87 protein-coding genes, 1 tRNA gene and 1 pseudogene (2 of these 89 running past the window's edge) are annotated in these 115,343 nt (G+C 55.0%); 49 read left to right on the top strand and 40 right to left on the bottom strand.

The annotated features are described in order from the left end of the window. Both GSQ62_RS04320 and GSQ62_RS04325 read left to right on the top strand, forming a co-directional pair. Positions 1 to 820: the 3' portion of a Gfo/Idh/MocA family protein gene (locus tag GSQ62_RS04320; RefSeq protein ID WP_161888367.1), read on the top strand. 281 nt of this gene lie to the left of the window's left edge; only the last 820 of its 1,101 coding nucleotides appear in the window; the start codon falls outside the window, past its left edge; the stop codon is at positions 818 to 820. A 349-nt stretch (positions 821 to 1,169) separates the two neighbouring features. Further along, positions 1,170 to 2,195, top strand: coding sequence for a sugar phosphate isomerase/epimerase family protein (locus GSQ62_RS04325; protein WP_161888368.1), 1,026 nt, complete (start codon positions 1,170 to 1,172; stop codon positions 2,193 to 2,195). 402 nt (positions 2,196 to 2,597) lie between these two features. Here GSQ62_RS04325 and GSQ62_RS04330 read toward each other — a convergent pair whose 3' ends face one another. Beyond that, the gene (locus GSQ62_RS04330; protein WP_161888369.1) at positions 2,598 to 3,539 is read right to left on the bottom strand and encodes a universal stress protein; all 942 of its coding nucleotides are present in this window, start codon (positions 3,537 to 3,539) and stop codon (positions 2,598 to 2,600) included. Between the two features lie 693 nt (positions 3,540 to 4,232). After that, positions 4,233 to 4,643, bottom strand: coding sequence for a hypothetical protein (locus GSQ62_RS04335; RefSeq protein WP_161888370.1), 411 nt, complete (start codon positions 4,641 to 4,643; stop codon positions 4,233 to 4,235). Between the two features lie 163 nt (positions 4,644 to 4,806). On the opposite strand from GSQ62_RS04335, the gene GSQ62_RS04340 reads away from it, so the two are divergent. Beyond that, positions 4,807 to 5,694, top strand: a complete 888-nt coding sequence (locus GSQ62_RS04340) for an AraC family transcriptional regulator (protein ID WP_161888371.1) — start codon at positions 4,807 to 4,809, stop codon at positions 5,692 to 5,694. Positions 5,695 to 5,732: 38 nt separating this feature from the next. Then, entirely contained in the window at positions 5,733 to 6,689 is a 957-nt protein-coding gene (locus tag GSQ62_RS04345) for a multidrug resistance efflux transporter family protein (RefSeq protein WP_161888372.1), read from the top strand. A gap of 22 nt (positions 6,690 to 6,711) precedes the next feature. Here GSQ62_RS04345 and GSQ62_RS04350 read toward each other — a convergent pair whose 3' ends face one another. Both GSQ62_RS04350 and GSQ62_RS04355 read right to left on the bottom strand, forming a co-directional pair. Beyond that, positions 6,712 to 7,797 (bottom strand): Gfo/Idh/MocA family protein, encoded by a 1,086-nt coding sequence (locus tag GSQ62_RS04350; RefSeq protein WP_161888373.1) that lies wholly within the window; start codon positions 7,795 to 7,797, stop codon positions 6,712 to 6,714. Between the two features lie 406 nt (positions 7,798 to 8,203). Beyond that, entirely contained in the window at positions 8,204 to 8,617 is a 414-nt protein-coding gene (locus GSQ62_RS04355; protein ID WP_161888374.1) for a hypothetical protein, read from the bottom strand. 477 nt (positions 8,618 to 9,094) lie between these two features. Here GSQ62_RS04355 and GSQ62_RS04360 point away from each other — a divergent pair, with 477 nt between their 5' ends. Then, a complete protein-coding gene (locus GSQ62_RS04360; RefSeq protein ID WP_161888375.1) occupies positions 9,095 to 11,545 on the top strand; it encodes an HD domain-containing protein in 2,451 nt (816 codons plus the stop codon). A 297-nt stretch (positions 11,546 to 11,842) separates the two neighbouring features. Here GSQ62_RS04360 and GSQ62_RS04365 read toward each other — a convergent pair whose 3' ends face one another. The 3 genes from GSQ62_RS04365 to GSQ62_RS04375 form a co-directional block, all read right to left on the bottom strand. Next, complete coding sequence (locus GSQ62_RS04365; protein ID WP_262886645.1) at positions 11,843 to 12,520, bottom strand: DUF4403 family protein; 678 nt, start codon at positions 12,518 to 12,520, stop codon at positions 11,843 to 11,845. Between the two features lie 298 nt (positions 12,521 to 12,818). After that, positions 12,819 to 13,814, bottom strand: a complete 996-nt coding sequence (locus GSQ62_RS04370; RefSeq protein WP_237586977.1) for a glycoside hydrolase family 43 protein — start codon at positions 13,812 to 13,814, stop codon at positions 12,819 to 12,821. 346 nt (positions 13,815 to 14,160) lie between these two features. Beyond that, the gene (locus GSQ62_RS04375; protein WP_161888378.1) at positions 14,161 to 14,796 is read right to left on the bottom strand and encodes a hypothetical protein; all 636 of its coding nucleotides are present in this window, start codon (positions 14,794 to 14,796) and stop codon (positions 14,161 to 14,163) included. Positions 14,797 to 15,366: 570 nt separating this feature from the next. On the opposite strand from GSQ62_RS04375, the gene GSQ62_RS04380 reads away from it, so the two are divergent. After that, on the top strand, positions 15,367 to 15,918 hold the full coding sequence (locus GSQ62_RS04380; protein ID WP_161888379.1) for a hypothetical protein: 552 nt from the start codon (positions 15,367 to 15,369) through the stop codon (positions 15,916 to 15,918). Between the two features lie 369 nt (positions 15,919 to 16,287). Here GSQ62_RS04380 and GSQ62_RS04385 read toward each other — a convergent pair whose 3' ends face one another. Next, on the bottom strand, positions 16,288 to 18,036 hold the full coding sequence (locus tag GSQ62_RS04385; RefSeq protein WP_161888380.1) for an ABC transporter ATP-binding protein: 1,749 nt from the start codon (positions 18,034 to 18,036) through the stop codon (positions 16,288 to 16,290). A gap of 312 nt (positions 18,037 to 18,348) precedes the next feature. Between GSQ62_RS04385 and GSQ62_RS04390 the strand changes: the two genes are divergently transcribed. Further along, a complete protein-coding gene (locus GSQ62_RS04390) occupies positions 18,349 to 19,134 on the top strand; it encodes a bestrophin-like domain (RefSeq protein WP_237586979.1) in 786 nt (261 codons plus the stop codon). A 68-nt stretch (positions 19,135 to 19,202) separates the two neighbouring features. On the opposite strand, the gene GSQ62_RS04395 is transcribed toward GSQ62_RS04390, so the two are convergent. Further along, positions 19,203 to 19,688 carry a hypothetical protein gene (locus GSQ62_RS04395; protein WP_237586981.1) on the bottom strand — a complete coding sequence of 162 codons (486 nt, stop codon included), beginning with the start codon at positions 19,686 to 19,688 and terminating at the stop codon, positions 19,203 to 19,205. A 2-nt stretch (positions 19,689 to 19,690) separates the two neighbouring features. Continuing rightward, a complete protein-coding gene (locus GSQ62_RS04400; protein ID WP_161888381.1) occupies positions 19,691 to 20,038 on the bottom strand; it encodes a DUF6152 family protein in 348 nt (115 codons plus the stop codon). Positions 20,039 to 20,296: 258 nt separating this feature from the next. On the opposite strand from GSQ62_RS04400, the gene GSQ62_RS04405 reads away from it, so the two are divergent. Then, positions 20,297 to 21,415 (top strand): SGNH/GDSL hydrolase family protein, encoded by a 1,119-nt coding sequence (locus GSQ62_RS04405; protein WP_161888382.1) that lies wholly within the window; start codon positions 20,297 to 20,299, stop codon positions 21,413 to 21,415. A 55-nt stretch (positions 21,416 to 21,470) separates the two neighbouring features. Further along, positions 21,471 to 22,154: a hypothetical protein gene (locus GSQ62_RS04410; RefSeq protein WP_161888383.1), complete on the top strand. Its 684-nt coding sequence runs from the start codon at positions 21,471 to 21,473 to the stop codon at positions 22,152 to 22,154. 113 nt (positions 22,155 to 22,267) lie between these two features. Here the strand turns inward: GSQ62_RS04410 and GSQ62_RS04415 are convergent, their stop codons facing one another. From GSQ62_RS04415 to GSQ62_RS04430, 4 genes are all read right to left on the bottom strand, one after another. Beyond that, on the bottom strand, positions 22,268 to 24,733 hold the full coding sequence (locus tag GSQ62_RS04415) for an outer membrane beta-barrel family protein (RefSeq protein WP_161888384.1): 2,466 nt from the start codon (positions 24,731 to 24,733) through the stop codon (positions 22,268 to 22,270). A gap of 232 nt (positions 24,734 to 24,965) precedes the next feature. After that, positions 24,966 to 26,498 carry an ATP-binding cassette domain-containing protein gene (locus tag GSQ62_RS04420; RefSeq protein WP_161888385.1) on the bottom strand — a complete coding sequence of 511 codons (1,533 nt, stop codon included), beginning with the start codon at positions 26,496 to 26,498 and terminating at the stop codon, positions 24,966 to 24,968. Between the two features lie 189 nt (positions 26,499 to 26,687). Further along, complete coding sequence (locus tag GSQ62_RS04425; protein ID WP_161888386.1) at positions 26,688 to 27,656, bottom strand: sugar phosphate isomerase/epimerase family protein; 969 nt, start codon at positions 27,654 to 27,656, stop codon at positions 26,688 to 26,690. A 502-nt stretch (positions 27,657 to 28,158) separates the two neighbouring features. After that, positions 28,159 to 29,031 carry an aldo/keto reductase gene (locus tag GSQ62_RS04430; protein ID WP_161888387.1) on the bottom strand — a complete coding sequence of 291 codons (873 nt, stop codon included), beginning with the start codon at positions 29,029 to 29,031 and terminating at the stop codon, positions 28,159 to 28,161. A 173-nt stretch (positions 29,032 to 29,204) separates the two neighbouring features. On the opposite strand from GSQ62_RS04430, the gene GSQ62_RS04435 reads away from it, so the two are divergent. Together GSQ62_RS04435 and hrpB are read left to right on the top strand one after the other, a co-directional pair. Continuing rightward, positions 29,205 to 30,233 (top strand): LLM class flavin-dependent oxidoreductase, encoded by a 1,029-nt coding sequence (locus GSQ62_RS04435; protein WP_161888388.1) that lies wholly within the window; start codon positions 29,205 to 29,207, stop codon positions 30,231 to 30,233. A 179-nt stretch (positions 30,234 to 30,412) separates the two neighbouring features. Continuing rightward, positions 30,413 to 32,959, top strand: a complete 2,547-nt coding sequence (gene hrpB, locus GSQ62_RS04440) for an ATP-dependent helicase HrpB (RefSeq protein WP_161888389.1) — start codon at positions 30,413 to 30,415, stop codon at positions 32,957 to 32,959. A gap of 56 nt (positions 32,960 to 33,015) precedes the next feature. On the opposite strand, the gene GSQ62_RS04445 is transcribed toward hrpB, so the two are convergent. Continuing rightward, a complete protein-coding gene (locus tag GSQ62_RS04445; protein WP_161888390.1) occupies positions 33,016 to 33,261 on the bottom strand; it encodes a hypothetical protein in 246 nt (81 codons plus the stop codon). 658 nt (positions 33,262 to 33,919) lie between these two features. After that, on the bottom strand, positions 33,920 to 34,090 hold the full coding sequence (locus tag GSQ62_RS04450) for a hypothetical protein (RefSeq protein WP_161888391.1): 171 nt from the start codon (positions 34,088 to 34,090) through the stop codon (positions 33,920 to 33,922). Between the two features lie 135 nt (positions 34,091 to 34,225). On the opposite strand from GSQ62_RS04450, the gene GSQ62_RS04455 reads away from it, so the two are divergent. Further along, complete coding sequence (locus tag GSQ62_RS04455; RefSeq protein ID WP_161888392.1) at positions 34,226 to 37,309, top strand: adenylate/guanylate cyclase domain-containing protein; 3,084 nt, start codon at positions 34,226 to 34,228, stop codon at positions 37,307 to 37,309. Between the two features lie 320 nt (positions 37,310 to 37,629). Here the strand turns inward: GSQ62_RS04455 and GSQ62_RS04460 are convergent, their stop codons facing one another. Both GSQ62_RS04460 and GSQ62_RS04465 read right to left on the bottom strand, forming a co-directional pair. Then, positions 37,630 to 38,766, bottom strand: a complete 1,137-nt coding sequence (locus tag GSQ62_RS04460) for a glycoside hydrolase family 26 protein (protein ID WP_161888393.1) — start codon at positions 38,764 to 38,766, stop codon at positions 37,630 to 37,632. 284 nt (positions 38,767 to 39,050) lie between these two features. Beyond that, the gene (locus GSQ62_RS04465; protein ID WP_161888394.1) at positions 39,051 to 39,446 is read right to left on the bottom strand and encodes a hypothetical protein; all 396 of its coding nucleotides are present in this window, start codon (positions 39,444 to 39,446) and stop codon (positions 39,051 to 39,053) included. Between the two features lie 432 nt (positions 39,447 to 39,878). Between GSQ62_RS04465 and GSQ62_RS04470 the strand changes: the two genes are divergently transcribed. Continuing rightward, on the top strand, positions 39,879 to 40,904 hold the full coding sequence (locus tag GSQ62_RS04470; protein WP_161888395.1) for a patatin-like phospholipase family protein: 1,026 nt from the start codon (positions 39,879 to 39,881) through the stop codon (positions 40,902 to 40,904). A 37-nt stretch (positions 40,905 to 40,941) separates the two neighbouring features. On the opposite strand, the gene GSQ62_RS04475 is transcribed toward GSQ62_RS04470, so the two are convergent. From GSQ62_RS04475 to GSQ62_RS04490, 4 genes are all read right to left on the bottom strand, one after another. After that, positions 40,942 to 41,721, bottom strand: a complete 780-nt coding sequence (locus GSQ62_RS04475) for a LamB/YcsF family protein (RefSeq protein ID WP_161888396.1) — start codon at positions 41,719 to 41,721, stop codon at positions 40,942 to 40,944. Beyond that, positions 41,718 to 42,725 carry a 5-oxoprolinase subunit C family protein gene (locus GSQ62_RS04480; RefSeq protein ID WP_161888397.1) on the bottom strand — a complete coding sequence of 336 codons (1,008 nt, stop codon included), beginning with the start codon at positions 42,723 to 42,725 and terminating at the stop codon, positions 41,718 to 41,720. The genes GSQ62_RS04475 and GSQ62_RS04480 overlap by 4 nt, the downstream gene beginning before the upstream one ends. Next, the gene (pxpB, locus tag GSQ62_RS04485) at positions 42,715 to 43,458 is read right to left on the bottom strand and encodes a 5-oxoprolinase subunit PxpB (protein ID WP_161888398.1); all 744 of its coding nucleotides are present in this window, start codon (positions 43,456 to 43,458) and stop codon (positions 42,715 to 42,717) included. The genes GSQ62_RS04480 and pxpB overlap by 11 nt, the downstream gene beginning before the upstream one ends. Positions 43,459 to 43,736: 278 nt before the next feature. Then, entirely contained in the window at positions 43,737 to 44,246 is a 510-nt protein-coding gene (locus GSQ62_RS04490) for a DinB family protein (RefSeq protein ID WP_161888399.1), read from the bottom strand. A gap of 313 nt (positions 44,247 to 44,559) precedes the next feature. Between GSQ62_RS04490 and GSQ62_RS04495 the strand changes: the two genes are divergently transcribed. Further along, on the top strand, positions 44,560 to 45,021 hold the full coding sequence (locus GSQ62_RS04495) for a protein-tyrosine phosphatase family protein (protein WP_161888400.1): 462 nt from the start codon (positions 44,560 to 44,562) through the stop codon (positions 45,019 to 45,021). A 203-nt stretch (positions 45,022 to 45,224) separates the two neighbouring features. After that, the gene (locus GSQ62_RS04500) at positions 45,225 to 45,971 is read left to right on the top strand and encodes a metallophosphoesterase (protein ID WP_161888401.1); all 747 of its coding nucleotides are present in this window, start codon (positions 45,225 to 45,227) and stop codon (positions 45,969 to 45,971) included. A gap of 9 nt (positions 45,972 to 45,980) precedes the next feature. Here the strand turns inward: GSQ62_RS04500 and GSQ62_RS04505 are convergent, their stop codons facing one another. The 3 genes from GSQ62_RS04505 to GSQ62_RS04515 form a co-directional block, all read right to left on the bottom strand. Further along, positions 45,981 to 46,844 (bottom strand): aminotransferase class IV, encoded by an 864-nt coding sequence (locus GSQ62_RS04505; protein ID WP_161888402.1) that lies wholly within the window; start codon positions 46,842 to 46,844, stop codon positions 45,981 to 45,983. Between the two features lie 117 nt (positions 46,845 to 46,961). After that, complete coding sequence (locus GSQ62_RS04510) at positions 46,962 to 47,843, bottom strand: carbohydrate kinase family protein (protein ID WP_161888403.1); 882 nt, start codon at positions 47,841 to 47,843, stop codon at positions 46,962 to 46,964. Between the two features lie 183 nt (positions 47,844 to 48,026). After that, positions 48,027 to 49,379 (bottom strand): sugar porter family MFS transporter, encoded by a 1,353-nt coding sequence (locus tag GSQ62_RS04515; protein WP_161888404.1) that lies wholly within the window; start codon positions 49,377 to 49,379, stop codon positions 48,027 to 48,029. A gap of 376 nt (positions 49,380 to 49,755) precedes the next feature. On the opposite strand from GSQ62_RS04515, the gene GSQ62_RS04520 reads away from it, so the two are divergent. Further along, positions 49,756 to 52,227: a penicillin-binding protein 1A gene (locus GSQ62_RS04520; protein ID WP_161888405.1), complete on the top strand. Its 2,472-nt coding sequence runs from the start codon at positions 49,756 to 49,758 to the stop codon at positions 52,225 to 52,227. A gap of 244 nt (positions 52,228 to 52,471) precedes the next feature. After that, complete coding sequence (locus tag GSQ62_RS04525; protein WP_161888406.1) at positions 52,472 to 53,338, top strand: NAD(P)-dependent oxidoreductase; 867 nt, start codon at positions 52,472 to 52,474, stop codon at positions 53,336 to 53,338. A 53-nt stretch (positions 53,339 to 53,391) separates the two neighbouring features. Here the strand turns inward: GSQ62_RS04525 and GSQ62_RS04530 are convergent, their stop codons facing one another. The 6 genes from GSQ62_RS04530 to GSQ62_RS04555 all read right to left on the bottom strand — a co-directional run bounded on the left by GSQ62_RS04530 (position 53,392) and on the right by GSQ62_RS04555 (position 60,188). Continuing rightward, positions 53,392 to 54,342, bottom strand: coding sequence for an NADP-dependent oxidoreductase (locus GSQ62_RS04530; protein WP_161888407.1), 951 nt, complete (start codon positions 54,340 to 54,342; stop codon positions 53,392 to 53,394). A 175-nt stretch (positions 54,343 to 54,517) separates the two neighbouring features. Continuing rightward, the gene (locus tag GSQ62_RS04535; RefSeq protein ID WP_161888408.1) at positions 54,518 to 55,852 is read right to left on the bottom strand and encodes an NAD(P)/FAD-dependent oxidoreductase; all 1,335 of its coding nucleotides are present in this window, start codon (positions 55,850 to 55,852) and stop codon (positions 54,518 to 54,520) included. A 195-nt stretch (positions 55,853 to 56,047) separates the two neighbouring features. Beyond that, a complete protein-coding gene (locus GSQ62_RS04540; protein WP_161888409.1) occupies positions 56,048 to 56,383 on the bottom strand; it encodes a hypothetical protein in 336 nt (111 codons plus the stop codon). Between the two features lie 182 nt (positions 56,384 to 56,565). Further along, complete coding sequence (locus tag GSQ62_RS04545) at positions 56,566 to 57,474, bottom strand: Gfo/Idh/MocA family protein (protein WP_161888410.1); 909 nt, start codon at positions 57,472 to 57,474, stop codon at positions 56,566 to 56,568. Positions 57,475 to 57,844: 370 nt separating this feature from the next. After that, complete coding sequence (locus tag GSQ62_RS04550) at positions 57,845 to 58,870, bottom strand: UDP-glucose--hexose-1-phosphate uridylyltransferase (protein ID WP_161888411.1); 1,026 nt, start codon at positions 58,868 to 58,870, stop codon at positions 57,845 to 57,847. A 169-nt stretch (positions 58,871 to 59,039) separates the two neighbouring features. Then, positions 59,040 to 60,188, bottom strand: a complete 1,149-nt coding sequence (locus GSQ62_RS04555; protein WP_161888412.1) for a galactokinase — start codon at positions 60,186 to 60,188, stop codon at positions 59,040 to 59,042. A 544-nt stretch (positions 60,189 to 60,732) separates the two neighbouring features. Here GSQ62_RS04555 and GSQ62_RS04560 point away from each other — a divergent pair. The 11 genes from GSQ62_RS04560 (at position 60,733) to GSQ62_RS04610 (ending at position 75,500) form a co-directional block, all read left to right on the top strand. Then, the gene (locus tag GSQ62_RS04560) at positions 60,733 to 61,017 is read left to right on the top strand and encodes a GNAT family N-acetyltransferase (RefSeq protein WP_161888413.1); all 285 of its coding nucleotides are present in this window, start codon (positions 60,733 to 60,735) and stop codon (positions 61,015 to 61,017) included. A gap of 215 nt (positions 61,018 to 61,232) precedes the next feature. After that, positions 61,233 to 62,924, top strand: coding sequence for a M1 family metallopeptidase (locus GSQ62_RS04565; RefSeq protein ID WP_237586983.1), 1,692 nt, complete (start codon positions 61,233 to 61,235; stop codon positions 62,922 to 62,924). 594 nt (positions 62,925 to 63,518) lie between these two features. Beyond that, positions 63,519 to 63,863: an STAS domain-containing protein gene (locus tag GSQ62_RS04570; protein WP_161888414.1), complete on the top strand. Its 345-nt coding sequence runs from the start codon at positions 63,519 to 63,521 to the stop codon at positions 63,861 to 63,863. 28 nt (positions 63,864 to 63,891) lie between these two features. Continuing rightward, a complete protein-coding gene (locus GSQ62_RS04575) occupies positions 63,892 to 64,263 on the top strand; it encodes an STAS domain-containing protein (RefSeq protein WP_237586984.1) in 372 nt (123 codons plus the stop codon). Positions 64,264 to 64,630: 367 nt separating this feature from the next. Beyond that, positions 64,631 to 66,043 (top strand): sugar MFS transporter, encoded by a 1,413-nt coding sequence (locus GSQ62_RS04580; protein ID WP_161888415.1) that lies wholly within the window; start codon positions 64,631 to 64,633, stop codon positions 66,041 to 66,043. A gap of 416 nt (positions 66,044 to 66,459) precedes the next feature. Continuing rightward, entirely contained in the window at positions 66,460 to 67,344 is an 885-nt protein-coding gene (locus tag GSQ62_RS04585; RefSeq protein ID WP_161888416.1) for a hypothetical protein, read from the top strand. Positions 67,345 to 67,618: 274 nt separating this feature from the next. After that, complete coding sequence (locus GSQ62_RS04590; RefSeq protein ID WP_161888417.1) at positions 67,619 to 68,236, top strand: hypothetical protein; 618 nt, start codon at positions 67,619 to 67,621, stop codon at positions 68,234 to 68,236. 226 nt (positions 68,237 to 68,462) lie between these two features. Further along, the gene (locus GSQ62_RS04595; RefSeq protein ID WP_161888418.1) at positions 68,463 to 71,861 is read left to right on the top strand and encodes a SusC/RagA family TonB-linked outer membrane protein; all 3,399 of its coding nucleotides are present in this window, start codon (positions 68,463 to 68,465) and stop codon (positions 71,859 to 71,861) included. A 4-nt stretch (positions 71,862 to 71,865) separates the two neighbouring features. After that, a complete protein-coding gene (locus tag GSQ62_RS04600) occupies positions 71,866 to 73,320 on the top strand; it encodes a RagB/SusD family nutrient uptake outer membrane protein (RefSeq protein WP_161888419.1) in 1,455 nt (484 codons plus the stop codon). A gap of 10 nt (positions 73,321 to 73,330) precedes the next feature. Further along, positions 73,331 to 74,176: a zinc-binding metallopeptidase gene (locus GSQ62_RS04605; RefSeq protein WP_202621837.1), complete on the top strand. Its 846-nt coding sequence runs from the start codon at positions 73,331 to 73,333 to the stop codon at positions 74,174 to 74,176. A gap of 37 nt (positions 74,177 to 74,213) precedes the next feature. Next, on the top strand, positions 74,214 to 75,500 hold the full coding sequence (locus tag GSQ62_RS04610; RefSeq protein ID WP_161888420.1) for a DUF4302 domain-containing protein: 1,287 nt from the start codon (positions 74,214 to 74,216) through the stop codon (positions 75,498 to 75,500). Positions 75,501 to 75,750: 250 nt separating this feature from the next. Here the strand turns inward: GSQ62_RS04610 and GSQ62_RS04615 are convergent, their stop codons facing one another. After that, complete coding sequence (locus GSQ62_RS04615) at positions 75,751 to 77,142, bottom strand: sialate O-acetylesterase (RefSeq protein WP_202621838.1); 1,392 nt, start codon at positions 77,140 to 77,142, stop codon at positions 75,751 to 75,753. An 877-nt stretch (positions 77,143 to 78,019) separates the two neighbouring features. Here GSQ62_RS04615 and GSQ62_RS20620 point away from each other — a divergent pair. The 3 genes from GSQ62_RS20620 (at position 78,020) to GSQ62_RS04625 (ending at position 81,360) form a co-directional block, all read left to right on the top strand. Next, entirely contained in the window at positions 78,020 to 78,253 is a 234-nt protein-coding gene (locus tag GSQ62_RS20620) for a hypothetical protein (protein ID WP_202621839.1), read from the top strand. A 23-nt stretch (positions 78,254 to 78,276) separates the two neighbouring features. After that, positions 78,277 to 79,395 carry a glycoside hydrolase family 28 protein gene (locus GSQ62_RS04620; protein ID WP_202621840.1) on the top strand — a complete coding sequence of 373 codons (1,119 nt, stop codon included), beginning with the start codon at positions 78,277 to 78,279 and terminating at the stop codon, positions 79,393 to 79,395. Between the two features lie 420 nt (positions 79,396 to 79,815). Then, the gene (locus GSQ62_RS04625; protein WP_161888421.1) at positions 79,816 to 81,360 is read left to right on the top strand and encodes a TlpA family protein disulfide reductase; all 1,545 of its coding nucleotides are present in this window, start codon (positions 79,816 to 79,818) and stop codon (positions 81,358 to 81,360) included. A 103-nt stretch (positions 81,361 to 81,463) separates the two neighbouring features. On the opposite strand, the gene rhaM is transcribed toward GSQ62_RS04625, so the two are convergent. Next, positions 81,464 to 81,775: an L-rhamnose mutarotase gene (gene rhaM / locus GSQ62_RS04630; protein WP_161888422.1), complete on the bottom strand. Its 312-nt coding sequence runs from the start codon at positions 81,773 to 81,775 to the stop codon at positions 81,464 to 81,466. Between the two features lie 462 nt (positions 81,776 to 82,237). Here rhaM and GSQ62_RS04635 point away from each other — a divergent pair, with 462 nt between their 5' ends. The 10 genes from GSQ62_RS04635 to purU all read left to right on the top strand — a co-directional run bounded on the left by GSQ62_RS04635 (position 82,238) and on the right by purU (position 94,777). Then, positions 82,238 to 83,644, top strand: a complete 1,407-nt coding sequence (locus tag GSQ62_RS04635) for a purine-cytosine permease family protein (protein ID WP_161888423.1) — start codon at positions 82,238 to 82,240, stop codon at positions 83,642 to 83,644. Positions 83,645 to 83,678: 34 nt separating this feature from the next. Continuing rightward, positions 83,679 to 83,867: a hypothetical protein gene (locus tag GSQ62_RS04640; RefSeq protein ID WP_161888424.1), complete on the top strand. Its 189-nt coding sequence runs from the start codon at positions 83,679 to 83,681 to the stop codon at positions 83,865 to 83,867. A 226-nt stretch (positions 83,868 to 84,093) separates the two neighbouring features. Continuing rightward, positions 84,094 to 85,377 carry a TIM barrel protein gene (locus GSQ62_RS04645; protein ID WP_161888425.1) on the top strand — a complete coding sequence of 428 codons (1,284 nt, stop codon included), beginning with the start codon at positions 84,094 to 84,096 and terminating at the stop codon, positions 85,375 to 85,377. A 117-nt stretch (positions 85,378 to 85,494) separates the two neighbouring features. Further along, positions 85,495 to 86,832 (top strand): FGGY-family carbohydrate kinase, encoded by a 1,338-nt coding sequence (locus tag GSQ62_RS04650; RefSeq protein ID WP_161888426.1) that lies wholly within the window; start codon positions 85,495 to 85,497, stop codon positions 86,830 to 86,832. 287 nt (positions 86,833 to 87,119) lie between these two features. After that, positions 87,120 to 88,271 carry an MFS transporter gene (locus GSQ62_RS04655; RefSeq protein WP_161888427.1) on the top strand — a complete coding sequence of 384 codons (1,152 nt, stop codon included), beginning with the start codon at positions 87,120 to 87,122 and terminating at the stop codon, positions 88,269 to 88,271. A gap of 155 nt (positions 88,272 to 88,426) precedes the next feature. Then, positions 88,427 to 88,500, top strand: a tRNA-Pro gene (locus tag GSQ62_RS04660). Positions 88,501 to 88,748: 248 nt separating this feature from the next. Beyond that, entirely contained in the window at positions 88,749 to 89,651 is a 903-nt protein-coding gene (locus GSQ62_RS04665; RefSeq protein WP_161888428.1) for a hypothetical protein, read from the top strand. Between the two features lie 303 nt (positions 89,652 to 89,954). Next, positions 89,955 to 90,494: a hypothetical protein gene (locus GSQ62_RS04670; RefSeq protein WP_161888429.1), complete on the top strand. Its 540-nt coding sequence runs from the start codon at positions 89,955 to 89,957 to the stop codon at positions 90,492 to 90,494. Between the two features lie 411 nt (positions 90,495 to 90,905). Continuing rightward, a complete protein-coding gene (locus GSQ62_RS04675; RefSeq protein WP_161888430.1) occupies positions 90,906 to 93,851 on the top strand; it encodes an FAD-binding and (Fe-S)-binding domain-containing protein in 2,946 nt (981 codons plus the stop codon). Positions 93,852 to 93,937: 86 nt separating this feature from the next. Next, positions 93,938 to 94,777 (top strand): formyltetrahydrofolate deformylase, encoded by an 840-nt coding sequence (gene purU / locus GSQ62_RS04680; protein WP_161888431.1) that lies wholly within the window; start codon positions 93,938 to 93,940, stop codon positions 94,775 to 94,777. A gap of 11 nt (positions 94,778 to 94,788) precedes the next feature. Here purU and GSQ62_RS04685 read toward each other — a convergent pair whose 3' ends face one another. The 4 genes and pseudogenes from GSQ62_RS04685 to nirB form a co-directional block, all read right to left on the bottom strand. Continuing rightward, positions 94,789 to 96,282, bottom strand: coding sequence for a rubredoxin (locus GSQ62_RS04685; RefSeq protein WP_161888432.1), 1,494 nt, complete (start codon positions 96,280 to 96,282; stop codon positions 94,789 to 94,791). Between the two features lie 19 nt (positions 96,283 to 96,301). Then, positions 96,302 to 99,828, bottom strand: a pseudogene (locus tag GSQ62_RS04690) (molybdopterin-dependent oxidoreductase). A gap of 72 nt (positions 99,829 to 99,900) precedes the next feature. Continuing rightward, positions 99,901 to 100,260: a nitrite reductase small subunit NirD gene (gene nirD / locus GSQ62_RS04695; RefSeq protein WP_161888433.1), complete on the bottom strand. Its 360-nt coding sequence runs from the start codon at positions 100,258 to 100,260 to the stop codon at positions 99,901 to 99,903. A gap of 53 nt (positions 100,261 to 100,313) precedes the next feature. Next, positions 100,314 to 102,818, bottom strand: coding sequence for a nitrite reductase large subunit NirB (gene nirB, locus GSQ62_RS04700; protein ID WP_161888434.1), 2,505 nt, complete (start codon positions 102,816 to 102,818; stop codon positions 100,314 to 100,316). Between the two features lie 787 nt (positions 102,819 to 103,605). On the opposite strand from nirB, the gene cobA reads away from it, so the two are divergent. Further along, positions 103,606 to 104,349: a uroporphyrinogen-III C-methyltransferase gene (cobA, locus tag GSQ62_RS04705; RefSeq protein WP_161888435.1), complete on the top strand. Its 744-nt coding sequence runs from the start codon at positions 103,606 to 103,608 to the stop codon at positions 104,347 to 104,349. A 50-nt stretch (positions 104,350 to 104,399) separates the two neighbouring features. Here the strand turns inward: cobA and GSQ62_RS04710 are convergent, their stop codons facing one another. Then, a complete protein-coding gene (locus tag GSQ62_RS04710; RefSeq protein ID WP_161888436.1) occupies positions 104,400 to 104,945 on the bottom strand; it encodes a DUF4136 domain-containing protein in 546 nt (181 codons plus the stop codon). Positions 104,946 to 105,122: 177 nt separating this feature from the next. Here GSQ62_RS04710 and GSQ62_RS04715 point away from each other — a divergent pair, with 177 nt between their 5' ends. From GSQ62_RS04715 to GSQ62_RS04735, 5 genes are read left to right on the top strand one after another with little or no spacing between them, the layout of a single operon-like run. Further along, the gene (locus GSQ62_RS04715; protein ID WP_161888437.1) at positions 105,123 to 105,995 is read left to right on the top strand and encodes an STAS domain-containing protein; all 873 of its coding nucleotides are present in this window, start codon (positions 105,123 to 105,125) and stop codon (positions 105,993 to 105,995) included. 6 nt (positions 105,996 to 106,001) lie between these two features. Further along, positions 106,002 to 106,403, top strand: coding sequence for an STAS domain-containing protein (locus tag GSQ62_RS04720; protein WP_161888438.1), 402 nt, complete (start codon positions 106,002 to 106,004; stop codon positions 106,401 to 106,403). Further along, complete coding sequence (locus GSQ62_RS04725; protein WP_161888439.1) at positions 106,387 to 106,800, top strand: ATP-binding protein; 414 nt, start codon at positions 106,387 to 106,389, stop codon at positions 106,798 to 106,800. The genes GSQ62_RS04720 and GSQ62_RS04725 overlap by 17 nt, the downstream gene beginning before the upstream one ends. Beyond that, entirely contained in the window at positions 106,790 to 107,830 is a 1,041-nt protein-coding gene (locus GSQ62_RS04730) for an ATP-binding SpoIIE family protein phosphatase (protein WP_161888440.1), read from the top strand. Before GSQ62_RS04725 ends, GSQ62_RS04730 begins: the two co-directional genes overlap by 11 nt. Positions 107,831 to 107,836: 6 nt before the next feature. Beyond that, the gene (locus GSQ62_RS04735; RefSeq protein ID WP_161888441.1) at positions 107,837 to 109,192 is read left to right on the top strand and encodes an ATP-binding protein; all 1,356 of its coding nucleotides are present in this window, start codon (positions 107,837 to 107,839) and stop codon (positions 109,190 to 109,192) included. 127 nt (positions 109,193 to 109,319) lie between these two features. Here the strand turns inward: GSQ62_RS04735 and GSQ62_RS04740 are convergent, their stop codons facing one another. Beyond that, on the bottom strand, positions 109,320 to 109,763 hold the full coding sequence (locus GSQ62_RS04740; protein WP_161888442.1) for a response regulator: 444 nt from the start codon (positions 109,761 to 109,763) through the stop codon (positions 109,320 to 109,322). 485 nt (positions 109,764 to 110,248) lie between these two features. On the opposite strand from GSQ62_RS04740, the gene GSQ62_RS04745 reads away from it, so the two are divergent. Further along, positions 110,249 to 110,545 (top strand): sll1863 family stress response protein, encoded by a 297-nt coding sequence (locus GSQ62_RS04745; RefSeq protein ID WP_161888443.1) that lies wholly within the window; start codon positions 110,249 to 110,251, stop codon positions 110,543 to 110,545. Positions 110,546 to 110,936: 391 nt separating this feature from the next. Here GSQ62_RS04745 and paaN read toward each other — a convergent pair whose 3' ends face one another. Continuing rightward, complete coding sequence (paaN, locus tag GSQ62_RS04750) at positions 110,937 to 112,607, bottom strand: phenylacetic acid degradation protein PaaN (protein ID WP_161888444.1); 1,671 nt, start codon at positions 112,605 to 112,607, stop codon at positions 110,937 to 110,939. Between the two features lie 232 nt (positions 112,608 to 112,839). Here paaN and GSQ62_RS04755 point away from each other — a divergent pair, with 232 nt between their 5' ends. After that, positions 112,840 to 115,343, top strand: the 5' portion of a protein-coding gene (locus tag GSQ62_RS04755) for a S8 family serine peptidase (protein ID WP_202621841.1). Its footprint extends 796 nt past the window's final position; only the first 2,504 of its 3,300 coding nucleotides appear in the window; the start codon lies at positions 112,840 to 112,842; its stop codon lies beyond the right edge, outside the window.

Here is a 115,343-nt window from a genome sequence, read left to right on the forward strand (position 1 = left end):
CCAGACTTTCGACCAGATTGCCAATAACCCGGATATAGATGTGGTGTACGTGGTGCTGCCCCCGTCCATGCACCGCGAGTACACGGTGCGGGCGGCCAATGCCGGCAAGCATGTGTGGTGCGAGAAACCGATGGCCATGACGGAGCAGGAGTGCCGGGAGATGATTGCTGCCTGCAGCAAGAACAAGAAAAAGCTGGCGATTGGTTACCGCCTGCAGCACGAGCCCAACACGCAGGAGTACATGCGCATCGTGAACCAGAAGCTGCTGGGCAAGGTGAAGCAGGCAAGCTGCGGCGCCGGCTACCGCGAGAACCGCACAAACCACTGGAAACAAACAAAGGAACTGGGCGGGGGCGCGCTCTACGACATGGGCGTATATGCCATACAAGGTGCGCGGCTGGGTACAGGCCTGGAACCCATCGCCATTGCATCGGCGAAAATTTCCACTACGCGCCCGGAGATATACACCAACATTGACGAGACAACGGTGGCGAAGCTCGAGTTTCCGGGTGGGGTGGTCGCCGACATCAAGACTAGTTTTGGTGAGAACATCAACTACCTGAACATCGCCTGCGAGAAAGGGGAAATCAAGATGGAGCCGTTCCAGGCCTATGCCGGTGTGAAAGGAACTAGTCCGCTCGGAGAAATCAACCACCCTTACGAGGTGCCGTGGCAGCAGGCAAAGCAAATGGACGACAATGCCATGGCTATCATGCAGAACAAGCCGATGCTGGTGCCAGGCGAGGAAGGCCTCCGCGACATCCGGATTGTGGAAGCGATCTATAAAGCCGCAGAGTCGGGCCAGCGCGTGAAGGTATAGGGTCAGGTGATTTCCTATACACAAGAAGCAAGCGCTCTTTTTGCACATTCCATATATGCAGGCCCCTCTGCAGCTTCTCCATGCTGCAAAGGGGCCTGCTTTCGGAAAGCCGCAGGGAGTTTACTGATTAATTTATCTAAAGAGGATAAAGGGCCCTGTCGGAATGCACCTGCCTCCTGGGCAGACATTCTCCATTGCCTTCTTTCTGAGTATATACCTTAGTCCGAAAGGCTAGGTATATACTCAGAAATTAATTGAAAGCAGCCAACCCCCTGCGGAAGGTCCGGTCCTTTTATGATCATCCATTTATTGTTACCTTAGCTCTACTGCCACTTACGCCATCTCCCACATGAACAAAAGACGTACTTTTCTTAAAAACGCCACAGCACTTGCGGTAGCCGGAATGCTCCCTGCCACCAACGCCCGGGCCGCCGCAGGCGCGCCGAAGCAAAAGGAAATCGGCATCCAGACCTATTCGATCCGTCGCCAGTTGAAGCAGGACATGGTGGGTTCGCTGAAAGCCCTGAAGGACATTGGCTTCTCGCATGTGGAGCTATATGGCTATGAGCAGCAGGGCAAGAAAGGTGCTGTCTTGGGCTATTCGTTAAAGGAGTATCAAAAGATGTTGGATGACATTGGCCTCAAGCCTACCAGTTCGCACCTGGAACCTCCGCTGAAAAGCTTTTACAAATTCGGTGACGGCGGAGGAACCGGCAAAGGAGAGCGCAGCATACAGGTTGAAACATATACCCGCGAAAACACCAATGCTATTCTTGAGTTCTGGAAACGGGCCATTGCTGACCATCATGAGTTGGGAGTTCCTGTGATGGTGCAGCCCGCCATGCCCCTCGTCAACACGCTGGATGATGCAAAGCTGGTCTGTGACATCTTCAACCAGACAGGGGAACTGGCCAGAGAGGCAAACATGCGCTGGGGCTACCATAATCATAGCGCGGAGTTTAAGCGGATTGGCGTGAAGCGGGGCGAGGATTGGTCGCCGGAGATGGAAATTACCGGGGACAGCTACCCCAGCGAGATTTTCTATGATTTTCTTTTGACGAACACGGATCCTGACCTGGTGTTTTTTGAGATGGACGTGTATTGGGCGGTAATGGGACAGTGCGACCCGGTTACCTATTTCAGGCGGTACCCCGGGCGCTTTCCCCTCCTGCACATCAAAGACCGGGACGTGCTGGGCTCGACAGGGTTCATGAATTTCGAGAACATCTTTACCGCCGGTTACGCTTCCGGAGGCCTGGAAAGGTATTATGTGGAGCTGGAATACCCCAACCCTGCCACCAGTGCGTCTCCTTCACAAATGGAATCAGTCAGGAAGTCCTATGCGTATGTGGCCAAATCCGAATTTGTGAAATAGGGCGCGGGTGGTTTCCATTGCGATATAGCGCTATGCAATTCTATATCAGTAACCTTACCATGAACATGCTCTGTCTATAAAAGCATTTCGCATTGGGATGTATGGCGCCCTTATGTATGTATCACCTAAAGCCTTGTGCCCTTTTATTTAACTGCCGCTATACCAAAAGTAATGCAGTTTAAAGCGTCTCCCTTCGGGGGCAAGAACGTTTCTTGCTGGGCCATGCCGGTTTGTGGCGCATATATGGCGCGGGCTTCCCCGCCCGTGTCTGCAAAGGCCCTATTGTCCACATGCACTGCCCAGGCTGCATTTATATATGGCCTGGGCAGTGCCTAAGCTGCGGATTAAAATGGATGAACTTCCGGAATGGCAGCGTGAGTGATACAGGCAGCGAACACCTTACTACAGACTCAAGGCCTCCTCCTCTGCGTCTGCAGCCCGAAGTAAAATGCTGGACGGCAGCGCCAGCAGCGGCACGGACGGATAGGCTGTTATCTTCCCGGTTATGCTTTTGCCGAGCAGCCGCTCAAAGAAGGTGTGCTTTTGCGGAATCAATACCAACAGGTCGGCCCGCTGCTCCTTTATATACTCCTGGATACCAGCTGCCACATCCTCCCGCAGGTCGAAAGATACGTTGTAGCTCACATCCCGGAAGTTTCTGCTTAGCGCCTCCAGGGCTCCCTGTGCCTCGAACTCTTCAAACTGCTTCTCAGTGCGGTACAGGTGCAGCACCTGTAACTTCGGTTGAAACGGCTCCATAAAGTCCCGGAGAAGATGCAGGTCGGTGCGGGCATTGACATGGTGCAGATCTGCAGCAAACAGCACAGACCCGAACCCTTTGTATATAGCCCCCTTCGGCACCGCCAGGACAGGAACATTGCTTTCCTGCATGACGGAGATCGTGGTGCTGCCGAGCAGCGCCTGGCTTAGCGCCTCCCCTTCCTGCATCCCCATCACCACCAAGTCAGCTTTATACAGCCGGATGGCCCGCATGATCTGCTCAAAGGCGCCTCCCATCCTGGTGACACAGGAAATTTTAATGCCATTGAAGTCTGGAATGGTTCTGTCGGTGCCAGTACCGGTGATAGTACTTGACTGGGAGGCATATGCCTGCGCAGCAAGCTGCCTGGCGTCTTCAGCGAAGCTCTCCAGTTCCTTCGCCTTGCCCTCCTCCAGCGCCATCACCACGTCTGCGGCATCATAAGCCGCCGGGGGAGACACAATGGGGAAAAATGCGTGAAAGGCGATCACATCCATACCTGCCACCCTGGCAATCTCCAGGGCGTAGGTCAGGATGTTCAGCGAATTATCGGAGTAGTCGATTGGCACTAATATGGTTTTCATGGCGGCTCAGTCTGATATATGGGAGCACTTGCCAGAGCATGCATACGCAGGCTCTGAAGTACAGTATAAATTTACCCCAAAAGACCTGGAAAAGAGATGGGCTATGTCATTAGCAAAGATGATTCTCATCAGTTTAAGCCCTCCTCCCTGAATTGCAGCAGCTGTAAGGCCACAAGGTGCTGCCTTCCCACACAGGCGGCAGGAACACCAGAAGCCCCCAACCGACACGCCCATACAGAATGGCGCATGTCAGTGAGTTCAGGCTGTGCCATATATAACCGGCTGGTTCTTTGAAAACGGGAGGAAGAATATAGGCTAAGCCTTTGTGCTTTTATATATACCGCCCATGCGCCACGCTATTAGGACTTACGCAAAAGTTACAAGCAGTGAAAGAAAGTCCCTCTTTGAAGGGGGTAGGGGGATGAGAGGCGGCTGGAAGTGCCCAAGCTGCACTGGCTTGACAATAAATAGCTTCAAATACAGCCCTTATACAATTGTCCATAGGTGTTGTCATCCCCCCCGCCCCCTTCAAAGGGGGACAAAGATTGTCTTGCGTAAGTACTATCTATACAGGTATGCAGACAAAATCAATTCAAGCCACGCACCCTCTACCACCCTTAGGATGACATGATAGTTTATACTAAACCTGTACCAGTACTTACATCATCTATGGGGTAGCGCACTTGCGGGGCCTTAAAAGATTTCCTCCACCCATACCTTCCGGGCAACCCCCACCCCCATAAGGTTTCCCTCGCCGCCGCCCCTTAGCAGGACGGCCACGTTCTGCCCCTGCTGCAGCTCGCTCAGGCTGATGGTTTGCCCGTCCGTATCCACAATCTGGGTGGTCGGCAGCACCAGCACGTAGGCCCTGTTGTAGCGGGAGTACTGCGAAGGGAAACCGTCCACCTCCAGCATGACCTGCCCCTGGTCGTAGTGCCTCCTGATGATGCTTCCCCGTATATCCACCCGCTGGGGTGCCAGGCTTCCGTTTTCTGTAGTTGCCGTGCCGCTGCCTGTCGTGGCGGCGCCGGTCTGGCAACCGCTCATCCATGCGCTGGCGGCCAGCAGGCAAAGGGCCATCAGACATTTTCTTATATCATTCATCTTCATATGCTTATGCTATACATTCCTTCTTTTTATAACGGTGTTAGGCGCAGAGGGGATATATAAATGCGCAGGCGGGTAGTCTGCCTCTATGGATTGCCTCCGGCTGTAACGGCTATGCCGACGCTTCACCTCGTATACACATATAAGCTTAACTTGCCTCATGAAGCTCTCAGCAACAGAACGGCTGCCTGTACAGGACCTGCTCAACCAGAAGGCATTGACGGTGATGCCCCTCGAAACCTACGCGAGTGAGCTGTCGGAGGTGCCGCACTGCCACGACGCCTATATGGTTATGTATGTGCAGGAGACCAGGGGCGGCGACCACCTGATTGATTTTCTGCGCTATCCCCTGCAGGCCGACCGGGTGTTCCTGCTCCGGCCGGGACAGGCGCACCAGCGGGAGTCGCGCCAGGAAAAGGGCGTGCTCATATCCTTCTCGGAGAGATTCCTGCAGTCGACGGGCATTCGGGCGCACGACGCCTTCGTTATCTTCAGCTCGGTATACCAGCACCCCTACCTCGACCTGAACTACAAGCTGAAAACTGTTTTTGAGGAACTGGTGAGCCTGATGGTAAAGGAACTGCAGGAGCCCGCGCCGGATGAGGCCATTTTGTCGCGGTACCTGTACATTCTGCTGCAGTACCTGCTGCGGGAGTGCCACGTACAAATCGGGAAAATCACACCCGCACGGCACAGCGAGCGCCTCTTCCGCCTCAGCGGCCTGGTGGAGGACCATTACCGGGAGCACCGCAGCATCAGCTTTTACGCCGACGCCCTTGGCATCACGCCCAAGCACCTGAACAGCCTCTGCCGGCAGTACCTGCACACCACCGTGGCCGATATGCAGCACGAGCGGCTTGTGGTGGAGAGCAAGCGCCTGCTTTTCTTCAGCAGCCTGTCTGTAAAAGAGATTGCCTTCCAGTTGGGCTTTGAGGATGCGTCTTATTTTGTCCGCTTCTTCAAGCGAATGACGGGGAGCACGCCGTCGCAGCTGCGCCAGGGAGGTTCCGAAAGTACCGTCCTTGCCGCTGAAAGTCCAGTCGGGTGAGCGCGGCGCTGCCGTAGCTTTGCAGAAATGATTTCGATATGCAGGCTAACAGCAATCTGAAGGCGATAGCACTGGGCTCCGCAGCCTGTGTCTTTTTCAGCTCCACCTATATCCTCAACAGTTTTCTCTCGTCGAGGGGAGGGCACTGGGCCTGGACGACCGGACTGCGCACCACGTTCCTGGTGCTGCTGCTCCTGGCTGTGCTGGCGGCGAAGGGGCAGCTTGGGCAGCTGTTGCGGGTGATGCGGCAGAACCTGCGGGTATGGCTTGTGTGGGGTGGCGTGGCTTTCGGCCTGTCATACATCTTCCTGACCTGTGCGGCCTCCTTCGGCCCCGGGTGGCTGGTGGCAGGCGTGTTCCAATTCACGATAGTGGCCGGCATCCTCCTCTCGCCTTTTCTGTACAAAGACCACCGCGCGAAAGTACCGCTGCGGGCCCTGCTGCTCTCCCTGCTGATAATGGCGGGCATTGCGTGTATGCAGTGGAGCCAGCGGAACGGCAGCTACACCCCGCACCAGCTGTGGTGGTGCATCGGGCTGGTGATGCTGGCGGCGTTTGCCTGGCCCCTCGCTAACCGGAAATTGCTGCTGCACGTGGAAGAGGAAGGCCATTCCCTCAGCGCCATGCAGCGCGTGGCCGGCACGGCTTTGGGCAGCCTCCCGGTACAACTCATGCTGCTGCTGTATGGTTATTTTCAGGTTGGCCTGCCGGGGCAGGGGCAGCTCCTGACGGTGTTTCTTATCTCTTTGAGCTCCGGTGTGGTGGGCTGTATCCTGTTCTTCAAGGCCATGCACCTGGCCCGTTCCAGCGCTGCCTCGCTGGCGGCGGTGGAGGCCACGCAATCTATTGAGATACTGGTCACGGTAATCGGGGAGGTACTGCTCTTGGGTGTCTCCTGGCCCAACTGGCTTGGCAACCTCGGTATGCTGCTTATCATCTGCGGGCTGGTGCTGTACACGGTGCCGTCGCGGCAAAAGGCGCTGCAGGTTACGTAAAGCTTATATAGCTGAACCCAGGCTACTTTAAATAAACGGTTTTCCCCGAAGCCGCTGACGCTTTGGCAGCCTCCAGAATTTCCACGGCCGTAACGTTGAGGGGCAGGCCATACAGGTCGTTCTTTTCAAGCGCCAACTGGCCGCTCACCACCGAAGCTAGGAAAGAAAACGGGTCGGTGTAAGGCGCAGGGCGCGGCTCCAGCATTATTGCCTTTTCCGGTGCCTTTTCTTCCAGCCGCTGGCGCACCGTTGTCGCGTCCACTGCAACGGCGTAACCGTCAGTCCCATATACTTCCATGTCCTTGCGGGAGAAGGGCCAGTTCCAGGAGGCCTGGATGACGCACTGGGCTTTGGGGTACTGCAGGACGATGGTGGCCTCGTCGTCCACTTGCTTATATATGGCGGGCTTGTTCTGGTGGGCTACCGCCGTGACGGAAACAGGTCTTACGCCCTCCATCAGCCAGGTCATCAGGTTGGCCCCATAGCATCCGAAATCCATCAGGGCTCCGGCCCCGTTTTTCATAGGGTCGGTCAGAATCTCCAGGAACTCATCGCTCACCCCAATTTCCTTCGGCCCCTGGTGCCCGTCGTTCACCATCACCTTCCGGACCTCCCCCAGCTTCCCCTCGTCCAGCAGCTTTTTCACGTGCTGGTTGCTGGCGTACCACGACGTCTCAAAGTTAGTCAGCACATGGATGTTGTTTTTCTGGGCGAGCGCCTGTATTTCTTTCGCATCAGCCAGGGTGGTGGCAAGCGGCTTCTCCACCATCACATGGATTTTCCGGGGCGCGCAGGCCCTGACCACCGCAACATGGTCGCTGATGGCGCCGAAGGCAGAGACGGCCTCGGGCTTTGCCTGGTCCAGCATCTTGCCAAGGTCATCGAAGAACAGCTTCTGGTCGAGTTTGTAGCGTTTGACATACCGGGCGGCTAGTTCCTGGTTGGGCTCATATATCCCTACCAGTACGATGTCCTTTTTGCCGGGCCTGTTGAATATCCAGTCTACGTGGCCGTGGCTCAGGCCCGCCACCGCCACCCTTACCGGCGACTGGGCAAAGGCGGGCGTAAGAAATAACATGCCGAGAAGGCTGAAAAGGAGATAATGCATGTGCTGTCGTTTCGGGTTATACCATTAAAGCAAGGTACGCAGAGGCGCTTATACGCTGCTTCTCTCCACAAGGTATAAGATTTGCATGTATGTTAGTATCGAGGCAGCACCAGTTTATATATAAAATGCGTCAGAATGGAAGCAACCAGCAGGAAACCCGGTAACACTATATACATAGCTGACGCACAGAGAGCCTGTTGCCGGAGAAGCGCGCTGTTTGGGCTTATAGGACGCAAACGAAATGCAACTTGCCATAAGTGATTCGGCGGGAAAGATAGATACCCCGTAGTTTGCGATGCTACCGGAAGGGTTTCTGCCCCTGCTTTTGAAAGATGGGAACGAGCCGCTGGAACGGGCGTTATATATACCTGCTCCATTTGCGCAATTGTTAAGTACCCGGGGCTTCTCAGTCCACGGAAAGGAGCCAGGCCTCCGCCTCGGCGTCTTCGTTAAACATCCTGACTTCGAACTCGTTGTCTATCTGCCGGACCAGGTTCTCGATGGTGATCATGGCAAAGATGCTGGAGGGCACCACCTGCGCCAGGTACCGCAGTCCGGCGGCCCGCATCTGGGGAGCCCACTCCTGCTCGGCCCACTCCAGGGCCATGTCCCAGGAGCCGACCACGTTTTTGTTGCTGTTGAGCAGCCTAGTGTAGGGCTTCTCCTTCATCATCTCCAGCAGTTTTGTGCCGCCTTCCTTCACCGTCTCCACCGACTGCACCCCGAACCACTGCGCATATATAAACGCGTTGCCTTCCATTCTCCTGGCAGTGAAAAACACATCGCCATATACCTTTTTTAACGTTACCTGCTCTTCCATTTTTCCGGCTATCCTAAAGCCTTTACGTGAAGCAGCACCATAAAGCTACTCCCTATATAGAGAAACGTGATTAAATAGTATTTGGCTGTGATTATATAGAAAATAAGTTTCATGCAAATGGTTTGGAGCTAGTAGCGGCTGTCTCTGAGAAAGGTATGGGAGTACGTAGTTTATTTCACAAGTAACGGTGCGAGCTACAAGCCTTATCCTATTCCATAACTTTTCACAAACGAAGATTATAGTCATCAATTCTCGGTTTTAATGACAATGCAGGGTCATTTCTGGGATATTTTGATTGCTAGTGGTCGATTATCAACTTCTTTTTCTGAAAGCCTTTTAAACGCAGTTGATTTAAGGTCCTTTTCAGAAAAGATATGGAACAGGATAAGGCTCCAGCGTGGGTGCTATATAATCAATTTTATATGTTGCAAATTCTAAATGTTTTAGTAAATTTAATTAAATGCTAAAATAAACATTATGACCGCTACAATTTCGGATTTATATCAAGAGGAAGTCAGACTAAGACTAAATAATAGTACAATATACTTGAAACTTGTTGAAAATTGCCAAACTGGCAGGGACAATGGATGTCAAGGCTTGCTTAATCTTGTCCATGAAGCGGTACATTATTGTTACCACCGCAGTAAACTTGTACTAAAGTATATGGGTGAGTTTACTTTACATGATGGAGAACATCTGTTTAGGGTACTTCGACTGATGGGGGCATTACTCCCAGACGAAACCTTAAATAAACTTTCTAATCCTGAGCTAGCATTATTAATCTTAACCGCATTTTTTCATGATATAGGTATGTCTCCGTCTGAACAGGATGTTAGAAGTTGGCTTAAGATATGGAATAATGAGCTTCCAACAGCACAAGAACTAGAGGAGCACGAGAAGTATGTACGGTTTAGAAATGGAAAGCTTATACAAGTAAATGATATAAATTATCTAAAGTCACAAGGGAAACATGCACAAGCTGAACTAGTAGAAAAATACTTAATAAGTGAGTATATAAGAATCACCCACGCCAACCGTGTTATAGAAATTTTGGAGAAAGAATGGCTATATAAAATTAGATACAAAGATATTGATCTAACTACTGAACTGGCCTTGTTATGCAAAAGTCATAACGAAGATGCAATCAAATTACTTGATATAGATCATTCCATTGTTGCTGGTCAAGAAACCTTTATTTGTCTTCCTTTTATTGGAGTATTACTACGACTTGCTGATATCTTGGATTTTGATGGTAATAGAACTCCTAAAGTTCTGTTTGCACATCTCGGTGTAAAAGATCCCGTTTCACTTATAGAATGGGCTAAACATAGATCAGTTGAAGCATGGACAATTTCTGGTGAAAAGATAGCATATAATGCTACTTGTAATCACCCTGCCATTGAAGCTTCAATAAGGAAATTCTGCGATTATATTGATTATGAATTATCAGCCTGTACAGGTGTTTTAAACAACCTTCATGATTCAGTGCGAAATCCTTTCCCCAGTTATTATCGCATACCCTTACCGAGCAATGTAGAACGTTCAAAAATCAACGCGAAAAAAGATATTGCTGGTAATCCAATTTATTTGTATCGCGATACAAAATTCACGCTTAATAAGGAGCAAATAATTGACATATTAATGGGTACTAAACTCTATGGGCAGCCTAGTGTTGCTCTAAGGGAATTGATCCAAAATTCAGTAGATGCATGCAAGCTTCGCCAAAAGATGGAAGAAAGCTGGGACAATACTGGTTATATTCCGAAGATTTCAATTAAGTTTTATAAGGAGGGTAATAATACTTTTTTAGAAGTAGATGATAATGGAGTAGGTATGGACCAAGATATTATAGATAAGTTTTACTCAAAGGTTGGTACCTCATATTATACATCAAGTGACTTTTTGGACCTAAAATCCAGTCTTAAGTCCTCTTTCATTCCTACTTCTCGATTTGGTATTGGTATATTATCTTGCTTTATGATTACGGACAGTATTGAAGTAGAGACCAAGAGACTTTACGAAGCTCATAGTTCAGGTGTACCATTATCAGTTACAGTTGTAGGCCAAGAAAGCATTTTCTATATTAAAAACGGTTCAAGAAGGCATCCCGGAACTTCTACAAAGTTGCAACTAAGACAAAATAACCCTTGGGCACATTCACCATCTGGACAGATCTTAAACTTTATTATTCAAACAGTTCCGTTCCCACCATTTGATTTACATATAACTTGCTTTGACAAAAGTTACGTTCACACTGTTCAGTCTCCTAAAGAAATCAAGTTTGATAGCCACCAAGATATGAATTGGTTGCAGAATGATGAAAAAATTAGAGATTTTAGATTAGAATTTGATGGAGAGGAAGGAATAACTGGTGCATGTATTGTTGCAATTCTTGAAGAGAATGAAATGCCAGTCGCAAGTCTGAGCTCCACATCCAAAGAAATTAAAGTTGAGGATGAGCAGTTCCTACTCAAAACTCATTGGAATGTAGAGGTCAATCGTATTTCAAAGAAAGTTCAGACTATTGAATGGGATTCTGCACAAGGAAAAACGGCAGTAAAAGAACTACCAGTTTATTATCGAGAATCTAGATCAAAGTTATCCCTTCATGGGATAGAGATACCAATGTCTATCTTTTCTCATTGGATGGGACAAATTTATCTTCATGCAAAAGTTCATTGGCCAATTAGCGTATTGATAAATATAAATATTGGGGGAAACCGCGACATCAACCTCAATTCAGCTAGAACAGAAATATTAATTGATGAAAAATGGGTCGGCTTTGAGGAAAAGCTTATAGAACTAATTTTGATCGGTATAAGAAAATCTGTGGATCAAAACTATTGGAGGAAGCTAAAAGTGGAATTAAATAATAACCAATTCAAAGCCAATCATCAGAAATTTTTAAATATCATGAATAGGATTTAGTGTTCTAATAGCTATAGTTTCACCCCCCTATTGTTCAGACTTTCCACACCAGCGCGATCTTATAGCTTATGTTATTTCATTATATCCTCAAAGTTTCTCCTCTTGTAAGAATAATGTTACGAGCTAAAAGCTCGCATCAGCAACGGCATATATAAAATATGTTATGCTGGAGAGAAAGAGCTGTTTTATATATTACCCAGTACTAAAAGCCACCCAATTCCGGCCTTTTGTAAAAGAGTTATGGAACAGCATAAGGCTGGGAGCTAGTGCCAGCAGGATTATTATATTACAATAGCCTTACCCCATATCTACTTTCGGAGGCATAAGGCTTGCCAGATCATTTATGGTTACCTCCAGGTTGGCTTGCGCCTGCAAACGAAGCGAAAGTCCGTCCGGCTTCGGAACAAGGTCCTGCACCGTCACTGCGGCTACGGCACCATTCAGTTTTAGCCCTTTCAGTTCAAGGCCCTGCGCCAGTTGGCTGTTCACTTTTTGCAGTTCTGCCGCGATGATGGCTTTCAGGTCAACCCTGGCCTTTTGGATGATCTGGCTGTAGGCCACTTTGTTCACCAGCACCTCCAGCGCCGTGTTGTAAAACCCACTGGAGGTAGCAGACTCCACCGAAAACTGCTGCACATAGAGTTGCTGGGAGGCATTGTCGTAGGCCAGGGCAACCGAGGCGTAGAGCTCAACCTTATCCCGTTTTAGCACCGTACGCAGAATGCTCAGCTGCACCCGCAGCAGCACGTTATATATGCCTCCGCTGCTCCCGGTTATCCCTACATCCAGCACGCGGGCATACGGGTTTTCCGGAGCACCCCCTTCTGATTTTGGGATATATTCACCTACCAACTGCTGCTGCAGCACCCCCTCCAAGGCTGCATAAGTTACTGTGAAAGGAATATCCAATTGTACAGAGTTTTCCATAGGGTCAAGTTTAGGAAGCAGTTCGCAGGCAACAGCCTTTTCATCCAACGAATAAGGCAGGTGGCCGTCGGTGCTCCTGCTGTGCCTTCTGGTTAAAGCTGCTTAAAGATAAGCAATAGTATATATAACCAAGCAGAACAGCCGTCGCCTTTCGGCAACAGCCGTTTTATATATAAGATATATGGCTGCAAATGACACCTGATTCCGCGGTTGGAGTAGTACGAGGTGTCGCCTGAACTGCCACTGACTGATTTCACTGGTTCTGCAATAAGAGCGAAAGTCCGGCAGCCTGCAAAGCCGAGGTTTCCGCAGCGCTATGTCCCGGCGCTCCGCTAATTGTTGTGCGCTAAGGCTTCTTTGCCTTTCCCGGCGCCATTTCATTGTCGCCCAGCTCCTGGCCGAAATCAGGCATGCCCTCCGCAGTCCATTTCAGTACCCTGGCACGGGTGTGGCGGTTGGGGTCGTACAGCGGCTCGCCGTCGATGGCCTTATAGTCGCGGGCATGGTAGAGCATGATGTCGGTCTTGCCATCCTCAGCCACGGTAAAGCTGTTGTGCCCCGGGCCGAAGCGTTTGAGTTTTTCGTTGGAGTAAAAGACGGGCTCGGGCAGCTTGTGCCAGGAGGCAGGGTCGAGCAGGTCGGCATCCGCATCGGCCCAAAGCAAACCCAAAGCGTAGTTGGCGTCGGTGGCGCTGGCCGAGAAGGTGACAAACACTTTCCCGTTGCGGACAAGCACTGCCGGCGCCTCGTTCACATAATGCCCCTGTCTTTCCCACGCATGTTCGGGTACCGAAATCACTACCTGTCTGTCGGCGAGGGTGGTCGGACTGGTCATTTCGGCGATATATAGGCCCGTGTTCACCTCCTTGTCGGATGCACGGTCTACCCATATCATGTAGCGCTGCCCCTTGTGCTCGAACGTGGTGGCATCGAGGGTGAATTCATTCCTATCGCTCACGATCTCCCCTTCCTCTGTCCATTCGCCCTTGGTGGGGTCTTCTGAAGGGTTCGAAAGTGCGTATTTGCGTATCGCCCATTTATCCCCGGCCGATCCGGCTGCAAAGTAGATATACCATTTCCCGTCTATCCTGTGCAGTTCAGGCGCCCAGATGTGGTTGGCCATAGGCCCCTGCTTGTGCTTGCGCCATACCACCACCGGTTGCGCGTCTTTGATGCCATTGATGGTTTTGGACTTGCGGATCTCGATGCGGTCATATTCGGGCACCGTGGCGATAAAACAGTAGGTGCCGTCCTCCGCTTTCCACACATGCGGGTCCGCCCTTTGCAAGGCAATCGGGTTATCGAACTTGTGTTTTTTCAGCTTCTGCGCGTTGGCTGTCATTCCGCTAAAAATAAGCGTCAGCACAAGAAGGAGTTTTAAGATTCTTATAGCGTTCATGTCATTCATACTGGTGGTAAGTAAAAAAGCCTGCTGGGTTCTCGGCCTGATAAAATAAGTGTAAAAAACACTCTTATACAAAAAAACTGCGGGGCAAGGCGAAACCAGGATAGCGGAGGCAGTAGCAGAGCGGTTTAGCCTGTATAGGCTTAGGGGCACAAAGCGCATGGGGCATGCCCACAGACAGGGACAGGATGAGACAGCAAGGCTACTGTATATATAACCAAACAGAACAGCCCTTGCCAAAAGGCAACGGCTGTTCTGTTGATTCATCTAAAATCCGGCTGGCTTAAAAATCGCTGCGGAGCCGGTGCTTTGCACGCCAGTTGTCGTCGTAGTCGTCGCGGTCGCGGCTGAACCAGTCGCCGCCAGGTACGCCATAGCTGCCTTCGTGGTCGTTGTCTCTGCGGTAGCGGTGGGAGCTGCCGTAGTCGTTCCGGGAGGAAGGATAGCTGTCCTGCCGGCCCCTGTCGCTGCCGTAATCATCCATGTTATAGGTACTGTACCCACCGGAGTTGCCATATCCCTCGCGGCTGCTGCTGTACTGACGGCCTCTGTCCCAGTCGTTGCTGTGCCTCTCGCGGTCTTCCCCATACACATTTCGGTTGCTGCTGAACCTGTCGCGGTCGCGGCTGAAATAATCAGAGTAATCCCGATCCCGGTCGCGGTCATTCCACTGGCTCGCGGCGTAATTTCCGTAGCCACGGCTTTCGCGCCTGCGATGCTCCTGGGTAGCGCCCGTGCTGCCCTCGTGGAAGGTGTGCGGTATGTGGTCGTTGCCCTGGAAGCCTCTCTCGCGGAGGTACTCCTGCTCAAACTGATCTGTCAGGTTTCTGGCAGCATGATAATGCTCGTCGTTCCTGCCGTAGCCCTCGTAGGGCCCGTAGAAGTCGCGGTTGTCCCAATTTCTCTCTCGTCTGTCCATAGTTCTGATTTAGGTTTGGTTACAGTTTCACTTCCTTTATAAACGATTTTGAATTTTTCCGGTTTAGTTATGCCTGCATAGGAGGTGCTGCGAGCCCATATAGCCTGTTTTTTGGCAAATAGTTCCTCGTGCCTGCCCTGCTCCACGATGCAGCCCTGCATCAGGTCTTTCAGGCTCGCCTGTATCAGGCTTTCGCACTCGGTGTGCAAGTTGGAGGTGGCTTTTCTATATAGGCTGCTATGTGTTTACGGTATTTAACCCTGTAAATTATTTCCTTTGCCATATAAAATTGATTTAAAATAATCTTTATATAATTCAAACGTATATATTGTATCATTAGGCAGCCAATGTCGCAAATGTAAACTTTGCCTGCATTGCGTAGAGGACCTGAGTCATGAGCATGGCCTTCTTTTACAGACGTCTGATATAGTTAGCTTCCCCATAAACCTTTACCCTAGCTCCCCGGCATTTCTAATACCCAAATGCCCTCCTGCCCCTGTGCCATATCTTCGTATGGCCTTCCCGTGAGCCTTCATGAACATCAACAATTTATATTCACAATTTAAGATCATGAAAAATTTGATACGAATCGCTTGGTTTATTGCCCCGGCACTGCTTGTCATTACCTCCTGCGAACCGGTTGAGGAGGTTACCCCAGCAGGTCCTGATATGTCCACAGAAAATACGCTGAACGCTTCATCACGTCCTATTATATATAAAGTCAAAGAACAGATTGATTTTAGTGAGCAAGAGGCTTACTTTTTCACCGGATGTAACGATGACCTCTTGAAGATTACAGATGGGATCTTGCGCATTAACTATACCATAACAGAACATAAGGATAAAGTCACATTTCAATACCACTCTAATACCTCTAACTTCAGGTTGCTGGACGAAACTATGGGTATGGCATATGTAGGCAGTTGGGTAGATAATTACAAAGAAAGCTTCAATCTCTATAATTTTTACCCCTACACGGTGAAGGAAACAATTAACCTCGTGTTCACAACCCCTGGAAAAGGAAACAACATCAAGATAAAGGCTGACCTTCGCATCAGGATTGATGCAAACGGAAACATCAAAACCTATATAGATAACTATAGAATTGACTGCCAAAAGTAGAAAGTTGGGAAACAGGAAGGTTGCTTTTCCTGAGCATGAACATGCTAAAAGATACAGGTATCGTTATCCGTTCACTACATAATTAGCTTTTAAATCAAGCAACGCACCCTTCATAGAAGGAAAGTCAATATATAAGCCCAACCAAGACGATTTAACTGCTGCCTTTATGATATGGTACCAAAAAGCTTTAAAAATCAGCAACTCTAAACAGGTTCAACATTTGATGCAGATGGGGAAGTAACTATAAAGTTCGAAATTTATAGGGCCGAATGTCAGCAATAAAATAAAAATTTATAGATCAGCCTGACGCATCTTATGCCCATAGGGCTTCAGATACGGCGATATATGCCAGCAGCAACTACAACTATCTTATATCCTCGCCTGGTAGGTATATAACTGGTAATACCTCCCCTGTTTTTCCAGCAGTTCCTCGTGCCTGCCCTGCTCCACGATGCGGCCCTGCTCTATCACCAGTATCTGGTCAGCCTGGCGGATGGTGCTGAGGCGGTGGGCGATCACGAAGGTGGTGCGGCCCTGCATCAGGGTTTTGAGGCTGGCCTGTATCAGGCTCTCGCTCTCGGTGTCGAGGTTGGAGGTAGCCTCGTCCAGTATCAGGATGCGCGGATCGGCCAGGATGGCCCGGGCAATGGCGATGCGCTGCCGCTGCCCCCCCGACAGCTTCACGCCCCGCTCCCCTATCAGCGTGTCCAGCCCCTCCGGGAAGCGGTTCGTGAACTCCTGCACGTGGGCGGCCTGCACGGCCTGCATCAGTTTTTCTTCGGTGGCGTTCGGGCGCGGGAAAAGGATGTTGTTCCGGATGGTGCCCTCAAACAGGAAATCGTCCTGCAGCACCACGCCCAGCTGGCTCCGGTAGCTTTGCAGGCTGATGGTTTGCAGGTCGTGCCCGTCAACCGTAATCATGCCGCTGTCGGGGTTAAGGAAGGAGGCGGCCAGCCCGGCTATCGTGGACTTTCCGGAGCCGGAGGTGCCGACCAGGGCCGTCACAGAACCGGCGGGTGCTTTAAAGCTGATTTCCTTCACCACCTCTTTCCCGGCCTCGTAGGCAAAAGACACCCTGTCGAAAACCACATCACCCTCTATATGCTCCAGCTTCCGGGTGCGGTGGCCGCTGGCATCTTCCAGTGGCATGTTCAGGATTTCCTGGGTGCGGTCGAGCCCGGCAAAGGCCTCGGTAAACTGGCTGCCGATGTTGCTCATCTGCACAATCGGCGCTATCATAAAACCCAGGTAAAGCGTGAAAGCCAGGAAATCCCCGAAGGTGAGGTCGCCCCCCATGATCAGGTAACCGCCGATGCCCATGATACCCGCCGACGCGAGGCCCAGCAGCAAAGTAGCCGCACTCGTCACGAAGCTGGTGGTGACCAGGCTTTCCTTCACATTCTGAAATAGCCGCGTGACGCCTGCCTCAAATGTACTGATCTCCTGCGCCTCCGCATTGAACCCCTTTATCACCCGCACCCCGCCCAGCGTCTCCGTCAGCCTGCCCGTCACCTCGGCGTTGATGACGCCGCGCTCCCGGAAGATGGGCCGTATCTTCCCAAAGGCCTTCAGCGAGATGACCCCGAAAATAGCCACAGGCAGCAGGACAAACAGCGTCATTAGTGGGCTGATGACAATGAGCAGCACCAGGCAGATAAGCGAAGTCAGTACGCCGCCGATCATCTGGGCAAAGCCGGTCCCGACCAGGTTCCGCACGCCTTCCACGTCCGTCATAATCCGGGACACCAGCTCGCCCGTCTTGGTATTGTCGAAGAAGCGGATGGGCAGCTGGATGATATGGCGCTGCACCTTGGCCCGCAGCTGCGAGATGAGGTGCTGCGCCTCCACACTCAGAATCTGGGTCAGGGCATAGGACGTGACCGACTGGATGACGATGGCGGCCGCCACGGCCATGATCAGCCATTTCAGCATGGTCATATCCCCGTTTGGGATCACATCGTCGATCAGGTACTTGCTGGCGCCCGGCAACACCAGCCCGGCCAGGCGGCTGATGATGATCAGCACCAGCCCGATAGCGAGGTACTTCCTGCGGGGCCACACAATGGTTTTGAAAACCTGGCCTACGGTTACGTTCTTTAGTTTTTTAGATTCCGGCATATATATAGGCGATACACTGGTTGCGTGCTGGCAGCCATTTTAAACCTATCCGAAAGGAACAGGAAGACGGTTAATTTCTGTCTAAAATCCCTTGGGATATTTCATGCATCAAATTACCATAAAAAAAGAAACTTCGCCTTCACCTCTTCCTCTTGAGCGTGCATTTCCACTTCAGTCTTTTTATATATAAACAGCCCGACCCCCAGCTAACATCATTGCCTCCTGCTGCACAATAAGCTACAGGAACGCGTATATAGCTTAAGCACAGCTGTATATAGCAATACACCTCATATCCTGCCTTTCTGATGTAAAATGGACACCTCGAAGGAAATCATGTACGACCAGAACAGTATATTGATCGTAGCCATGCTGTTTCTTCTGATTCTGCTGGCGAATGAAGCGGGCTACCGCCTGGGCCACTACCACCAGTCCAGAACCGACGACGATGTGAAGAACCACACCAACACCATACAGGCGGGCACCCTCGGCCTGCTGGCCCTGATACTCGGCTTCACGTTCAACATGGCGCTGCAACGCTACAACAGCCGGAGCCAGGCCGTTATACAGGAGTCGAGCGCAATCAGCACCGCCCTGCTCCGAACGGACCTCCTGCCGCAACCCTACGACTCCATCACGCACGCTTTGCTGCGGAACTACATCAGCCTGCGGCTGGCCGTGAGCAACACCGGGCACGCGGGATTTCAGGAACAGCATGTTTTGAGCGACGAAACGGAAAAGCTGCAAAAGATGCTCTGGATAATTGCGGTGCGGGCAGCGGAAGTCGATCCCCGTCCTGTCACGACGGGGTATTTTATCGATGCGCTGAACAGTATGATAGACGCCCACGGCGAGCGCAACGCCTTGCTCCAGCTGCATGTGCCGGAGGTGATTCTGTTCCTGCTGTTCATCGTCTTTATCATGTCCGGCTCGCTGATGGGCTACGCCAGCGGCCTGGGAAGAAGGAGAACCACTATTCCCACCATGATGATGACGTTCCTGATCTCGCTGGTTGTGTTCATCATCATAGACCTGGACAGGCCGCAAAGGGGCATCATAAAAGTGAACCAGGAAAGTATGCTGCAACTGCAGCGGGAGTAAAAACCCAGAGCTTATATATGGACTGTTGGTGCCAGCATGAAAAGTATATATGGCCTATATGTATAGGCCTAATAAGCCAGCAGGCGGCCGCAGGCGATAACGGCCAGCCACACCACCATAGAACAGACCGCTGCAGCCTTTGCGGCTCCAGGTGTTGGCCCGTGGAGCCACACGCCAGCAGTCTGGTATATATAGCGGTGAAAAACACCGGCATTGAGGCCGCCCACCACCAGCAAAATCAGCTTCATCTGAAACACCGGATCGGCGGCCAGCGCGGCGGCGTTGGTGCTGAACAGCAGGAGTCCCGAGGGAACAAGAAGGTATAGCCCTCTTTGGGACCAGGGCAACAGGTGGCGCGCCAGGTCTTTCACGGACAGGTGGCGCGAGCGGCCCAGCAGGCGCAGGTCGAACAGGAAGGCCGCACCCACCAGCAGCACAATGCCCACAATATGGATGATCTCAAGAAAAGGATATAGCCAGGAAGACTGCCGAATAGCTGTTGCCACGGCGGAGTCCTCGAGCCAGGGCAGCAGCCCGGAAACTGTACCGCCCACCGCTAGCGGAGCTCGTACTTGCTGTTTCCCACAAAAATTCTCTCTGCCCGCATTTCATCCTCCACCTCTTTATGCGGATAGCCCACCACCCGCACCGTGTCTTCAGGCGCAATCATGTCTGCCGTCAGGCCGCGGTCGGTCATGCGGCTGGTGGGGGCCAGCACCACGGTCCAGGTTTTGCCCTCGTGCTCCAACTTCAGGATGCCATGCGGGTTTTCATATGTCATTTCCTTCACCACACCAGTGTAGTCCAGTTCTCGGGTCTGGTCATAGTTGGCCCATCCGTGGTGGAACAGCGCCACTGACAGCGGGAAGAGCAGGGTCACAAGCAAATTGATTGGTAAAGCCATAGCTGATAGGGATTTAGGTGTCGCACTTCCCCCTAAGAACGAAAACAGCTACAAAAGGGTGCGCCGGATGTGGCAGGCAGGAAAGCTATATACAGGCACACCTGCTGCTGTGCCGTCCGGCACCCGCACCATATAAAGCTCAGGGACGCAAATAGCAGGTTATCCAGACACAAGATTTATTATGAAACGTGCCGTACCCGTTGTAACACCAGCGAATCCTGCTCATCTTGCACATCAGAATAACGGCGTTTTTTATATATGAAACTCAGAAACACCTGCCTGGCGGCAGCCTTCAGCCTGCTTTGTGCCAGCTGCGCGCCGCTGCAAAGCAACACCGGCACCACCGACACGCTGGCGGCAACAGCTTTGCAGCCATACGGCAGAACAACTCACAACGAAACGCAAAACCTGGTGCTGGTCGGCTCTGCCGCGCATTTTGGGTTCAGCTTTAAGGGAAAAGAAGCCCGTTTATATGCCTCCATCCCAAATGCCGGAGGGCACAACTACCTGCAGTATGAGCTGGACGGGGAGTACCAAAGGCGGGTCAGGATAGACGGCGGCTCCGCCGCGCCGATTGTTATTACAGCGCCTACCGATAGCACGCACACCGTTTGGGTATATAAGGCCACCGAGGCCCACACCGGCCCCATCGCCATCGCGAAAGTAACCGGCGAAGACGTGGAGACTATTGAAAGACCCAAAGCACCGCTCATTGAGTTTATCGGCAACAGCATTACGTGTGGCGCGGCCGCCGACCCGTCGGAGGTGCCCTGCGGCACCGGCGAGTACCACGACCAGCACAACGCCCTGATGGCCTATGGCCCAAGGGTGGCCGGGGCGGTGGGAGCCAATTACGTGATCAGCTGCGTGAGCGGCATCGGGGCATACCGCAACTGGAACAGCGACGGCCCCACCATGCCGGAGGTCTATGAGAAAGTCGATTTTCAGGCCAGCAATCCGCAGCGGTGGGACTTCAGCACCTACTCGCCCGAAATAGTCAGCATTGCGCTGGGCACCAACGACTTCAGCAACGGCGACGGCAAGAAAGAGAGACAGCCGTTTGACAGCGCCCGTTTCGTGAACAGCTATATCGCTTTTGTACAGCAGGTAAAGGCAAAATACCCTGACGCGCAGATTGCCCTGCTCAGCAGCCCGATGGTACACGGCAACAACAGGGAAGTTCTGCAAGAAGCGCTGACGACGGTAAAAGAGCAGGTTGATGCCAGTTATCCGGCCGATGCCCCTGTGGCCCTGCACTTCTTCGGGCCGATGCAGGCGAGCGGCTGTAGCGGGCACCCCAGCGTGGCCGAGCATGCCGTGCTGGCCAAAGAACTGGTGCCCTTCTTCCGCAAACTGCTGAAGCCGCAGGGGGAGTAAGTTTGGAAGGAAAAGACCCGGGCTGAAAGTTCGGGCCCTTTAACCGCTGCTATATATGAACCGCTTCTTATCACAAGAAACTTCCCTTCGGTTGCTTCAAGCCATTCAGGCTGGGCCGCATCCGTTTATATATGAATATGAGAAACACCGGCTGGTGCTGCTAAACGAAACCGGAGAGGCGCAGGTGTATTTCAGGCTGCCGATCGTGGTTCCTCCTCCCGGCTCGCCCCAGGCGCAGGCGCATTACGTCCTGCTGCTCATTCAGTCGGGAAACTGCGCCATGGGCTATTTCGAGGATGGTGTGAACCTCGATCACAAGGTGTTCCGATCTTACATGGTGCGGAAAAAGCAGGGGACAAGCCAGATCAAATACCTCAAGACCAAGGGCAAGTCCAGGGCGGGCTCCCGGGTGCGGCTGGCGGAAACAGCGGAGTTCTTCGAGAACATCAACGAGCGGCTGCAGGCATATTTCGAAGAGCACGAAGTACACCGCATCGCGATCAGCTGCTCCAAAACGCTTATCCCCTACCTCTACAACTCCAAAGTCCCCACCCCTTTCGACAAGCACGACCCGCGCCTGTACAAAATACCGAAGCACATCCACACACCCATCTACGAGGTGATGATGGACGCCCACAGGTTCCTCCTGAAAGGCGAACTTATATATGAAGCGCCTTACCAGGCCGTGGTGGAGGATCTGCTGGGCCCGGACGGTGAGCCGTCGGATGCGGACTTGTGAGGCGGATTACAAATCCTATATCTCAAAAGATCCGGATTGCAAATCCGAATCAGCAGCCTGTATATGCTGCATCTTATTCACCTTCTGGCGGTTTATATATAGCCAGGAATATTCTACTCGCCTTCCAGCGTTTTAGGCGCGCCGGCGGGGGCCGCCTGGTGCAGCCTGTAACTGAGCGTGAGGTTGAGCTGCCTTCTGCGTCCCTGGCTCTTGCTGCTGGTGTAAAAGGCAACGCCCTCTATGCTCTCGCCCTCATAAACAGAGCGGTTGATGCGGGTGTTGAACACATCCAGCACATTCAGGGTGATAGTGCCTTTCCTGTTAAAGATGTCCTTGCTGAGGCCTAGGTCCATATAGTACAGTGATTTCTGGCTGCCCTGCGGCGTTTTCTGAGGTGCCTCGTAGTTGGCCCGCACCTGGAAGTCGATGTCCTTCGGGAGCGTGAACCGGGAGGTGTGCCGGGCAAACCAGCTGTAGGTCTCGGTGCTGAAGTTCTCCTCAAAGTTGCTGCCGTCGATGATGGCCCGGAAGAAGTTGAAGCTCTGGTCGAATTTCCACCAGGCAGCGGGCGTAAACGAGCCCGTAAACTCAGCCCCGTAGGCGTCCTCGGCCAGCAGGTTCTCGGGGCGCAGCGTGGCAATGCCTTCGCTGTTCACCCGCCGGATGGTGGCTATTTTGTCGGTGGTTTGGCGATAGAACAGGGTGGAGGAAAGCGAGCCCAGCTCATAGTACTTGATGTGCCCCAACTCAAAGGCATTGGTAAACTCGGGATCCAGGTTGGGATTGCCCCCCATCACGTTGCGGCTGTCGGAGAGGGTAAAATAAGGGCTCAGGTCGAAGTACACCGGGCGGCGCACCCGGCGGCTGTAGCTCACCTGCAGGGCATGCTCCTTCGGCAGGTTATAGGTGATGTGCGCACTCGGAAACAGGTTGGTGTAGCGGCGCGGGTTCTCTTCGTTCGTTTCGCGGAGGGTTGTTTTCACGTCGGTGTGCTCGGCCCGCAAACCTACCTGGTACGTAAACTTCTCCGTCTTATTCCCCAGGATGCCATATATGGCGTTGATGTTCTCATCATATATAAAATAGTTGTCCAGGCCGGGAAGCGGCGTTATCTCGCCGTCGGCCGCCTGGTTGCCCACCAGATAGTCGTTTACCATATCCCGGAAACTGCTCCGCAGGCCAGCCTCCAGCTTGCCGTTTTCCCCGATGGGCTGCACGTAGTCTATCTGGGTCAGGTACTGCTTTTCGTACTCGTCGTTGAGCGAGCGCTGCAGCAGGGCCTGGGCGGCATCGGGCGCGCCCTCCGGCGAAAAGGTGTTCTGGGTATAGACCTGGTCAGAGCTTTCCCAGTAGTCGAGCAGCCGGAAATCGGCGTTCAGCTCCTGCCCTTCCCGGGCAAAGGTTTTCTTGTAGCTGATGGCGTACTCGGCGTTCACCTCGTCCTCGTTCTCGTCCTGTTTGCGCAGCGTGTAGCTCTGGAGGCCCTGGCTGGCCAGGTAGTCCTCGTAGCGGATGTTCCGGATGCGGTTGGCGTCGCTGCGCCGGAACATATAGGAGGCGGTGAGGATGCTGGTTTCGGTGAAGAAATAATCGAGCCCTCCCCGGATGTTGTTGTTAAATCCCCGCACCCGCGTGTCGTACGACTGCCTCAGGATGGAGGTGGTGTCATCAGCCGTCAGTTCCTGGTAAAGGGAGCCCTCGCTGGGCGAGACGCGGTAAGCCAGGCCGTAGTTCAGGAAGAAATTTACCTTTTTGTGGCGGTAGTTCACGTTGGCGGCGCCCCCGTAATTGGTCGGCTCCCCGGCTATCACCTCAAACGAACCGTTGAACCCGCTCTTGCGCTCTTTTTTCAGCACGATGTTGATGATGCCCGACATGCCTTCGGCCTCGTAGCGGGCCGAGGGGTTGGTGATAATCTCCACTTTCTCTATCAGGCTGCCCTGCAGCTGCTGCAGACCGCTGCCCCCTTTAAAACTCACGAGCCCCGAAGGTTTGCCGTCAATCAGGATGCGCACATTCTCGCTGCCGCGCAGCTTCACGTTCCCTTCGGCATCCACCGACACGGAGGGGATGTTGCTCAGGATTTCGGTGGCCGAGCCCCCCGCGTTCGCCAGGTCCTGCCCTACGTTGAATATCTTTTTGTCCAGCGACAACTCCATGGAGCTTTTCTCGGCCTGCACCACCACCTCGTCCAGGGCTGTGGCGGCCGATGGCTGCAGGCGCAATGTGCCCAGCTGGTGCTCCGGCTTTTCGCTCGTCAGCCGGAACACGGGCGTCTTCACCGCCTTATAGCCCATAAACTCCACCAGGGCATAATACTCTCCCGAAGGGGCCTCCAGCGCAAACAAGCCTGTTTCGTCCGTGATGTTTCCGGTAGCCAGGCCATTGTCCCCGCTTTTGAACAGGCCCACGCTGGCGTACGGCAGTGGCTGGCCGGTCTGGGTATCCACCACTTTGCCACGCACGGTAACCGTCTTTCCAGACTGCGCCATGCCGGGCAAGGCGAAGATGAGGAGGAGCAAAAGAACGCACGCGGCGCTGCCCACGCCCCAGTTGTTCGAAAGTAGAGATCTTGCCATGTTCATGTGCTGAAGATTGGTGTGGAAGCGAGCCTTGGGTTAAAGCGTCAGTAAATTACAAACCATATATAAATAAAAATGCTACAGCGGGTAAAATATTCCGCCAACATGGGCCCGGTTCCTGAATCAAAGGGCATATGGGCATATGCGCTGGAATTGGCATTGGCCTGAATACAAGCGCTTCCTTCTTGCCATACCTGTTTTTATAGCATGAAATGATTTGGTGCCAGGACTACCCCTGAACGCATACCGCTTTTTCGATGCGCGCCTTCCCGTTTTCGAGATGCATGACGTTTTGCACACTTTCCGGTATCTCGTGCTGGTAATGGCTCACATAGATAAGCGTGAGGTTGCTGCTGGCGCAAATGGCATCCACCACGCTTTTGAAGTGCTCCTGCTGGCGGCTATCGAACCCCTGGCAGGGCTCGTCCAGGATGAGCAGCGGCGGATTTTTTACCAATGCCCTCGCCAGCAGGCACAGCCGCTGGCCGCTCACCGACACCTGCCTGTAAGGCTTCCCGGCCAGGGATTCCATATGCAGCAGTTGCATCCAGCGCAGCACGCGCGCCTGTTTCGCGGGATGGCTTTTTCGGTTCAGGCCCACCGCATCGTAAAAGCCCGACTCAATCACGTGCTCGCAGGGTTCGCTGCCGGGGAAATACTGGAACAGCTCCGGCGACACAAACCCGATGTGCCGCTTTATATCCCATATACTCTCGCCGCTCCCCCTCCGCCGGTCAAACAGCGTGACTCTGTTGGCATAGGCCTGCGGGTTATCGGCGTTTATCAGGCTCAGCAAAGTCGTTTTCCCGGCCCCGTTGTGGCCTACCAGCGCCCAGCGCTCGCCCTGCCGCACGTTCCAGTTGATATGATCCAGCACGGTCTTCTCCCCATACTTCACGGTCACGTCCTCCATCCCGACAACTATATCGAACGATGGCGAAACCGGGTCAGCCAACAGCTCCTGAATTTCAGTGATGTCTGCTTTCACTGGCCTGTGGGTGGAGGAGTCGCCCCTGCGGAACGCATCCTTCGGCATCGCCTGGATTTCTTCCCCTTTATCCCAAACCGCAATGTGTGTGATGGCATCCGGCACCTCCCCCGGACCCGTGACCATGACCAGGGTGATGCCCGACTGAGCGATTGACGAGATTAATTTGTTTAGTTCCTGTCGCATCCCCACATCCAGCCCCACCAGCGGGTTTTCCAGCAGCAGGATAGCCGGGTTGCGCAGCAGCGCCTCCGCCAGCAGCACCCGCCGCGTCTCCCCGTTCGACAGTTTTATCAGCCGCCTGTCCAGCAGACTGTGCAGGTTAAGCGCCGCTACCGTTCTTTCAAAGGTCCAGATGGGGTTGTCCATATATGGCTTCACCTCCGCCAGGTGCTCCTCCACCGTCGGGGAATCGTCGGCGGCGGTGGCGTTGTAGCGCTGCTGGTAGAAAAGCTCCTCGGTGCGCGACAGGCTGCTGAAATTGTGGCGAGAAGAAACAAGGCTGATTGGCTTGTGCCAGGAACCCGGAGGCGACTGCACCGGATTTCGCCGCTGAAATTCCTCTTGAAAGGGATATAGCACATTGCCCGCCGCGATGGGCAATTTACCGGCGATGGTTTCTATCAATGCGCTCCTGCCCTGCTCGTCGTTTCCGGTCAGCGCCCAGTGCTCTCCCCGCCTTACCACAAAGCTGGTGTCCTGGAAGACAACTTCACCGTGCTGCCGAACAGTCACGTCATCCAGCGCAACCAGTACCTGGGTTAAATTATCCATTTGGTTTATTATGTTAACCTACATTTCATCCGAACCCAAAGATAAACAGCAGGCTTTTGTAAAAGTAGCCGTATCTAAAGTTTATATGAAGGCTGTGCTGAAATGTTGCTGCGCTATATAGCAGCCATATATGGAGCTGTTGGGGAACACCCATATACCTGCCTCCCCGCGAAATTATATATCAGGGAATCACAAACCGGCCTCTTGCAGATACCCCCGCAGCGTTTTGAGGTCTTTTTGCATGGCCGCCGTTACTGTGTCCGGGTTCACGCTCAGCTTTCTGGCGCCGCTCTCCGCGCCGCCCAGCGGGTATTCCAGGTGCAGGGATATGGGTCCGCTGATGTTGTACTGCTTCACCAGCGCAAAGAACTTCCGGAAATCAACCATCCCCTCGCCCAGCGGCACATTCTGGATCTGCCATTGCCCGTCCTTCTTCTCCCATATAAAATCCTTTATATCAATTGTCTTGATGTAGGGGTACATGAGTTTCACGTCCAGCGGCCACGATGACCCTCCCTCCTGCGTGGCGTGTTTTATATCGTACTGCAGGCCCATCCAGCGTGGGTCCAGGTCTTTGATAATGTACCACAGGTCCCAGACACCGGCGCCTACGTGCGTGCCGGCGTGGTTCTGGTAAGCCCCCTGCAGGTTGTACTGCTGGTTCAGTCTGGCCAGTTCCGTCAGTTGCCTGCTGTATTTCTCCAGCGTTTCGGGCAGGGGCACGTCTTCCTGATAATCAAGCCAGCCTGTCCTGTAGTACTTTACCCCCGCCTGGTGCGCCGCTTTCAGGATAGGCTCCGTGTGCGGATGACGTGCATCGGTGATGCCGGTGGTGATCAGAGGCACTTTTAACCCAGCTTTCAGGGCAGCGGCAACGGCCTTGGGTAAGTCTGCCGCCACGCGCTCAGGCGCTACATGGCCGCCCGGCCGCACGGTCAGGTCAATGCCGTCGAAGCCGATTTCGGCGGCAGCAGCGGCCATCTCCCCACAGTCCAGCCAATGAAGCATTTTGGAGAAGATGCAGATATCCCGGCTATCTGCCACCTTGGCAGCAGACGCAACTTTGGCCGCAGCCGCTTTTGCAGGGCCAACTCCCAGGGCAATTCCGGCGGCGGCAAAGGCGGCCTCGGTTATAAACTTTCTCCTTTTCGCATCCATGGGTGCCGGGTTATATGTAAAGGTTGATATATGCCAGGCTGCTCCTAAGCTGAGCGTGGAGCAGCCTGGCATATCCGTTCACTAATATGATGTGAACCCGGGAATTGTTTGCCCATGCTCTTTACTGCTGTTCACCCCTGCGGACCTCACAACTTTCAAGTTCTATACCTGATTTTGGTGCTCTCAGGCCGAGAGGCCTCCCCGAAATACTTCGGGGTAAACTAATTCCCTTCGGCGCCTTGTACATTTCCTGCCAGGGGTTGGGGCCCCTTATCAAGACGGCTGCCACTAACGTAACAACCAGAAATCTACAAACAGAGGGCCCCTACCCCCGGCGCCTCCTGGGAAAACTGGAATCACTTTCGCCTTGAGCCAGAGAACGTGTCATATCGCCATGCAGAGCACTAAGTACTATACAATTACACTAAATACAGTTCCCATGTTCGTGATAATATAAAATCCTTAAAATATATAACCCGCGATGCTGTTCACCGCTTCTGCCTTAGCCCGCCTTTTCATCTGATCTGATGCTGTCCAGCAGCTGCATGTCCTCGTCGGTCAGCGCGATGGAAACAGCTTCGTAGTTCTCCTCGAGGTGCTGGACTTTGGAGGTGCCGGGTATCAGCAGGATGTTAGGAGCGTGGTGCAGCAGCCAGCTCAGGGCCACCTGGTGCGCCGTGGCGCCGTGTTTTCGGCCTACCTGCTGCAGCTTTTCCAGAGCGCCGATGTTACCTGCGTTGATAGGGTTCCAGGGGATGAAGGCCATGTCCTGGTCACGGCAGTATACAAGCTCCTCCTCCCATTTCCTGAAGTCAACGCTGTATTTGTTCTGCACCGACACCACCGGAAAGTACTCCTGCGCCTTCTTGATCTGGCCCACAGTTACCTCCGAGAGGCCGATGTGCTTTACCAGCCCTTCTTCCTGCACCCGCTGCAAAAATTCCAGGGTTTGCTCGTACGGCACCTCCGGGTCCACGCGGTGCAGTTGGTACAAATCTATCCTATCAAGCTTCAGGCGTTTCAGGCTTCCCTCCAGGGCCTTTTGCAGGTAGCCAGGGTCAGCGTTGATGGGCCACACGTTGGGGCCGGTGCGGGTCAGGCCGCCTTTCGTGGCGATGACGAGGTCTTTCGGGTACGGGTATAATGCCTCCGCAATCAGTTCTTCCGACACATGCGGACCGTAGCTGTCTGCCGTATCTATAAAATTTATCCCGAGTTCGATTGTTCTTTTCAGCACGCGTATCGCCTCTTCCCTGTCCTTCGGAGGTCCCCAGATGCCCTCACCAGTGATGCGCATTGCGCCAAAGCCCATCCGGTTTATTTTCAGGTCGCCGCCAAGGAGGTAGGTCTTCTCAAATGTTGCTGCTTCTGCCATATATAAGTTGTTTTCGGTGTGAGTAAATGATTCGTCCTTTTTGTACGGCGGTAAACCCTGCGCGTTAAGAAACCATTGGGCCGTTTCGGAGTTGTTAGGTATATGGCAGCGCGGCTGTGGAGAACTTCACTCCGCCTTAAGCCATATATAGCAGACAAAAAAGAGCACACATAATGAGTATTTCCTCCAAAAAATTATCCGACACACGCCTTTCTGTGCTGGACCTGGTACCCATCCTGGCTGGCAAAACCCCGGCCGACTCTTTCAAAAAAGCCCTGGAGCTTGCCCGGCACGTGGAAAACCTGGGCTATGAGCGCTTTTGGATGGCCGAGCACCACAACATGCCCGGCATCGCCAGTTCCGCCACCTCCGTTCTGATTGGTTATATAGCCGGCGGCACGTCTACCATCCGGGTGGGCTCCGGCGGCATCATGCTGCCCAACCACGCCCCGCTGGTGGTGGCCGAGCAGTTCGGCACCCTCGAAACGCTGTACCCGGGCAGAATAGACCTCGGCCTGGGCCGCGCCCCAGGCACCGACCAGGTGACAGCGATGGCGCTGCGCCGCGACCTGCGCGGCTCGGGCGAGGATTTCCCGGAGAACGTGGCTGAACTGCAGAGTTACCTCGCCCCGCGGGATGCCTCTGCCCGCGTGCGGGCCGTGCCCGGCGAGGGGTTGGATATCCCCATCTGGCTGCTTGGCTCCAGCACCTTCAGCGCCCAGCTGGCCGGTATACTGGGCATGCCTTTTGCCTTTGCGAGCCACTTCGCGCCCAACCTGCTGCACACGGCCCTGAAGGTATACCGCGACCATTTCCAGCCTTCTGAGAGCCTGAAGGAGCCCTATGCCATGGCAGGCGTCAACGTGGTGGCGGCGGACACAGACGAGGAAGCCCAGCGCTTGGCCACCTCCCTTTTCATGTCGTTTCTCAACGTTATCCGCGGAAAGGCAAAACCCATGCAACCGCCGGTAGACAGCATGGACGGGCTGTGGGACGCCTCAGAGAAATACGCGGTGCAGCAAATGCTTCGCCACACCTACATCGGCTCCCCCAAAACTTTGAAAGAGGAGCTCCAGGCTTTTGTGGGCGAGACGCAGGTTGACGAAATTATCGTTGCCTCCAACATATATGACCACACAGCCCGGCTGCGCTCTTATGAGATTCTGGCAGAGGTATTCGACAATAAGGTCAAAGCAGGCTGAGGCAAGTCATAGCTCTATAGGCCATAATGTTCACTTGAGAAATGGCGGCCATATATAAAACAGGCGGTGCAGGCATATAAAGTGCCTGCTCCGCCTGTTTTATATATGGCTACCCTACTTCCCTCCGACATCCGCAACGGCTTAGCATTCTCGAAAAGAATTCTGAACTTTGAGGCGCTATGGCATCCACTGATCTTTTCCCGAATTTACCCGACCTGCCTGTTAAAGAAGCGCTCCCACGGCTTTTAGCTGCGTTAGACGCCAATCCCAAAGCAGTGCTGGAGGCGCCTCCCGGTGCGGGCAAAACCACGCTTGTCCCGCTGGCCATGCTGGGGGCAACCTGGCGGAATGGAGGCAAAATTTTAGTGCTGGAGCCGCGGCGTTTGGCAGCCAGGGCGGCGGCGCAGCGCATGGCAGACCTGCTGGGGGAAGAGGTGGGACAGACGGTGGGCTATTGGGTGCGGATGGAGCATGTGGTGTCGGGGAAAACACGGATTGAGGTGGTAACCGAGGGTATCCTGACCCGCCTGCTGCAGGATGACCCCGCGCTGGAGGGAGTGGCTGCGCTTATCTTCGATGAGTTTCATGAGCGGAGCCTGCAGGCAGACTTAGGACTGGCACTTGCCCTGGATGCCCAGGCAGTGCTGCGCCCGGACCTGCGCCTGCTGGTGATGAGCGCCACCCTGGACGCCACCACGGTAGGGAACTGGCTGCAGGCACCCGTTATCCGGAGCGAAGGCCGCCTATATCCGGTAGAGACATACTACCTGTCACCGTCAGAGGTGGCCGCCGCAGGCAAATGGCCCGCAGAACGGCTGTCAAACCTGGTACCGACTGCCATCTATCAGGCGCTGGTGAAGGAGGCGGAAGGAGATATCCTGGTTTTTCTGCCGGGCATGGGTGAAATGCGAAAAGTGGCCCAGCGACTCGAGGGCAGGCTTTCTCCTGCTACCGACCTCCACCTGCTGCACGGCGACCTGACGCTCAGCAGGCAAATGGCTGCGATACAGCCAGCCCCCGCTGGAAAGCGAAAAGTGGTACTGGCCACGAGCATCGCCGAGACCAGCCTGACCATTGAGGGCGTGAAAATAGTGATTGACGGCGGCTATGCCAGGTCTGCGAGGTTTATACCCCGCACCGGCCTCACCACCCTGGAAACCACCGCAGTATCCAAAGCGGCCGCCGACCAGCGCCGTGGCCGCGCTGGTCGCCTGGGGCCGGGGGTGTGCTACAGGCTGTGGTCTTCCGCTGACCAACTGCAGCTCCCTGAGCGTCAGGTTCCGGAGATACGCGAGGCTGACCTGACTGGCCTTGCCCTGGAGTTGGCGATATGGGGTGTGAAGGATGCTGCCTCGCTCCAATGGCTGGACACGCCCCCTGCCGCTGCGCTGGCACTCGCACAGGACCTGTTGCTGCGCCTGGAGGCCATCGACAGCGCTGGCAAAGCCACGCGCCACGGCAAAGCCTTGGCTGCACTGGGTTTGTCGCCCCGCCTGGGCCACCTGGTGATGCGCGGCCATGAACTGGGCTTTGGCTCCACAGCATGCGCCATAGCCTCCCTGCTGTCGGAGCGCGACATCCTCAAGCCAATGCAACAACCTTATTCAAATCCCCTGCCTGACCTGCCCCTGCGCCTCGAACTGCTGGCAGGCCGCCGCTCCCCCACACCCGGTTTTGTGACGGATGAGAATGCGCTGCGTCGTGTCCGGGAACAGGCGCAGAACCTGCGCCAGCGCCTGCGCGAAGCGGGCGGACCGGCAAATCCGGAGGCAGCCGGCATTCTGACGGCGCTTGCCTACCCGGATCGGCTGGCGCAGCGGGAAGCATCGGGCCGGGTGCGGCTGGTAACCGGACAGCGGGCAAGTCTGGCGACGGAGCTCTTTGGCGAGGCAGAATTTTACGCGGTGGCGCACCTGGAGATCGGTAGGCAGCCGCGCGTGATGCTGGCTGCTCCCATCTCAAAAGAAGATATCCTGCTGCACTTCCGGCACCAGTTGGAAGAGGCGCAGGAAGTACGCTGGGATGCAGCATCTGAGCGGGTGGTAGCCCGGCAGTTTACGCGCTTGGGGGCGCTGGTGCTACATGAAGCGGCACAGCCCAATGCAGATAAGGGACAGGTGGCAGCGGTACTGCTGCAGGCCTTGCAGGAGAAAGGGGTGGAACGGCTACCGTGGCCCGAAGAAGCACTGCGCACCCGCGAGCGGCTTGCTTTTCTGCGCCATTTGCAGCCCGACAACTGGCCTGACGTGTCAGATGAAGCCTTGGCGGCCACGATGGCTATATGGCTGGGGCCGCACCTCCTCGGCCTGCGCTCGCTGGAGCAGGTATTGCGTTTGGATTTTAACGAAATGCTGCTGGCGGACCTTCCGTGGGAGAAGCGGCAGGAGATGGAAAGGTTAGCCCCCACGCACCTGCAGGTGCCGAGTGGCTCCCGCATCGCCCTCGATTATTCGGATGCGACTACGCCGGTGCTGGCCGTGCGGCTGCAGGAAGTGTTCGGTTTGCTGGACACGCCCCGCATTGGGGGCGGCAAGGTGCCGCTGCTGCTCCACCTGCTCTCCCCTGCCTCGCGTCCGGTACAGGTGACCCGCGACTTGCGGAGTTTCTGGAGTTCGGGCTACTTTGAGGTGCGCAAGGATTTGCGCGGCCGCTACCCCAAGCACCACTGGCCCGAAGACCCGCTTTCAGCCCCACCCACAAGGGGCACGAAAAGAAGGCCGCAGTAGGTAATTCAGTAAAATAACAGGCTATATAGGATGGGTTGGAACTCGCCCAAAATCGTTCACGATCGTCTGGTGTCGTTCATCACTGCTACTAACAGCAGCAGCGAAGCCAGCAGCGCTATTTTCGAGAAGACGCCCACGGGCAGCGGGACTCCCCCGATTTTAGCTTTCGCTACATTCTGCGCTGAGCTGATGGTTTTCGTGTTTCCCTCATCGATATCAAAGGTGACGTAATCCCCTACGCGGAACCTCCTCTCTTCGTCATGAAACCATACGACCGACGTCACATTCTTTCTTTTGCACATCAGAATGTTTTCGTCACTGCAGACGCCTATATAGACTATTCTTCCACCGGGATTGTGGCCTGTTGTGCTGCTGTAATTGAACGTTTCGGTGGAGCTAGAACTCCTCAGCTCCTCGCCGCCTGAATAAGACGGTTTCACGGCAATAACTTTTCCTTGTGGCATGGCTTAAGTTTAAAATACTTGTGTCAGGCATATGATGCTTAGATTACTTGAAGAAGTAATCTAAGCATCATATGCCTCAGTTTATGTAGGTCAGCAGTTAACTAATTCTACAAATATTCTCCCATCTTGATCAATACCCCTTATCTCAAGATCAACCGTCTGGCCGGATCGTGCTCTACAGCACGATCCTTTTTGTTGAAAGTAACCAGTTTGTCCTGCATATTGGCCTGTCGTTATTCTAACCATCCCAGAGCACCCCGCAAGAAGTGATTCTTCTTCACTCAAATCAGAATGATCCCTCAATATAGAGGGCGTTATTGCAATGACTACTCCTTGTGGCATGCCTTTATATGGTTAAGGTTAAATAATTAGTATGAGGTATATTGTTGTTTCACAAACTGATTTACAAGCCTATATAGATGTTCTATCAGAGCATATAGCCCTGCGCCCTTTCCTTACACTTCGGCTATATTCTGCTCTGGCTCTGCTCCACGGCCTACTCTGTGGGTTCTTCCACGCTGCTGCTGTCCGGCGGTGTAGCAGCGTTGTCCATAGAGATGTTATCTGGTGTCGCTACTTGCGTTTTACCGGCGGGAAGCTCTTCATCGAAGGAAGCTGATGTGTCTGTGAGCGCTGGTTTAACGGGCAATATCTTTCCTTGTGGCATAATACAATGATTTAGATGTTTATACTTTGATTATCAGTGCTTCCAAATAAATTACTCAAATAAAAATACAAATATTTATCTAAATAAAGTTATCCCGTATAAATATTTATTATTATTTTATCAATGCAAATTGCCATGTCTAAATTACTGTATGTTGCCATATTTCTGCTGATTGGTAGTTTTAGATCGTTGGCGCAAATCGGGGATCCGTTTGTTCAGAATTTTCCGCCCTCCGCCTACCAGAGCGGGGCATATGTATCGAGCCCGCAGAACTGGGCGATCATACAGGATGACCGGGGCGTCCTCTATATCAGCAACACCAGCGGGGTGCTGGAGTACGACGGGCTTTCGTGGCGCCTGGTGCGGGGCACCGCACTTGCCGGGAGGTTCCAGTTTGCCAAAGACAGCGGAGGCAGGATATACGCCGGCAGCCCGGACAACCTGGGCTACCTGGCGCCGGACTCGCTGGGCAGGATGCAACTCGTTTCGCTGCTGCCTTACCTGAAGGGCAGGTACCCGGAGGTGCGGGTGAGCAAGGTGGCTGCCGCAGGAAACAAGGTGTACTTCAGCACGGAGAACCATATTTTCTGCTGGACCGGCAAAGGGTTTAAGGTATGGAGCAGCAAAGCGGGCTTTACCAGGGTTTTCTCTAACCAGGACAGGGTATATACCATCCACAAAGGCAAAGGGCTGTGCGTGCTGGACAGCGGCCGTTTCAAAGCGCTGCCAGGGGGCGGTGCTTTCAATTCGCTGAATGTGACGGCTTTGCTCCCGCTGCCAGCCTCCAAGGGCTCCGGCCATAATCTATTTGTTGTCACTTATGACCAAGGCCTGTTTATATATGAAGACGGAGTCCTAAAAAAGCTGCCGCCAAGCTCTGATGTGCTGGATGGGGCTTACTTTATGCACGGGGCAACACTGCCGGATGGCACCATTGCCCTGGGCACCAGGTACGAGGGCGTTATTGTGGTAAACCGCGGAGGAGAAGTGGTGCAAGTGATAGACAAGCGCAAAGGACTGGATGACAATGCCGCGCTCTACCTTTACGTGGACCAGGAGGAAGGCCTTTGGGCCGCCTTAAACAAAGGCATCAGCCGCATCGACTATCCTTCGCCGGTCTCCTACCTGAACGAGGCCTCCGGGCTGGAGGGAATCGTGCTGGACATCCTGAAGAAAGAGAACAGCCTGTATGCCGGCACGTCCTCCGGCTTATATAGAATGGAGGGGGGAGCCGCCTCGCCCCGGTTCCGGAAGCACCCCGACCTGCAGCACGAGGTATGGAAGTTGTTAGAGGTAGGGCAGGATACGCTGCTGGTGGTAAGCTCGCAGGGGGTGTACGCGCTGACAGGCCGCGGCCTGAAAAGATTCTCACCTCCCGCAGATGGCACCGTCTACAAAACCATCCACCGGTCAAAAACTAACCCTGACAAATACTATGTGGGCTCCTCCGCAGGTCTGGCAGTACTCTCGCGCGGCAAGGGCAGGTGGAGATGGGAGGGCACGGTAAGGGGCATAGACCATGACGTGACCTGGCTGGCAGAAGACAAAACCGGCCTCCTCTGGGCATCCGGCGATGACAATATTTCCTCCGTCGACATCTCCGACAGAAGCGCCCCGCTGGCGCCTGTCCGCAACCTGAAGCCCTCGCCCGGCCTGGTTAAAAAGCTGGGCACGCTTCAGGCTGCCTCCCTGAACGGCCATATATACTTCGGGACCAGCAAGGGCATCTACAGCATCCAGCGGGAGGGCGGGCGGTATCACCTTAAACCGGACGCCACCTTCGGAGAGCAGTTTGCAGACGGCTCGCGCGAGGCCATCAACCTGACCCAGGACAGGGACGGCCATATATGGCTGACCTCCGAGTTCACAACCGGGCTGCTCAAGAAAAATCACGGGAACACCTACTCGTGGGACACCGTCCCGATGAGCAGGGTGCCGAAGGTGGACGTGTGGGAAATACACGCCGATGCGGACGGGGTGGTATGGCTGGCCACTACCGAGGGTATTTTCAGATACAACCCGCATATCCCTAAAAACTATAACTCCAGGGAGCACACCGTACTCCGGAAGGTAGCGCTGATGGGCGACTCCTCCGTGTTTTACGGTGCATTTGCCGGTGATGGCGCGGTGACCACGGCGCAGTCGCCCCGGTTCAGGCTGGTGCTGCCGCACGCTGTCAGGTCCATCAGCTTTGAGTACACAGCTACCTCCTACGAGGCTCCCGGGCAACTGCTGTACAGCTACATGCTGGAGGGAGAGGACGAGGGCTGGTCTCACTGGACCACCGAGACGAAGAAAGAGTTTACGGGGCTGGACGAGGGCAGCTACGTGTTCCGGGTGAAATCGAAGGACATATATGGCACCGAGAACCTGGCCTCCGCGTTCGCGTTTGAGTCGCTGCCCCCTTTTTACCGCACCTGGTGGGCCTACGGTTTTTATGTGCTTTTCTACGGCTTCGTCATCTGGGGTTTCATCAAGATAAAGCACCGCAACCTGATAGCCACGAAAAAAAGCCTGGAAAAACTGGTATATGAGCGGACGGCGCAGCTGGCAGCGGAGAAAAAGAAATCGGACGACCTGCTGCTGAACATCCTGCCCGCCGAAACCGCCGAAGAACTCAAAGCCAACGGGCGTGCGCGGGCGCGGAGCTATCAGCGTGTCACGGTCATGTTCACCGACTTTAAGGACTTTACCAGCGTCAGCGAGCACCTGACGCCGGAGGAGTTGGTATCGGTCATCGACTTTTACTTCTGCGCCTTCGACCGCATCATCAGCAAGTACAGGATTGAGAAAATAAAGACCATCGGCGACGCCTATATGTGCGCGGGCGGCATGCCGGACCCGGAGGCAAACACACCCGCCGATGTGGTGAAAGCGGCCCTGGAGATTCTGCAGTTCGTGAAAAGCCTGAACACGGATGACAAGAAGCTGAAGCGGCAAAAGTTCGAGATACGCGTCGGCATCCATACGGGGCCGGTAGTGGCGGGCATCGTGGGCACAACCAAGTTTGCGTACGATATATGGGGCGACACCGTAAACACCGCCGCCCGCATGGAATCCAGTGGCGTGGCTGGCAGGGTGAACATCTCGGGCGCCACTTACGAACTCATTAAAGACGAGTTCCGATGCACCTACCGCGGCAAAGTAGACGCCAAGAACAAGGGCGATGTCGACATGTATTTCGTGGAGGCGTATGTGGGAGACGCGGTATTGCAGTAGCTATTTTTGAAAGCGAAAAAGCCAAACGGCGGCATGGCGTGTGCAGGCTGACTGGCTTCTTGTTTTATATATGGGACTTGCGCAAGTCAAGCTTTGTCCCCCTCCTGGACTCATCTTGTAGGGAAAAATATTTAGTTCATGCCGCAAGTTTAGCGACAGCGCAAATGTGGCTGCCCATGAGGCCAGTTTGTAAAGGCATTACCCTAAGTATACTTTTCGCAAGTTAGGAACTTGCTGCCATACATTACCACCAGTTCCCGCTTCACTCAAATTGGCGGTATATAAGGGCTCCTTGTTATATATAGCCCTGACTTCTTCACTTAGAAAATTCCCAGGAATTTCTTCTTTTTATAGATATTCCCGAGGTCGTTCTCAAACAGGGTATATGGATTCTTGTAAAATTCGATAAAATTCGGGACGCTTCTATGTCCGGGGAAAGGGGCGTAGTAATGCGTAGTGCTTCGAACATCGTTGCGCCACACCAGCACGTAGGCCAGTTCCATATCGTCGCGCTTCATGGTCCGTAGCAGCGTATTAGTCCACCAAGTTGTATCTGGAATTGATTCGAGGCCGGTTTCGGTGAAGGCGACCAGTTTGCCTGCTTTCTCCGCGTAATCCGACACGATTTTCAGTTTCATGGCCGCCGTGTCGATAGCATAGCGGTCACGGCCCATGTCGCCGTAGTTGTCCATACCCACCATGTCCACCCACGCATCGCCGGGATAGCGTTCCAGGAACTCCTCCTCGGTGCTGAATCTGTTGTCGGGCGAGAAGGCATATATAAAGTTGTGTACATCCAGGCTGTCGCGCAGGTACGATACCGTGAAGCGCCACAGCGAGATAAACTCCTCGCGCGAAGCGTGTGGTTTTCCCCACCAGAACCAGCCGCCGTCGAACTCATGGAAGGGCCGGAAAATAACAGGCGCCAACTGTCCGTCCGCGCCCCGCAGACTATGCGCCCACGCGCCGATGCCATCCAATATATCCTTATACTGCTCATGCGCCTCGCCGCCCGGAATGATATAGCGCACGGCTGGCAGCGAGAGTGAATCGACCCAGTAAAAGCCACCACCGGCCACCGGGTTGGAGAAATGCCAGGCAGCCGTCGTCACCCCGCCCCGGTTATAGGTGTCCACTACGGTTTTCCGCACCGCCTCTTTGGCTTGGGCAGTGGCCTCGGGCGAGCGGCCGGAGAAGCCGCTGAAATCCACGCCAATCACCGCCGGGTGCGAGCCCGTCACGGATTTTACATCCGACCGGCTCTCATCGCCTGACCAGCCGTGGCCGTACTCGGTGGCGTGCTGGTGCCCGAAAAGCGTGTGGTGTTTGGATAGCCTGTCCAGGTTGTGGAAGAGCGCCTTTGTCTCTTTGGTGGCGTCGGCATCAATGGTTTTGGTGGAGGCGCAGCCCACCAGCAGCAGGGAGGGAAGGATGAACAGGGATAAAAGTGCTCGCATAAAAGGGAAGTCCGGTTTGCGTAGAAAGATACTACCTCCCTCCCGACTTTACAAAACCGCATGCCAGTTGCGCTTCCTTCACCAGATAAGCTGCCGGCAGGCTTAACCCAGCCAATCCTGTCCATCCCCCAATCCTGTAAATCCTGGGGTAGGGGCCCTCGAGAAGATTCAGACGGACTGGTTAGGAAACGATTCGGACAGGTCGCGACTGTCCCTACGTGAACATGAAATCAACAGGCTGCGACACGCTGTATAGGCTTACCCGGAAAGGAGACAGCTCCGTCCTATATATCAGACAACTTTGTCAGTTCGGCGTCGATGTGGTGGTTTTGCATTAGCTCGGTGGCGAACTTGTAACTGCCGCGCGGCACAAACAGCCGCAGGTGTCCGCCCTTCATGCGGGCAATGGATTCCAGGGCCTTCCACTTGCTTATCAGCGTGCTCTGTTCCTCTTCTTTCGCGTTTTTCACCACCAGTTCAAAGTAGTATTTTCCCTCTCCGCGCATGGCCGTGAAGTCGGGCGTCAGGGTCACATCCTTGCTGACCATACTGATGGAGCCTGGGCTTGTGTAACCCGTAAAATCGGCTCTGATATCTTCGTAACCGGACCTTTTAGCGAACTTAATCACCTGCTCTGCAAAATTGTTGTACTCTTCTGTCTTCTTATTTGTGTGTAACATATAGATGGTTTTTATTGATAAATTGATTTTGAACCGGCATTGTAGCTGGCTGTAGGTATAGCCCAGCACGCATTCGCTTTGCCAAAAATCAAACCCAAAATGACAGCGGGCAGTTGATAGCTCTGATAAACCGGAGCTTGCCTAAAAGGCTTCAGAGTGTGCGGAGCTCCTGCTGAAGGTACGCCAACTGCGCCGGAGCTATATATAACCCGTGCTGGCGTGTGTTCAGGAGATTTGGTATGCTGAATTGGCGATGCGTACGGACCTATGTATATAGTATACGAAAAATATAGGAGAATTCCTAATAAAATTGAATTATATTCGCTATAGTTCTCATATACTGCCTTTTATTACTTGGTTCAGATAGTGGTTGCCTCTCCGGAATTGCTTTTAAAGGATGGCTATAGTAACCAGCAGCAAAATATGCTTCTTATGAAAAAGTTGGTTCTTGTGATTATCTGTATCCTTTGTTTAAGCGCTGCGAGCGCGCAGGAAGCGCAAATCAGGAACCTGGTTTTTGAAGGAGCCGGCATTCGGGGGCTTGCTTATGCAGGCGTCATTGCTGAACTGGAAAGGCAGCGCCTCCTGCAGGACGTAGAGAAAGTAGGCGGCACCTCTGCGGGCGCCATCACAGCCCTGATGGTTTCGCTGGGCTATTCCGCCGGGGAGATGGAAGACATCATCTCCGACACAAAGTTTCAGAAATTTAACGATGGCCGGTTCATTTTTGTCGGTGGCTTGCTGCGCATGAGGCAGAAATACGGCTGGTACCGCAGCAAAAAATTCGCGGGCTGGCTGGAAGACATCATCCGGCACAAAACCGGAAACGCGGACATTACTTTCCGGGAGCTGCATGATAGCGGGCACAGGGATTTATATATAACGGCCACCTGCCTGAACAGGCAGAAACTCCTGGTGTTCTCATACGAAACCTACCCCGATATGAAAGTGAAGGACGCTGTGCGCGCCTCTATGTCGGTGCCGCTTTACTTTGAGGCCGTTTTTATAGACAGCACCGGCAACGTGCACCAGAAACACAAGCGGCAGGATAATTTGGACATTATGGTGGATGGCGGCATCCTCGGCAACTTCCCCATCACCTTGTTCGACAGTGTCGCGACTGACTCGCTGCAGCAGCCCCGCCGCATCGCGAACAGGCAGACGCTCGGGGCCAGGATTGACTCTGATGAACAGATTAAAAACGATGCTTTATCGAAGGAACTTGTTCCGCTGGAAATCCGGAACCTGCAGGACTATGTTTCAGCCTTCTATATATTGGCGCTGGAAAACCTGAACCGCAGCCAACTGGAACCAGCGGACTGGGAAAGAACCATTTCGGTCTCGTCCGTCGGCATCGCGCCCCGCGTCAAAAGGCTGACAAAGGCACAGAAGGCGCTCCTGGTAAACAGCGGCCGGGAACACACTGCCGCTTATCTGAATGCAAAAAGCGCGGAGTGAAGTAACACGGCAGGCCATATATAAAAACGTGCCCTGTTTACCTCTCCGAGCCGCCCGCCGCCCGCAGCAGAATGCCTTCGCTCTGCAGCACCTCGTGTATATGGCGCGCGAAGGGCAGTGCGTCAGGTCGGTCACCGTGGATGCACACCGTGTCTGCCCGCAGCGATATATCCCTCCCCTGCTGCGAAGCCACCTTTCCCTCCCTCACCATCCGGAGCACCCGCAGCAACGCCTCTACCTGGTCCGTTAGCAGGGCATCCGCAAAACTTCTCGGCGTCAGTGTGCCGTCCTGCTGGTACGTTCTGTCCGCGAACACTTCGCTGGCGGTGGCCAGCCCCAGCCTCTCTCCAGCTTTGATTAATTCGCTGCCGGAAAGACCGTAGAGCACCGCCTCCGGCTGCACCTTATATATGGCCTCGGCCACAGCTTCAGCAAGCGCTGTGTTTGCGGTGGCCATGTTGTAGAGCGCACCGTGTGGCTTTACGTGGTGCAGCTTGCCGCCCTCCGCCTGCACAAACGCCTGCAGGGCCCCCACCTGGTACACCACCATGGCATATACCTCGTCCGGGGAGACGGCCATCTCCCGTCTGCCGAAGCCCACAAGGTCCGGCAGGCCGGGATGCGCCCCCACCGCCACGCCCTGCGCCAGCGCCAGCTTCACCGTCCGGCGCATTACCAGCGGGTCGCCGGCGTGGAAGCCGCAGGCAATGTTGGCTGAGGTAACGTAACGCAGTATGTCCGCGTCGTGCCCCAGGTGATAGGCGCCAAAGCTTTCGCCCATGTCACAGTTTAAATCTATTGCCAGTTGCTGGTTCATATATGGGTTTTGAAATGCAAGCCTCCCCGGAGCTTCTCAATGTTTTGTTCCTGAATGATATACAGGGCCTGGGCCTCTTCCAGCGTCACTTCCTTAAACAGGACTTTATGGCGGGGCACCAGTTGCGCCAGCTTCGGGAAATCTGCGGAGACAACCTGCGCAAAGCGCGGGTAGCCGCCTGTGGTCTGGTGGTCGGCCATCAGCACAATCGGGCTGCCCTCCGGCGGCACCTGCACCGTGCCGAAGGTGACGGCGCTGGAAACCATATCGGCGGGGGCGGCCAGCGCCAGCCGCGTACCCAGCAGGTGGTAGCCCATGCGGTCAGACTGCGCCGTCACCTGGTAGGCCATGCCCCAGAAATCCTGCTGGCTCTGCTCCGAAAACAACTGGTATTCCGGTCCCTTGATGACGCGTATCTGCTGGGGCTCGTGGTACGCGACGTGCAGCGACAAATCCACGGACCAGTTGGTTTGCGCCCCCGGCTGTTCCAACTGCGCCCGTGTCAGGCTGCGCAGAAAGGCCTCCATTTTGGCTGGTAGCGGCCTGCAGGGGATGCTGTCGCCGAGTTGCAGCGCCCTTCCGTTTAATCCGCCAATGCCTGCACGCAGGAAGGTGGCGTTGCTGCCCATTACGCTGGGGAGGTCGAAGCCCCCGGCTACGGCTATATAGGCCCGGCAGCCGCTCATCGGAGAGCCGAATTCCAGTATGCTGCCTTCGGGCACCAGCAAAGGCCGCCAGCCTTTTACGGGTTGCCCGTTTAAGGCTGGCGACAAATCAGCCCCCGTAATGGCGATGAGCCGGCGCTCTGTGAAAAATATCTTCGGCCCTTTAAGCGTAATTTCTATACCAGCCTCCCCCTCCTCGTTGCCAACCAGCAAATTTGCGACGCGCAGGGCAAAAGGGTCCATGGCACCGCTCACACTCACACCGGCCTTCCGAAATCCGTGCCGCCCCAGGTCCTGTATAGTTGTCAGAAGGCCAGGGCTGATGAAGTTAAGGCTCATGGCGCAGCTCCTTTCGCTCATAGAATTCCCCCTCCGCGATAGGCACAAATCGGACACGGTCGCCAGCCTGCAGCAGGCTGGGTGAGGTACTGTCGGGGTTGAAGAGTGAAACCGGTGTGCGGCCAATCAACTGCCAGCCGCCGGGTATGGGAAGCGGGTAGATACCGGTCTGGATTCCGCCGATACCTACTGATCCGGCAGGAACTTCCGGCCGGGGGCTTTCGCGGCGCGGCGCGGCAATCTTTGGGTTCAAGCCAGCCAGGTACGGAAACCCGGGCGCGAAGCCTATCATACAGACAAGATAAACCTGCCCGCTGTGCAAGGCAATTACCTCCTCCTCGCGCAGCCCGTTTAGTTCTGCCACAAAGGGCAGATCAGGGCCCGCCTCACCCCCATATAGCACCGGAATCTCCACCAGCCTGGGTGCCTGCTCCTTCCCGTCCCCGACCGCGTAGGGCAGCATCCGCTGTAAAAATCCGGTTACTTTGGTGTAGGGGTTGAGATCTCCTTTCCGGCTGATGCGCCAAGGGTCGTAAAATACAGTGACGGTGGTGAAGGCGGGCACGTACTCCACCAGCCCCTCGAAGGGGTGCTTCGCCAGGTAAGCGACGAAAGCCCGCACCTGCCGGTGCGTCTCCTCCCCGATTACATCGCCAAAGTGTACCACCACAGCGGCATCACCCAGCGGATACAGCCGGACAGCCGGAATATCGCTTTCCTGCAGCTTTCTCATGTCGCTTCTTTAAAACCGGGTATGCGGAGGCCCCGTTGCTCCGGCTGCCCGGCCCCTACAAATCGAACGGGAATTGCCCCGCTTGGTTTTACCCTGCCCGTGGTTTTGCATCGTGTGGCGCACAAGCCCCATATCCCATTGAACCTGCCGGTATAGCCCTCTGCAACATTTCCCGGTTTGGGAACCCCTGAGGCATTGGCAGTGCATCTAATGTGTATTATGGGCGCTTTGATGCCTGCCCTATCTTGCGGCGGGCAAGATAGATTCACGCCCGGGCCTCACACCAACACACGCGATGTCACGCTGAGCTGCCCCACATGCCGCATGGTATGCTCTGCGGCGTGTACCAGCAGCCCCAGCACAGTGGATGGGAGCTGCGCCCGCCCTACGCCACGACCCGCTGTTAACGTCGCCTCATCAGTGTGGCGCAGTTGCTCCAGGGCAATATCCACCTGCCGGTCAAAAGTCTGAACCAAATCCTGGACCCTGCACGTCGGTTCGGGGCATTTGCCTTCGGTGCCCAAGGTGTTCAGTTGCTCCCGGGTCAGGGCTTTCCCGCGCGCATAGGTGAACAGTCTATCCAGTACACCAGTCAGGTGCTGCAGGTGAAAGCCCACCGAAGCCACGCCCGCAGGACGCTCCCACAACAGCTCGTCCGGAAAATCCTGCATCAGGGTTGCCACTTCTTCTCTTGCCTGCAGCAGCGCATGCGCCACTGGCTGCAGGAACGGCGGTATCTGGGGCAACGGACCGCGCAGCCACACTTCAGGGAGTTTGGGTTGTGCCATATAGCTTGGGTTATTCAGGTTGTGGTAGGGTAACGGTTAAGCATACGTCCTTCCTTACCCGTTGGGTTCTGGTTCTGAGTAACGCCCGGGTTGGAAGCTTCAACATACCTCCCGTTCTTGCTGCCCTGCATGCTGCTGCTGTAACAGCTATAATACTGCCAGCAGGCCTGGTGTGCCCGTAGCACTATCGGTAGAGGCCATTTCGGCAGAGGTGCATATGGCAGGATTTTTGCTCACAATGCATTATAAATGAGAGCCTTATGGTTATATTCAGGCCCTTACTTTACCCTCACTCTTCTTAGCACCAGCCACCATGTACCCTGTAAGGCCCTGGCTATATGTAGGGAAGCACCGCGATACGATGAACCTCCCGCACCTGAATGCTAATCACATTGGAGCAATGCTCCAGTTAGAGGAAGCGGTGGCTCAGCCGGGCATGCACGTGCTGTACCTTCCCATTGCAGACGGCGTGCCATTGCCTGTTGAAACGCTCCGCCGCGGCGTCAGCTTTCTGCTGCTGGAGCACGGACTGGGCCGGAACGTGCTTATCGCCTGCGCCGCCGGCATCAGCAGGTGCGTCACCTTCGCCATCGCCGCCCTGAAAGAAACAGAAGGCATCCCCCTGCTTGCCGCCTACAGCGAAATCGTGCAAAAGAACAGCAGGGCGCTGCCGCACCCGGTGCTGTGGCAATCTCTGTGCTCATTCTACCACGAGAACACTCCTTATATTGAGGTGCTGAGGATATATAACAGGAAAAGACCCGCCGGTTCCTGAGACAACCGCGGCTAGCAGCTGCGCCTTTCTTTCGAGCCGCTCTTATTCAGCTATAGAAACCGGTACGCATTCCTGTAGTCTCCGCCTTTACATTTTAAGCTACATTGATCTGGAGGCAGCGTGCAGCTAACATAAGCTGAAGCAGCCCGTTACAGAGAATGCCGCTGAAGCAGCGCGGCAGGAGCATAAACAGAAACCGAAGCATGCGGAGATTCGTGATGTCTGACAGCCACGGGGGCTACCGGGCCATGATGCAGTGCCTGGAAAGGTGCGGCTTCGACAATGATGCAGACCAACTGTACTTCCTGGGCGATGTGGTGGACGGGTGGCCAGAGACAAAGGAAAGCATTGATGTGCTGCTGGGCATCAACCACCTGGTGTACCTGCTCGGCAACCACGACCAGTGGGCGCTGGAATATTACGGCGACAAGATGGGAAAAGGCGAGGATCCGCCCGGCCTGTGGCTCTGGCAGGGCGGGGCCGCCACCATTGAATCCTATGGCGCAGGCAAGCCGATGCCCAAGGACCACCTCGCGCTCCTGCAAAACGCCAAACCCTACCATGTCACCGAAGACAACATCCTGCTGGTGCACGCTGGCTTCGACACCGAAAAGGCGATAGAGGAGACAGACCCGGATTATCTGATTTGGGACAGGACATTCGTCAAGCGCTGCTACAGCCGCTTCGTGGCGGGCCATCCCCTCACCGTTGCACCTTATAAAGAGGTATATATAGGGCACACGCCCACCATTTCGCTTGACCGGAGAAACAAAAAGCCGCTCCATATCGGAAACGTGACGCTGACGGACACCGGAGCCGCTTTCAACGGTTGCCTCTCCATCCTGGACATGGACAGCAAAGAAGTGTGGCAGTCAGACATAGTGATGCAGCTGTACCCCTCTGAGGAAGGTCGGAACGGCATGAGTTGGAACCAGTTGAACCAAAAATAACCAAACGGGCTACTCCCCCGGAACCTGGTTTTGATGGTGGCTTTCCTCGAAACGAACAAGGTCCTCCAGCAGCTGGCGCGTGACGGCACCGGGCTTGCCAGCCCCAATCACCATATCATCTACCTGCACAACGGGCAATATACGCTTGGTGGTGCTGGTGAGAAAAGCCTCGCTCGCCTGCCTGATATCGTCAAGGGTTACGGTTGCTTCCACGGCGGGGTATCGCTTCGTGGCCAGCTCCAGCACGTGCTTCCGCGTAACACCCTGCAACATGCCGTGGGCAGGCGTGACCACGGTTCCGTCCTGCCGCACAAGGAAGAAATTGCAGCGGGGCAGTTCCGACACTATGCCTTTGTGGTGGTACAGCACATCGTCTGCGCCCTGCTCTCTTATCTTTTGGAGGAGCCGGATGCCCATGGCATAATTAATGGTTTTCACTTCAGGGAATTCCCGCACATACTCGTGCGTGATGAGCTTCAGCCCCCTTTCCTGCAGCGCCTGTACGGGCATTGTGACCGGCTGCTGTAGAAGAAGCAGGTTAGGGGCCACAATGTCATAGCCGCTGTCGGAGTAGCCTCCTGTCAGAATCATTTTCATGCCCGACACAGCCAGCGCGTTCAGCCCCACCAGTTTATATATGGCAGCCTTCAGTGCCTCATCGGAGAGCGGCAAAGGCAGGTGCATGAGCCGGGCAGACTCGTAGAAGCGGGCCAGGTACTCCTCCAGGAACAAAGGGCGCCCCTCGCTGATTCTGAAATAATCGAACACGCCGTAGCCGCGCTGTATGGCGAGGTCGCTTACGTGCAGGTGCGCCTGCCCCAGCGGCACTATCTCCTGCCTTACATAGGCATATAGCTTCTTTTCTGTTGACACAGCCCTGCGATTACATTCTAAATGATTTTAAAAGATGAGGGTATTTCCGTTTTCTCTATTAAAACGGAAATACAGAAAGCATATATAAACTGCCGTGTCAGCAGCAAACCTGTCCGCTTATTTTCCCATCAACTGCCGCACCGCCTCCGGAGAAATGATGGGCGTGGCGCCTTTCTGCGTGGCCACCAGCGCGCCCATGGCACAGGCCATCCGCAATGCCTCCGGGTAGCTTTTGCCTGTGATATAGTTAACCAGGAAAGTCGCCAGGAAAGCATCCCCGCTCCCGATGGTGTCCTCCACCTCCACCCGGAAACCTGCCTGCTCAAAGTACCCTGTGTCGCACAGCACGGCCGCCCCGTTCTCGCCGCGCGTCACGATGATGGTCTGCACCGCATAATGCGATCTCAGGAAAGCCATCGCTGTTTGTTCGTCTGTATAGGGCTGGTGCCACCCGGCTATCTCCATCAACTCGTGGTGGTTCATCTTCACCATATCTGCCTGCTGCAAAAGTGGCTCCAGCACTTCCAGTGAGTAGTGCGGCGGCCGCAGGTTCACGTCAAACACCTTCCCCTTTGCTACTTTCAGCAAAGCAAGCAGGGTGTCGCGGGTTGTTACATTGCGGGCGGCGAGGCTGCCATATATAAAATAATCACTCTGGGCCACCACCTGCTCCAGTCCCTCCTGCGGCTGTATATAATCCCAGGCCACGGGCTGCACAATCTCGTAGCTAACTTCGCTCCGGTTGCTGACGTTTACCAGCACCACACCCGTTTCCTGCGTCTCGTCCACCTGCACCCACTGGCTGTCCACGCCTTTCTGCTTCAGGTAAGCAAGCAGTTTGTCGCCCAGGTCATCGCAGCCCACGCGGCTCACCACCGTGGGCCGCAGCCCCTGGTACTGCAGGTGGATGGCCACGTTCATAGGCGCTCCGCCCGGCAGTTTCCCGTCGGGCAGCATGTCCCAGAGCATTTCCCCAAAGCAGACAATTTTCTCGTTCATCCGGATTCTTGGTTAGATTTTAGACTGTTGATGTTAGACTTTAGACACAGGACATAATACTAAAATCATATATAGGATTTACTTTGCCCCAATCTGGATGGTGTTGCTTACATAGCTTCTGTTTTCTTACACTTTATTACACATTCGATGTATTGTGTCTTATGACTAACGTCTGGTGTCCTCTTACATCCTTTCCTTTTGCAGCGCCTCCTCGTCCACCACGGCGCGCCCGATTTGCTCCAGCGAGGTTTCCTTGGTTTCTGGCATCATGCGCCACACAAATAGCAGTTGCAGCACCATCATCAGGCAGAAGATGAGGAAGGTCCAGCCGCCACCCAGCGTTTCGGCGATATAGGGAAAGGCGAAAGCGATGATGGCCGCCAGCAGCCAGTGCGTGAAGCTGCCCAGCGCCTGCCCCGAGGCCCGCACCTCGTTCGGGAAAATCTCGGAGATAAACACCCAGATGACCGCCCCCTGCGAGAAGGCGAAGAAGGCGATGTAAACGAACAGGTAGATAGGCACGGCATAGCCGCCAAAGTTGCCGGTGAAGAACGCGAAGGAGACAAGCCCCAGCGTGATAATCAACCCGAATGAGCCAATGAGCATGAGCGTCCGGCGCCCGAAGCGATCAATGAAGTTGAGGGCCAGCAGCGTGAACAGGAAGTTCACCAGCCCCACGCCCGCCGACGAAAGCAGCGCCGAGCTTGTGCCCAAACCCGTCATCTCGAAAATGCGCGGGGCATAATAAATGATGGCGTTGATGCCCGACAGCTGGTTGAAAAAAGCAAAAAGCACCGCCAACGTGATAGGTTTGCTGTAGCGGCCGGAGAAGAGCGACGCGGCGGGTTTGGTGACGTCTTTTTTGGAGGAGCTGATAATCTCCCGGACAGTTTGCCCTGCGTCGGCGCCGGGGTTTGCGGTCTGCAGGATATTCCTCGCCTCCTCTACCCGGTTGCGCTTCAGGATGAGCCAGCGCGGGCTCTCCGGCACGAACAGCACCCCCAGCAGGAAGCCGATGGCCGGGAAGGCCTCCACCCCCAGCATCCAGCGCCAGTCGTTGGGCCCGGTGCCGCCGATGAGGTAATTGGACAGGAACGCCACCAGGATGCCAAACACCACATTGAACTGGAACAGCGCCACCAGCCTACCCCGCGATTTGGCCGGGGCAATCTCGCTTATATATAAGGGGGCCGTCACCGACGAGGCACCCACGCCCAGGCCGCCGAGGAAGCGGAAAAACAGGAAGGCCCACCAGCCGGTTGCCAGTGCCGAGCCCACCGCCGACACAAAATAAAAGACGCCTATCCAGAAGAGCGTTTTCTTGCGGCCCAGCGCATCAGAGGGGATGCCGCCAAACAGGGCGCCAATCACGGTGCCGAAAAGGGCGATGGAAACGGTGAGGCCGTGTTCGAACACGTCCAGGTCCCAGACATCCTGGATGGCCCGCTCTGCCCCGGAAATCACGGCCGTGTCAAAACCAAACAGAAAGCCGCCGAGGGCCACCACAATCGACCACAGGAAAACTTTTTTATTCATCGGATGAGTTCTTTATAGATGGCATGTTGGGCTCCAATTGTCTGCACCTTTTGTTTGATGCGTCAGAGGCAGCCACAGGAAAATACGCATCAATATATAAAAACAATAGGGAGGAAAGTGCCTTGCCCATAATATTTTAATGTTCAGCCAGAACAGGCTATATATCCTATATGAGTTTCACGCTAGCTACTCAGCGGGAGATTCACGGCAACCACAATATGGCGCAGTTCTTGTCTGGTGTGAGGCGAATAAACCGGAGCGGCCGGAATGTTATATAACCGGAAATCGTTTGTAACTCGCAGGCGCAAACACGGGTTAAGCAGTCAGTAATGGCCGCAGCAACCGGTCTGCGCCATCCTGGATATAGAATTTACACATGAAGCGTGTGCTGAAGAAGATTTTTCATTTACTTATATATAAACTCATCCTGCCAGTTCTCCTGTTCCTGAAAAGGGAATTCCACCGGTTTTTCCTGAGCCAGAAACCGAAATTCACCCGCGCCTACTGGCAGCACAAATGGAACCGGGCCCGCAGCTTTGATTTCAAAAACGCTAAATTTTCCGATTTCAGGTTCCTGTTCCGGGCGGCGCTGAAAACTACGCTCTTTCTGTTGCTGCTGTTCTCCTTCTTCTATATGGCCGTGTTCCTGGGCGTCTTCGGCCATATGCCTTCCAAGCGCGAGCTGCGGGCGCGGCAGAACAACACGGCGTCGGAGGTGTACTCGGCGGACGGGGTGCTGCTGGGCCGCTACTATATACAGGACCGCACCAACATCAGGTATGATGACATCGCCCCTGCTGCCATTGAGGCGCTGATCGCCACGGAGGATGCCCGCTTTTATGAGCACAGCGGCGTGGATGTCCGCAGCTCGTTCCGGGTGCTCATCAAGTCGCTGCTGCTGCAGGAGGACGCGGGCGGCGGCAGCACGCTGAGCCAGCAGCTGGCCAAGAACCTGTACCCCCGCCAGGATTACAAGCTGTGGGACATGCCCGTGAACAAGCTGCGCGAGATCATCATCGCCCGCAAGCTGGAGGACATCTACTCCAAAGAGGAACTGCTGGAGCTCTACCTGAACACCGTGCCGATGGGCGGCAACCTATATGGCATTGAGCGGGCGAGCAGGCGCTTTTTCAACACCACCGCCGACTCCCTGAAAACCGAGGAAGCCGCCGTGCTGATCGGCATGCTGAAGGCCACCACCTCCTATAACCCGCGCCTGCACCCGGAGCGGGCGCAGCAGCGGCGCAACGTGGTGCTGAACCAGATGGCCAAGTACGACTACCTCTCCGCCGCCAAAGCCGACTCGCTGAAGAAGCTGCCGCTGGAACTGCACTACCGCTACATCACCCACAACGATGGCCTGGCACCCTACTTCCGGGAGCAACTGCGCCAGGAACTGGAGCAATGGGCGGCCTCGCAGAAGAAAAAGAACGGCGAGCCCTACAACCTCTACACCGACGGCCTGAAGATATACACCACCATCGACGCGGGCATGCAGCGGCACGCGGAGCAGGCCGTGCGTCGCCGCATGGCGCTGCTGCAAAAGAAATTCGACCAGCACTGGAAAAACAGGACGCCGTGGGGCAAAGACGCCAACGTGATCCAGGCCGCCATGCAGCGCTCCGACCGCTACCGGAAAATGCAGCAGGCGGGCGTTTCTGACGAGGAAATCCGGAACGTGTTCCGGCAGCCGGTTCCCATGAACGTGTTTAGCTGGGGCGGAAGCGAGAAAAAAGAAATGAGTCCGCTGGATTCGCTCGCCTACTACGGGCGCTTCCTCAACACTGGCCTGCTGGCGATGGACCCGCGCACCGGCTACGTGCGGGCCTGGGTGGGCGGCATCAACCACGACATCTTTAAATACGACCATGTGCGCTCCCGGCGGCAGGTGGGCTCTACGTTTAAGCCGATTGTGTATGCCGCCGCGCTGGAGAAAGGCATCAGCCCCTGCACATTTTTCCCGAACGAGCGCCAGACCTATCCTGAGTACGATAACTGGTCGCCGCAAAATGCGACGGAGCAGTATGGGGGCGAGTACAGCATGCGGGGCGCGCTGGCGCACTCAGTCAACACGGTTTCTGCGCAGGTGATGATGCAAGCCGGGGTGGAGCGAACGGTGGAACTGGCCCGCAGGCTCGGCATCAAGAGCGACCTTCCGGCCGTTCCGTCACTGGCGCTCGGCACCGCCGACATTTCGCTGCTGGAGATGGTGAGCGCCTACGCCGCGTTCGCCAACGAAGGCTACCAAGTGGTGCCCACGTACATCACCAGGATAACGGACCGCAGCGGCAACGTGATCCGGCAGCATCATGCAAACGAGTTTCCCCGGCGGGTGCTGGCCCGGAAAAACGCGGCCATTATGCTACACCTGATGCAGGGCGTGGTGGAGGAAGGAAGCGCCGCCAAGCTTCGTTCTGAGTTTGATTTGAAGATGGACATCGCCGGCAAGACAGGCACTACGCAGGAAAACGCCGACGGCTGGTTTATCGGCATCACGCCCAAGTTGGTAACCGGAGTGTGGGTAGGCGCCGAGAGCCCGAAAGTGCGCTTCCGGACACTGGCGCTGGGCCAGGGCTCCAGCACGGCCCTGCCAGTGTGGGGCGACTTCATGAAACGCATCGCCCTCGACCCTGACTACCCGGGTTATATGCGGAGCCAGTTCGACCCGCTCCCGGAAAAGTTGCAGGAGCAACTGGACTGCGCCTCCTTCAGGGCTGAGCCGCCGCCGCAGAACTTCCTTGACCGCCTGTTCGAGAACGTGGCAGATAAAGCCGTGAAATCCTATGAAGAATGGAAAGCGGAGTGGAAGCAGCGCCGCCAGGAAAGAAGGCAGCGCAGACGGAATTAGCAGGACTTTTATATATAGCCTATAGCGAGAGCGCCTCGATCTTGACCTGCTGTCGCCGGGTCTCTTGTCGGATAGTTAACCTGCATCACGATGGGATACAGGTTTAGGAACCTGCTACATATAACTGAGGTATCCTGCAACTTAGGTTTCCTAATATCATCCTTCACATCCAAAAGCTATAACCTGCGTTTTCATCAGCAGGGCAATGTAGCGCCATGTATACATCTTCATAACAAAAAAACGGATGAAAGTAGGATTTATAGGATTGGGCATTATGGGCAGCCGCATGGCAGCCAACCTGCAACGCGCGGGCCACAAGTTGGTGGTATACAATCGCACACAGGCCAAGGCAGACGAACTGGTAGAAAAAGGAGCGGTGCGGGCGCAGTCGGTGGAGGAGGTGGCAAAGCAGTGCCGCCTGGTGTTTACGATGCTGGCCACGCCCGAAGCGGTGGAGGAAGTGGCCGTGGGGCCAGACGGCTTTTTGCGCGCGCTGCCCGGCAACTCGCTCTGGGTAGACTGCAGCACCGTGAATCCCTCCTTTTCCCAAAAGATGGGCCATATTGCCCGAAAAATGGGACAGCGCTTTCTGTATGCGCCGGTGTCGGGCTCGCTGGTACCGGCCGAAAAAGGCGAGCTAATCTTTTTGGTAGGCGGCGACGCGGCAGATCTGGAACAGGTACGGGAACTGCTGGACGTGATGGGGAAAAGCGTTGTACACGCAGGCGAAAACGGGCAGGGCGCCAGCATGAAAATTGTGATCAACATGCTGCTGGCGCAGGCCATGGCCGCCTTTTCGGAGTCGCTGCGCCTGGGCACTGCCCTGGGTATAGCGGAAGAAACGCTTTGCCAGACGCTGCTCAGCACACCCGCCGCTGCGCCTTTTCTCAAGCTGAAACAGCAAAAGCTCCTGAACCGCGACTTCTCGCCGGAGTTCCCGCTGGAGTGGATGCACAAAGACCTGCACCTGGCCAGCATCACGGCCTATGAGCAGAACATTGCGCTGCCTTCGCTGCAAACCACCAAAGAGCTGTATGCCCAGGCCAAACAGCAGGGTTTTGGGGAGGAAGATCTGTCGGCCATATATAAAGTTTTCCGGCCGGATGCTTGATGTATATATAAAATGTAGAGACGCAACATGTTGCGTCTCTACAAACCATCAACCTACGGCACAATCACGATTTTGCCCGTGGTGTGCCCCGACTGTATCTGGTTCAGCGCCTCGGCCGCTTCGTCTAAGGTGTAGGTGTTGCTGACATGTACTTTCAGCTGCCCCGACTCCGCCAGTTCCCGCAGTTCATCCAGCTGGCTGGCGTTGGGCTCCACAAACACATAGTGGAAGTTGATGTTCTTGTCGATATTCTCCCCGTGGTTCAGGATGGAAACGAGCGTTCCGTTCGGCTTCAGCGCCGGCAGGCTTTGCTCCAGCGTTTCGCCGCTGGCACAGTCGAAGATTAAATCAACCCCATTGGGCACCAGCTTTTTTACCGCCTCCCCGATATTAGTGTCTTTGTAGTCGAGGGTGTGGTCGGCGCCCAGTTCTTTCATATAGCCGTGGTTTTTCTCGCTGGCCACCCCAATTACTTTTGCGCCTTTTGCCTTGGCCTGCTGGATGCCCAGGGAACCCACACCGCCGGAAGCGCCCAGTATCAGCACCGTCTGGCCCTGTTGCAGTTGCCCGGCATCAAACATGGACTGATAGGCGGTGAGGCCCACCAGCGGGATGCCCGCAGCCTCTTCCCACGATATGTTCTTTGGCTTCTTCGCCAGGTATGTTTCCGGCAGCACGATGTACTCAGCAAAGGTGCCATAGTGCACCAAAGGCCGCCGGGCATAGGCATATACCTCGTCGCCCACGCTAAACCGGCGGGCGCTGAAGCCGCGCGCTTCTATCACACCGGCCATATCCCAGCCCGGAATCACCGGGAACTCGTAGGGCAGAAAGTCCTTCAGATACCCTTCACGCACGGCATAGTCCACAGGGTTGACACCGGCCGCCTTGATGCGCACCAGCACCTCCCCTTCTCCCAACTCTGGAATTTCTAAAGTAGTAATCTTTATTTTCTCCGGTCCGCCGAACTCCTCATATGTCGCTGCTTTCATTTGTTTTTTCATAGCTGATATGGATATAGGTTAAAAAAGAAGGGCAGTAAAACACAGCCCTCTCCTTCAACCTACGCAGCGGCGCATGAAAAGGCTTCTTTATATAGGGTATGATATATGGCGTGATGAGATGCACGCGACGCATGTATGGCACTACCTGCACAGCATCCATTACCAGGCTTGCAGGCTATACCACCGCCTTGTGCGAGATGGTTTCCTCCACGGGGATGTTTTCCTGCTTGTTGCCCAGGATGAAGCGGTTTCCGGTATCGTAAGTGAAATAGCTCCAGAACCAGTTGACACTCACGATCAGTTTGTTGCGGAAGCCCACGAGGGAGATGAGGTGGATGAACATCCAGATGAGCCAGGCGAGGAAGCCCTGGGTCTTGATCTCTTTGTGGAAGAGCTTCAGGTCGGCCACGGCGTGGTTGCGCCCCACGGTGGCCATGGCGCCTTTGTCGTTGTAGTCAAAAGCCTTCATCGGTTCTCCTGCCAGCATGTTACGGATGTTCTCTCCCAGCAGGCGGCCCTGCTGCATGGCGGGCTGCGCCAGCATCGGGTGGCCCTGCGGGTTCTCGGGCGTCACCATGGCGGCAATGTCGCCGATGGCGAATATATTGTCGTAGCCCGCCACGCGGTTATAGGCATCCACCTGCAGCCGGTTCCCCTTCAGCACGCTCTCCGGGTGGATGCCTTGGATAGGTGCCCCGGACACGCCCGCCGCCCATATCACGGTGCGGCTGATCAGCGTTTCCCCAGAGTCCAGGTACACGGTGTAGCCGTCGTAGGACTTCACGCGGCGGTTCAGCCACACCTTCACCCCAAAATCCTCCAGGTATTTCAGCGCCTCCTTCGAGGCCTCCTCCGACATGCCCTTCAGCAGCACCGGGCCGCTCTGCACCAGGTGGATGTCCATGTCGCAGAAGTTGAGTTCCCTGTAGTCTTTCGGGAACACGTGCTTGCGCAGCTCGCTCAGTGCCCCGGCCAGTTCCACCCCCGTCGGCCCGCCGCCCACGATCACGTAGTCCATCAGGCTGTTTATCTGCTCTTCGTCCGCCACCTGCAGTGCCTTCTCAAAGTTCTGCAGAATAGTGTTACGCAGCGTCAGCGCATCATCCAGGCTCTTCATCGAGATGGTTTTGGCCTCCATCACCTTGTCCCCGAAAAAGTTGGAGGTGGCACCCGTGGCCAGCACCAGGTAATCGTATTCGATCAGCCCGATGGAGGTTTCGACCATGCGGTTGGCCGTGTCTACCTGCTCCACCTCCGCGAGCCGGAAATAAAAGTTCTGCTGGTCGTGAAAGATTTTCCGGAAGGGGTGGATGATGGAGTCCGCCTCCACACCGGCCGTCGCCACCTGGTAGAGCAGCGGCTGAAAGGTGTGGTAGTTTTCGCGGTCTACCAGCACCACCTGCACCTCCGCGCCGCGCAGCGCCTTGGCCAGTTCTATCCCCGCAAAGCCTCCCCCGATGATGAGCACGCGGGGCTTCCCTGTATGTTCTATCCTTGTCTGTTGCGTCATATATAAAGCGATATAACTTGGGCCACAGCTCTCCCGCTGCCCGGCAGGGTGCCTATATAGAAGCAGCAGCCCTACCGCAACATTTACGGAGACGGACTGCTGCCGTTATGGTTGAAGGGCCTGTGGCCAGGGCACGCCGCCCCCACCGCCTGCACCAAGAGTAGCCTCCGGCATTGCAGCGGCGGGCCCGTACGGTCAGATTCTCGTGTCGAGGTTCTTGCCGTAGTCCTTCACCTGCCTCATAAAAGCCTCGACTTTTTCGTCATAGTAAGTGCCGTAGGCATCGGAGATAGTTCCTTTCGCGCCGGAGGTGGTTTCCAGCACATACAGGATCGACATATCATCCGGGTTACTCTCTCCCTCAAAACGGTAGAAGTTCACGATCTGCACCTGGTCGGGTGCGAACTGCTGCCTGCCGTCTATGGTGCTCAGGCTGCCCTCCTCCGTCACTCTGAAATCAAGCTTATATCCCGCACTCCTCACCTTTGCGAGCACATTGACCAGGGATTTTAATTCTACTTTGTCCTCCATTGTTATAGCCTTTAGGTCTCACGGAATATTCCCTATACGCAGAAAGCACCGGGGAATGAGGCCAATATGGCGGGAACAGCCGAAAAACGACTCAAATCCTGCTGTACACCCCCAGTCGGGGGTGTACAGCAGGATTTATATATGGTCAGGAGTTACAATCCGCAGCTTACCGCCTATATGGATCACTCCTGCAGCAGTTCTTCCACTATCCGCTCGCAGATTTCATGCGTCTGCAGATTGTCCGCTGTCAAGTTTGCGGGGGCTTCGCCGGTGCGCACCGCCCTGATGAATGCTGCTATGATCTGCTCAAAGCCACGCTTGTGCAGGGTGGGCTCCCAATCGCTGCTGCCCAGTTTTGTTTCATTTGCGCCGCTGCGGACCACGAGTTCTGACACTTGGGTGGCGATGCGTTTCTCCGTCGCGCACATTACCTCCACCCGCTCCTCCGAAGTGCCGCTGTCGCGGTTCATGAGGCCGATGGCGGTAGCGCCTTTCGCCAGAAACTGCACCGTGACATGGTGCAGCAGCCCCTCCTCTATTCTGCCGCTCACCCGCAGTTCCTCCACCGGATATGGGAACAGGTAGCGCAGCGTGTCCACCACATGGATGAAGTCGTCGAAGATGAAGGTGCGCACGTCGGCAGGCTGGTTTGCCCGGTTCTTCTGCATGAGCACCATGTTGGGCGCCTCCAGTTCCTTCAGTTTCCGGTAAGCGGGGGCGTAGCGCCTGTTAAAGCCCGCCATCAGGATCAGGTGCCGCTGTTCGGCCATTTCCACAAGGCGGCTGGTGGAGGCATAATGGTAGGTGATGGGCTTGTCGACGTAAACGTGGATGCCGTGCCGCAGCAGCTGTTCCACAAGCTCCGGGTGGGCGTCGGTGGCCCCGTGAACGAAAGCGCCCCGGATGCCGCTGTGCAGCAGCGCGTCGAGGGTTTGGTGCAGATGGGCGAACCTGTACCGCTGCCCGATATGGGCCAGTTTCTCCTGGTTTCGGGTGTAGAGGTGCAGTTCGATGTCTTCCCGGCCGCTCAAAACCGGCAGGTACGCTTTGCCGGCGATATCGCCCAGACCGATGATTCCTAATTTCAGCATGGTGTTATATATAGCGTGACTTCCCTATACCTGTTTCCGGGGCTTTGCGTTGGATGTGCTATAAGTAAACGGACACAGGTATAGGGAAAGGAGACTTTTACGTCGCACCCAGCAAGCTGCCCATGTTTTAAAGCTTGTAATGTTTCTATGAAGCCTGTAGGTTGATTTCAACGGGTACTTTTATGAACTGATTCGGTTTATAAACTGATTCGGTTTCAGAAGCAGTTCGTGGTGCGATTGGGCATATATAAAACGCCCGCACTGTTGGTTGTACGGGCGTTTTATATATGGCAGTGCCAGAATGACCTACTTTTCTATTTCTGGCATACCCGCCCGCTGAGGCGTTATATATGGATCTGGCGTTTCATTGTCACACCAAGCCTCTCAGGCGCTCGGCGCTGGTTTCGGGGGTGATGTCGCGCTGCGGGTCGCCCAGCATCTCGTAGCCGACCATAAACTTTTTGACGGAGGCCGAGCGGAGCAGCGGCGGATAGAAATGCATGTGCAGGTGCCAGCCCGGGTGCTCCTGCCCGTCGGTGGGGCGCTGGTGGATACCGGCGGAATACGGGAAGGATACGTTGAAAACCCGGTCATAGGCCATCGTCAGGCGCTTGATGGCATCGGCAAAGGCGGTTTTGTCGGCATCGTCCATCTGCCCGATGTGCCCGATGTGGCGGCGCGGCAGGATCATGGTCTCGAAAGGCCACACCGCCCAGAACGGCACCAGCACCACGAACTGGTGGTTCTCATATATAACCCTGGTTTTTTCCTCCAACTCGATAGCGAGGTAGTCTTCCAGCATGCTGCGCCCGTGCTCCCTGTAGTATTTGGCTTGGTGCTGCGTCTCGCGGGCCGGGCCCGCCGGGATGGTGCTCTGTGCCCATATCTGCCCGTGCGGGTGCGGGTTGCTGCAGCCCATCACCTGGCCCTTGTTCTCGAAAATCTGCACGTGGTTGATAAAATCCAGCATGCCCAGTTCCTCATACTCCTGCTGCCACAGGTCCACCACCTTCCGGATGTCCTCCACCTCCATGTCGGGCAGCGTCAGGTCGTGGCGCGGCGAAAAGCAGATAACCTTGCAGATGCCGCGCTCGCTCTCGGCCCGCAGCAGGCCGCCTTTTGCGTACGAGCCGCCGGGCGTGCCCGGCTGCAGCGCCGCAAAGTCGTTGTCGAACGCGTAAGTGGATTTGTAGTCGGGGTTGTGCTCGCCGCTGGCCCGCTTGTTGGTCGGGCACAGGTAGCAGGCGGGGTCAAATGCCGGACGGTTCTCTTTCGGGACCTCCTCCTGCTGCCCCTGCCACGGCCTTTTGGCCCGGTGCGGCGACACGAGCACCCACTCGCCGGAGAGCGGGTTATATCTGCGGTGCGGATGTTCCGCCAAATCAAAAGTTTCCATCTTGTTTTTCAGTTATATTGAAAAAGGACACAAGTAGCAGGTGTCAGGACACCAGACCTTTTGTGCCGCATTAATCCAATCACCAGTATTTTAATACCTGTGATGCTTCTATAGAATGTGTAGGTTAACTTTGTCCGGGTACTTCTATAGGCTGGCCGGATGCTTGTCTTTACTCAGCAAAGCTGCTCCCGTCCACAATCTCGGCTATATATGTTTTAAGCGTGATGCCGAACCGCTGCTGGTATGCCTGCTCCATCTGCTGCACAAAAGTATCCAGGGCGTCTATCTGCACCAGGTTGATGGTACAGCCGCCAAAGCCGCCACCCATCATGCGCGCCCCCAGCACCTTGTCTGACCGCTTTGCCTGCTCCACCAGGAAATCAAGTTCCGGGCAGCTCACTTCGTAATCGTGCTGCAGGCCTTCGTGCGAGGCGTACATTCTTTTCCCGAACGATTTCATATCGCCCCTGGCCAGGTCGGCGCAGGCGGCCTCCACCCGGTTGTTCTCGCTCACCACATAGGTGCAGCGCCTGTATACCACCGGGTCAAACTCCTGCTGGTGCTGCGCCAGCATGTCCAGCGTAGCGCCGCGCAGGCTCAGCACCTCCGGGTAATATCTGTGGAGGATGGCCACGCCCGCCTCGCACTCCTTCCGGCGCGTGTTGTACTCCGAGGAGGCCAGCGAGTGCTTCACCTGCGTGTCGCAGAGCACGATGCGGTAGTCTTCCATGGCGAGGTGGTAGTACGCGTACTCCAGCGAGCGGCAGTCGAGCTTGATGGCGTGGTCGCGCTTGCCGAACATGCTGGCGAACTGGTCCATGATGCCGCACATCACGCCCGCATATTCGTGCTCTGCCTTCTGGGCCATCTTCACCAGCGTAAGCTTTTCGATGCCGAAGCCGAAGATTTCGTTCAGGCCAAAGGCCATGCCGCACTCCAGGGCTGCCGACGAGGATAGCCCGGCCCCAATCGGCACGTTGCCGCCGAACACTACATCAAACCCCTTCACGTTATGGCCAGCCCGTTGCAACTGCGCCACCACGCCCAGCAGGTAGTTGGCCCAGCCCATGTCGGATGGCTTTACCTGGCTTAGGTCAAAATCAGCCCGTTCCTCCAGGTTGAAAGAGTAGGCCCGGAAGGTGTTGGTGCCGTTGGGCGCCATGGCAAAAAACATCTCTTTGTTGATGGCGGCCGGCAGCACGAAGCCTTCATTGTAGTCGGTGTGCTCGCCGATGAGGTTCACCCGCCCCGGCGACCGCACCACCACCGGCTCCTGGTTATATAGCTCCCTGAATTTCGCTTCAATCTCTTTTAACATAGTTCTATGATTGTGCAGAGCTGCCTCAGCAACCCGCGTTGTAGTTTTACACAAGCCGCTAAAGCTACTAAATTTACTTATATCTTGCTGTCCGCACGCGCCAAAACGCAGGGCCTGCCTTTGGCTTTGTCTTCAGAAAAAGGACACTTGTGGCAGGTAGCAAGCCACAAGCGCTCTTGTGCGGCCTCCGACACGTTGTCCATCACACAGGAAAGGAGAGGCTTCCGTGGATAGCGCAGCCAGATTTTTCCAGGTTACATATATAACGAGCCATTCGCAGTTGCGGCTGTGCATATGGCAGGAGAGGCTGGCGCTGCATATATAAATCAGTCTTTCAGCAGTACCGTGCTGTAGGCGGGCAGTTGCACCTCCTGCGGACCTTCCCTGAGAAAGTCCTGAACAAAAGGAATTACGGCACGGCTTACTCACATCCGATTGATGTGATGCCCCTCCCCAATTGAAACGGAACCGCCGCCGCTCTGCCGGAAGCCCAACGCCCGGCGCTGCGGCGCGTATATGTCTGAAGTTTTAACGATAAGAGACCATGGATTTAGATATCATTCACGATGAGGAAGACCTCCGCTTCTACGCAGTAATAGCCGGAGACGAAGCCGAGCTCACCTACACGTACCCCGAAAGCGGCGTGATGGACTTTGACCATACGTTTGTGCCGGAGGGAGGCCGCGGCAAGGGATACGCCGACAGGCTGGTGCAGTCGGGGCTTGACTATGCCCGCTCCCAGAACTACCAGGTGGTGCCTTCCTGCCCGGTGGTGGGGGCGTTTATCAAGCGCCACCCCGACTACGAGGACCTGGTACAGCCGGAATAACATTATCCATATATAAAAACCCCTGCCGTACCTGCTGTGCCCGGCAGCGGTTTTTATATATCCACGCCTGCAATCCTGCGCCGCACCGATTTATATATCCCGATGACATCTCTTGTGCCCCCGCTCCGGCAATGCTGCTTGGCATAACCCTTGCAAAAGCTTATTTTAGCTGCGGCGTCACCTCCGCCACGGGGCGCCTCATCCATATATAAAGCATGCCTGTTGACTGCCCCGGAACCATCATGAACAAAAAACCCATTACGTCTGCCATTTCCCGCCTGCTCCTGGGTGCTGCCTTGTGTTTTGCTGCAGCACAAGCCCGGGCCCAGACGCCAACATTTACCCGGCAGGACACGCTGCGCGGCAGCATCACCCCGGAACGCGCCTGGTGGGACCTCACCTATTACCATCTCGACATTGAGGTTAACCCGGCCGACAGCAACATCCGGGGCGTGAACACCATCCGGTACAAAGTGCTGGAGCCGCAGCAGCGCATGCAGGTAGACCTGCAGCCCCCGATGCGGTTGGCAAAAGTGACGCAGGGCGGCAAGGAACTGCCGGTGCAGCAGGACGGCAACGCTTATTTCGTGCAACTCGCGGAGCCGCAGGAGCCGGGCGCGGTGAAGCAGGTGGAGGTATATTTTGGCGGCAAGCCGCAGGTGAGCGAGAACCCGCCCTGGAGCGGCGGCATTACCTGGCAGCACGACGCTAACGGCAAGCCCTTCGTGGCCAACTCGAACCAGGGCGACGGCGCCAGCCTGTGGTGGCCCTGCAAAGACCATATGTACGACGAGCCCGACAGCATGCTGATCAGCGTGAAGGTGCCGGAAGGCCTGATGGACGTGTCGAACGGCCGCCTGCGCCGCGTGGAGAAGCACTCCGACGGCAGCAGCACGTTCCACTGGTTCGTAAGCAACCCCATCAACAACTACGGCGTGAACCTGAGCGTGGGAGATTATGTACACTTCTCCGAGAAATACCCCGGGGAGAAGGGGCAACTAGATTGCAATTATTACGTGCTGCGCGGCAACCTCGACAAGGCGAAAAAACAGTTCAGGGACGTGGGCCGCATGCTGAAGGCGTTTGAGCACTGGTTCGGCCCCTACCCTTTTTACGAGGACGGCTACAAGCTGGTGGAGGTGCCGTACCTGGGCATGGAGCACCAGAGCGCCGTGACCTATGGCAACGGCTACCAGAACGGTTACCTGGGCCGCGACCTGAGCGGGTCGGGCTGGGGCCTGAAATTCGACTATATCATCATCCACGAGTCGGGGCACGAGTGGTTCGCCAACAACATCACCTACAAGGACTACGCGGACATGTGGGTACACGAGAGTTTCACCACTTACTCCGAAAACCTGTTTGTGGACTACTACTATGGCAAAGAGGCCGCCGCTGATTATGTGATCGGGCAGCGCGCCCACATCGAGAACGACCGCCCCATCATCGGCCCCTACAACGTGAACCGCACCGGCTCCGGCGACATGTACTATAAAGGCGCCAACATGCTGCACACCCTGCGCCAGTTTGTAAACAATGATGAAAAATGGCGTGGCATCCTGCGCGGGCTCAACCAGGAATTCTACCACCAGACCGTGACAACGGAGCAGATTGAGGGCTATCTGAGCCAACATACGGGCCGCGACCTGCAGCCCTTCTTCGACCAGTACCTCCGCGGTGTGCGCATCCCGGAACTGGAGTACAGCCAGCAGGACGGTAAACTCATGTACCGCTGGAGCAACTGCGTGCCTGGGTTTGCGATGCCGGTGAAAGTATATATAAACAGGCAGGAAAAGTGGCTGGCGCCGACAACCGAGTGGAAAGTGTTGGACGAGGCCCCGAAAAAGGCGAAACTGGAGGTGGACCGCAACTTCTACGTGACAGCGGCAAAAGTACGTTCTATCTGATTACCCGGATACCAGCAACAAAGCCCAGGTTCATCCGGTTAGAAGCCGCCGCTGGCTGTCCGTTCCGGGCGGAAGGTCTAAAATGGGAGGCAAGTGAATCCACCGAAGAGCGCGTGCCGCCTCTTTTTCATTAGCCTGAATAGCTCAATCTACCGCGGCCCGCTTTTCTGTCTCACACCAGCTTAGGGAGATAGGTATATATACTGAAATACCCGTTTTAAAGCTGTATTAACCCTCAAAAAGCAACCGCATCGGGCACGGATGGCAGCGTACTTCTACTTTCGCCGTACAATTAGGCAGCACGAAGCAAGAAGCCGGAAAAGGATTCTTTAGGTTGGTTAGAATTTTATCTCCGGCGCTGCTTCATGCGCTCTCTGAGTAAAAGCTTTGGTACATAGGGTGGGGCGCCGATGATGGGTGCTTGAGGCGCCCCAACCCTATTGTACACCTTCAGCCTGACCTGGCACACATCCGTGCCCGGCTTATGCTGTTTCCCGCCTGGCTCTGTCATCGCGCTTTATTTCATACAAATAATAATATCATCAGGTGTATTGATATTTGCATATAACGTTCACTTTTGCAGGAGGCGACATCATGGCTGTGACAGTGCAGCAGGTCCAGGATTGTTTTTTCGTAACGGCGAGCGGCTGCCTTGATGCGGAGGATTGCCTCCAGCTGAAGCAGGCGATTGTGGCGGCAAAGGCCGCCGGTGTCCACAACGTGCTGGTGGATTGCGAGCACCTCTCGGCTGTAACCACAGAGGCCCTGCGCATTGTGCTCTCCCAGACAAGCAGCGCCGAGGTGGCGGGAATCAACCTTGTTTTCTACCGCGTACATCCCGGAGTGCAGGCTGTTATAGACAGAACGGGGCTAAACAGCGTATTATGTATTGTTCAGGGCCTGCAGGAGGCGTACCACTACTGCAGGAGCCAATCGTAAAGGACGTATACCATAAAACAAGCTGCTGATGAATACATCCCTCCGACATTTCGCCACCGATATAATGCCCGTTGACGGCGGTATAATTGTGAGCCTGAAAGGCGAGCTGGATGCACATTCCTCCGTTGTGGCAAGCAACGTGCTGGAGGGCGCAGCAGTGTCCGGCATGGCCTGCCTGCTGATAGACTGCAGCCAGTTATCCTATATATCCTCCGCCGGTATCGGGGTGATTCTCTCCGTTTACCACCTCTGCCTCCTCAAACAGACCAACCTTACCCTCTTCGGCATGCAACCAAAAATCAGGAATGTGTTTGAGGTGCTGGGCATGGACAAAGTCCTGAATGTGGCCGCCTCCAAAGAGGAGGCCATGGCCCTTGCGGCGACCTCGCGCCGCGCGTAACCTGCTTTTCCCTCCCGCACCTTTGCCCCAGGCTTCATGCAACCGTAAGCGCACTTGCTCTATTTCGCAAAGGCAAGAAATGTCTACATATACTCTTGCCAACCAAAATATAATCAACGCGTGCAGGCGGGCGAGTTGGTATTTGTAGAATAAAGACTTTAACTTGAACACCGCAAAACACGCCTGTGCCGCACCATGCCCATGCGCAAGCGTTCCGTTCAGTCTGCCGCTGTACAACCCCTGCGCCGACGGCTATATAGGCGGTGCGTCAGGGAGCGCCATATGGGAGGCGGGTGTGCGGCAACCGTGTCACGGCATAATCTGTGGGAAAATCACTTGTTTACTCATATAGCAGCATTTAAATTTTATGGCCGGAATTTCTCAACAAGCACAAAAAGAATACACCGCAGCACCGTCGCGCAACTACCGGGGGCCTCTGGTAACCGTGACGTTGCTCTTCTTCATGTGGGGTTTTATCACATGCATGAACGACATCCTCATCCCCAAGCTACAGCAGGTGTTCACGCTGCAACTGTGGCAGGCGATGCTCATCCAGACGGCTTTTTTCGGGGCCTATTTCATTATCTCGCTCCTGTACTTCATCGTCTCCATCACCAAGGGCGACCCGATTCAAAAAATCGGCTATCAGAATGGCATCATTGTGGGGCTGGTGGTGGCCGCCGTCGGCTGCGCCATGTTTGTGCCGGCCGCCAGCCTGCTGAGCTACGGATTTTTTCTGCTGGCGCTCTTTATACTGGCCTCGGGCATCACCATTCTGCAGATTGCGGCGAACCCCTATGTGGCTATCCTCGGCCCGCCTGCAGGAGCCGCCAGCCGCCTGAACATGACGCAGGCCCTGAATTCGCTGGGTACCACGGTGGCTCCCATCATCGGCGGCTATCTTATCTTTGAGGGCGTTGACGCGGTGCAAAGCGGCTCCGCAGACTCGGTGAAACTGCCATACCTGGGCCTGGCGGCCACGCTGCTTGCCATTGCCGTGCTCATCAAAATCGCGAAGCTGCCGCGCATCCAGAGCGGTGAGGAGCAGTTGGTTCCGGACGCGGGGGCACTGCGCCACCGCCACCTGGTGCTGGGCATTATCTGCATCTTCATGTACGTGGGCGGCGAGGTGTCCATTGGCAGCGCCCTTATCAACTTCTTCCGGCTCCCGGAGATTGCCGGTCTGGACGAGGCGGAGGCGGGCCACTTTCTTGCCTTCTACTGGGGCGGGGCCATGGTGGGCCGTTTCTTCGGTGCCGTGGCGCTGGCGCAGTTCCGCAACAACAGCAACAAGTACGTGATCATCGGCGCAATCAGCGCCGTGGCATTTGTGCTGCTCTTCAGCATATATGGCCTGAACGAGGCGCTGATTGCGCTGGGCCTGATTGCCCTGAACTTCGGGGTGCTGCTGCTGGGCCGTTTCATGCCGAGCCGGACGCTGGGTTTCTTCGCCTCCACCGTCATCGTGCTGCTCCTGCTGACGTGCTTTGCTCAGGGTGCCGTGGCCATGTGGTCCGTCATCGCCATCGGCCTGTTCAACTCCATCATGTTCCCGACTATATTCACGCTCGCCATCGAGGGGCTCGGCATCCATACCAGCCAGGCCTCGTCGCTGCTGGTGATGGCCATTGTGGGCGGTGCCATCATACCCCCGCTGCAGGGCTTGGTGGCCGACTCCACGGGCAGCCTGCAGTTGTCTTTCCTGGTGCCCCTGGTGTGCTACGCCTACATCGTTTACTATGGTTTTGCGGGATATAAAATAAAACCCATAGACGCCTAGCCAGCGCCCATCCCCACAGCAGAAGAGCCGCCGGAGTCATTCCGGCGGCTCTTCTGCTGTGGGGCAAATTCATCAAGATGCTATATATAGCAGCCCTGCTGTAGCGGCAGAGCTGATGTGGCGCACCACCGCTCTGCGGCCGGCCTGTCAATGTCTTTATATATGGCTTGATGCCATATATGGCTCTTGCCGGGACGGGTGCTGGCGCTGGAATGTCTGCTGCTGGTAGAGTTTCCGGTTCCCTCCTCTTAAGAATTTACGAACGGCAGCACCCGACTACAAGCCAGCCTCTGAAACGCGCAGCAGCCCGTTAGCGGAACCCCCTCGCCCGAATGTGCCGCCAAGGCAAACCCCCGCTGCCCGCGTCCGTTAGAAATACTGTATACCGCTTTTTTATTAACCTTAATCTCAAAGCTATGAACAGCAATTTCAATGACCGCCACGAAGGCAACTTCCAGACGCACCGCTCCGAACGCTACCGGCACCCGGAGCAGGACAGATACAGGTTCGACGACTACGGGTCCTCGGCACGGGGAGGCTACGGCAACGAGGGAAATGCGGGCACCTGGGGCAACCAGGGCAACGAGATGGGCGGCTCGCGCCGTATGTCCGGCCGCGGCATGAACAGCGTCACCTACAGCACTTCCCGCAACTACGGCAACATGGGCAGCTACGGCGGGGCACAGGGCTTCGGAAGCGAAAGGGGCGGCTATGCCTCGCAGCACCCCGACGAAAGCAGAACCGGCTACAATTACTACAGCGGCATGGGCTCCTCCGGCCAGGCCAGGCAAAGCCGCGGCTCTAACTACGGCGGGTCCAATTACCGCTCTGACTACCGCCGGGATGCTTACAACAGCGACCGCGACAGGTACGGCTCCGGCAGTTCCAGTAGGTTTGGGAGGTCTGATGGGAGCCGCCATGCCTTTGATGAGGACAGCTACAACGCGGGCAGCGGCGCCTACCGGGGCAGCAGCCGTGGCGGCTACAACTCGCCTAACTATGGCGGCTACGAGGGCAACTATATGGGAAGCGGCTACAGCCGCAGTTCAAGGGAAGACTATGGCTCCGGCGGCAGCGGCGGCAGCGGCGGCAGCGGCAGTCATGGCCTGTACGGGGGCAGTGGCTACAGCAGTGAGCCATATGGCATGAGCGGCTACTACAGCGGCGGCTACGGCGACAGGAACCAGGGCTGGAACGACAACCGCTCCGGCAGCAACTACTTCAAGAGCGAGAACCGGGGCCGTACCTTCGACCGCGACAGAGGTGACGACTGGGGCCGCAGCTATAGAGAGAGGTATTAAATTGCCAGCCTGTTATTCTGTATAGCCAGAGGCAGTACCGTGTGAATGCAGTACCGCCTCTGGCTATATGTAAATCCATGTATCGCCCCGCTTCCTCTTCTTCTCTACCAACCCATAAAACGGCGAAAAAGCTCCTGCAGGCTTGGCTGAGGCAAGTATTTTAGTATGATTAAAGTAGAATATACAAATAATGCGTATATTAAACAATTCAACTTTTACCGCAGGTGCTTGTTCATTTACCTTCTAACATCTATAACCATCTAACGATTTAATTATGAGAAAAATCTTACAATTTATCCTGGTGCTGGCTGTGGCACTGGGGCAGGTTTCGTGCGAAGGAGACGAAGGGCCTCCGGGTCCGGCAGGACCACAGGGACCGGCAGGGCCAACCGGAGCGCAGGGTGAGCCCGGGGAATCCGGCAAGGCGCAGGTGTTTGAGTTTCCCGCCGATTTTGAGCAGGATTCGAGTGGCGTCTACGCTGTCCTGGTGGATTTCGCTCAGAATGAGATTGAGGTGGAAGAATCGGATGTGGTGCTGGTATACAGGTTCAGAGGAGGTTACAAAGATGCTAATGACGCTAACGTCCTGCTGTGGAGCCCGCTTCCGGAAACGCTCCTGATCGATGCGAACAGAATCATTCAGTATAATTTCCTTCACAGCCTGGCTGAGGTGCTGATTTATATCGACTCCCAGTTCGATCTGGCAACGCTGTCTGCCCAGCAGATTGCGGGGCTCACTACGCAGCAGGGCTTCCGGGTGGTTATCATTCCGGGTGATTTCCTGGATGGGGGACGAACCGCCGGGCCTCCGGTAGATTTCAGCAATTACGGAGAGGTGGCCGATTTCTTCAACATCACGGAGGCCGATGTTCAGAAAATCAATATAAAATAATAAATGCCTGAGCCGCCTGCAGTGGTGGCTCAGGCAAACCTTTTGTTTCTGAAGCAGCTATATATAGCCGCCGGCATTGCAGATCAGACAGCCGCTGCTGCCCCGGCAGCTTTTTCCGGGAGGCAACCCGGGCTGCAGCGCAGCGGGGCATCGCTGCAGCAGCAGGAAGCCGACGCAAAAACTCAAACTATGTCAACCACTTGCACCTGAGCAGAGCTACGTCTCCATGAAGCATACCCAGAAAAATCCGAAGGCCTGGTTTCCGTCGTTGCTGTTGCTGGCCCTTGTTCAAGCTATATCCCCCTCCCCCGTGCAGGCTCAGAATACGTCGCCTGCCCAGGAGCTACAGGAAAGGGTTACCGTCACCGGCACTGTGAAGCTGCAGCCAGCCAGCGGAACGGCTGCTGAGCCCTCACCGGGGGTAACCGTGCTGGAGAAAGGCACCACCAACGGCACCTCCACCGACATCAATGGCGATTTTCAGTTGCAGGTGCAGCCGGGCGCCGTGCTGACTTTTTCCATGATAGGCTATATAACACAGGATGTAAGCGTGGAGAATCGGACGAATATAGACGTGACCCTGAAGGAAAGCGACAATGCCCTGCGCGAGGTGGTGGTGACCGGCTACCAGACCATCGACCGCAAAATGTTTACCGGGTCGGCGGCCTTGCTCACCGGCGAGGACGCCAAGCGGGAAGGCGTCACAGACGTCAGCCGGATGCTGGAAGGGCGCGTGGCCGGGGTGTCGGTGCAAAACGTGTCGGGCACTTTCGGAGCTGCCCCCAAGATACGGGTGCGCGGCGCCACCTCCATCACCGGCGACAACAAGCCCCTCTGGGTCGTGGATGGCATTATCCTGGAGGATGTGGTGAATGTCTCGAACGAGCAGCTTTCCACCGGCGACCCGGCGACCCTGATCGGCTCTTCTGTCGCGGGCCTGAATCCGCAGGACATTGAGAGTTTCCAGATACTGAAAGACGCCTCCGCCACGGCCATGTACGGGGCGCGTGCCATGAACGGCGTGGTGGTGATCACGACAAAAAAAGGGCGCATCGGCAAGCCGCTGGTCTCCTATACCGGCAACTTCTCCACCTACCTCAAGCCCACCTACAGCACCTTCGACATCATGAACTCGGCCGACCAGATGTCGGTGTACCTGGAGCTGCAGCGCAAGGGCTGGCTGAACCACTCCGATGTTTCCCGAAGCCAGAACGGCGGCGTCTTCACCAAGATGTATGACCTGATCAACACCTACAACCCGGAAACCGGCACCTTCGGGCTGGAGAACACGCCGGAAGCCAGGGGCGCCTTTCTGGAGCGCTACGCCAGGGCCAACACCGATTGGTTCGACGTGCTGTTCAAGAACTCCTTTATGCAGGAACACTCCGTCAGCATCTCCTCCGGCACCGAGAAAACACAGCTGTACTTCTCCAGCAGTTTCCTGAAGGATGAAGGCTGGACGGTGGCCGACCAGGTGAAGCGCTTTACCGGCAACGCGCGGGCCAACTTTAACCTCTCCGACAAAGTCTCGCTTGGCCTGATCACGCAGGGCTCCATCCGCGATCAGCAGGCGCCCGGGGTGATAGAGCGCATCAGCAACCCGGTGACCGGCGCGTACAACCGCGACTTCGACATCAACCCTTTCAATTATGCCCTGACCAGCAGCCGCACGCTCACGCCCTACGACGACGCAGGCAACCTGGAGTATTTCAGGCGCAACTTTGCCCCCTTCAACATCCTGAACGAACTGGAGAACAACACGCTCGATATATCGGTGCTGGACCTGAAGCTGCAGGCCGATTTCAACTACAAAATATTCCAGAACCTGCAGTACAATTTCTCAGGGGCCCTGCGCTACGCCAACACCACCCGGGAGCACAAGGTGCGGGAAAACGCCAACATGGCGCTGGCTTACCGCGCCGCTGACGATGCCACCGTGCAGGAAAGGAACAAATTCCTGTACCGCGACCCGGACAACCCCGAGGCCCAACCGGTGGTGGTGCTGCCCTACGGCGGCTTCTACAACACCAAAGACGACAATCTGGTAAGCTATTACCTCCGCAACACCCTGGACTGGGACAAAACATTCAGCGATGTCCATACCGTCCGGCTGTTCGCCTCGCAGGAGCTGCGCTATGCCGACCGCCAGAGCAAATTCTTCAACGGCTACGGCTACCAGTACGATAAAGGCGGTGTGCCCTATATAGACCCCAACATCATCAAGCAGGGCGTGGAGGGTAACTTCAATTATTATGGCATGAACCTGAACTATGACCGCTTTCTGGCCTATATGGCGAACGGGGCCTACTCCTACAACGGCAAGTACAATCTGAACGGCACCGTGCGCTACGACGGGTCAAATCTACTCGGGGAGTCGCGGACGGCACGGTGGCTGCCCACCTGGAACGTGAGCGGCTCCTGGAACATCGACACCGAGCCTTTTATGCAGCAGCAGGACATCGTGAACCGGCTGACCCTGCGGGCCACCTACGGCCTGACGGCCAGCATGGGCAATGCCACCAACTCCAGCCTGGTGCTGCAGAGCGGCAGCACCAGAAGGCCCTACCTGACGGAGGTGGAGTCTATGATATATATCCAGAACCTGGAGAACTCGGAGCTGACATGGGAAAAACAGTATGAAACCAACGTAGGCGTGGACGCGGGCCTGTTCAACGAAAGGCTACAGGTAACGGTGGATGGCTATATCCGGAACGCGTTCGACCTGATAGGCCTGATCAGAACATCGGGCATTGGCGGCGAGGGCGTGAAGATCGCCAACTACGCAGACATGGAATCGCAGGGGGTGGAGGTGATGCTGAACGGCGGCATCGTGGAAGGCCCTGACTGGGGGCTGAGTTCACAGCTGACTTTCGGTTACAACGAGGGGAAAATCACCAACCTGAAGAACAACCCGGATATATGGTCGCTGGTGACGCCGGAGGGAGGCCCTAAAGAAGGCTATCCATACAGGGGCCTGTTCTCTATCCAGTTTGAAGGGCTTGACCCGGAGAACGGCTCCCCTCTTTTCATCAACGAGGAGGGGGAACGAAGCAGCGACGTGTACCTGCAAAGCGACGAGACGGAGCACCTGATATATGAAGGACCCGTGGACCCGGTTGTGAACGGTGGCTGGTTTAACTCACTGCGGTATAAGAATTTCACGCTCTCGGGCCTGGTAACCTACAGCGGCGGCAACAAAATCAGGCTGGACCCCGCCTTCAAATCTACATATACCGACCTGGATGCCACACCCTACAGCTTCCTGGATCGTTGGATATTGGTGGGGGACGAGACGGCCACCAACGTTCCTTCTATCCTGGACCGGGTAGCGGTGGCGGAGCTTGGCAGCACCTATCCCTATAACAACTACAACTATTCTACTGCCCGTGTGGCGGACGGTGATTTTGTGCGGCTGAAGCATGTAACACTCTCCTATAATTTACCAACTGAACGTGTCAAGGCCATAGGCCTGAACAGCCTCTCGGTCAGTCTGGTGGCGAACAACCTGTGGCTGATATATGCCGATGACAGACTGAACGGGCAGGACCCGGAATTCTTCGGCGCCGGAGGGGTGGCGATGCCCGTTCCCCGCCAGTTCACCCTATCCCTGAAAGCAGGCCTTTGATATCATGAGAAAGCTATTTATATATACCTGCCTTGCCTCGCTTTTTGCGGCCACCGGCTGTGAAGACTACCTGGAGCAGGCCGTGGACCAGCGGACGAAGCTGGACACCGGGGAAAAGATAAGCGAGTTGCTGGCTACCGCTTACCCCCAGGCGGACTATGTCACGTTCACGGAGGCGATGTCGGACCTGGCGCTGGACAAAGGCCCCGGAAACGTGGAGGTAGACGAGGTAAACCGTAACCCTTATTTTTACCAGGAGGTGGAGTCCAGGGATCAGGGCTCACCGGACTATTACTGGAACGCCAGTTATGCCGCCATCGCCGCCGCCAACCATGCGCTGGAGGCAATCAGAAATTCTCCCGACCCGAACGCGTTCAGCGCCCAGAAAGGAGAGGCGCTGGTTGCCAGGGCCTATGCCCACTTCATGCTGGTCAGCCTTTTTGCGAACATATATGACCCGGCCACCGCCGCCTCCGACCCCGGCATCCCCTACGTGACAGAGCCTGAGGACGTGGTGCTGAAGCAGTATGAGCGCAGGACGGTGGCCTATGTATATGAGCAAATCGAGAAAGATTTAACAGAAGGCCTGCCCCTTATCAACAACAACGCCTACCGCGTGCCGAAATATCATTTTAACACGTCTGCGGCCCATGCTTTTGCCGCCCGGTTTTACCTGTTCAAACAGGACTATCAGAAGGTGATACAACATGCCAACCAGGTTTTCCCCGGAGGCGATATCGGGCCGAACTTAAGGCCCTGGGTGGGCGTGTACAGCACCCTGACTGCAAACGAAGGGCTGGCCATATATACACAGGCAACGGAGAACTCCAACCTGCTGCTGGTGGAGGCCCCCTCCCTGTGGGCTCGCAACTATGGGCGCTACCGGTATGGGCTGGCCACCCCTATCGTCAACTATTTGTTCCGGAGCGAGAACGTGACGGGGGCTACCTGGGTGTATCCTTTATATACCCAGGGCGATGAAAACTGGCTCGTCCTGAAGTTCCGGGAGCACTTTGTGCGCGAGGACGTGAACGCAGAAATCGGCATTCCTTATACCATCTTCCCGCTGTTTACCGCCGAGGAAGTGCTGTTTAACAGAGCCGAAGCCCACTTGCAATTAGGCAACAAGGAGGCTGCCAGAGACGACCTGAACCTGTTTGCCAGCACCCGCATCGAGAACTACAGCCCCTCCGCGCACAGAATCTCGAATGATAAACTCCGGGCATTCTACGGCACCCGCGATGAGGAGGCAGCTCTCATGGCCGCACTGCTCGATTTTAAAGCGGCAGAATTTGTGCAGGAAGGCATGCGCTGGTTTGATATCTTGCGGCATAAAATCAGGGTGGAGCACCCCACAATTGATGGGCAGTTGATCGTTTCTGAACCGGGCGACCCGCACCGGGTGCTGCAACTGCCCCAGGAGACCGAACTGGCCGGACTGGAGCCGAACCCACGCTAAAGCGAAAGACATGAACATGACCTATATCCGATTATTCCTGCTGCTCTTTGCGGTAAGCCTGCTGGCGGCCTGCGAGAAAGAGGACGAGGCCGACACTCCGCTTCCGGACCTCGGCGGCGAAACATGGGCGAAAGGCCCCCTGGATGACTGGCTCCACGAGAACTTTGTGGTTCCCTTTAATATAGAGGTAAAATATCGCTTCGACCGGTATGAGGTCGCGCTGAACAAGGTGCTGGCCCCGGTAAGGGAAGACAAGGTGATCCCGGTGATGGAAACCATCCGGAAAACGTGGATTGAGCCTTACGAAAAGGAGGCTGGCGACGCCTTTATCAAGCGCCTGGCCCCGAAGCAGTTTGTGCTGATCGGCAGCGCGGAGTATAACTCCAACGGCACCATCACGCTCGGAACGGCTGAAGGAGGCCGCAAGGTGGTGCTGTTTGTGGTGAACGACTTCGACCCGAAACTGGAGTCTGAGGTGAAGCAGATGCTGCACACCATCCACCACGAGTTCGCCCATATCCTGCACCAGACCATCATGTACCCCGAGGAGTTCAAGCGCATCACGCCGGGCTACACCGCCAGTTGGAACGATTTTTCACTGGACGATGCCCGATCGCGCGGCTTCATTACCGAGTATGCCCGAAGCAACCCCGACGATGACTTTGTGGAGATGGTATCGATCATGTTGATAGAAGGCGAAGACGGGTTTGATGAAATTGTGGAAGGCCTTCCGGCACCGGCGCAGGAGTCGCTGCGGCAGAAGGAGCAGGTGGTGGTCCGCTACTTCAAGGAAGCCTGGAACATCGACTTCTACAGGCTGCAGGAAAGGTCTCAGGATGCTATTGAGGCCCTGTAAATTTGCTCAGGCGCCCATACCTATATATAAAATGCGTATGCGAAAGATAATGCTGTTCGGTTTGCTGCTGGTCACCCTGCTGTCGGGTTGCGAGAAAGACGACAACGACCCGGCGCCCGGCGAAAGACCGGATGAACGCTTGAATGAGGTACTGAGCGCCTACAAGGCCCAACTGGTTGGCGCGGAGCACGGCTGGAAAGCCACGCTGTACCCGGAGGGCGGCTCTGCCTACAGTTTCCTGTTCAACTTCAAGGAAAACGACCGCGTGGTGACGCTGGGTGATATCAGCGCAGCGGCAGCGACCACACCCCTGGAGAGCACCTACCGCCTGAAAGCGGCCCAGAAGCCCTCCCTGCTGTTCGACACCTACACCTATCTCCACGTACTGGCCGATCCGGATGCGACGAAGAGCGGCGGCGAGTGGGGCCAGGGCAGGTCCTCCGACTATGAGTTTTCGTTTGATCAGGTTTCTCCGGACTCCATCGTCCTGACGGGCAACTACCACGACAGCCGCTTGGTGCTGGTCAGGGCCACCGCTGACGAAGCCGCCAGCTACATCAGCAGCATCTACGAGAACATCCAGGCTTTTGAGGGCATCAACAATTTCAGCCTGTACTTCAAGCAACTGCGGGTAGGCGGACAGGCGTTTGATATAAAAGTGAACACGGTTCTCCGGACCATCACGATTACGTACGACGAAGGCAATGAGGTGAAGACGTTTACCACCGGCTATTACTACATGCCGGAAGGCGTCATACTTTTGCAGGCCCTCCATATAGGCGATTTAACCATTTCAACCTTCACAGACCTGGAATATGACGCCTCAGAAAGCAGAATAGGCCTGGCGGTGAACGGTGTGGACGGCAGTATACAGGAGGCCAGCAAACCGGCGAATATAGATGCACAGGCAGCCAGAAGATTTTATAATAACCCACCCACTGGCGCTTACTGGTTTACAGCGGGCTTTACTGTGGAGGGTGTGGAGGATGCTTTTAAGCTGAGTACGCTACCCGGTTTCTCATTTCTGATTTACTGGCCGAAGTACGATACTGATGATGGCACCACCTTTGACATTATGGGCTTTGTTTTTGGGAACAGCGTTAACTATGGGCTGGAAGCGGTTTCGAGCTTTACCCTGGACGGCAGAATCGTTTACTATGAACTGGGGATGTTCGGTGAAGTGCCAGCAGAACATGCTTCCATTGTGGAAGCGTTTACGCAGCAATGGACCATCCCGGAAGGCTACTATGTTATCCAGACCGGTCCAGCATCCTTTGATTTGGTGAGTGCGAAAGACGCTAAAACGTGGATCAGCTTTGAGTGATACTGGTGCGTATACATGTGTGCGTATTAGCCCCAAAACTTTAGTGAAAACCATTTGCATATAGCTGCTTTTCAAGTAAAGGTAAAGCGCGAGCGCCCTTGCTTAAGACTTCCTTTTCCCTAGCCTCCGGCCATGCTAGGCAGTTTATATATGGAGGCACGAGTTGCAAACTCGCGCCTCCATATATAAACTGCCTTAAAAGGGGTGACAAAAGAGAGCTTGAGTACCATCAGGTATATAGTACTTCCATTTAATTCTTCCCGTAAGTCTCTGCTGGCCAAGTGTCTGTGCGGAAGGGCGTGGCGGGCAGTCCGGCTTTGTTGTAGAGATTCGGCTCGGGTATCCGTTCCCAAGCAAACCGTACCGCCACCGGGTTCTTTACTTTCTCACTCCAGACCACCAACTTGTCCCCTTCTATCCTCGCCTGTGCTAGCACAAACTGCTGGTCCGCACTGGCAATGGTGAACTCCTTCAGCTCTCCCCCCTTCGCTACCAGGCCGCCGCCTATATGGTCAAACGACAGCATGATTTTATCCTTCGCCACCTGCATGGATTTGTAGACGGGGCCTGAATAAACTGTTTGCTTCTGCCCATAATCCTTTGCCAGCGCCCACAGTGCCAGGCGTTCCCCGACTACCTGCTTGTTTCGGGGGTGAATGTCCAGCGAGTCGCCAGCATCCGTGACAACGGCCATGCCTGTGTTGGGAACGGTCTGCATGGTCAGCAGTTGTGCCTCCCGGATTTCCGGCCGCTGACTGCGGTGTGGGGCAATCTGCACGAAATAAAACGGAAAATCGCTCTTCCAGCCCTGCCGCCAGTTCTTAATCATGGCCGGAAAAAGCTTCCGGTACTGGTAAGCCCTGTCGGCATTGGACTCGCCCTGGTACCAAATAGCGCCTTTGATGGTATATGGCAGCAGCGGGGCTATCATGGCGTTGTAGAGTTTGTAGGGCGACTTGTGGTGCTTCGGCCGCATGGGCTCGCGCGGGGCGGCCGCAGGCGCTTCGCCTCTGTCCTTCGCCTCCTCCGCCTCTCTTTTCCACTGCGCAAGTTCCTGCTTATATATCGCTATCGCCTCCGGGTACTTCTTTACATCCGCCGCATACCGCTCCAGTATCGGCCGGAAGTCAGCGTCAGATTCCAGCACCTCCTTTTGTGTCCAGCCTTCGGCGGGCGTGCCGCCCCACGAGGTATTAATCAAGCCTACCGGCAGGCCGGTCTTTTCATATAGCTCCCGGGCAAAGAAATAGGCCACGGCCGAAAAATCCCCGACGGTGGCCGGGCTGGCGACCTGCCAGTTGCCTTCCACATCCTGCTGCGGCTCATCGGCTACTTCGCGCGCCACTGTAAACATCGTTATCTGCGGATAGTCCGCTTTCGCAATTTCTTCTTCATAGTTTGTCACACCCGTTGCCCAGCCGGAATTCTCAATCGGCGCCACAGGGAAATGCATGTTGCTCTGGCAAGAGGCAACCCATACTTCGCCTGACAGCACATTTTCCAGCTGTATCTCGTTCTTCCCCTTAAAACGAACCGTGAAAGGTCCGCCTGCCTTGGGTGTCTTCAGTTTTACCTGCCAGTTGCCGGCTGCGTCCGCGACCGTTTTTGCTGTTTTATTTTTCCAACTTCCGGTTACCTGCACTGTTTCTCCCGGGTCGGCTCATCCCCACAGCGTGACCGAAGTGTCCCGTTGCAACACCATGTTATCGGCAAGCAGGGCGGGAAGTTTAATGTCAGCATACAACCTGTTACTCAGGAGCAGCAACAGCAGCAGGCACAAGCCAAGGCATCTTCTGAATCTTATACCCATCTGATTTCGCTTTTATCTATCTGAACGTAATTTAACATCTCCTGCTCACATGACTATCCTGTGGTATAGGGTGCGGGCATAAATTTGCAGGGGTGCAGTAGTATCAAATGGATGATACATATCTATCCAACCACCCCTGCCCCTCCTTGTCTAAGGAGGGGAGTCTACTACTGCCTCCTCAAACTTCAAAGATTATAGTTGAAGGTATTTTAGGTGAATTCTACAGTTTGAAACTCATCTTATAAATTCATGCACTTGATATATAGCTTGAGTCACGGACTCAAGGAGAAGGAGTAAGAAAAGCTCCCCTCCTGGGGTAGGGGCCCTCTACTATGACAAGGAGGGGCAGGGGTGGTTCGTACATGCTTGCACAGCGAGTATGCGTAAACTCTTGTTGATAAAAGTATTGCAGCAAGAGAAAGCATATAAACCTGACACGGCCCATGTACTTTTCTTGCAGCAGGGATAAGACAGGACAGCGCAGGATAGGAATTCTACCTCATTTACCTAATATTAGAGAGCGGTAAAACAGCCGCTTTGCATCCTGAATTTTAGCACCCGCCACATTAGAACTTCCTTATGAGACATGATAGCTTTATCACCTTCGTCCTTTTTTCGTGTGTTGCTTCGCCTTTATCAGCTTTCAGGAGAAACCTGTGCAGGGCGGATTGCCGAAGCTGGCATGGCTGCAGGAAGTAGGTGCGAAAAAATGCCTACGAAGAAGAAAGTATATGAAGTGACAAAATATGGCGCGGTAAACAACGGGAAAACACGCAATACCAAAGCCATTCAGGCCTGTGCTGCCAAAGGCGGAGGTATTGTCACGTTCAAGCCAGGCGATTACCTCACGGGCTCCATCTATTTAAAGGAGGGCGTGCAGCTGCGGCTAGACGAAGGCGTGCAGCTATTAGGGAGCCAGAACCTGCAGACTACCCGGAGATAGACACCCGAGTGGCAGGCATTGAAATGAGGTGGCCTTCGGCGCTGATCAATGTGCTGGACCAGGAAAACGTGGCCATATCGGGGAAAGGCGTGGTGCATGCGCAGAGCAAGCAATTCTGGGATTTATACTGGAACATGCGCAAAGAGTACGAACCAAAGGAGCTGCGCTGGATTTTAGACTACGATGCCAAGCACCCGCGCACGCTGCTGGTTTCGGAGTCTTCTGACGTCATTATTAAAGACATCACGATGAAACAGGCTGGCTTCAGGACGATTCATATCCTGTATTCCGACCATATAACAGTGGACGGTGTGGTGATTCAGAACAACATCGACGGGCACGGCCCCAGCACCGACGGCATCGACATTGACTCCTCGACTTATATACTGGTGCAGAACTGCGACATCGACTGCAACGACGACAACTTCTGCCTGAAAGCGTGCAGCGACTGGGACGGCCTTCGCGTGAATCGCCCTACCGAATACGTGCTCATCCGGGACTGCAATTCGCGCGCTGGGGGCGGGCTCATCACGTTTGGCAGCGAAACATCCGGGGGCATCCGGCACGTAGTGGCGCATAACCTGAAGGCCAAAGGCACCGGTGTGGGCATTTGCTTTAAGTCTGCGACCACCCGGGGCGGCACCGTCGAAAACATCTATATACAGGACATCGAGATGGACGGCATCAGGGTACCGATAGAGGTGTCGATGAACTGGAACCCGAGCTACAGTTATTCTACCTTACCAGAGGGCTATAGCTATGAAACCATTCCGCAGCACTGGAAGACCATGTTGCAGCAGGTAGAGCCGGAAGAGCGCGGCATTCCCCATTTCAGGGAGGTATATATATCCGATATAAAGGTAAAAGATGCTGCCAAGGCCATATCTGCTGCTGGTATTCCGCAGTCTTATATAGAAGGCCTCCACCTGAGCGACATGGAGATTGACGCTAAAACAGCAGGAGAAATCTCTCATGCCAGAAACTGGAAGTTCGAGGATGTGGCCATCGACACGAAAGACGGCAGCAAGCTAGAAGTCCAGAACAGCACGACCATCAACCTGAAACTAACGCGCTATATATGCAACAGGCCGAAGTCGCTCTTTTTACTGCTTTTTAAAGCTGGAATAAGGGAATCAATATAGCTCATTCTCTACTGTCCGAGTCCCGAGGAATATTCCGCTTTATTTATGACGGAAGAGTTTTAACAAGAAGAACCGGGTAATACCGGTTCTCCTTGTTTTATGGGTACCTATATAGGAGAAGTATATCTAACAAGTTTGATTAGGAGCCTTGACAAAACCTTTCTATCTTGATTGGAAGATGAGGATATAAAATTGCTCTTAGCCTAAGCAAGCACTGCAAGAATTTGGAACAAATCGCAAAACCACTTCCATCTTCGGCCTACGGTCTTGTAAGCACTATATACTAGACGTTAAAGGTATTACTATTGGCTGGTATATAGCAATTATCAGAAACATTTACAGACAGAACACTTAATTCTATCGGGTAATGATGAAAGGATTATGGGTTCATAATTAAGAATGATAACTGAAATAAAAACTATGCCTAAAAGAATAAAAATATACCTAATATGTATACTTGCCTCTTTGTTCGTGTTAGCGTGCAAACAGTCTGTTAGTAAGGTAACAGATACAACTACTATAGAAGCAGGTACAGCTAAAATAACTGCAGGTACAGCTAAATTAACAGGAAGCATAACAAGTCCAAATGACATCAGCAAGGATAGCATTTATGTAAATATTTTTGTTCCACATCCAATTTCGGGAGAGATTGTTCAATATAAAGCGCACGTTGATCAGTCAGGGAAGTTCTCTCTTGACATTGAGGTTGAAACCGCTGTTTCTCTGATTGGCATAAACACAAGTTTAAATCCGCACATGCCTTTTTATGCTAAATTGACAAGTGGTGGTATTACTAATCTCAAAATTTCTTATGACCCAGATTTTCATATCGCAAATATTGACGTTACGCCAGCTAATATGACACAACATGATATGATCCGTGGCGTAGAATTCATACCTAAAATGGCGTCCTCCGGGCGTGATAAGGCACCGGAACCTATGTATGACAAAAGCACAGATTATTTTCTGAATCATGCTAAGACTGTTATATCAGAAAGACTAGAGATTTTAAATAATGATACATTAATATCAAAAGAATTAAAAGAAGTGCTGTCCAAAGATTTTCGTTTAATGATGTATGTAGGACATGTCTTTGATTATGAAAGTGCGATAAATAGGAATTATGGGAATGTAACTGGCGACAGAAGCAATAAACCTGATATACAAAATATTGACAGATCCTATTATCGTTTCCTGAAAGATTTCAATCTCAATGATCCACAGTATCTGCAAACTTCTGAATTTCTGAATTTTCAGAAAGAAATTCTCCAAAATGAGATAATAGGGCTCCCTGAAATAGGAGAAAGCGATATTCCCTCTTGGTTAGCAAGTGTGAAAGCTGTTTTATCGGATTTAGTCGGATTCGACAATGGTCCATACTACGATATTTTAGCAGCCAATGCTTATGCCAGGCAGCTAAATGAGGAAGTAAGACCGCTTACCGAAAAGCAGAAAGAGCATATAGTAAATTATTGGAAAAACGGAGAAATTGCAAAGATTCTATTTCGAAAAAACCAGCAGGTTGTTGAATTAGACAAATTCAAATCACCTGCTGTTGTAATTGACATCTCGTCAGTTACAGGCGATAAAGTAATTGAAACAATTGTCGCTAAACATAAGAACAAGGTTGTTTTTATTGACCTTTGGGCAACATGGTGTGGTCCTTGCCTGCAAGCAATGAATGAATTCAGAAGTACAAAGGGCGATTTTCACGGTAAGGATGTTGCATTTGTGTACCTAACAAACGGTTCTTCACCTCGAAAGCGATGGGAAGAAAAAATCAAGGGAATAGGCAGTGAGCATTATTATCTGACAGACACACAGTGGGAACACGTCATGAACCAGTTTGAGTTCGAAGCTATTCCGTCTTATCTACTATTTAATAAAGAAGGTGTGCTCATCAATAAATTTACAGCCTTTCCTGGAAATGACGAATTGAAAGCAATGATTAATGGCCTGTTGTAAAATGAGCAAATTCGGCCGTTGTTGGCGTTTTAACCAACAACTTGCCGGTCAAAACATATGGAGAGGGCCGTTTTGCGCATGTGCTATTTAAGTATAATTCATATCACTCCAGGTAAAACACCTCTCTTAAAGGAATACTGACAGGGGAATTGTCCGGGTTTGTGTCCATGATATCGGCCATATAGGCCCACCACTTCTGCACGATGGCAGTGCTTCCCAAATCCTGCGACGAGCCGCCGCTTTGCTTCTGCACGGCAAACAGGGTGTGGGTTTCTTCATCCAGGTAGATGGCGTAGTCGCTGATGCCCGCCTCTTTCAGAAGGTGCTTCAGTTCCGGCCATATCACATCGTGCCGCCTTTTATATTCGGCCTCACACCCCTGCTTCAGTTTCATTTTGAAAGCGAATCGCTGCATATATCTCTACTCCTTTTTCCTCAGAAAGCTACTTATAATCCTTCTCTTAAAAATAGTTATTTCAGCCGATACAGTCATCCTGCATTGTCCGGTATCGGTGTCGTGTCCACGATTTTTGTTACGCCACAGCCTATATAAAGTAGAAAAAGGAGCTTCGCATCTTCATTATATAGCGCAGAAGCTGAAATTCAAAGGTATTCCTGCACCGTTACTATCCGCTACCTCATATGTTCTGGCAAAATATAGCCAGTACAGGACACTACCGGATAGTTGCCAAATTAATTATGACTATTTTTCAATGCTTTAACGGCCGGCAGACGAGGTTATGTAGGTTTAGCGCCCACCAGAGTGGTGCCTCCAACCGAAAATAAATTTATTTGATAACAGGATTTGCTCCGGCGTGCCGCCTCCTGTTGCAGTAGCACTATCTACCACCGAACCGATCATACAACCAACAAAAGCATGAAGAAAACACTTGCCACCCAGTTAGACGCCATCAATGAATATGAGCGGGAGCCCGTGCCCGAGAGCAAGCTGAAGGGCCTGAAGAGCTTTGTCGGCATGTACGCCGGGGAGCATACCGCCGGAACCGAGTTTGTGATTGGCCCGCTGTTCGTGGTGCATGGCGTGAGCGCCCCTGACCTGTTTCTGGGCCTGCTGGTGGGCAACGTGCTGGCTGTTTTGAGCTGGGCTTTCCTGTGTGCCCCGATAGCCGTGAAAGCCCGCCTCACGCTTTACTACCAGCTGGAGAAAATCTGCGGCAGGTACCTGGTTTCGGGCTACAACCTTGTCAACGCGCTCATGTTCTGCTTCCTGGCGGGCTCCATGATTGCGGTGGCGGCCACGGCGGTTGGCATCCCGTTCAACATCGAGATGCCCGGCCTTGGCGACTTCTACCCTTCGAGCGTAGGCTGGGCGGTCACCGTTTTCCTAGTGGGCATCGTGATTACGGTGGTCGCCATTTTAGGATATGAGCAGATCTCCCGGTTCGCCAACGTCTGCGCCCCATGGATGATCCTGGTCTTCGTGGCGGCGGCCTTTGCCGTGATGCCGCAGCTGGGTATCACCTCTCTTGAAAGCTTCTGGCAGGTGGCCCAGACCAGGATATGGAATGGCGTTCCGGTGGACGGGTTCAGCAAGTTCACCTTCTGGCACGTGACGTTCTTTGCCTGGTTTGCCAACATGGCCATGCACATCGGCATGGGCGACCTTTCCATTCTCCGGTATGCCAAAAAATGGGAATACGGCTTTGCCTCCGTTGCCGGGATGTTTGTGGGGCACGTGATGGCCTGGATCGCGTCGGGCATTCTGGTGGCAGCAGCCAGCGGCGAAGTCACGCCGGGCCCCATCGCGTATGGCAGCGCGGGCATCGCGGGGGCCATCTGCGTGGTGATTGCCGGCTGGACAACCGCCAACCCAACCATATATAGGGCAGGCCTCGCCATCCAGTCGATTGTGCCGAGCGTGAGGAGGTGGAAAGTGACGTTGGTGGTGGGCCTGGTGACGACAATCGCGGCGCTCTTCCCCGCCCTGGTGATGCGACTGCTGGACTTTGTGGCGCTATATGGCCTGGTGCTGATGCCGATGGGCGCCATCATCTTCATCGATTTCTATATCATCCCGAAAATCGGGCTCCGCAGCTACTATGCCGAGGCGGTAAAAACGCCCTTCAACGTGGCGGCTGGTGTCACCTGGGTGGCGACGCTGGTGCTGTGCTTGTCCCTTAACTACTTTCAGGGCATCGACATCTTCTTTCTGGGGCTGCCGGGATGGTTTATCGCAGCGGCGCTATACATTGGTCTAAGCAAGCTGTACCAGCAGAAAAAACCGAAACAAGCAGAGATCAAGGTTTCTGCCAATGTAATGTAATCCCGGTTCCTGTTACACCTAAACCCCGCATACGATGCAACTCATCTTAAAAATCATATCCTACATCGGGCTTCTCCTCACGGTTGTGCCTGCTTTTTTAGTCTTTTCGGGCGTTATCGAGCTGAGCTTCCACAAGACGCTGATGCTGATTGGCACGCTGCTCTGGTTCTTTACGGCGCCCTTCTGGATGAACAGGCAGAGGCACCCGGAAGAGAGCATATAAGTAAAAGGACACAAGCATCAAGAAACAAGACTTTTTACTATATATTGCTGATTTTCATGCGGCTTATATATGTGGTGATCTTATGGATAGCGCAAGCTTATTTTGTCCGGGTACTCAGCCTCAAACAATGCCACGCGAGGGAGAGGGCCTGGAGCCTCTGAAAATTTAGCAATTGCTGCTGGGGCAGACCTGCCCCAGACCTTTAATTTATATATAACCCAAGTGCATGATACCAGATAAAGCGCTGATTGAGCGGCATAACGAGAAACAGGCGGCCCGGCACCACAGGAAGTTCGAAGCCTTGGCTGCGGTGCTGGCCGACGAAGGGTTTTCCGTTGATTCCATCCTGGCCAAAATTACCGACTTTCAGGTGGCCATCCCCAGTTGGGCGCTGGGCACGGGAGGCACCCGTTTCGGGCGTTTTGCCGGGGGCGGCGAGCCCCGGAGCCTGGAAGAGAAAATAGAAGACGTTGGCCTGCTCCACGCCCTGAACAGCTCCAGCGGCGCCATATCGCTGCACATTCCCTGGGACATTCCGCAGGACGCGAAGGCCGTCCGGCAGTTGGCCGACTCCTTCGACCTGAAGTTCGACGCCGTGAACTCCAACACCTTCCAGGACCAGCAGGAGCAGGAGCAGTCGTATAAATTCGGCTCCCTCTCCCACACCGATAAAAGCGTGCGGGACCAGGCCATCGCCCATAACCTGGATGTGATCCAGCACGGCGTGGCCTTAGGGTCCAAAGCCCTGAGCATCTGGCTTTCGGACGGCACCGACTTTCCGGGGCAGCAGATTTTCAGGCGGGCGTTCCAGCGCACCCTCGACTCCCTCCAGCAGATATATGCCGCCTTGCCCAGCGATTGGAACATGCTGGTGGAGTACAAGCCCTACGAGCCGCACTTCTACTCCACCGTGATAGCCGACTGGGGCTCCTCGCTCCTGTTTTGCCAGAAGCTGGGCGAAAAGGCGCTCGGCCTCGTGGACCTTGGCCACCATTTGCCTAATACCAACATCGAGCAGATCGTGTCGCGCTTTCTGATGGAGGGCAGGCTCGGCGGCTTCCACTTCAACGACTCCAAGTACGGGGACGACGACCTGACAGTAGGCTCTATAAAGCCTTATCAGCTGTTCCTGATCTTTAATGAGCTGGTGGAGGGCATGGGGGCCCCGGAGGTAAACAACCCGGCGCTGAGCTGGATGATTGACGCCAGCCACAACGTAAAGGACCCGCTGGAAGACCTGCTTCAATCCGTGGAAGCCATAAAAATAGCATATGCCCAGGCCCTGATCATCGACCGCGAGGCCCTGGAGCGCGCGCAGGCGGAGAATGACGTGACACTGGCGCAGGAAATTCTGCAGAACGCCTACCGCACCGATGTCCGGCCGCTGCTGGCGCAGGCGCGCCTGCAGGCCGGGGCGGCCCTTCAGCCGGTGGCCTTTTACCGTGACATGAAAATCAGGGAAGAACTGGTGAGGCAGCGCGGGGCGAAAGCTTTTGCCACCGGCCTCTAGTCCGGGAAAACAATTATATGCCTACCTTGTACTTATTACCAGCGTAACAGGCGGGGGCGGCTAGCCTCTCCCGCTACTTTAAACCTATCGTCTCATCTTCTATATGCATCCTTCTTTATGACTCCTTGTATCGCAATTTTTGATATTGGCAAAACGACAAAGAAAATCCTGCTCTTTGACCAGGACTACCAGATAATTAAGGAAGAGGAGGTTAGCTTTAGGGAGACACGGGACGAGGACGGGGATAAGAGCGAAGACCTGGAGGCGGTGACCAACTGGCTGCGCGCTACCTGGAAAGCCCTCGAAGCTGACAGGAATTACGATGTGCTGGCTGTAAACTTCACTGCCTACGGGGCCAGCCTGGTGCATCTAAACGAGGCGGGAGAACCCGTCGCGCCGCTGTATAACTACCTGAAACCCTTCCCCGAGGATCTGGAGAAACAGTTTTACAGCACCTACGGAGACAAGCTCGCTATATCGGCGGAAACAGCCTCGCCGCCGCTCGGCATGCTGAACGCCGGGCTGCAGCTGTACTGGCTGAAGCACCGGAAGCCGGAAGTGTTCGCCCAGATAAAACACACCTTGCTCCTGCCCCAGTACATCGCTTATCTGTTCACAGGGGAAATGACCACAGAATACACCAGTATCGGCTGCCACACCGCCCTCTGGGACTTTCAGAAAAAAGACTACCACGCCTGGGTATATGCCGAGGGCTTCGACAAATTGCTCCCTCCCTTGCGCCACCACTACAGGCCCCTGGAGACAAGTTTCCGGGACGGGAAGATCCTTGCCGGGCTGGGGCTGCACGACAGTTCGGCGGCGCTCATCCCCTATCTGAAGCAGTACCGGAAGCCCTTCCTGCTGCTCTCTACCGGCACGTGGGGCATCACCCTCAATCCTTTTGCCAAACAACCCCTGTCCACCTCAGACCTGCAACACGACTGCCTGAAATACCTGACCTACCGGGGCAACCCCGTAAAAGCGTCGCGCAAGTTTATCGGAAACGTACACGAGGAGCAGGTGAGGCGCCTGGCTGGCTTCTACGACAAGCCACTGGATTATCACGAGTCGGTTCGGTATGAAGAGCACTTGGCAAATGACGACCTGCAGCCTGGTCCGGGGAAAACTCCAAAGCAGGGACAGACGCCGACGAAAGACACCGTCGTTTCGGCTGTGAGCTTAGATGTGGATTTTGCTTTGTATGACACCTACGAGGCCGCATACCATCAGGTAGTCGAGCAGCTTATCCGGCAACTGCTCGACTCGCTGCTGCTGGCAGCGGAGGGAGACACCAGTGATTTCAAGCTGTTGCTTGTGGAAGGGAGCTTCAGCCGGAACCAGGTTTTCTTGGCACTGCTGAAGCGGGCCTTCCCCGGCCTGAGAATCAAAGCCAGAGAAGAGGCACAGGGAACAGCCCTTGGGGCCGCCCTCGCGCTGAACGTCTGGCCGTACTAGGATATCGTGATTTGGGAAATATTTCACTTGCTTCTTAGTCTACCCACCCCTGCCCCTCCGAGGAGGGGAATCTGCAGACAGGGAAAATGTAATGCACATGAATCAACTGAAAGCGGTATTATATATGCGATGCTTCATATATGGAGTGGGCGCGGGGGTTCCTGCGCCCGCCCCTTCCCTGCTGCTGGCAGCGGCAATGTTGAGCCCGCCCCACTAATTTTACCCCGCAACCTATCCGCTTATTGCGACTTACTCCGGATATTTGCACCGGCGCTTACGGTGTAGTCATGGATTCTAAAATTAAGCAGCGGGTTTCGCTCAGTGCGTTTTTCTTTCTCTCAGGGTTTTGCTTTTCGAGTTGGGCGGCCCGCATCCCCACCATCAAAACAAGCTTTGGCTTCAACGAGGCAGAGTTGGGCACCATCCTGCTCGCCATGCCCGTCAGCTCCCTGATAGGCCTCCCCATCTCCGGCTGGCTCATCACCCGGTTCGACAGCCGGGTGCCCCTGTCGGTGGCTTTTGTTTTATTTGCCGTTTGCCTGTCGCTCATCAGCCTGGCCAACACCACGGGGATGCTCGTGGCCGCTATTTTCCTGTTTGCCTTCTGCATGCGGGTACTCAACATCTCCATGAACACGCAGGCCATCACGCTGCAGAAACTGTACGACCGCAAAATCAACGGCTCGTTTCACGGGCTCTGGAGCACGGGCGGTATTGCGGGCGTGGGCTATACCACGCTGATGGTGGCCCTGAACATACCGATGGTGCCGCACCTGCTGTCGGTGTCTGCCCTGGCGGTGCTGGTTACGTTCGTGGCTTACCGGTTTCTGTTGCGCAACGACAGGTCGGCTGGCGGCAATAAACTGGCCATCGGCAAGCCAGACCCTTATATCCTGTACCTGGGGCTGCTCGTGTTTTTCGCGGCCATCTGCGAGGGCGGCATGTTCGACTGGAGCGGTATATACTTCCAGCAGGTGGTGCGGGTGGATATTTTCACGTCCGGTTACCTGGTTTTCATGGTTTTCATGGCGCTCTCCAGGTTCCTCTCCGACCGCCTCATCGACCGCATCGGCATGCCCGCCACCTATATGATGAGCGCGCTTTTCATTTTTGCGGGCATCGGGCTGGCGACGCTTGTCCCCAGTTTCTGGCCCGCCATGGCCGGGTTTTCGCTGGTTGGCCTTGGCACGGCCGCCGTAATCCCGATGACATATACCCTGGCCGGTGCCTCCCGCAAATACTCGCCCGGCATGGCCATCTCTATCATTGCCACCTACGGCATCGTCGGCATGCTGATTGGCCCGCCCCTGATCGGTTACCTGGCGCACGCTTTCAGCCTGCGGGCATCGTTTGTCGCCTTTGCCCTCGCTGGCTTTATGTTGATCCCCATCTCGCAGCTGTTTTTCAGGAAAGAGGCGCAGGTGGCGGCGGCCGGTTGACGTTCTGTTTGACCGTCAGCCATATACGAGCAGGCGGCTTGCTGTTTACAAGGATTGGCTATATATAGACATAGGCGGGGCGGAAACATATATAAAGCCCGTTGCATAAAAAGGCTTGCATTTGTTGCAGAAGGCGTTTAATTTGCCGTCAGTTTCGGGGTGTAGCGTAGCCTGGTATCGCGCCAGCATGGGGTGCTGGAGGTCGCAGGTTCAAATCCTGCCACTCCGACGATTGAAGAAGGCCTTCTACTTTTGTGGAAGGCCTTTTTTGTGCGCAAGAATCTTATTAAATTAACACATAAAGGAGAATTAACTTTTTGAGGGTTATCTCCAACTATAAAACATGGTCGTTACTGAACTTGATTTATGATGGCCTGATGAAGTATTATCACTTGCCTTTTAATATTAGCATAGAACTGATTGCCCCAACATATGAATATTTAAGATTATTCAGTTTATGCTTCATAAAAAAGTGATATGTCAAAGAAAATCAAAAAATTAAAGTATGTTAACAAGTATGGTGTATCCAGATCAATTCCTGCTGAAGTAAAGCAAATAGTAAGGCGAAGATGCGGATTTGGCTGTGTAATATGTGGCCTTGCAATTTATCATTATGAGCATTTTGATCCTGTATTTGAAAATCTTAAGGTAAAACATGAGCCTAATGGTATAACCCTACTCTGCCCGAATCATCACCAAAATAAAACGAGTGGACGCTTATCTGTTGAAACAGTTAAGAAATTTAATGCCAAGCCTAAAGCTTTAGAATTAGGAAAAGTTAATGACTTATTTGACTTGGATGTAAAGTCCCCGACAGTCAAAATCGGCAACTTCACATTTAAAGACACTCCTGTTCTTATACAATTTGAATATGAGCCAATAATCAAGCTTGAACTCTCTGAAGAAGAGGAACAGCCGCATTTACTTAGCGCTACGTTGAGGGACACTAACGGTGACATAGTTCTGGAAATAGATAAGAATGAGTGGAAATCTTCAACTATGAACTGGGACTGCAAGGTAGAAGGGCCAAGAATTGTTATAAGAAGTGCTCCAAAAAAGGTGGAATTGATAATTAGAACAGAGCCCCCCTCGAATTTAGTATTTGAGAAAATATCTATGCTATACAAAGGTATTTTTATGGTGTGCTCTGAAAATATGGCATTCAATTTTTCTCTTCCTAACGGAATGACTTTTAGTGTTGAAAGTGGAGAAATAGAGGGAGGGGAGGTAGGCTTACACCTTTCAAGTTTAGGAGTGGCTGTAGGAGGGGTAATGTTAGAATACTTAACAGACGAAATGAAACCAATGAAAATAAAGCCAGGAAAGAGTAAATTGAACAAGTTATCCTTCACAAACACAACCGATAGTGATAAAGTGTAGAAAAAAAATAGCCAGAAATAGTGTTAGCAGATGCTGCTTCAATAGACTCCTGCGGCCTATTCACCTATTAATAAAAGTTTCGAACACAAATCAAAAAGCATTCTATCCCATCCTGAACGAGTAGTATTTATATCCTAACTTCATACTTCGCATAAATAAAATCATTTACGAGTTTTGTACAGGTTTTTTATATCCTTTCAGAACCTTTTGCAGTTTTTAGCATAGAAGTATGAAGGACCGGAGCCGCTGTAGCCGAATGGCCGGGCAAGCTGCACCACCAAAGAAACTAAAAACACGAAAGCGATGATAAACCCCGTATTAACCTACCTGCACGACTTTTACGGCGACGGCCAGTTCCATGACCTGACACCGTTGATCAACCAGAGCTCGAACACCGTTTCGGAAACGGCCATCCACAACCTGCACCTCGAGGGGCTGATAGAAGTGCAGGAGCCCTCTGCCTTCGAGGATCCGGAAGGTGGGGATCACAGGCACCACATGCGGGGCAGGCTCACCGAGCGGGGAATGTTTTTTCTGGAAGGCAATATAAAAATAGCGACTGTTATCCGCGCCATCGACAACCAGCAGACTTTAGATATCGTGTACCAGGATGCGGACGGACACGAGGAGCGGGTGGCGCTCTCGCCCTATATATATGGCAAAGACCCGGAAGAAAGAGCTGTGGTGTGGGGGGCGGTATCCGGCAGGGATAAAAAGCACCGCCGCTTTCTACTGGATGAAATTACCGTTACAGAAGAGCCCGTGGGCACCTTCGCCCTCGATCACGAAATGAAACTGAGCCAGCCCAGAGACATTGACGTGATTGCCCAGGTGGCGTACTAAACGACTCCCAATGAAGGCTAGGGATATAGGGCTTCTCCTCCTGCTTTTCCCACAGCCCATATACAGAAGTCCCTGCCGGTGACATACACCGTAGGGACTTTGTTTATATATAGCACGGCAATTCCAAGCCGATTAATGAACCATATAAACATCCTTTTTGCAGTTGCACCGGCTGCTTCTTTCTTGCTTCTTTGACTTTAGCATTTCGCTGCTTACCTTCGGGATAAGAATCTTTGTGAATTCATTAACAAGCCTGCTGCTTCACCTGCCACGCGCACAACGAACAGCGGCTGGAATTGACAAAGGCTCAATACATTTACTTTAAAATCCGCGCCGGTACCGGCCATCCCAACCACAGCCTAAGCTGCTTTGCTTTCCGCTGCTGGCAGCAGGCTCCGGGCGCTCCGCTATATGAATCCAGAAAAACTAAAGCACCTTGCCGGGCAACTGGAGGGGGAGTTTTATTTCGATACCACCATGCGTACGCTGTACGCCACCGACGCCTCGGCTTACCGCGAGATGCCCCAGGCCGTCGCTTTCCCGAAGTCTGTTGCGGATATAAAAAAGCTGATTCAGTTTGCCCGCCAGGAAGGCACCTCGCTTATCCCGCGCACGGCCGGCACCTCGCTGGCCGGACAGGTGGTGGGCAACGGTATTGTGGTGGACGTGTCGCGCACCTTCACTCAGATTCTGGAGGTGAACCCGGAAGAAAGCTGGGTACGGGTGCAGCCGGGCGTTATCCGTGATGAGCTGAACCTGTTCCTGAAGCCCTACGGTCTGTACTTCGGCCCCGAGACCTCCACGGCAAACCGCGCCATGATCGGGGGAATGGTGGGCAACAACTCCTGCGGCTCCAACTCGGTGATATATGGCAGCACCCGCGAGCATACACTTTCGGTAAAAGCCATCCTCAGCGACGGCACCGAAGCAGAGTTTGGCGTGCTGCCCCAGGCGGAATTTGAGGCCAAGTGCCGGGGCGAAAACACGTCCGGCGAGTTGGAGACGCGCATCTACCAGGCGACAAAGGCGATGCTATCGCATGTGCCTACGCAGGAAAACATCCGGCGGGAGTTCCCGAAGCCGAGCATTCAGCGCCGCAACACCGGCTACGCCATCGACCTGCTGCTGGAGTCGGAGCCGTTTACGGCTGGTAAAGAACCGTTCAATTTCTGTAAACTGATTGCGGGTTCGGAGGGCACCCTGGCTTTCCTGACGGAGATAAAACTACACGTCAATCCGCTTCCGCCCAGGGAAACCGGGTTGCTGTGCATCCACTGCCACAGCATCGACGAGTCGCTGCGGGCGAACCTGGTGGCGCTGCGCTACAAGCCCAGCGCCAGCGAACTGATGGACAGCTATATACTGGAATGCACCAAAACGAATATTGAACAAAGCCAGAACCGTTTCTTCGTGAAAGGCGATCCGGGGGCCATCCTGGTGGTGGAACTCGGTAGTGACAACATCGAAGAAGTAAAACAACGCGCGCAGGCACTGGTGCAGGACCTGGAAGCCAATGGCCTGGGCTACCATTACCCGCTCGTGACAGGGCCGGACACCAAGAAGGTATGGACGCTGCGCAAAGCGGGACTCGGGCTGCTTTCCAACGTACCGGGCGATGCCAAGCCGGTGGCTGTGATTGAAGACACCGCCGTAGACGTGAACGACCTGCCGGAGTTTATCCGGGAGTTTAACCTTACGCTGGAGCAGTATAACCTGTACTGCGTACACTACGCCCACGCGGGCAGCGGCGAACTGCACCTGCGCCCCATCATCAACCTGAAGACCGAAGAAGGCAACAAGCTTTTCAGAGATATAGCCACTGAGATTGCCCACCTGGTAAAAAAATACCGCGGCTCACTGAGCGGCGAGCACGGCGATGGCCGCCTGCGGGGCGAGTTCATCCCGTTCATGATAGGGGAAGACAACTACAGGCTGGTGGAGGAAGTGAAGCGGGTGTGGGACCCGTCTAACATCTTCAATCCGGGCAAGATTGTAAACACACCCTCCATGAACACCTTCCTGCGCTACGAGCCGGGGCAGGAGACGCCGGAGTTTGACACGGTTTTCCGCTTTAGCCAGGCAGGTGGCGTGCTGCGGGCCGCAGAGCTTTGCAACGGCTCCGGCGACTGCCGCAAAACGCACCTGACGGGCGGCACCATGTGCCCCAGCTATATGGTGACGCGCAACGAAAAGGACACCACCCGGGGCAGGGCCAACATGCTGCGCGAATTCCTTACCCGCTCTGAAAAGGCGAACCGCTTCAACCACGAGGAAATCATGGACACGATGCACACCTGCCTCTCCTGCAAAGGCTGCAAGTCAGAGTGCCCTTCCAACGTAGACGTGGCCAAACTGAAGGCAGAGTTTCTGCAGCATTACTACGATGCCAATGGCGTCCCTTTCCGTACGCGCCTGATAGGCAACTTCACCAAAGCCAACCAACTGGCGGCCATGGCGCCGGGTATCTATAACTTCCTGTTTAAGAATACCACCACGGCCGCCATCGCCAAAAAGATGATGGGCTTCGCGCCCAAGCGCACCCTTCCATTGCTGCAGGAAACTACGCTGCGCAGCTGGTTTAAAAAGCACAAGCGGCGGTCGGGCAGCAGCAACGGGCAGCAGGCGAAAAAGAAAGTATACCTGTTCTGCGACGAGTTCACGAACTACAACGACACGCACATCGGCAAAACAGCCGTGCTGCTGCTCGAGCGCCTGGGCTATGAGGTAGAGATTCCGAAGCACGAGGAAAGCGGCCGCACCTATATGTCCAAAGGCCTGCTCCGGGAGGCAAAAAAGCTGGCGCAAAAGAACGTGGCCCTGCTCAAAGGTATCATCTCCAGCGACACGCCACTGGTAGGCATTGAGCCCTCCTGCATCCTCTCCTTCCGTGATGAGTATATGGACCTGGTGGATGCCGGCCAGGAGGAAGACGCCAAATCCCTTTCCATCAACTGCCTGCAGTTCGATGAGTTTATCGCGCGCGAAATCCTCAGCGGCAACATCGACAAGAGCTTGTTTAAGGAGGAGACGCGGCTGATAAAGCTGCACGGGCATTGCCACCAGAAAGCGCTCTCTTCGGTGCTATATACCCAGCAGATGCTCACTTTGCCTAAAAACTATAAGGTGGAGCATATCCCGTCTGGTTGCTGCGGCATGGCCGGCTCTTTCGGCTACGAGGCCGAGCACTACGACATCTCCATGCAGGTGGGCGAGTTGGTCCTTTTCCCGACGGTGCGCCAGCAGCCGGAAGAGGTGATCATCGCGGCACCCGGCACGAGCTGCCGCCATCAGATTCACGACGGCACCGGCCGTAAAGCCCTCCACCCGATCGAGGTGTTATATAGTGCTTTGAGGTAAGAGTAACAAGAAAGAAAGAATTGTACATACTTCAAGTTGAAAACTTGCTGTATGCAAGACAAGTAAATGCTTTACAAATAAGACCCATGCAACCCCACATTCTACTGATAAACTGCCCGGACGAGAGCGGACTCGTCTATAAAGTCACCGGCATACTCTACAACAAGTACAACCTGAACATCATCCGGAACGACGAGTTCGTGGAGCGGAAGTCCAGCTATTTCTTTATGCGGACGGAGTTTTCGGGAGAGTTTAATCGCGAGGAATTGCTGCAGGATTTATATGCGGTGCTGCCGGAAGGCGTGGACTTAAAACTCACGGACGGGAGGAAAAAAGACATCGTGCTGCTGGCCACCAAAGAGCACCATTGCCTGAGCGACCTGCTTATCCGGCACGCTTTCAACGAGTTGAACGCCAACATCCTTTGCGTCATCAGCAACTATGATGTACTGGAAGAACTGACCCACAAGTTCGATATACCCTATCACCACATCAGCCACGAAGGCGTGAGCCGGGAGCAACACGAAGCGGCCGTGCTGGAAACGGTGCTGCAGTATGACCCGGAGTTCGTGGTGTTGGCCAAGTACATGCGCATCCTGTCGGGCGATTTTGTGTCGCATTTCACCAACCGGCTTGTCAACATTCATCACTCGTTTCTGCCTGCGTTTGTCGGGGCCAATCCCTATGCGCAGGCCTATGAGCGCGGCGTAAAAATTATCGGGGCCACGGCACACTTCGTGAACAACGAGCTGGACCAGGGCCCCATCATCGCCCAGAGCGTCATCCCGGTGGACCACACGCACAGCGCCCGCGAAATGGCGCAGGCCGGACGCGACGTGGAGAAGAACGTGCTGGCCAAGTCGCTGAAACTGGTGCTGAACGAGCAGGTGTTTGTGTACCGGAACAAGACAATTATATTTGAATAGCCCCGGCAGATCTAAATATGACCTACTGGCAGCGCCTCTAACGTCGCTGGCACGAAATCCGCTTTGGGGGCTTCGCAGGTGGGGCAGTTATATATAGCAAGGGTCTCAAAAGGAGTCCCCGCTACTATATGGTTTTGCTCGTCGCCCTGCGCTTCGGCATATATGGTCAAGCAGTTTTTGCACTGAAACACCTGTTGCGTTGGCTGCTGCTCTTTTTCACCTGGCGCTTCTTCCTCCATATATAAGGCCCCAGCCATATGCTCCGGCTCGCTCTGCAACTCGTAAAAGTAGTTACAGAGCGCAATCAGCGCGCTGCTAAGCTCCTGCCTGCTCACATCGTTCCGGAAGCATATATAATCCTTGGAGTTGGGATTGAACTCCCGGGTATATGAAATGTCAAAACGCTCAGTATCGGGGTCTGAGAGCTGCAGACACTTTTGCTGGGTACGGATAATGATGGAGCCGAACAGACCCGTTTTCGGCTGCGTTTTGATGGCAAAGCACAGGCGGTACGTCCGCACGTCTTCCTCGTTGAATTTCCGGACGAGGTAGTTTTTCAGGTCAAGGCCGTAGTCGCACAGATCCTCCACCTGCCAGTTCAGCTCGTTGGAGGCGTGGCGCACATTTATCCGGTGCCTGCACAGCACCATGTCCCACAAATCCCGGTCTGCCAGCTCAATGCCTTTGATGATAATAGATTTCCAGGGCGTGGTATAGAGTTGGCCTACCCTCGTTTTAAGGCATATCCTGCAGACGTCCTTCAGAAAGGCCACCGAAAACGTTTCGTCGCGGCGGTAGATGCCCAGCCACAGTTTGCTGCCGTACCGGTTGAATCCTTCGTAGTAAGGCAGCTTAAAGTCCGGCAGTTTCAGTGGCTCCAGCACAGGCTGCACCACAAAACTACCCCCAGCTGTCACCAGGCGGTGCAGCGTATTTCCCTCTATATGGGGCTGGTCGTAAAACTGCTCTTTGTTTGCAAAAATGGTGCTTTCGATGGCACTGCTGAGGCCGGGTATATCCTCGGAGTAGACCAGCGACGGCCAGGCGTATAGGAGGTTCGTTTTGGGAAAGCGTAAATATAAATACCAGTAGTTGCTGGTGTTGGAGGCAATGAAGTTGAGGTTGCCGGTGAAAAATGGAAAAAAGGTCTGGTTGTTGTCCACCAGGTTTATCTTGAGCTGGGGCCTGTAATCGAACAAATCCAGAATATCTTTGTAGACCCCTTCGCGCAGCCAGTCGGCATGGTACAGCACGTCCTCGATGGCGTACGCGCTGATGATATTCGGGTGGGTATCGGCATCGAGTTCGAACATGATATCAGCCGCCAGCAAATCCTGCTTCAGCGCACCTAACTTATCTTCTGCCACATAAAAGACAGCCTGCTGCCTGTTCCCAAACCGCAGGTTTCCCGCCCCTGCTTTTTCGGCAGCTTCTAAAAGGTGGTACAAATCCCCGGCCGACACCATGCCACCGGGCAGGTTGACTTTCACTAAGTGCTTCCGCATTGTCTTCTCCATTGCCTTTTTAGCTTGTGGCTGCCTCCTGTACATCCAGTTTCAAGGCGTTTTCCAATAGCTGTTTTACCTCTGGCCTGCAGGAGCCGCACCCCGTACCTGCACCCGTCTGGGCACAGAGCGCCATCAAATCAGTGCAGCCTTCTGCCACCTTCCGCCGGATGTTTTCGCTGCCCACGTTGTTGCAGCTGCACACCAGTTTCCCCAGTACCGGCTCTGCCTTTTGCCCGCTCCGTAACAGCTGCAGGCGCTTCTCGCTCAGCTCAATCCTGTTTGAGATCAACTCCCTGAACTCCTGAAACTCGGTTTTATCGCCGATCATAATGGTGCCCACCAGCCTGTCCTGGTGAATGATGCACTTCTTGTAGTAGCGTTTGGCCTTGTCTATGAAAACAATCTCCTCGTAGTGCTCCTCGTCCGGGCTCTCTGCCAGACCGATGCTGCACAGGTCAAAGCCGTGGATTTTGATGATGTTCATGAAGGTGCTGCCCTCATAATAGCTGGCGATGTTCCCGTTCAGGTGCTGCGCCACCACCTCCGCCTGCTGCTCGGCGGCGGCCGTGATGCCATATAGCACGCCGTTAAACTCCGCAATCTCGCCGATGGCATAGATGCTGGGGTCACTTGTTTGGAGCCGCTCGTTTACCAGCACGCCCCGCTTGCAGTCGAGGCCGCAGGCTTTGGCCAGTTCCAGGTTGGGCACGGTGCCGATGGCGATGATCATGGCGTCACAGTCTATCCGATGGCCGCTTTTCAGCCCAACGCCCGTCAGCCTGGAGCGTCCATAATATAGCTGCACTTCGTCGTTGTAGTAGATATCGCAGCCCTGGTCCACCATTTCTTCGTGCAGCAGCTGGCTGCCAAGCGGGTCCAGTTGCCGGTCCAGGAAGCGCGATACCCGCTGCACGATGGTGATTTTCACGCCCATCTCGCGCAGCGAAGCCGCCATTTCCAGACCTAATAAACCACCGCCTACAATCACCACGTGCGCGTTTTCCGGCACATGGTTTTTGAAGTTGTCGGCATCGGTGCGGCTTCGCATGGTAAAAATACCCGGCAACGACGGCACATGCTTCGGCACCGCTGCCCGGCTGCCGGTTGCCATCAGCAGCACGTCATAGTCTGTCCGGATGCCCCGCGAATCTATCACAAACTTTTTTTCCCGGTCTATCTCCTCCACGCTTACACCCCGGAGCAGTTGGATATTATAGGCCGGCTCTTCGGAGTCTTTCATCTTCACCAACTGCTGCCAGCTCTGCGTTCCGCTGATATAATCCGGTAGCATCACGCGATTATAGAAAGGAAAGTCTTCTTTGCTGAAGACGGTTATCTCATCGTTCCCGTTGATTTCCCGGTACGACTTCACAAAGCCATAAGCACCGGCTCCGGCCCCAATCACGACGATGCGCTGGAACGGCTTCCGGTACTTTTGCACATCCACCGCACAATACTTAAAGTCCGGTTCTTTGGATATCGGGTCCAGCAGATCGCTGGTCACGTTGTTGGCGCGGTTGAGGTCGCTGCCCAGTATCTTACCCCAGTGCATCGGCAGGAATACCACCCCCTTTTTTATACAGGGAGACAGCTTCGCTTTCACGCGCACCTCCCCCTTCGCGACTTTACTTCCACCACATTACCCTCAGCTATGTGCAAGCGCTCGGCATCGGCGGGATTTATCTCCAGGAAAGCCTGCGAGATATGCTTTTTCAGCTTGTTCACTTTGCCGGTCTTGCTCATGGTGTGCCACTGGTCGCGGATACGTCCGGTGGTGAGAATAAGCGGGAAATCGGCATCCGGCTGCTCGCTGCGCACTTCATCAGAAGGCGCATGAATGATGGCTTTGGTGGAAGGGGTATAAAATTCTTTATCCGTGAAAAGGCGTGGCGTACCCTCGCTTGCCTCCCCGGCTATATATGGCCACTGTACACTTCGGTGTGCTTTGAGCACCTCATAGCTCAGCCCGCCCACGTCGATGTTGGTGCCGGCGGTTAACTGCGTGTGCTCTTTATATATATCGGCAAAGCCAGGATAGTCGAAACCCCGGTAGCCCATCTTTTTAGCAAATCGGCATATGATTTCGGCATCCGGCAGCGCCTCTCCCGGCGGGTCTATTACCTTGTGCAGATAGCTCACGCGCCGCTCCGAGTTCGTCATGGTGCCTTCCTTCTCCGCCCAGGCGGCGGCAGGCAACACCACATCGGCATAAGCCAGCGTCTCGGGCTTGTTGCTGATTTCCTGCACCACCACAAACTTCGCTTTCTTCAGGCCTTCTTCGGCCATGCGCACATTGGGCAAGCTGGTGAGCGGGTTGGTGCAAAGAATCCAGATGGCTTTCAGGCGCCCGTCGTTCAGCGCTTCAAACATTTCGGTGGCCGTCAATCCTGGTTTCTCCGATATCACGGTGCCGCCCCAGAACTTCTGCACCTCTTCGCGGTGTGCCGGGTCGTTGAGGTTACGGTGCGCCGCCAGCAGGTTGCTCAGGCCACCCACTTCCCTGCCGCCCATGGCGTTGGGCTGACCGGTCAGGGAGAAAGGGCCGGAGCCGGGTTTGCCGATATGCCCTGTGATCAGGTTCAGGTTCAGCAGACTCAGGTTCTTGTTTACCCCGTTGGCGCTCTGGTTCAGGCCCATCGTCCACATGGATATATAGCCTTTGGCATTGCCTATATACTGCGCCGCCAGCCGAATCTCCTCTTCCGTTACGCCACAAACCTGGGCAGACTTCGCCACCGTTTTCTGAAACACCACCTCGCGATACTGCTCAAAGCCCTGCGCGTGGTTCCGGATAAAGTCGAGGTCGATGTCGCCGTTCTCAATCAGCACCCTGCCGATGGCGTGGTTCAGGGTCACATCGGTGCCTGGGTTGATTTGCAGGTGCAGGTCCGCAAGGGCGCAGGAATCGGTTGCCCGCGGGTCCACCACAATAATTTTCACCTCCGGGTTGGCTGCCTTGTGCGCCTCCACCCTTCGCCAAAGAATCGGGTGGCACCAGGCCGGGTTGGCCCCGGTCACATAGAAACAATCAGCCAGCTCAATGTCATCGTAGCATATCGGAACGCTGTCTTCACCAAGCGTCATTTTATAGCCGGCCACGGCACTGCTCATGCACAGCCGCGAGTTCGTGTCGATGTTGTTGCTGCCGATAAAGCCTTTGATGAGTTTGTTGATGACGTAATACTCCTCTGTCAGGCACTGCCCCGAGGCATAAAATGCCACCGACTCCGGCCCATACTTCTCGATGAAGGTTCTGAAAACAGCGGCCGTCCGCTCCAGCGCCGCATCCCATGTCACGCGCTGCCGGGGCATGTTTTTGTTGTAGCGCATCTCCGGGTACAGCAGGCGGTCGCTTTTGTCGTTCACCGTGTACTGCAGGTTCATGCCTTTGCTGCACAACATGCCCCTGTTTACCGGATAGTCCTTGTCGCCTTCCACGGTCACAGCGCCATTTTTCTCCCGGTGCACCACCACGCCGCAGCCCACGCCGCAATAGCAACACGTGCTGGCAAAGGAATTCTTATGTTGCGTCTCTACAGGCATAGCTTTGGTCGTGTTGCATGTTGTGTGATATCGCCTGCGTTCTTTCCGGCATTCACCCTTTGTTATGGCAGCTTACTCGATGCCTATATATACCCTGTCCCCTTCCACCTTCACGGGGTAGGTTTTCAGCTGGTAGTCATCCCCCGTCAGGCACTCGCCGGAGAGGAGCGAGAAGGTTTTCTTGTGAAAGGGGCAGGCTACTTTGGGCTCGCAGGTGTCGCCGGTGCTGCCGATCATCCCTCTGGAGAGCACCATCTGCTGCTTGTGCGGGCACAGGTTTTGGGTGGCGTACCACTCGCCGCGGCGGCTGAAATTGTACAGGGCGATCTGCTCGTTCCCCACTTTCACGCAACCGCCCCCGTTCTGGGGCACATCGTCGGTTCTACATACAAAAACCCATTCTACTGCTACGTCAATCGTTAATGTTTCCATAAGGCTATATGTTTTCAGTTTATATATGCTGTATAGATATCGGTTATATATGCTTACCATTCTTTGGCTTTCACCTGCTCGCGCAGGACGTCGAAAGCAACAAGCGGGTCTTTCTCTTTCGGGGCGTTCACGAAGTGGGCGAACTGCTTGCGCAGGTCCGGGTTCTCCACCACCTCTTTCCACTCGCAGTGGTAGCTGTTTACCAGCGCCTGCATCTCCGCCTCCAGTTGGTCGTTAATGCCGAGGCTGTCGTTGATGATCACGTTTTTCAGGTAGCTCAGGCCGCCCTCCATCTTGTTCAGCCAGGTGGCGGTGCGGGTAAGGGAATCAGCGGTCTTGATATAAAACATCAGGAAGCGGTCGAGATATCGGATGCAGGTTTCCTTGTCGATGTCGGTGGCCAGCAACTGCGCATGCTGGGGCTTGGAACCGCCGTTTCCGGCCACGTACAGGTTCCATCCCTTTTCGGTGGCGATGATGCCGAAGTCTTTCGACTGCGCCTCGGCGCACTCGCGCACGCAGCCACTCACGCCGCCCTTTATCTTGTGCGGCGCCCGGATGCCCCGGTAGCGCTCCTCCACCTCGATGGCGAACGACACGCTGTCGTGCAATCCGAAGCGGCACCAGGTGCTGCCCACGCAGCTTTTCACGGTGCGGAGCGCCTTGCCGTAGGCATGGCCGCTTTCGAATCCGGCATCAATCAGCTCTTCCCATATATCCGGCAGGTCGCTGAGGTGCGCCCCGAACATATCGATGCGCTGCCCTCCGGTGATTTTGGTATATAACCCATATTTCTTCGCCACCTGCCCGATGATGATGAGTTTGTCCGGGGTAATCTCACCGCCCGGGATGCGCGGCACCACGGAGTAAGTGCCGCCCTTCTGGATGTTGGCCAGGTAGCGGTCATTGCTGTCCTGGATGGTGTGCTGCTTCACAATCACGTCATTCCAGAGGCTGGCGAGGATGCTGGCAATAGCCGGTTTGCAGGACTCACACCCGTCGCCTTTGCCAAAGTGATCCAGGGCAGCGTCGTAGGTTCGGATGTTGTTCAGCTTCAGTAGGTCGAACAGCTCCTGACGGGAGTAATCGAAGTGCTCGCACACCACGTTTTTGATATAGGTGCCGTTTGCTTTGAGTGTCTCGTGTATCAGGTCCTTTACAAGTGGCACGCAGCCCCCGCAGCCAGTGCCGGCCTTGTTGCACTGCTTCATCCCCTCCACCGTCGTCACGCCCAAATCGGTTACGGCAGCGCATATGGCACCCTTCGACACGGCCTCACAGGAACAGATCAGCGCTTCATCCGGCAGTGTGACTACACCCGCTCCGGCACTGGCTTCGCCCCCTCTGGAGCCTAAAATCAGGTCTTCGGGGTTTGGCGGCAGCACGAGGTTGTTGTTCACGGTCTGCAGCAGGATATTGTAGGCATCCGCATCCCCGATCAGCACGCCGCCCAGCAGGCGCCTGCCGTCGTTGCTGATGTTGATGCGCTTGTATATGCCTTTGTGCGAGTCTTCAAAAACAATGGATCGGCTGTCGGGCTCGGTCACGAAGGGGTCTCCGAAGCTGGCCACGTCCACGCCGATTAGTTTGAGCTTGGTACTCATGTCGTAGCCGGTGAAGGCTCTTTCGCCGGCGCACAGGTGCGTGGCCACCACCTCGGCCATTTCATAACCCGGGGCCACCAGGCCATATATCATCCCGTCGTACAGGGCACACTCACCAATGGCAAAGATGCTGGCGTCGCTGGTCTGCATTTTCTGGTTCACCACAATGCCGCCCCGCGTGCCGGTTTCCAGCCCGGCCAGTTTCGCCAGTTCGTCGCGTGGGCGTATACCCGCCGATATCACCAGCATGTCCACGTCAAGCGATGTCTCGTCGGCAAACTGAAGCCTTTTTATGTTGTCGGCCCCCAGGATGCCGCTGGTGCTCTTGTTCATGTGCACTTTCAGGCCCAGCGACTCCAGTTTATACTGGAGCATGGCACTGCCTGCCGAATCTATCTGACGGGGCATCAGCCGCGGGGCAAACTCAATCACATGCGTTTCCTCCAGCCCCAGGTCGATAAGCGCCTTGGCTGCCTCCAACCCTAGGAGCCCGCCGCCCAGCACAGCCCCTTTCCGGGCAGCTTTAGCATATGTCTGAATCTGATCCAGGTCTTCGATGGTGCGGTACACGAACACGCCGTCTTTTTCCACGCCGGGTATATCGGGCACAAACGCAGACGAGCCGGTGGCCAGCACGAGGTAATCGTAGGTGAGTGAAATACCTTTCAGGGAATGAATCGTTTTTTCGGAGCGGTTTATCTCCGTAATGGTGTCGCCGAGGTGCAGGGCAATGTTGTTCTCGGTGTACCACCCGAGGGTCGACAGCGACAGATCATCAGCCGACTTCCCGTTGAAGTACTCGCTCAGGTGTACGCGGTCGTACGCGTGGCGCGGCTCTTCTCCAAACACCACGATGTTAAAGGCTGTAGTTTTAGCGATCAGTTTCTCGCAAAACTTATAGCCCACCATGCCATTTCCTACTACCACTATTGTTTTGGAATCCTGCTGAGACATATCCATATGCTTGTGTGTTAAACCGATTTAGTCCTTCCCCTCTTGATGGGCTGATTTAGCTTGCCCGCTTGTTTACAGGCATCAGCGTCCATTGCCTATGTGTTTTTGCAATATTTTCAAACAAACATATAAAACGGTTGGATATTTATTACTATTGGTTATTCGTTTAAACGAATTAGCAGCATATCTCATTATTACTGATAATTTAATAAATCAAATAAAAGGTAATGCTATTGAAGCTTATTATTAGACTTTACCAACATAAATAAAATTTAAAAATTTTATTTAATTTATTATCCCCCCCTTATTTTATAGAGGCATCTTACAGGCAGTTATCAAATACTCTAACAATTACCCTATATTTAATAGGGTGTATTTACTCATTATGCATATTTTAGTTTCAATGCCCTATGTAAAATTATACCCCTTAATAGTTTTTACATGATGCCAATATAGTTGAAGTATATTTATATATAAAGCTCAAACCTTTAATTGTATCGCTTACTCTTTGAAAGTTCTTCCTGGGTAGCAGCGATAGGCGGCCATGCGGAATCAGTGCCTTTCGTGTGAGGGGGGTATAGTTGGCTGCTGTTGAGAACGAGAGGAGTAGAAAGTGCGGGCGGCACGCGACCGGACAAGCGTTTTAGATATAAATGCGAGCCATTTCATCGGGCAGGGTAGGCTGCCCGACTGTAATAGCTTAAATTGCAGGCCATACGTACCAAGCATACTGCGCCATTTGCCATTGTAGCGGTAGAACTACCAACTGCATGAAGTATAAAAAGACATGCCTGATCAAGAAATAACCCCTGAACTGTACCTCATGGGCGCCGGCCCCGGCGACCCAGAGTTGATTACCGTGAAAGCCTACAAGGTACTGCAGCGGGCCGACGTGGTGCTGTATGACAACCTGGCCAATAAGGCCCTGCTGGACTTCACCAAGCCGGATTGCGAAAACATCTATGTGGGGAAACGGCCCTATGATCGTTTTACCTCGCAGGAAAGGATTCACGAGCTGATTCAGGAGAAGGCGCTGAGCAAGCAAATAATCGTGCGGCTCAAAGGCGGGGACCCCTATATATTCGGGCGGGGGTTTGAGGAAGTGCTTTTCGCACGTTCGCTTGGCATCCGGACGCACTATATACCCGGCATCACCAGCATGCAGGCCAGCGGCCTGCTCGACATTCCGCTGACGCACCGGGCCGTGAGCGAGGGCATATGGGCCATCACGGGCACCAAGAAAGACGGCTCGCTGTCGGACGACCTGCGGCTGGCCATGCAAAGCAACGCCACCGTGGTGATCTATATGGGCATGAAAAAGGCAGCCGAAATTGCCGCCACCTACCTGGACCAGGGCAAAGGCAATGTGCCGGTGGCCGTGGTGCAGCACGCCTCGCTCCCGCACCAGCAATCCGCCACAGGGCAGGTAAAGGACTTGCCTGCGCTGATCAGCGCCAACCACCTGACGCACCCGGCCCTCATCATCATCGGCTGGGTGGTAGCCGTGCAGGAGGCCAGCCCTAAGGCTTAACCCTAATCAACGTATCGTCAGGGCATATATAAACTTTGTAGCTGCTTAGCTTACTGCGGCACCTGGCTGAAGAGCTTTTCCATGGCTGATGCTATCTGCTCCTGCAGCTTGGCCGGTTTGCTCCGCAGGATGGCCTCTGCCGTTCCCTGCCACACCAGTTCATTCCGGTCGCTGTCCACGAGGTGTACCGACACGGTTCCCTCCTTGTAGCGGCCCACCTCCACTTCTTTGCTGCGCCAGGTGTAGCGGCGCTGCCCGATGTAGTTCGGCGGGTCCGACCGGAGGTTCGTCTCCCGTGTCTGCACTTCCTCGTTTACCACCACGCCCAGGTTTACGAGCAGGTCCGGATCGGAGGCGGCGCGGGTCAGGCCGCGGCTTTCCAGTTGCTTCGTTATCTCCCGCTGCAGATCATCTAGCTGCGGCTGGTATTCGGGGCCCAGGCCATCACCGGAGGCATCCACTTCATAGAAGGCGAACGTCCCGTAATTGCTTAGCTGAAAACCGGCGGCAGGCTCGGTGGCGACGTGTATGGCCGGTGCACAGGCCGCCAGCACGAGCAGCAGCCCCCATGCGTTCTTAAAAAAAATAGCTTTCATGTGTTTCTCTTCTGTTTATGCCTGCAACTGCAACATTCCTGCCAACACGCCGCATTTAAAGTGCCCTGTCCGGCTGATATATACGGCAGAATAGTTATCTTTGGCTTATACTATATGAATCAGCGCCTTCGCACTGGCCTGAGACTCTCTCCCCAACCGGACACATCCCCCACTACTATGAACATCACGGCCCAACTAATACAGCGCTTGAAGAAAACCATCCTCGACAACTGGATGGGCACCCAACTCTCCGACCAGTCACTGCGCTTCGATCTTATATCGGAGGAGGAGCTCCGCAAGCAGTCGGAGGAGTTGCTGAACGGGCTGGCACGTGCCATGGCATCCGGCAACGCAGACAACATCTATGCGGTGGAGTACGAGCCTGTCACTGAAATTCTGGCCGATATCTCCACCACGCGTGCCCGCCAGGGCTTCAGCCCGCGCGAGACCGTTTTATATGTGCTGAGCCTGAAGCAGGCGATCGCCGATATCTTGGAGCAGCAACTGGCCGACCAGCCCGAGCAGCTTTACAGAGAGGTGATGGCCCTCAACAGGCTGCTCGACAGCCTTAGCATTATCACGTTCGAGACCTTTATCAAAGGGCGCGAAGAAGTTATCCTGCGCCAGACAGATGAAATCAGCGAGATCTCCACGCCTGTTATCCGTGTGTGGGAAGGCATCCTGGCCCTGCCGATCATCGGCACCCTGGACAGCGGCCGCACGCAGGTGGTGATGGAGAACCTGCTGCAGGAGATCGTGAACACGGGCAGCACCATCGCCATCCTGGATATATCCGGCGTGCCGACCGTTGACTCACTCGTGGCGCAGCACCTGATCAAGACCGTGAGCGCCACCCGCCTGATGGGGGCCGAGTGCATCATCAGCGGCATCCGCGCCGAGATTGCGCAGGCCATCGTACACCTGGGCATCGACCTCTCCAGCATCAAGACGAGGGCCACGCTGGCTGGCGCGCTGCAGCTGGCTTTCAGCATGAGCAAGCTAGAGGTGCGGGCACAGGACAGAACCACCAATTTCGGGCTGAAGCGCTAAGTATATATGGAGCGAATCCCGATACTAAAAATGGGTCCCTTTCTGCTGGTCACCATCCAGGTGGACCTTTACGACAGACTGGCCCTAGGCCTGGAGCAGGACCTCGTCAACATGGTGAGTAAAACCGGCGCGAGGGGAGTGTTGATAGAGATCTCCGCGGTAAGCATAGTCGACTCTTTCATGGGGCGCATCATTGGCAACATTGCCTCGATGTCGCGTATTATGGGTGCCGAAACGGTAGTGGTGGGGATGCAACCCGCCGTTGCCATTACACTGGTAGAGCTTGGCATCACCCTGCAGGGGGTACACACAGCCCTCGACGTGGAGAAAGGGATGGACTTGTTGCTAAATAAAACCGGGCTCGACCAGTTGCAGAAACAGGAGGAGCCGGATGAGCCTGCCGAGTAACGAAACCATACGCATTGTGCGGGAACAGGACGTGGTGCTGCTGCTGAGCAGGGTGCGCGAGTACAGTGCCCAGGTTAGCCTGCAGCCCCTGAACCAGACAAGGCTCATCACGGCAGCCAGCGAAATGGCGCGCAACATGCTCCGGTACGCCAACGGCGGGCGGGCCACCATCGAGGCGCTCAGCAAGAATGCGCGCACTGGAGTGAAGATCACTTTTCTGGACGAGGGACCCGGCATACCGGATATACAGCAGGCAATGACAAGCGGCTTTTCAACGGGCAATGGCCTGGGGTTAGGTTTGCCCGGAGCCAGGCGGCTCGTGAATGAGTTTGACATACAGAGCAAACCCGGCAAGGGCACCTGCGTCACCATTATCCAGTGGCAAGATGGACGCTAGCCCGCACCAACGTTTTTTAGTCCCCGACAAAACCTACTCCAGCATGGCGAGGCGGGACATTGCGCGGCTGACGGAGAGCTACGGTTTCTCCGCCCCCGACACCGGCAGAGTAAACATTGTCATCTCGGAACTTGTTTCGAACCTGGCCAAGCACACTTCCGGCGGAGGCGAGCTGCTGGTAAGGCCTGTCGGCAGCCCCGTTGCAGGCCTTGAGATCCTCTGCCTCGACAACGGCCCCGGCATGGCTGACCCGGCACGCATGCTGCAGGACGGTTTCTCCACCTACGGCTCGGCGGGCGAAGGTTTGGGGGCTATCAAAAGGCAGTCTGACGAGTTTGACCTCTTTTCGCAGCCGGGTGTAGGCACGGTGGTACTCTGCCGTATATTTAAAAGCGGCAAGCGGAAAGAACAGCCGAATACGCAAGAACTTTATGAGGTGGGGTACGTGCTGGCGCCGAAGCCCGACGAAACAGTTTGCGGCGACGGATTGGCCATGGAGCAGCGGGGGGCCGACTTATATATGCTGGCCCTGGACGGGCTTGGCCACGGCGCCAGCGCCCGTGAGGCAGCGGCACAGGCGGCGGGGGTTTTCACAGCCTCCCCTGCCACCGCGCCCGCGCAGGCGCTGCGGGACATACACGCGGGCATCAGGCAAACCCGCGGCGCCGTGGGGCTGGCTGCCCGCATCAGCGGCGCCACCCAAACCATCAGTTACTGCGGCGTCGGTAACATTGGCGGCCGCATTTTCGCGCCAGGCGCTGGCCCGGCAGGAACAGGATACAGCGGCATCGTCTCCTACAACGGCATATTGGGGCATAACATGCCCAACACCCTCAACAGCCGGCGGCTGGACTGGGGGCGGGGCAATCTACTGGTGCTGCACTCCGACGGACTCAAATCGAGGTGGGATCTGGCAAAGTTCCCGCTCCTGAGCCGCCACCGTGCCGCCACCATTGCCGCCGTGCTGTACAAGACAAACAGCCGCCAAACCGACGACACCCTGGTAGTAGTATGTAAAGGCAAAGCATAGACAAAGATGTTGCGTCATATCCTCACGATAAATATTACGAACGAGCTGGACGTGGTGCTCGCTTACAAACGCGCGATACAGCTATCGGAGCGGCTGGGCATGGCGCAGGCCAACCAGACCAAGTTCGCCACTGCCGTCTCGGAGATAGGCCGCAACGTGGTGGAGCATGCCGGCAGCGGCAGCATCCGGTATAGCCTCGCTGACGAGGGCGGTGCCAGTTGCCTGGAGGCCAGCATCGCAGACAGAGGCCGGGGCATCGGCAACCTCGGCCATATCCTCACCAAAACAAAATCTCCCGCCACAGGGCGCGGCTCGGGCATCCCGAACTCAAAAAGGCTGGTTGACTACTTCCACATAGAGAGTGCGCCAGAGAGGGGCACCACCGTTACGCTCCGAAAGCGGCTGCCGACCCTGTCCTCCGACGTCACAAAGCAACTGCTCGACAGCTGGGTGAGGGAGCTTGACCAGGAACTCAACATTTCGCCTTACGCCGAGATAAAAAGGCAGAATGTGCAGCTGCTCGAACTGCTGGACCAGTTACACGCCCGGAACATAGAGGCGGAGCAGCAGTTGGAGGAGATCAGGCGGCTGAACACGGAGCTGCAACAGTCGAACCTCGAGATTGGCACGCTGCTGGAAGAGCGCGAGCAAAAGAACGACCTGCTGCAGCTATCAAACGAAAACCTGGACGCCTTTGCCCACACCGTGACGCACGACCTGCGGGCGCCGCTGCAGAACATATATGGCATCGCCGCCGCCCTGGAGGCCTGCATCGAAGCCGGGCAGCGCGAGGAGGCGCTGCTCGTGTTTCCGCTGCTGCGGCAGCAAACGCAGAAAATGGACCGCCTGATAACCGGCATCCTGGCGTACTCGCTGGCAGGGAGGCAGAGCATCCAGAAAAACAACGTAGAGTTGGAGCCGCTGCTGCACCAGGTGATCATGTCGCTCAACATCCCTTCGGGCTTTCAGGTGGAGATACAGGAGGATCTGCCGACACTGCACACTGAGGAGATTTTCCTGTTCCAGGTTTTCAGCAACATCCTGGGCAACAGCATCAAGCACCACGACAGGCCCGCAGAAGCCGTGGTGCATATTTCGGGCGAAGTGCAGGGCGCTGCCGTAGTGTTTACGATAGCGGACAACGGCCCCGGCATCCCCGCCGACAAGCAGCAGGAGGTGCTGCACCTGTACGAATCCGACAGCACGTTTTCCCGCCCCTTCTCATCGGGGCTTGGCCTGTCTATCGTGAATAAGATTATAGAGGTAAAAGCAGGCAAACTGTGGATTGAGTCGGAGGGGCGGGGCACCAGCTTTAAGTTTACATGGCCCGCCTCCGAAATCGTGCCCGCCGGCCCGAAGTAGCTGCTGTTGACGGGTGGCTATATATAGGGCGCTGCTTCCCCCCTCAACCTAAAAAGCCATATATGAGAAGAGGCGCTGCAGACCAACGCAGTGCCTCTTCTCATATATGGCCTGGGTGAAACGGCGGTTACTGTTGTTTCTTCACTTTGAAAAAGTCGCTCATGATCTCCCGGACATCGTGCCGGGTGAGCGCCTTCGAGAAATGCCTTTTCACTTTCTTGAAGTTTTTGAGACGCTCCAAATCATAGAAGCTCGCCGAAGAGGTCAGCATCAGGATGATCATGTGATCGCCAGCGTCAAGCCCGCGCCGCTCGTACTCCTCCAGAAAGGTAAAGCCATCCATCACCGGCATCTTGATGTCCAGGAAGATCAGGTCGGGGCGCTTGAATTCAGGGTCTAGCGGGGAGGCATAGGATTTCGTCAGATAATCCAGGGCCTCTTTCCCGTTTGTCAGAATCCGGACTTCGCGGGCTACCTGCATTTCATTCAACAAGCGCTCGTTCAGGTAGTTGGTCGTCTCATCGTCGTCTACAAGCAGCACCAGATCCAATGGAGTGTTATATGAGTTCATTCAGTTTATGATTCTACCTCTCTAAGTTTATATATGAAAACCAGCGACGGACCGCTGTCAGAAATATAATGCCTGTAAAAAAATAGGGCCTGTAAATTTAAACCTTAAATCGCGTATTTCAGCCGATTTTCAAGACATCACTGTACTGGCCTCTGCAATGAGCCTTTATAGCAGCCTGAAGCCGATAATAGTTCCATATCCTCACAGATATTTATCCACATGCGTTTGGGGCCAAGCGGCCAGCAACCTCCAGGGGCGGTAACCAGCACCCGGAACAGCCCCGCGGCACGGGCCAATACGCAGCAACAACAAAAGGTCTCAAAAATTAGAATACTACAGAAAAGAAGATATGTTGCCAGCTCCTCTGAATAAAATAAGTTGCACAGTGCCACGACGCCGTTCACGTACATCCTTTTTGCCCTCAGACAAGTATTACAGTAAGGAAAAGCCTGACATGGGCGCGTGTAGAACCTTAAACAGAAGCTATGGACCATTACCCTCTAAAACCGGAACACATGAAAGCCCCCGCGCATCTGTCGCGCGCGGAGATACAGCAGAGCCTGGATGAACTGGACAGCAAGATTAAAGTGCTGAAAGGGAGAGCAAATGCCACCGCCGCCGACTCAAACCACACCTACCACGAGCACATCGCAGGCCTGGAGCGGAAGCGGGAACTGATTGCCTCCAAACTGGCCGCCGCCGAAGACACCCAAAGCACGTGGCAGGAATTGCGCGAGGGACTCGACAACCTCAAAAACGATATCACCAAACTCTTCAAATAAACACAAAAGCCCCTGCAGCACGAACTGTAGGGGCTTTTGTGTTTATTTGAAATTCTGGAACTCTATATCCATATATCATTCGGAATCAATAGTATATAAAATTCTGCACGGAGTGAAAGCTCTTCCAGTTTTTCCTTGAAGCGCCTTGCAAGTGTTGCGGTGCCGAACGTAGTGAGGCAGCCTGAGCAGAGCGAATAGAGGGCCCCTACCCCGGCAGCTTCAGCTACACAGTGCCGAAAGGGATTAGTTTACCCCGAAGCATTTCGGGGAGGCCTCTCGGCCTGAGAGCACCACACCTAGCTATGGAACTTGGAAGAAGTAGGGTCCATAGGCATGAACGGCATCCGAAAGAATAGGCGCTGAATCCCTGGATTTACGTTGTGCAACTTTTCTACCCCGCAGGCTCACGGAAGCCTACCCAGGTAAAGCGCTTGATCACGAACTCCGGGTTTGTGAAGGAAGCATTGCCCGCCGGGTTGCCGCCAGTCACGTGGAAGTCAGAGAAGCCGGCATTCTGATTCACATAGATACCGCCTGTCAGGTTAAACGACACCGGCGTGCCCGCAAGCCCCATCTCATCCATGATCTGCTCCTTCACCTCCGGGTCGGTGGTGTAGGCCCCACAGGAAATCGCCCCGTGGCGCTGCGCCAGCTCCTTCGCAATCCGTACCGACTCGGACGTGTCTTTCGTCTTGATGATCAGCACAATCGGGCCGAACAGCTCACGACTGTAGCTTTCCTCGTCGGTGGCGTCCACCTCATATATAACTGGGGTGCAGGTGCGGGCGTTGGCGAACAGCGGGTGTTGGAAGTCGCAGGTGCTCAGCACTTCTTTCCCGTTCAGTTGGGCGGCATCCTTTACCCTTGCCATCGTAGCCGTGTTTTGGATGGCGCCCAGTATGTGCGGTGCCGCCTTCGGGTTGTTTACCAGCGCCGTCACGGCATCAGCAATTTTATGCACTACCTCTTCGTACGGCACCGTCTCGCCGCCAACCTTTATACCGCCCTCCGGCACGAAGAAGTTTTGCGGCGCCGTACACATCTGCCCGGAGTACAAAGTAACGGAGAAAGCCAGGTTCTGCGCCACCTTGTCCAGGTCCTCCACCGAATCTAAAATAATGGAGTTGACGCCTGTTTTCTCGGTGAAAGTGGTTTTGCCTTGCAGGTTCTCTATATAGTTGCCGAAGGCGGTGCCGCCGGTGTAGTCTATCAGTTTCACCTGCGGATGCTCGGCCAGTTCTTTGGTAATGAGGCGGTCGTCCGCGTCCACGGCCAGCTGGCAGATGTTCGGGTTCAGGCCATCCTCCTGCAGCACCCGCTGCACCTCGGCCACCACAATGGCAATCGGCAGCACGGCCTTGGGGTGCGGTTTGATGATGACCGGGTTGCCCGTCACGAGGCTGGCGTACATGCCCGGCACGGTGTTCCAGGTCGGGAAAGTGGCGCAGCCGATCACCAGGGCCACGCCCTTTGGCACGGGCTTCCAGGTCTTGTTCAGTTTCAGGCTGTACTTGCCCATCGGCTTCTCCCAGGCCGCGGCCTCCGGAAAGCGGGTTTGTTCTTCCAGGCCTGCGGCGATGGCCTCCAGCGCCCGGTCTGCCGCGTGCGGCCCCGACGCCTGGAACGACATCATATAGGCCTGGCCGGTGGTGTGCATGGTGGCGTAGGCAATCTCAAAGAAACGGGCTCTCAGGCGCTCCAGCGACTCTACCAGGATAGCCGCCCTGTCGGCCGGTCTTACTTTGCGCCACTGGTGGAAAGCCTCCTCCGCCCGCGAGACGAGGGTATCCGGAGAGAAAAACGGGTACTGCACCCCCAGCGCCTGCTGCTCGTACGGCGACTCCTCCTGCCCTACCCACATCTCCGGGTCCTGCTGCAGCAACTCCCCGAACTTCCGGTGCAGGTGCGCCTCGTATCTTTCACGCCCCTCCCTGTCAGCCTGCTCCCCGTATATGTCCGGAGAGGGGTTTTCGGGGTAGTGCGCAAAGAAGGTCCGTTCGTGCAGGGCGTGCATGGCCGCATCAAGCACAGGCCGGTGTTTATCCGCCAGATTTTGTTTCATAGTATTTCTGTTATATAACCAAACTTATATACTTCTGCTCCGTATTATCTGCTAAGAGCTGTTTGTTATTAAACCATAATTAATAGCAACTTTATTATAGGTATATATAGCCCCTCTGCTGACCTATAGAAGGATACGTAAAAAATGGCAGGGATGGTGGCAGGCGAAAATTGCCGTCCGCCTGAAACAGCCCCGAACATTGTCGCACGTTAGACCAAGCTGATTTGATTGCATGTTTACCCGACTGAAACTGCTGCAGCGCAGCCTTTGCACCCTGCTGGTGGCGCTCTTGTTTGTGCCCCTGCTGCATGCCCAGCGCCCCGCTGGCGTTGGGAGCGAAACAGTGCCCCACACGGTGGTATACAAACTGAAGCCCGCACATGGCCAGATGGCCCGCACCGCCCTGGGGGCAGGCAGCACACTGCAAACAGCCCTGCAGCGTGTGGGCGCCGAAGCCGTGCGGCAGAAGTTTCCGGGGAAGGAGAACGCACCGGCGGCCAATCTCCGGAAAGCCGCCCCCGGCGTATACCTTTCCCATATATATGAGCTGCAGTACGGTGCGAGCCATACCCTGGAGCAGGTGCAGCAGACGCTGATGTCCACTGGCCTGGTGGACTACGTGGAGCCGCTCTATATACGGGAGCCGCTCACCCAGCCCAACGACCCCTCGGCTGACTCAGTGAAAACCCGGCAGTACTACCTGAAGCTGGTGCAGGCCTATGAGGGGTGGACCGTGGAGAAAGGCGATACCAACGTGGTGGTGGCGATACTGGACACAGGCTTCGGGCTGACGCACGAGGAGCTGAAAACGAAGGTAAAGCATAACTACGGTGACCCCGTGGACGGCATTGACAACGACGGGGACGGCTTTACGGACAACTTCGCGGGCTGGGACTTTGCCGACAGCGACAACAACGTATATGACGACACCCCCTGGAAGGGGCACGGCACCAGCGTGGCAGCCGTGGCGGCCGGGGCCACCGACAACGGAAAGGGAATCGCCAGCCTTGGATACAACACCCTGTTTATGCCCCTCAAGGTTTTCTCCTCTGTCAAAAACGGGCATTTCGGAGGCTACGAGGCCATTGTGTATGCGGCTGACAAAGGCTGCAAGGTCATCAACCTGTCGTGGGGGGGCGAGGGAATGTCGCAGTACGAGCAGGACATCATCAATTACGCCGTGCTCGACAAGGACGTATTGGTTGTGGCCTCCGCCGGAAACACCAACAAGCTGGTGGACATATACCCGGCGGCTTACCAGAACGTGCTCTCCGTTGGCGGCACCAACGCCAAAGACGTCAAGTTTAAAGACCACACCTACAACTACCACATCGACCTGACTGCGCCGAGCGAGAATGTTTATACCGCCTCCATCAACGGCGACTACGCCTATGGCGGGGCTTATGGCACCTCCTTTTCCTCCCCTATTGTGGCCGGAAGCGCAGCGCTTGTCAGGGCTAAGTACCCGCAGCTGACGGCGCTGCAGGCGGCGGAGCGCATCCGGGTGAGCGCCGACGATATATACCACCTGGCCGGAAACCAGCCGTACCTGGGCATGCTCGGCAAAGGACGCCTCAACCTGAAGCGCGCCCTGAAAGAGACAAGCCTTCGCGCGGTGCGCTGCACCTCATATGGCCTGGCCCTGAGCACGCAGCTGGCCTATGCCGGCAGCAAGGTAGCCCTGGATGCCAGCTTCCGCAGCTACCTCGCTCCCACGGCAGCCCTCGAAATCACGCTGACTTCCACCTCGCCCTATGTAACGGTGGACAGGGGCACGCTGAACCTGGGCAGTGTCGCGACCATGGGCACCGCCTCTTCGGGGTTGCGGCCGTTTATGCTGAGCATCGCGGAAGACGCGCCCGCCAACCACCTCGTGCGCCTGCGCTTCGACTACACCGACGGCGCTTACAGCGATTTCCAGTACATCACGCTAATCATCAACCCGAGCTTTGTGACGCTCACGGCCAATAACCTGCACGTGTCCCTGAACAACGTGGGCAACATCGGTTACAACGGCCTTAATTTTAAGCAGGGAGAGGGTGTGAAGTACAAGGGAGGGCCTTCGCTGCTGTTCGAGGGCGGGCTGATGGTAGCCGTTGACGAGGGCAGCGTGTTTGACAACCTGCACAACGAGCGGTGGCTCAACGACAACAACTTTAAATCGGCGGGGGCGGTGCGCCTGCACCACGACACGCCGCTGGCCACGCAGGAGGCGCGCGCCCTGATGGCGGCCACCGACAACGAGCAGGCGGGGGTGAAAGTAAAGCAGGTGGCCTCGGCCTGGATGGAGGCCCCGGACCAGGACTACATCATCATTGAATACCAGCTCACCAACATGACGCCAGACACCATCCGGCAGGTGCATGCGGGCATCTTCGCCGACTGGGACATCGGCAACTACATGCAGAACGCTGCCGCCTACGACTCGCTGCTGCGCCTGGGCTATGTCTACAGCACCGCCGCTGCCCTGCCCTACGCTGGCGTGAAGCTGCTGACGCGCGACGCGCCCGTCTACCATGCCATCGACAACATCGGCGGAAACGACTCTACCGTGACAGTGGATGACGGCTTCTCGGATGCGGAGAAATATAAGGTGATATCAAAGGGCGTGAGCCGGGAGCGGGCGGGCGGCAAAAGCGGCAACAATGTGTCGCATGTGGTGGGGGCCACCGCAACTGACCTTGCCCCCGGCGAGACGCGCACCCTGGCATTTGCCCTGCTGGCAGCCGACAACCT

This window comes from Pontibacter russatus, assembly GCF_009931655.1.
In the GTDB taxonomy this organism is placed as follows: domain Bacteria; phylum Bacteroidota; class Bacteroidia; order Cytophagales; family Hymenobacteraceae; genus Pontibacter; species Pontibacter russatus.

What these genes read in the sequence shown, in the direction of transcription:
- GSQ62_RS04325 (WP_161888368.1), top strand. Translation starts at nt 1,170, where the DNA reads ATGAACAAAAGACGTACTTTTCTTAAAAACGCCACAGCACTTGCGGTA.
- GSQ62_RS04330 (WP_161888369.1), bottom strand. Translation starts at nt 3,539, where the DNA reads ATGAAAACCATATTAGTGCCAATCGACTACTCCGATAATTCGCTGAAC.
- GSQ62_RS04335 (WP_161888370.1), bottom strand. Translation starts at nt 4,643, where the DNA reads ATGAATGATATAAGAAAATGTCTGATGGCCCTTTGCCTGCTGGCCGCC.
- GSQ62_RS04340 (WP_161888371.1), top strand. Translation starts at nt 4,807, where the DNA reads ATGAAGCTCTCAGCAACAGAACGGCTGCCTGTACAGGACCTGCTCAAC.
- GSQ62_RS04345 (WP_161888372.1), top strand. Translation starts at nt 5,733, where the DNA reads ATGCAGGCTAACAGCAATCTGAAGGCGATAGCACTGGGCTCCGCAGCC.
- GSQ62_RS04350 (WP_161888373.1), bottom strand. Translation starts at nt 7,797, where the DNA reads ATGCATTATCTCCTTTTCAGCCTTCTCGGCATGTTATTTCTTACGCCC.
- GSQ62_RS04355 (WP_161888374.1), bottom strand. Translation starts at nt 8,617, where the DNA reads ATGGAAGAGCAGGTAACGTTAAAAAAGGTATATGGCGATGTGTTTTTC.
- GSQ62_RS04360 (WP_161888375.1), top strand. Translation starts at nt 9,095, where the DNA reads ATGACCGCTACAATTTCGGATTTATATCAAGAGGAAGTCAGACTAAGA.
- GSQ62_RS04370 (WP_237586977.1), bottom strand. Translation starts at nt 13,814, where the DNA reads ATGACAGCCAACGCGCAGAAGCTGAAAAAACACAAGTTCGATAACCCG.
- GSQ62_RS04375 (WP_161888378.1), bottom strand. Translation starts at nt 14,796, where the DNA reads ATGGACAGACGAGAGAGAAATTGGGACAACCGCGACTTCTACGGGCCC.
- GSQ62_RS04380 (WP_161888379.1), top strand. Translation starts at nt 15,367, where the DNA reads ATGAAAAATTTGATACGAATCGCTTGGTTTATTGCCCCGGCACTGCTT.
- GSQ62_RS04385 (WP_161888380.1), bottom strand. Translation starts at nt 18,036, where the DNA reads ATGCCGGAATCTAAAAAACTAAAGAACGTAACCGTAGGCCAGGTTTTC.
- GSQ62_RS04390 (WP_237586979.1), top strand. Translation starts at nt 18,349, where the DNA reads ATGGACACCTCGAAGGAAATCATGTACGACCAGAACAGTATATTGATC.
- GSQ62_RS04400 (WP_161888381.1), bottom strand. Translation starts at nt 20,038, where the DNA reads ATGGCTTTACCAATCAATTTGCTTGTGACCCTGCTCTTCCCGCTGTCA.
- GSQ62_RS04405 (WP_161888382.1), top strand. Translation starts at nt 20,297, where the DNA reads ATGAAACTCAGAAACACCTGCCTGGCGGCAGCCTTCAGCCTGCTTTGT.
- GSQ62_RS04410 (WP_161888383.1), top strand. Translation starts at nt 21,471, where the DNA reads ATGAACCGCTTCTTATCACAAGAAACTTCCCTTCGGTTGCTTCAAGCC.
- GSQ62_RS04415 (WP_161888384.1), bottom strand. Translation starts at nt 24,733, where the DNA reads ATGGCAAGATCTCTACTTTCGAACAACTGGGGCGTGGGCAGCGCCGCG.
- GSQ62_RS04420 (WP_161888385.1), bottom strand. Translation starts at nt 26,498, where the DNA reads ATGGATAATTTAACCCAGGTACTGGTTGCGCTGGATGACGTGACTGTT.
- GSQ62_RS04425 (WP_161888386.1), bottom strand. Translation starts at nt 27,656, where the DNA reads ATGGATGCGAAAAGGAGAAAGTTTATAACCGAGGCCGCCTTTGCCGCC.
- GSQ62_RS04430 (WP_161888387.1), bottom strand. Translation starts at nt 29,031, where the DNA reads ATGGCAGAAGCAGCAACATTTGAGAAGACCTACCTCCTTGGCGGCGAC.
- GSQ62_RS04435 (WP_161888388.1), top strand. Translation starts at nt 29,205, where the DNA reads ATGAGTATTTCCTCCAAAAAATTATCCGACACACGCCTTTCTGTGCTG.
- hrpB (WP_161888389.1), top strand. Translation starts at nt 30,413, where the DNA reads ATGGCATCCACTGATCTTTTCCCGAATTTACCCGACCTGCCTGTTAAA.
- GSQ62_RS04445 (WP_161888390.1), bottom strand. Translation starts at nt 33,261, where the DNA reads ATGTGCAAAAGAAAGAATGTGACGTCGGTCGTATGGTTTCATGACGAA.
- GSQ62_RS04450 (WP_161888391.1), bottom strand. Translation starts at nt 34,090, where the DNA reads ATGCCACAAGGAAAGATATTGCCCGTTAAACCAGCGCTCACAGACACA.
- GSQ62_RS04455 (WP_161888392.1), top strand. Translation starts at nt 34,226, where the DNA reads ATGTCTAAATTACTGTATGTTGCCATATTTCTGCTGATTGGTAGTTTT.
- GSQ62_RS04460 (WP_161888393.1), bottom strand. Translation starts at nt 38,766, where the DNA reads ATGCGAGCACTTTTATCCCTGTTCATCCTTCCCTCCCTGCTGCTGGTG.
- GSQ62_RS04465 (WP_161888394.1), bottom strand. Translation starts at nt 39,446, where the DNA reads ATGTTACACACAAATAAGAAGACAGAAGAGTACAACAATTTTGCAGAG.
- GSQ62_RS04470 (WP_161888395.1), top strand. Translation starts at nt 39,879, where the DNA reads ATGAAAAAGTTGGTTCTTGTGATTATCTGTATCCTTTGTTTAAGCGCT.
- GSQ62_RS04475 (WP_161888396.1), bottom strand. Translation starts at nt 41,721, where the DNA reads ATGAACCAGCAACTGGCAATAGATTTAAACTGTGACATGGGCGAAAGC.
- GSQ62_RS04480 (WP_161888397.1), bottom strand. Translation starts at nt 42,725, where the DNA reads ATGAGCCTTAACTTCATCAGCCCTGGCCTTCTGACAACTATACAGGAC.
- pxpB (WP_161888398.1), bottom strand. Translation starts at nt 43,458, where the DNA reads ATGAGAAAGCTGCAGGAAAGCGATATTCCGGCTGTCCGGCTGTATCCG.
- GSQ62_RS04490 (WP_161888399.1), bottom strand. Translation starts at nt 44,246, where the DNA reads ATGGCACAACCCAAACTCCCTGAAGTGTGGCTGCGCGGTCCGTTGCCC.
- GSQ62_RS04495 (WP_161888400.1), top strand. Translation starts at nt 44,560, where the DNA reads ATGTACCCTGTAAGGCCCTGGCTATATGTAGGGAAGCACCGCGATACG.
- GSQ62_RS04500 (WP_161888401.1), top strand. Translation starts at nt 45,225, where the DNA reads ATGCGGAGATTCGTGATGTCTGACAGCCACGGGGGCTACCGGGCCATG.
- GSQ62_RS04510 (WP_161888403.1), bottom strand. Translation starts at nt 47,843, where the DNA reads ATGAACGAGAAAATTGTCTGCTTTGGGGAAATGCTCTGGGACATGCTG.
- GSQ62_RS04515 (WP_161888404.1), bottom strand. Translation starts at nt 49,379, where the DNA reads ATGAATAAAAAAGTTTTCCTGTGGTCGATTGTGGTGGCCCTCGGCGGC.
- GSQ62_RS04520 (WP_161888405.1), top strand. Translation starts at nt 49,756, where the DNA reads ATGAAGCGTGTGCTGAAGAAGATTTTTCATTTACTTATATATAAACTC.
- GSQ62_RS04525 (WP_161888406.1), top strand. Translation starts at nt 52,472, where the DNA reads ATGAAAGTAGGATTTATAGGATTGGGCATTATGGGCAGCCGCATGGCA.
- GSQ62_RS04530 (WP_161888407.1), bottom strand. Translation starts at nt 54,342, where the DNA reads ATGAAAAAACAAATGAAAGCAGCGACATATGAGGAGTTCGGCGGACCG.
- GSQ62_RS04535 (WP_161888408.1), bottom strand. Translation starts at nt 55,852, where the DNA reads ATGACGCAACAGACAAGGATAGAACATACAGGGAAGCCCCGCGTGCTC.
- GSQ62_RS04540 (WP_161888409.1), bottom strand. Translation starts at nt 56,383, where the DNA reads ATGGAGGACAAAGTAGAATTAAAATCCCTGGTCAATGTGCTCGCAAAG.
- GSQ62_RS04545 (WP_161888410.1), bottom strand. Translation starts at nt 57,474, where the DNA reads ATGCTGAAATTAGGAATCATCGGTCTGGGCGATATCGCCGGCAAAGCG.
- GSQ62_RS04550 (WP_161888411.1), bottom strand. Translation starts at nt 58,870, where the DNA reads ATGGAAACTTTTGATTTGGCGGAACATCCGCACCGCAGATATAACCCG.
- GSQ62_RS04555 (WP_161888412.1), bottom strand. Translation starts at nt 60,188, where the DNA reads ATGTTAAAAGAGATTGAAGCGAAATTCAGGGAGCTATATAACCAGGAG.
- GSQ62_RS04560 (WP_161888413.1), top strand. Translation starts at nt 60,733, where the DNA reads ATGGATTTAGATATCATTCACGATGAGGAAGACCTCCGCTTCTACGCA.
- GSQ62_RS04565 (WP_237586983.1), top strand. Translation starts at nt 61,233, where the DNA reads ATGCCTGTTGACTGCCCCGGAACCATCATGAACAAAAAACCCATTACG.
- GSQ62_RS04570 (WP_161888414.1), top strand. Translation starts at nt 63,519, where the DNA reads ATGGCTGTGACAGTGCAGCAGGTCCAGGATTGTTTTTTCGTAACGGCG.
- GSQ62_RS04575 (WP_237586984.1), top strand. Translation starts at nt 63,892, where the DNA reads ATGAATACATCCCTCCGACATTTCGCCACCGATATAATGCCCGTTGAC.
- GSQ62_RS04580 (WP_161888415.1), top strand. Translation starts at nt 64,631, where the DNA reads ATGGCCGGAATTTCTCAACAAGCACAAAAAGAATACACCGCAGCACCG.
- GSQ62_RS04585 (WP_161888416.1), top strand. Translation starts at nt 66,460, where the DNA reads ATGAACAGCAATTTCAATGACCGCCACGAAGGCAACTTCCAGACGCAC.
- GSQ62_RS04590 (WP_161888417.1), top strand. Translation starts at nt 67,619, where the DNA reads ATGAGAAAAATCTTACAATTTATCCTGGTGCTGGCTGTGGCACTGGGG.
- GSQ62_RS04595 (WP_161888418.1), top strand. Translation starts at nt 68,463, where the DNA reads ATGAAGCATACCCAGAAAAATCCGAAGGCCTGGTTTCCGTCGTTGCTG.
- GSQ62_RS04600 (WP_161888419.1), top strand. Translation starts at nt 71,866, where the DNA reads ATGAGAAAGCTATTTATATATACCTGCCTTGCCTCGCTTTTTGCGGCC.
- GSQ62_RS04605 (WP_202621837.1), top strand. Translation starts at nt 73,331, where the DNA reads ATGAACATGACCTATATCCGATTATTCCTGCTGCTCTTTGCGGTAAGC.
- GSQ62_RS04610 (WP_161888420.1), top strand. Translation starts at nt 74,214, where the DNA reads ATGCGAAAGATAATGCTGTTCGGTTTGCTGCTGGTCACCCTGCTGTCG.
- GSQ62_RS20620 (WP_202621839.1), top strand. Translation starts at nt 78,020, where the DNA reads ATGCCTACGAAGAAGAAAGTATATGAAGTGACAAAATATGGCGCGGTA.
- GSQ62_RS04620 (WP_202621840.1), top strand. Translation starts at nt 78,277, where the DNA reads ATGAGGTGGCCTTCGGCGCTGATCAATGTGCTGGACCAGGAAAACGTG.
- GSQ62_RS04625 (WP_161888421.1), top strand. Translation starts at nt 79,816, where the DNA reads ATGCCTAAAAGAATAAAAATATACCTAATATGTATACTTGCCTCTTTG.
- rhaM (WP_161888422.1), bottom strand. Translation starts at nt 81,775, where the DNA reads ATGCAGCGATTCGCTTTCAAAATGAAACTGAAGCAGGGGTGTGAGGCC.
- GSQ62_RS04635 (WP_161888423.1), top strand. Translation starts at nt 82,238, where the DNA reads ATGAAGAAAACACTTGCCACCCAGTTAGACGCCATCAATGAATATGAG.
- GSQ62_RS04640 (WP_161888424.1), top strand. Translation starts at nt 83,679, where the DNA reads ATGCAACTCATCTTAAAAATCATATCCTACATCGGGCTTCTCCTCACG.
- GSQ62_RS04645 (WP_161888425.1), top strand. Translation starts at nt 84,094, where the DNA reads ATGATACCAGATAAAGCGCTGATTGAGCGGCATAACGAGAAACAGGCG.
- GSQ62_RS04650 (WP_161888426.1), top strand. Translation starts at nt 85,495, where the DNA reads ATGACTCCTTGTATCGCAATTTTTGATATTGGCAAAACGACAAAGAAA.
- GSQ62_RS04655 (WP_161888427.1), top strand. Translation starts at nt 87,120, where the DNA reads ATGGATTCTAAAATTAAGCAGCGGGTTTCGCTCAGTGCGTTTTTCTTT.
- GSQ62_RS04665 (WP_161888428.1), top strand. Translation starts at nt 88,749, where the DNA reads ATGTCAAAGAAAATCAAAAAATTAAAGTATGTTAACAAGTATGGTGTA.
- GSQ62_RS04670 (WP_161888429.1), top strand. Translation starts at nt 89,955, where the DNA reads ATGATAAACCCCGTATTAACCTACCTGCACGACTTTTACGGCGACGGC.
- GSQ62_RS04675 (WP_161888430.1), top strand. Translation starts at nt 90,906, where the DNA reads ATGAATCCAGAAAAACTAAAGCACCTTGCCGGGCAACTGGAGGGGGAG.
- purU (WP_161888431.1), top strand. Translation starts at nt 93,938, where the DNA reads ATGCAACCCCACATTCTACTGATAAACTGCCCGGACGAGAGCGGACTC.
- GSQ62_RS04685 (WP_161888432.1), bottom strand. Translation starts at nt 96,282, where the DNA reads ATGCGGAAGCACTTAGTGAAAGTCAACCTGCCCGGTGGCATGGTGTCG.
- nirD (WP_161888433.1), bottom strand. Translation starts at nt 100,260, where the DNA reads ATGGAAACATTAACGATTGACGTAGCAGTAGAATGGGTTTTTGTATGT.
- nirB (WP_161888434.1), bottom strand. Translation starts at nt 102,818, where the DNA reads ATGTCTCAGCAGGATTCCAAAACAATAGTGGTAGTAGGAAATGGCATG.
- cobA (WP_161888435.1), top strand. Translation starts at nt 103,606, where the DNA reads ATGCCTGATCAAGAAATAACCCCTGAACTGTACCTCATGGGCGCCGGC.
- GSQ62_RS04710 (WP_161888436.1), bottom strand. Translation starts at nt 104,945, where the DNA reads ATGAAAGCTATTTTTTTTAAGAACGCATGGGGGCTGCTGCTCGTGCTG.
- GSQ62_RS04715 (WP_161888437.1), top strand. Translation starts at nt 105,123, where the DNA reads ATGAACATCACGGCCCAACTAATACAGCGCTTGAAGAAAACCATCCTC.
- GSQ62_RS04720 (WP_161888438.1), top strand. Translation starts at nt 106,002, where the DNA reads ATGGAGCGAATCCCGATACTAAAAATGGGTCCCTTTCTGCTGGTCACC.
- GSQ62_RS04725 (WP_161888439.1), top strand. Translation starts at nt 106,387, where the DNA reads ATGAGCCTGCCGAGTAACGAAACCATACGCATTGTGCGGGAACAGGAC.
- GSQ62_RS04730 (WP_161888440.1), top strand. Translation starts at nt 106,790, where the DNA reads ATGGACGCTAGCCCGCACCAACGTTTTTTAGTCCCCGACAAAACCTAC.
- GSQ62_RS04735 (WP_161888441.1), top strand. Translation starts at nt 107,837, where the DNA reads ATGTTGCGTCATATCCTCACGATAAATATTACGAACGAGCTGGACGTG.
- GSQ62_RS04740 (WP_161888442.1), bottom strand. Translation starts at nt 109,763, where the DNA reads ATGAACTCATATAACACTCCATTGGATCTGGTGCTGCTTGTAGACGAC.
- GSQ62_RS04745 (WP_161888443.1), top strand. Translation starts at nt 110,249, where the DNA reads ATGGACCATTACCCTCTAAAACCGGAACACATGAAAGCCCCCGCGCAT.
- paaN (WP_161888444.1), bottom strand. Translation starts at nt 112,607, where the DNA reads ATGAAACAAAATCTGGCGGATAAACACCGGCCTGTGCTTGATGCGGCC.